Annotated in this window: 99 protein-coding genes (1 of these 99 running past the window's edge); 63 read left to right on the top strand and 36 right to left on the bottom strand. The window is 73.4% G+C overall.

All coding sequences use genetic code 11. The features are described from left to right. Positions 1 to 1211, bottom strand: the 5' portion of a protein-coding gene (locus ACFV6E_RS04260) for a lipase family protein (RefSeq protein WP_385159571.1). 115 nt of this gene lie to the left of the window's left edge; 1211 of the gene's 1326 nt are visible here — the first part of the coding sequence; the start codon lies at positions 1209 to 1211; its stop codon lies off the left edge, out of view. 483 nt (positions 1212 to 1694) lie between these two features. On the opposite strand from ACFV6E_RS04260, the gene ACFV6E_RS04255 reads away from it, so the two are divergent. From ACFV6E_RS04255 to ACFV6E_RS04245, 3 genes are read left to right on the top strand one after another with little or no spacing between them, the layout of a single operon-like run. Next, positions 1695 to 2918 (top strand): MFS transporter, encoded by a 1224-nt coding sequence (locus ACFV6E_RS04255; protein WP_385459298.1) that lies wholly within the window; start codon positions 1695 to 1697, stop codon positions 2916 to 2918. Between the two features lie 58 nt (positions 2919 to 2976). Next, positions 2977 to 3561, top strand: coding sequence for a sugar O-acetyltransferase (locus tag ACFV6E_RS04250; RefSeq protein ID WP_385459296.1), 585 nt, complete (start codon positions 2977 to 2979; stop codon positions 3559 to 3561). 10 nt (positions 3562 to 3571) lie between these two features. After that, the gene (locus tag ACFV6E_RS04245; RefSeq protein ID WP_385159577.1) at positions 3572 to 4120 is read left to right on the top strand and encodes a TetR/AcrR family transcriptional regulator; all 549 of its coding nucleotides are present in this window, start codon (positions 3572 to 3574) and stop codon (positions 4118 to 4120) included. A gap of 49 nt (positions 4121 to 4169) precedes the next feature. Here ACFV6E_RS04245 and ACFV6E_RS04240 read toward each other — a convergent pair whose 3' ends face one another. After that, the gene (locus tag ACFV6E_RS04240) at positions 4170 to 4721 is read right to left on the bottom strand and encodes a GbsR/MarR family transcriptional regulator (RefSeq protein ID WP_385459294.1); all 552 of its coding nucleotides are present in this window, start codon (positions 4719 to 4721) and stop codon (positions 4170 to 4172) included. A 137-nt stretch (positions 4722 to 4858) separates the two neighbouring features. Between ACFV6E_RS04240 and ACFV6E_RS04235 the strand changes: the two genes are divergently transcribed. The 4 genes from ACFV6E_RS04235 to ACFV6E_RS04220 all read left to right on the top strand — a co-directional run bounded on the left by ACFV6E_RS04235 (position 4859) and on the right by ACFV6E_RS04220 (position 12542). Further along, on the top strand, positions 4859 to 6430 hold the full coding sequence (locus ACFV6E_RS04235; RefSeq protein WP_385459292.1) for a GMC family oxidoreductase: 1572 nt from the start codon (positions 4859 to 4861) through the stop codon (positions 6428 to 6430). A 73-nt stretch (positions 6431 to 6503) separates the two neighbouring features. Further along, complete coding sequence (locus ACFV6E_RS04230; protein ID WP_385459290.1) at positions 6504 to 7958, top strand: aldehyde dehydrogenase family protein; 1455 nt, start codon at positions 6504 to 6506, stop codon at positions 7956 to 7958. Next, positions 7955 to 9133, top strand: coding sequence for a M20 family metallopeptidase (locus ACFV6E_RS04225; RefSeq protein ID WP_385459288.1), 1179 nt, complete (start codon positions 7955 to 7957; stop codon positions 9131 to 9133). Before ACFV6E_RS04230 ends, ACFV6E_RS04225 begins: the two co-directional genes overlap by 4 nt. A gap of 142 nt (positions 9134 to 9275) precedes the next feature. Next, complete coding sequence (locus ACFV6E_RS04220; RefSeq protein WP_385459286.1) at positions 9276 to 12542, top strand: BTAD domain-containing putative transcriptional regulator; 3267 nt, start codon at positions 9276 to 9278, stop codon at positions 12540 to 12542. Between the two features lie 37 nt (positions 12543 to 12579). On the opposite strand, the gene ACFV6E_RS04215 is transcribed toward ACFV6E_RS04220, so the two are convergent. Next, positions 12580 to 13572, bottom strand: a complete 993-nt coding sequence (locus ACFV6E_RS04215; RefSeq protein ID WP_385459433.1) for a LacI family DNA-binding transcriptional regulator — start codon at positions 13570 to 13572, stop codon at positions 12580 to 12582. A 372-nt stretch (positions 13573 to 13944) separates the two neighbouring features. Between ACFV6E_RS04215 and ACFV6E_RS04210 the strand changes: the two genes are divergently transcribed. From ACFV6E_RS04210 to ACFV6E_RS04190, 5 genes are all read left to right on the top strand, one after another. Then, positions 13945 to 14871 carry a carbohydrate ABC transporter permease gene (locus tag ACFV6E_RS04210; protein WP_385159589.1) on the top strand — a complete coding sequence of 309 codons (927 nt, stop codon included), beginning with the start codon at positions 13945 to 13947 and terminating at the stop codon, positions 14869 to 14871. 6 nt (positions 14872 to 14877) lie between these two features. Beyond that, positions 14878 to 15822, top strand: coding sequence for a carbohydrate ABC transporter permease (locus ACFV6E_RS04205; RefSeq protein WP_385459284.1), 945 nt, complete (start codon positions 14878 to 14880; stop codon positions 15820 to 15822). Positions 15823 to 15905: 83 nt separating this feature from the next. Then, positions 15906 to 17243, top strand: coding sequence for an ABC transporter substrate-binding protein (locus ACFV6E_RS04200; protein WP_385459282.1), 1338 nt, complete (start codon positions 15906 to 15908; stop codon positions 17241 to 17243). Between the two features lie 110 nt (positions 17244 to 17353). Further along, a complete protein-coding gene (locus ACFV6E_RS04195; protein WP_385459280.1) occupies positions 17354 to 19399 on the top strand; it encodes a beta-galactosidase in 2046 nt (681 codons plus the stop codon). A 176-nt stretch (positions 19400 to 19575) separates the two neighbouring features. Further along, entirely contained in the window at positions 19576 to 19770 is a 195-nt protein-coding gene (locus tag ACFV6E_RS04190; RefSeq protein ID WP_385159597.1) for a hypothetical protein, read from the top strand. Between the two features lie 15 nt (positions 19771 to 19785). On the opposite strand, the gene ACFV6E_RS04185 is transcribed toward ACFV6E_RS04190, so the two are convergent. Both ACFV6E_RS04185 and ACFV6E_RS04180 read right to left on the bottom strand, forming a co-directional pair. Then, a complete protein-coding gene (locus tag ACFV6E_RS04185; protein ID WP_385159599.1) occupies positions 19786 to 20523 on the bottom strand; it encodes an FAD binding domain-containing protein in 738 nt (245 codons plus the stop codon). 292 nt (positions 20524 to 20815) lie between these two features. Further along, entirely contained in the window at positions 20816 to 21175 is a 360-nt protein-coding gene (locus tag ACFV6E_RS04180; protein ID WP_385159601.1) for an ArsR/SmtB family transcription factor, read from the bottom strand. 150 nt (positions 21176 to 21325) lie between these two features. Here ACFV6E_RS04180 and ACFV6E_RS04175 point away from each other — a divergent pair, with 150 nt between their 5' ends. After that, a complete protein-coding gene (locus tag ACFV6E_RS04175; RefSeq protein ID WP_385159603.1) occupies positions 21326 to 22663 on the top strand; it encodes an MFS transporter in 1338 nt (445 codons plus the stop codon). A gap of 38 nt (positions 22664 to 22701) precedes the next feature. Here ACFV6E_RS04175 and ACFV6E_RS04170 read toward each other — a convergent pair whose 3' ends face one another. Next, the gene (locus ACFV6E_RS04170; RefSeq protein ID WP_385159605.1) at positions 22702 to 24000 is read right to left on the bottom strand and encodes a DUF418 domain-containing protein; all 1299 of its coding nucleotides are present in this window, start codon (positions 23998 to 24000) and stop codon (positions 22702 to 22704) included. Between the two features lie 195 nt (positions 24001 to 24195). Here ACFV6E_RS04170 and ACFV6E_RS04165 point away from each other — a divergent pair, with 195 nt between their 5' ends. Continuing rightward, complete coding sequence (locus ACFV6E_RS04165) at positions 24196 to 24882, top strand: response regulator (protein WP_385159607.1); 687 nt, start codon at positions 24196 to 24198, stop codon at positions 24880 to 24882. 179 nt (positions 24883 to 25061) lie between these two features. Beyond that, positions 25062 to 26177 carry a sensor histidine kinase gene (locus ACFV6E_RS04160; RefSeq protein ID WP_385159609.1) on the top strand — a complete coding sequence of 372 codons (1116 nt, stop codon included), beginning with the start codon at positions 25062 to 25064 and terminating at the stop codon, positions 26175 to 26177. Positions 26178 to 26191: 14 nt separating this feature from the next. Here ACFV6E_RS04160 and ACFV6E_RS04155 read toward each other — a convergent pair whose 3' ends face one another. Next, complete coding sequence (locus tag ACFV6E_RS04155; RefSeq protein ID WP_385159611.1) at positions 26192 to 27007, bottom strand: N-acetyltransferase; 816 nt, start codon at positions 27005 to 27007, stop codon at positions 26192 to 26194. A gap of 197 nt (positions 27008 to 27204) precedes the next feature. Between ACFV6E_RS04155 and ACFV6E_RS04150 the strand changes: the two genes are divergently transcribed. The 3 genes from ACFV6E_RS04150 (at position 27205) to ACFV6E_RS04140 (ending at position 30272) form a co-directional block, all read left to right on the top strand. Next, on the top strand, positions 27205 to 27852 hold the full coding sequence (locus ACFV6E_RS04150) for a DnaJ C-terminal domain-containing protein (RefSeq protein ID WP_385159613.1): 648 nt from the start codon (positions 27205 to 27207) through the stop codon (positions 27850 to 27852). 279 nt (positions 27853 to 28131) lie between these two features. Continuing rightward, on the top strand, positions 28132 to 28665 hold the full coding sequence (locus ACFV6E_RS04145; RefSeq protein ID WP_385159615.1) for a DUF485 domain-containing protein: 534 nt from the start codon (positions 28132 to 28134) through the stop codon (positions 28663 to 28665). Further along, a complete protein-coding gene (locus ACFV6E_RS04140; RefSeq protein WP_385159617.1) occupies positions 28662 to 30272 on the top strand; it encodes a cation acetate symporter in 1611 nt (536 codons plus the stop codon). Before ACFV6E_RS04145 ends, ACFV6E_RS04140 begins: the two co-directional genes overlap by 4 nt. 18 nt (positions 30273 to 30290) lie before the next feature. Here ACFV6E_RS04140 and ACFV6E_RS04135 read toward each other — a convergent pair whose 3' ends face one another. After that, positions 30291 to 31484 (bottom strand): acyl-CoA dehydrogenase family protein, encoded by a 1194-nt coding sequence (locus ACFV6E_RS04135; RefSeq protein WP_385459278.1) that lies wholly within the window; start codon positions 31482 to 31484, stop codon positions 30291 to 30293. A gap of 132 nt (positions 31485 to 31616) precedes the next feature. On the opposite strand from ACFV6E_RS04135, the gene ACFV6E_RS04130 reads away from it, so the two are divergent. Then, positions 31617 to 31952 carry a hypothetical protein gene (locus ACFV6E_RS04130; protein WP_385177835.1) on the top strand — a complete coding sequence of 112 codons (336 nt, stop codon included), beginning with the start codon at positions 31617 to 31619 and terminating at the stop codon, positions 31950 to 31952. Between the two features lie 65 nt (positions 31953 to 32017). On the opposite strand, the gene ACFV6E_RS04125 is transcribed toward ACFV6E_RS04130, so the two are convergent. From ACFV6E_RS04125 to ACFV6E_RS04115, 3 genes are read right to left on the bottom strand one after another with little or no spacing between them, the layout of a single operon-like run. After that, positions 32018 to 33622, bottom strand: coding sequence for a succinic semialdehyde dehydrogenase (locus ACFV6E_RS04125; RefSeq protein ID WP_385177837.1), 1605 nt, complete (start codon positions 33620 to 33622; stop codon positions 32018 to 32020). Next, entirely contained in the window at positions 33619 to 35562 is a 1944-nt protein-coding gene (locus tag ACFV6E_RS04120) for an MFS transporter (RefSeq protein WP_385459276.1), read from the bottom strand. The genes ACFV6E_RS04125 and ACFV6E_RS04120 overlap by 4 nt, the downstream gene beginning before the upstream one ends. Further along, positions 35562 to 37640, bottom strand: a complete 2079-nt coding sequence (locus ACFV6E_RS04115) for an SDR family NAD(P)-dependent oxidoreductase (protein ID WP_385459274.1) — start codon at positions 37638 to 37640, stop codon at positions 35562 to 35564. Before ACFV6E_RS04115 ends, ACFV6E_RS04120 begins: the two co-directional genes overlap by 1 nt. A gap of 283 nt (positions 37641 to 37923) precedes the next feature. Between ACFV6E_RS04115 and ACFV6E_RS04110 the strand changes: the two genes are divergently transcribed. The 5 genes from ACFV6E_RS04110 to wrbA all read left to right on the top strand — a co-directional run bounded on the left by ACFV6E_RS04110 (position 37924) and on the right by wrbA (position 43734). Next, positions 37924 to 38781: a hypothetical protein gene (locus tag ACFV6E_RS04110; RefSeq protein ID WP_385175629.1), complete on the top strand. Its 858-nt coding sequence runs from the start codon at positions 37924 to 37926 to the stop codon at positions 38779 to 38781. Positions 38782 to 39361: 580 nt separating this feature from the next. Continuing rightward, positions 39362 to 40711 carry a UDP-glucose dehydrogenase family protein gene (locus tag ACFV6E_RS04105; RefSeq protein ID WP_385175626.1) on the top strand — a complete coding sequence of 450 codons (1350 nt, stop codon included), beginning with the start codon at positions 39362 to 39364 and terminating at the stop codon, positions 40709 to 40711. 28 nt (positions 40712 to 40739) lie between these two features. Then, positions 40740 to 42398, top strand: a complete 1659-nt coding sequence (locus tag ACFV6E_RS04100) for an MFS transporter (RefSeq protein ID WP_385459272.1) — start codon at positions 40740 to 40742, stop codon at positions 42396 to 42398. Between the two features lie 242 nt (positions 42399 to 42640). Then, entirely contained in the window at positions 42641 to 43054 is a 414-nt protein-coding gene (locus tag ACFV6E_RS04095; RefSeq protein WP_385175620.1) for an STAS domain-containing protein, read from the top strand. Positions 43055 to 43131: 77 nt separating this feature from the next. Then, positions 43132 to 43734, top strand: a complete 603-nt coding sequence (wrbA, locus tag ACFV6E_RS04090) for an NAD(P)H:quinone oxidoreductase (protein WP_385175618.1) — start codon at positions 43132 to 43134, stop codon at positions 43732 to 43734. 13 nt (positions 43735 to 43747) lie between these two features. Here the strand turns inward: wrbA and ACFV6E_RS04085 are convergent, their stop codons facing one another. Together ACFV6E_RS04085 and ACFV6E_RS04080 are read right to left on the bottom strand one after the other, a co-directional pair. After that, complete coding sequence (locus ACFV6E_RS04085; protein ID WP_385175615.1) at positions 43748 to 44200, bottom strand: SRPBCC domain-containing protein; 453 nt, start codon at positions 44198 to 44200, stop codon at positions 43748 to 43750. Positions 44201 to 44352: 152 nt separating this feature from the next. Further along, on the bottom strand, positions 44353 to 44994 hold the full coding sequence (locus ACFV6E_RS04080) for a hypothetical protein (RefSeq protein WP_385459270.1): 642 nt from the start codon (positions 44992 to 44994) through the stop codon (positions 44353 to 44355). A 221-nt stretch (positions 44995 to 45215) separates the two neighbouring features. Between ACFV6E_RS04080 and ACFV6E_RS04075 the strand changes: the two genes are divergently transcribed. The 4 genes from ACFV6E_RS04075 (at position 45216) to ACFV6E_RS04060 (ending at position 48702) form a co-directional block, all read left to right on the top strand. Next, positions 45216 to 45791: a TerD family protein gene (locus ACFV6E_RS04075; RefSeq protein WP_385175610.1), complete on the top strand. Its 576-nt coding sequence runs from the start codon at positions 45216 to 45218 to the stop codon at positions 45789 to 45791. 359 nt (positions 45792 to 46150) lie between these two features. After that, positions 46151 to 47293 carry an acyltransferase family protein gene (locus ACFV6E_RS04070; protein ID WP_385175607.1) on the top strand — a complete coding sequence of 381 codons (1143 nt, stop codon included), beginning with the start codon at positions 46151 to 46153 and terminating at the stop codon, positions 47291 to 47293. A 62-nt stretch (positions 47294 to 47355) separates the two neighbouring features. Continuing rightward, the gene (locus ACFV6E_RS04065) at positions 47356 to 48243 is read left to right on the top strand and encodes an NAD(P)-dependent oxidoreductase (protein WP_385459268.1); all 888 of its coding nucleotides are present in this window, start codon (positions 47356 to 47358) and stop codon (positions 48241 to 48243) included. Positions 48244 to 48510: 267 nt separating this feature from the next. Beyond that, positions 48511 to 48702 (top strand): hypothetical protein, encoded by a 192-nt coding sequence (locus ACFV6E_RS04060; RefSeq protein WP_385459245.1) that lies wholly within the window; start codon positions 48511 to 48513, stop codon positions 48700 to 48702. Positions 48703 to 49027: 325 nt separating this feature from the next. On the opposite strand, the gene ACFV6E_RS04055 is transcribed toward ACFV6E_RS04060, so the two are convergent. After that, positions 49028 to 49465: an ArsR/SmtB family transcription factor gene (locus ACFV6E_RS04055; RefSeq protein WP_385174138.1), complete on the bottom strand. Its 438-nt coding sequence runs from the start codon at positions 49463 to 49465 to the stop codon at positions 49028 to 49030. 118 nt (positions 49466 to 49583) lie between these two features. Here ACFV6E_RS04055 and ACFV6E_RS04050 point away from each other — a divergent pair, with 118 nt between their 5' ends. Next, positions 49584 to 51557 (top strand): heavy metal translocating P-type ATPase, encoded by a 1974-nt coding sequence (locus ACFV6E_RS04050; protein ID WP_385459266.1) that lies wholly within the window; start codon positions 49584 to 49586, stop codon positions 51555 to 51557. A gap of 43 nt (positions 51558 to 51600) precedes the next feature. Here the strand turns inward: ACFV6E_RS04050 and ACFV6E_RS04045 are convergent, their stop codons facing one another. The 5 genes from ACFV6E_RS04045 to ACFV6E_RS04025 all read right to left on the bottom strand — a co-directional run bounded on the left by ACFV6E_RS04045 (position 51601) and on the right by ACFV6E_RS04025 (position 54618). Beyond that, entirely contained in the window at positions 51601 to 51966 is a 366-nt protein-coding gene (locus tag ACFV6E_RS04045) for an STAS domain-containing protein (RefSeq protein WP_385174132.1), read from the bottom strand. A 1-nt stretch (position 51967) separates the two neighbouring features. Continuing rightward, on the bottom strand, positions 51968 to 53251 hold the full coding sequence (locus ACFV6E_RS04040; RefSeq protein WP_385174129.1) for a PP2C family protein-serine/threonine phosphatase: 1284 nt from the start codon (positions 53249 to 53251) through the stop codon (positions 51968 to 51970). Further along, positions 53248 to 54051 (bottom strand): alpha/beta fold hydrolase, encoded by an 804-nt coding sequence (locus tag ACFV6E_RS04035; protein WP_385174126.1) that lies wholly within the window; start codon positions 54049 to 54051, stop codon positions 53248 to 53250. The genes ACFV6E_RS04040 and ACFV6E_RS04035 overlap by 4 nt, the downstream gene beginning before the upstream one ends. Positions 54052 to 54124: 73 nt before the next feature. Beyond that, positions 54125 to 54436, bottom strand: a complete 312-nt coding sequence (locus tag ACFV6E_RS04030) for a type II toxin-antitoxin system PemK/MazF family toxin (protein WP_385174123.1) — start codon at positions 54434 to 54436, stop codon at positions 54125 to 54127. Beyond that, positions 54433 to 54618, bottom strand: coding sequence for a hypothetical protein (locus ACFV6E_RS04025; protein ID WP_385174120.1), 186 nt, complete (start codon positions 54616 to 54618; stop codon positions 54433 to 54435). The genes ACFV6E_RS04030 and ACFV6E_RS04025 overlap by 4 nt, the downstream gene beginning before the upstream one ends. A gap of 284 nt (positions 54619 to 54902) precedes the next feature. Here ACFV6E_RS04025 and ACFV6E_RS04020 point away from each other — a divergent pair, with 284 nt between their 5' ends. Continuing rightward, the gene (locus tag ACFV6E_RS04020) at positions 54903 to 56165 is read left to right on the top strand and encodes a PP2C family protein-serine/threonine phosphatase (protein WP_385459431.1); all 1263 of its coding nucleotides are present in this window, start codon (positions 54903 to 54905) and stop codon (positions 56163 to 56165) included. A 16-nt stretch (positions 56166 to 56181) separates the two neighbouring features. On the opposite strand, the gene ACFV6E_RS04015 is transcribed toward ACFV6E_RS04020, so the two are convergent. Both ACFV6E_RS04015 and ACFV6E_RS04010 read right to left on the bottom strand, forming a co-directional pair. Continuing rightward, positions 56182 to 57387: a GDSL-type esterase/lipase family protein gene (locus ACFV6E_RS04015; RefSeq protein ID WP_385459264.1), complete on the bottom strand. Its 1206-nt coding sequence runs from the start codon at positions 57385 to 57387 to the stop codon at positions 56182 to 56184. Between the two features lie 92 nt (positions 57388 to 57479). Further along, the gene (locus tag ACFV6E_RS04010; protein ID WP_385459263.1) at positions 57480 to 58049 is read right to left on the bottom strand and encodes a TetR/AcrR family transcriptional regulator; all 570 of its coding nucleotides are present in this window, start codon (positions 58047 to 58049) and stop codon (positions 57480 to 57482) included. Between the two features lie 71 nt (positions 58050 to 58120). Here ACFV6E_RS04010 and ACFV6E_RS04005 point away from each other — a divergent pair, with 71 nt between their 5' ends. Continuing rightward, positions 58121 to 58612, top strand: coding sequence for an FBP domain-containing protein (locus tag ACFV6E_RS04005; protein ID WP_385174112.1), 492 nt, complete (start codon positions 58121 to 58123; stop codon positions 58610 to 58612). Between the two features lie 57 nt (positions 58613 to 58669). On the opposite strand, the gene ACFV6E_RS04000 is transcribed toward ACFV6E_RS04005, so the two are convergent. From ACFV6E_RS04000 to ACFV6E_RS03985, 4 genes are all read right to left on the bottom strand, one after another. After that, a complete protein-coding gene (locus ACFV6E_RS04000; RefSeq protein ID WP_385459261.1) occupies positions 58670 to 59185 on the bottom strand; it encodes a hypothetical protein in 516 nt (171 codons plus the stop codon). A 42-nt stretch (positions 59186 to 59227) separates the two neighbouring features. After that, a complete protein-coding gene (locus ACFV6E_RS03995) occupies positions 59228 to 59605 on the bottom strand; it encodes a hypothetical protein (RefSeq protein ID WP_385459259.1) in 378 nt (125 codons plus the stop codon). After that, a complete protein-coding gene (gene ctaD / locus ACFV6E_RS03990; protein ID WP_385459257.1) occupies positions 59602 to 61332 on the bottom strand; it encodes a cytochrome c oxidase subunit I in 1731 nt (576 codons plus the stop codon). The genes ACFV6E_RS03995 and ctaD overlap by 4 nt, the downstream gene beginning before the upstream one ends. A gap of 438 nt (positions 61333 to 61770) precedes the next feature. Continuing rightward, positions 61771 to 62877, bottom strand: a complete 1107-nt coding sequence (locus tag ACFV6E_RS03985; protein ID WP_385459255.1) for an amidase domain-containing protein — start codon at positions 62875 to 62877, stop codon at positions 61771 to 61773. 401 nt (positions 62878 to 63278) lie between these two features. Between ACFV6E_RS03985 and ACFV6E_RS03980 the strand changes: the two genes are divergently transcribed. After that, positions 63279 to 66302, top strand: a complete 3024-nt coding sequence (locus ACFV6E_RS03980) for a glycosyl hydrolase (protein WP_385459253.1) — start codon at positions 63279 to 63281, stop codon at positions 66300 to 66302. A gap of 195 nt (positions 66303 to 66497) precedes the next feature. On the opposite strand, the gene ACFV6E_RS03975 is transcribed toward ACFV6E_RS03980, so the two are convergent. Further along, positions 66498 to 67343: an aldo/keto reductase gene (locus ACFV6E_RS03975; protein WP_385459251.1), complete on the bottom strand. Its 846-nt coding sequence runs from the start codon at positions 67341 to 67343 to the stop codon at positions 66498 to 66500. 230 nt (positions 67344 to 67573) lie between these two features. Between ACFV6E_RS03975 and ACFV6E_RS03970 the strand changes: the two genes are divergently transcribed. The 3 genes from ACFV6E_RS03970 (at position 67574) to ACFV6E_RS03960 (ending at position 70287) form a co-directional block, all read left to right on the top strand. Continuing rightward, positions 67574 to 68365, top strand: a complete 792-nt coding sequence (locus ACFV6E_RS03970) for an SAM-dependent methyltransferase (protein WP_385459249.1) — start codon at positions 67574 to 67576, stop codon at positions 68363 to 68365. Positions 68366 to 68471: 106 nt separating this feature from the next. Then, positions 68472 to 68984 (top strand): hypothetical protein, encoded by a 513-nt coding sequence (locus ACFV6E_RS03965; protein ID WP_385177242.1) that lies wholly within the window; start codon positions 68472 to 68474, stop codon positions 68982 to 68984. A gap of 205 nt (positions 68985 to 69189) precedes the next feature. Beyond that, on the top strand, positions 69190 to 70287 hold the full coding sequence (locus tag ACFV6E_RS03960) for a M23 family metallopeptidase (RefSeq protein ID WP_385177240.1): 1098 nt from the start codon (positions 69190 to 69192) through the stop codon (positions 70285 to 70287). A 49-nt stretch (positions 70288 to 70336) separates the two neighbouring features. Here ACFV6E_RS03960 and ACFV6E_RS03955 read toward each other — a convergent pair whose 3' ends face one another. Continuing rightward, complete coding sequence (locus tag ACFV6E_RS03955; RefSeq protein WP_385177239.1) at positions 70337 to 70609, bottom strand: hypothetical protein; 273 nt, start codon at positions 70607 to 70609, stop codon at positions 70337 to 70339. 178 nt (positions 70610 to 70787) lie between these two features. On the opposite strand from ACFV6E_RS03955, the gene ACFV6E_RS03950 reads away from it, so the two are divergent. Continuing rightward, positions 70788 to 72647, top strand: a complete 1860-nt coding sequence (locus ACFV6E_RS03950) for a TerD family protein (RefSeq protein WP_385177237.1) — start codon at positions 70788 to 70790, stop codon at positions 72645 to 72647. Between the two features lie 48 nt (positions 72648 to 72695). Here the strand turns inward: ACFV6E_RS03950 and ACFV6E_RS03945 are convergent, their stop codons facing one another. Beyond that, on the bottom strand, positions 72696 to 73709 hold the full coding sequence (locus ACFV6E_RS03945) for a zinc-binding dehydrogenase (protein WP_385459247.1): 1014 nt from the start codon (positions 73707 to 73709) through the stop codon (positions 72696 to 72698). A gap of 178 nt (positions 73710 to 73887) precedes the next feature. On the opposite strand from ACFV6E_RS03945, the gene ACFV6E_RS03940 reads away from it, so the two are divergent. After that, the gene (locus ACFV6E_RS03940) at positions 73888 to 74448 is read left to right on the top strand and encodes a TetR-like C-terminal domain-containing protein (protein WP_385177233.1); all 561 of its coding nucleotides are present in this window, start codon (positions 73888 to 73890) and stop codon (positions 74446 to 74448) included. A 364-nt stretch (positions 74449 to 74812) separates the two neighbouring features. Continuing rightward, a complete protein-coding gene (locus ACFV6E_RS03935; protein ID WP_385459245.1) occupies positions 74813 to 75004 on the top strand; it encodes a hypothetical protein in 192 nt (63 codons plus the stop codon). A gap of 206 nt (positions 75005 to 75210) precedes the next feature. On the opposite strand, the gene ACFV6E_RS03930 is transcribed toward ACFV6E_RS03935, so the two are convergent. Next, positions 75211 to 76083: an SGNH/GDSL hydrolase family protein gene (locus tag ACFV6E_RS03930; protein ID WP_385459429.1), complete on the bottom strand. Its 873-nt coding sequence runs from the start codon at positions 76081 to 76083 to the stop codon at positions 75211 to 75213. A gap of 357 nt (positions 76084 to 76440) precedes the next feature. Continuing rightward, complete coding sequence (locus tag ACFV6E_RS03925; protein ID WP_385459244.1) at positions 76441 to 77463, bottom strand: hypothetical protein; 1023 nt, start codon at positions 77461 to 77463, stop codon at positions 76441 to 76443. A 162-nt stretch (positions 77464 to 77625) separates the two neighbouring features. On the opposite strand from ACFV6E_RS03925, the gene ACFV6E_RS03920 reads away from it, so the two are divergent. The 4 genes from ACFV6E_RS03920 to ACFV6E_RS03905 all read left to right on the top strand — a co-directional run bounded on the left by ACFV6E_RS03920 (position 77626) and on the right by ACFV6E_RS03905 (position 81122). Beyond that, complete coding sequence (locus ACFV6E_RS03920) at positions 77626 to 78327, top strand: transcriptional regulator (RefSeq protein WP_385459242.1); 702 nt, start codon at positions 77626 to 77628, stop codon at positions 78325 to 78327. A gap of 14 nt (positions 78328 to 78341) precedes the next feature. Continuing rightward, positions 78342 to 79586, top strand: coding sequence for a DSD1 family PLP-dependent enzyme (locus ACFV6E_RS03915; RefSeq protein ID WP_385459427.1), 1245 nt, complete (start codon positions 78342 to 78344; stop codon positions 79584 to 79586). 100 nt (positions 79587 to 79686) lie between these two features. After that, entirely contained in the window at positions 79687 to 80673 is a 987-nt protein-coding gene (locus tag ACFV6E_RS03910; protein WP_385459240.1) for a threo-3-hydroxy-L-aspartate ammonia-lyase, read from the top strand. Between the two features lie 110 nt (positions 80674 to 80783). Further along, positions 80784 to 81122 carry a DUF6233 domain-containing protein gene (locus tag ACFV6E_RS03905; RefSeq protein WP_385176059.1) on the top strand — a complete coding sequence of 113 codons (339 nt, stop codon included), beginning with the start codon at positions 80784 to 80786 and terminating at the stop codon, positions 81120 to 81122. A gap of 50 nt (positions 81123 to 81172) precedes the next feature. Here the strand turns inward: ACFV6E_RS03905 and ACFV6E_RS03900 are convergent, their stop codons facing one another. Together ACFV6E_RS03900 and lexA are read right to left on the bottom strand one after the other, a co-directional pair. Beyond that, positions 81173 to 81394: a DUF6417 family protein gene (locus ACFV6E_RS03900; RefSeq protein WP_385176056.1), complete on the bottom strand. Its 222-nt coding sequence runs from the start codon at positions 81392 to 81394 to the stop codon at positions 81173 to 81175. A 152-nt stretch (positions 81395 to 81546) separates the two neighbouring features. Further along, entirely contained in the window at positions 81547 to 82281 is a 735-nt protein-coding gene (gene lexA, locus ACFV6E_RS03895; RefSeq protein ID WP_385459238.1) for a transcriptional repressor LexA, read from the bottom strand. A 382-nt stretch (positions 82282 to 82663) separates the two neighbouring features. Between lexA and ACFV6E_RS03890 the strand changes: the two genes are divergently transcribed. From ACFV6E_RS03890 to ACFV6E_RS03830, 13 genes are all read left to right on the top strand, one after another. Further along, on the top strand, positions 82664 to 83008 hold the full coding sequence (locus ACFV6E_RS03890; protein ID WP_385459236.1) for a hypothetical protein: 345 nt from the start codon (positions 82664 to 82666) through the stop codon (positions 83006 to 83008). A gap of 4 nt (positions 83009 to 83012) precedes the next feature. Next, the gene (locus ACFV6E_RS03885) at positions 83013 to 85673 is read left to right on the top strand and encodes a caspase family protein (protein ID WP_385459234.1); all 2661 of its coding nucleotides are present in this window, start codon (positions 83013 to 83015) and stop codon (positions 85671 to 85673) included. Further along, a complete protein-coding gene (locus ACFV6E_RS03880) occupies positions 85670 to 87094 on the top strand; it encodes an extracellular solute-binding protein (protein ID WP_385459232.1) in 1425 nt (474 codons plus the stop codon). Before ACFV6E_RS03885 ends, ACFV6E_RS03880 begins: the two co-directional genes overlap by 4 nt. 82 nt (positions 87095 to 87176) lie before the next feature. Then, on the top strand, positions 87177 to 87944 hold the full coding sequence (locus ACFV6E_RS03875; protein ID WP_385176041.1) for an alpha/beta fold hydrolase: 768 nt from the start codon (positions 87177 to 87179) through the stop codon (positions 87942 to 87944). Positions 87945 to 88315: 371 nt separating this feature from the next. Further along, positions 88316 to 88837 carry a hypothetical protein gene (locus ACFV6E_RS03870; RefSeq protein ID WP_385459230.1) on the top strand — a complete coding sequence of 174 codons (522 nt, stop codon included), beginning with the start codon at positions 88316 to 88318 and terminating at the stop codon, positions 88835 to 88837. Between the two features lie 425 nt (positions 88838 to 89262). Beyond that, the gene (locus ACFV6E_RS03865) at positions 89263 to 91404 is read left to right on the top strand and encodes a hypothetical protein (protein ID WP_385459228.1); all 2142 of its coding nucleotides are present in this window, start codon (positions 89263 to 89265) and stop codon (positions 91402 to 91404) included. Between the two features lie 86 nt (positions 91405 to 91490). Next, on the top strand, positions 91491 to 93080 hold the full coding sequence (gene pelF, locus ACFV6E_RS03860; protein WP_385459226.1) for a GT4 family glycosyltransferase PelF: 1590 nt from the start codon (positions 91491 to 91493) through the stop codon (positions 93078 to 93080). Then, positions 93077 to 94465, top strand: a complete 1389-nt coding sequence (locus ACFV6E_RS03855; protein WP_385175478.1) for a hypothetical protein — start codon at positions 93077 to 93079, stop codon at positions 94463 to 94465. Before pelF ends, ACFV6E_RS03855 begins: the two co-directional genes overlap by 4 nt. 129 nt (positions 94466 to 94594) lie before the next feature. Continuing rightward, positions 94595 to 95596 carry a GDP-mannose 4,6-dehydratase gene (locus tag ACFV6E_RS03850; RefSeq protein ID WP_385459224.1) on the top strand — a complete coding sequence of 334 codons (1002 nt, stop codon included), beginning with the start codon at positions 94595 to 94597 and terminating at the stop codon, positions 95594 to 95596. Between the two features lie 44 nt (positions 95597 to 95640). Continuing rightward, positions 95641 to 96354 (top strand): NDP-sugar synthase, encoded by a 714-nt coding sequence (locus ACFV6E_RS03845; protein ID WP_385175484.1) that lies wholly within the window; start codon positions 95641 to 95643, stop codon positions 96352 to 96354. Between the two features lie 7 nt (positions 96355 to 96361). Further along, entirely contained in the window at positions 96362 to 97291 is a 930-nt protein-coding gene (locus ACFV6E_RS03840; RefSeq protein ID WP_385175487.1) for an NAD-dependent epimerase/dehydratase family protein, read from the top strand. Beyond that, complete coding sequence (locus ACFV6E_RS03835; protein WP_385459222.1) at positions 97288 to 97950, top strand: spherulation-specific family 4 protein; 663 nt, start codon at positions 97288 to 97290, stop codon at positions 97948 to 97950. Before ACFV6E_RS03840 ends, ACFV6E_RS03835 begins: the two co-directional genes overlap by 4 nt. Positions 97951 to 98012: 62 nt before the next feature. After that, positions 98013 to 98825, top strand: a complete 813-nt coding sequence (locus tag ACFV6E_RS03830) for an endo alpha-1,4 polygalactosaminidase (protein ID WP_385175493.1) — start codon at positions 98013 to 98015, stop codon at positions 98823 to 98825. Between the two features lie 46 nt (positions 98826 to 98871). Here ACFV6E_RS03830 and ACFV6E_RS03825 read toward each other — a convergent pair whose 3' ends face one another. Both ACFV6E_RS03825 and ACFV6E_RS03820 read right to left on the bottom strand, forming a co-directional pair. After that, positions 98872 to 99522 carry a DUF6928 family protein gene (locus ACFV6E_RS03825; RefSeq protein WP_385459220.1) on the bottom strand — a complete coding sequence of 217 codons (651 nt, stop codon included), beginning with the start codon at positions 99520 to 99522 and terminating at the stop codon, positions 98872 to 98874. Between the two features lie 81 nt (positions 99523 to 99603). Beyond that, positions 99604 to 101343 carry an Imm49 family immunity protein gene (locus tag ACFV6E_RS03820; RefSeq protein ID WP_385459218.1) on the bottom strand — a complete coding sequence of 580 codons (1740 nt, stop codon included), beginning with the start codon at positions 101341 to 101343 and terminating at the stop codon, positions 99604 to 99606. Positions 101344 to 101707: 364 nt separating this feature from the next. Here ACFV6E_RS03820 and ACFV6E_RS03815 point away from each other — a divergent pair, with 364 nt between their 5' ends. The 3 genes from ACFV6E_RS03815 (at position 101708) to ACFV6E_RS03805 (ending at position 103553) form a co-directional block, all read left to right on the top strand. Next, positions 101708 to 101950, top strand: coding sequence for a hypothetical protein (locus tag ACFV6E_RS03815; protein WP_385175502.1), 243 nt, complete (start codon positions 101708 to 101710; stop codon positions 101948 to 101950). After that, positions 101943 to 103064: a response regulator gene (locus ACFV6E_RS03810; RefSeq protein WP_385459216.1), complete on the top strand. Its 1122-nt coding sequence runs from the start codon at positions 101943 to 101945 to the stop codon at positions 103062 to 103064. Before ACFV6E_RS03815 ends, ACFV6E_RS03810 begins: the two co-directional genes overlap by 8 nt. Positions 103065 to 103235: 171 nt before the next feature. Beyond that, positions 103236 to 103553, top strand: coding sequence for a hypothetical protein (locus ACFV6E_RS03805; protein WP_385459214.1), 318 nt, complete (start codon positions 103236 to 103238; stop codon positions 103551 to 103553). 226 nt (positions 103554 to 103779) lie between these two features. Here the strand turns inward: ACFV6E_RS03805 and ACFV6E_RS03800 are convergent, their stop codons facing one another. Next, positions 103780 to 104832, bottom strand: a complete 1053-nt coding sequence (locus ACFV6E_RS03800; protein WP_385459212.1) for a LacI family DNA-binding transcriptional regulator — start codon at positions 104830 to 104832, stop codon at positions 103780 to 103782. A 113-nt stretch (positions 104833 to 104945) separates the two neighbouring features. Here ACFV6E_RS03800 and ACFV6E_RS03795 point away from each other — a divergent pair, with 113 nt between their 5' ends. The 4 genes from ACFV6E_RS03795 to ACFV6E_RS03780 all read left to right on the top strand — a co-directional run bounded on the left by ACFV6E_RS03795 (position 104946) and on the right by ACFV6E_RS03780 (position 110120). Next, positions 104946 to 106769 carry a glycoside hydrolase family 2 protein gene (locus tag ACFV6E_RS03795; protein WP_385174497.1) on the top strand — a complete coding sequence of 608 codons (1824 nt, stop codon included), beginning with the start codon at positions 104946 to 104948 and terminating at the stop codon, positions 106767 to 106769. 121 nt (positions 106770 to 106890) lie between these two features. Further along, complete coding sequence (locus tag ACFV6E_RS03790) at positions 106891 to 108237, top strand: extracellular solute-binding protein (protein ID WP_385459210.1); 1347 nt, start codon at positions 106891 to 106893, stop codon at positions 108235 to 108237. Positions 108238 to 108270: 33 nt separating this feature from the next. Then, on the top strand, positions 108271 to 109176 hold the full coding sequence (locus ACFV6E_RS03785; protein WP_385174491.1) for a carbohydrate ABC transporter permease: 906 nt from the start codon (positions 108271 to 108273) through the stop codon (positions 109174 to 109176). A 2-nt stretch (positions 109177 to 109178) separates the two neighbouring features. Continuing rightward, a complete protein-coding gene (locus ACFV6E_RS03780; protein ID WP_385174488.1) occupies positions 109179 to 110120 on the top strand; it encodes a carbohydrate ABC transporter permease in 942 nt (313 codons plus the stop codon). Positions 110121 to 110162: 42 nt separating this feature from the next. Here the strand turns inward: ACFV6E_RS03780 and ACFV6E_RS03775 are convergent, their stop codons facing one another. After that, positions 110163 to 111296, bottom strand: coding sequence for a lipid II:glycine glycyltransferase FemX (locus ACFV6E_RS03775; RefSeq protein ID WP_385174485.1), 1134 nt, complete (start codon positions 111294 to 111296; stop codon positions 110163 to 110165). A gap of 247 nt (positions 111297 to 111543) precedes the next feature. On the opposite strand from ACFV6E_RS03775, the gene ACFV6E_RS03770 reads away from it, so the two are divergent. After that, complete coding sequence (locus tag ACFV6E_RS03770; RefSeq protein ID WP_385459208.1) at positions 111544 to 114129, top strand: ATP-dependent Clp protease ATP-binding subunit; 2586 nt, start codon at positions 111544 to 111546, stop codon at positions 114127 to 114129. The last annotated feature ends 17 nt before the right edge of the window (positions 114130 to 114146 follow it).

The following is a 114146-nucleotide window of genomic DNA, read 5'->3' as shown; positions in this document are numbered from 1 at the left end:
AGCAGGCCCCGGCCGAGGTTCGGCAGTTTCACCGGCGTGTAGGTGACGTCGGCGCCGCGGGCGCACCAGTCGACGGCCAGTTGCCGGGCCTGCGCGTGCGGGACGAGGTCGTCGTTGACCCCGGTGGCCAGCCGGACCGGGCTCGCGGGCTTGAGGGTGCCGATGCGCTGCTTGGCCAGGAACGCCGTGAGGGCGGGCTCGGACTGGATGATGTCGCTGATCGAACGCCCGTCGTTGGTCCAGGCGGTGCTCTTGGCGGAGTTGTACGAGAAGAGCGCGTCGCCGATGCACATGGTCGACAGGTCCTTGAGCGCGGCCTTGCCCGCGGTGTTGATGTGGGCGTCCGCGATGGGCTGAAGGGAGGGGTCGGACTGCAAAAACCCGTTGAGGGACCAGCCGAGGGCGCCGGCCAGGTCGCCGCCGTCGATGGCCTTGGTGACCTCGACCAGGTCGGCGGGGGGCGCGCCCGAGTAGGTGCCGTCGAGCACGACGTCGGGAGCGTAGGCCGGCTGGAGTTCGGCGGCGGCCGCGGTCGCGCCGCCGCCCTGGCTGTACCCGAACAGGCCCACGGGTGACTGCGCGGTGACCGAGGTCCCGGTGAGCGAGCGGGCGGCACGGACCGCGTCGAGCACGGCGTGCGCCTCGTCGACCCGGTTGACGTAGGTGTGCAGCCGGTCCGTGGCGCCGAGGCCCGCGTAGTCGGTGACCACGACCGCGATGCCCTTGGCCAGCATCCGGTAGATCGCGAGGTCCTCGTAGCCCACGGACACCGTCTCGAAGCTGAGGCTCAGCGGGTGTTCGAGGCCCATGGAGGCCGCGCACTGGTCGCCCTGGCCCATCGTGCCGGGGGCCACGGCGACCAGCGGGCGCGGTCCTTCGCCCTTCCAGTCGGCCGAGGGCTCGATGTAGGCACCGGTGACGGCGACGGGCCCGCCGCCCGAGTCGGTGGACTTGTACATGACCCGTGTCGCCTTGCCGGGCAGGGGGCCGCTGAGGCCGGGCAGGCTCAGGGCGAGCGGGAGCGGTTCGCTGCGGACCAGCGTGCCGTCGGCCGCGGGCAGCGAGGCGGGCGGGTTGTAGAACTCGGGGATCGTGACGCCACGGGACACCACGGGGTCCGAGCCGGTGGCCGCGGCGGCCGGCAGGGCCTGGGCGCCGAGGCAGGCCGCGACGGTGATCGCCGCCGCCAGGAAGCGGGTGCGTGCGGGCATAGCGGTCCTCCTGGAAGGGGGAGGCGGAGCCGTCCTGCGTCGGACGCCGGGCCGATGGCGGCCCGGCGGGACATGGGGTGCAGGACTGGTGGCACGAGTACACCGTCGTCCCACGGGTCTCGCGCCTCACTCCGATGCGGTTGTGCACGAAGGTACGGCGCAGCTGTTACCGGCGGTAGCACCCGGGATATTACGGTTCAGTAATGTGACGCCCGAGTAATATGACGGAGGGTCGGACGCACCCCGACGGCACCCCTCACGACCCCTCCGACCTCGTCACCCGTCTCGCGCCGCGCGCACGGGCACCATCGCACCGACACCCGATTCTGTGACACAGGTCACGACAACTGCGACCCAGCCGCGAGCAGTTGGAGCCGCGAAGGACCGACGGCATGAAGCCGTCGACGAGGAATGACCCGACATCGGCGCGACGGCCCACCCGGGGAGTGTACGTTCGTACGCCTCGGCTATAGGCTCCCGCGCATGAATGTCGATGTCGATGTCCCGCGCCGGCCCGTACGGGCCGAACGGCAGGCCCGTACGGCCGTGGCGCTGCTGTTCTTCACCAACGGAGCCCTCTTCGCCAACCTCCTGCCGAGGTATCCGGAGATCAAGGCGGACCTCGGGATCGGCAACGCCGCCTACGGGCTGTCGGTCGCGGCGTTCCCGGCGGGGGCCATCGCGGCCGGTCTGGCGGCCGGTGTGCTGATACGCCGGTTCGGCTCGGCCCGGGTGGCGGTCGCCGGCACCCTGCTGACCGGCGCGGGGATCCTCGTCGCGGGCCTGGCCGGCACGGTGTGGCTGTTCGCGGGCGCGCTCTTCCTGGCCGGGGCGATGGACGCGATCACCGACGTGGCGCAGAACGCCCACGGCCTGCGGGTGCAGCGCCGCTACGGGCGGTCCATCATCAACTCGCTGCACGCCATCTGGTCCATCGGCGCCGTCACCGGCGGTTCCATGGCCGCCGGCGCCATCGCCCTCGGACTGTCCCTGGGGCAGCATCTGGCCGTCTCGGCCGTGGTGTTCGCCGTCGTCGCCTGCATCGCCCTGCGCTTCTGCCTGCCGGGCTCCGACACCGAACCGGACGCGGAACCGGATGCGGATGCGGAGGACTCCGCGCCGCGGCGGGCCGGACCCGCGGGCGGCCGGTCCACGCGCACCGCGTACGTCCTGGCCGCGCTCGTGCTCATCGCCACGGCCGGCACCCTCGTCGAGGACGCGGGCAACTCGTGGGCCGCGCTCTACCTCTCCGGCTCGCTGAAGGCGTCGGCGGCGCTGGCGGCGTCCGGCTACATCGCCCTGGTGGGCGCCCAGTTCGCCGGCCGGCTCATCGGCGACCGGCTCGTCGACCGGTTCGGCCAGCGCGCGGTGGCCCGGGCGGGAGGTCTCATCACCGCAGCGGGCATGGGGCTGGCGCTGGCCGTGCCCACGGTGTCCGGGACCGTCCTCGGCTTCGCCGCGGCCGGGTTCGGGGTGGCGACCCTGGTCCCGGCGGCGATGCACGAGGCGGACGAACTGCCCGGCCTCAAGCCCGGTTCGGGCCTGACCATCGTCTCCTGGCTGATGCGCCTGGGCTTCCTGCTCTCCCCGCCGGTGGTCGGGCTCGTCGCCGACGCCACGAGCCTGCGCCTGGGCCTGCTGGTGGTGCCCCTCGCCGGGCTGCTCGTCCTCCTGCTGGCGGGAGTGCTGCGACCGCGGCGCCGGTGAGCCGCCGCCACGCGCCGTGAATGTACGTTCGTACGCTCTGGGCGGTACGATGGGCGGCATGGCGACCACGGACCACTTCGCGCAGGACCCGCGCACCCATTACGAACGCATGCTGGCCGGGGATCTCTACATCGCGGACGACCCCGAGATCGCCGGCCGGCAGCAGCACGCCGTGCGGCTGGCCACCCGTTACCAGGCCGCCTACGCCGAGGACACCGACGCCGCCCGGCCGGTCCTCGCGGAGCTACTCGGTTCCCTCGGCGAGGAGGCGCACGTACGGCCGCCGCTGTACGTCGACTACGGCAGCAACATCACCATCGGGGCCCGCACCTTCGTCAACTACAACCTGACCGCGCTGGATGTCGCGGCGATCACCATCGGCGAGGACTGCCAGATCGGCCCGAACGTCCAGCTGCTCACCCCCACCCACCCCCTGGAACCGGGTCCCCGGCGGGACAAGCTGGAGGCGGCCCGGCCGATCACCATCGGCGACAACGTCTGGCTCGGCGGCGGAGCCGTCGTCCTGCCGGGCGTGACCATCGGGGACAACTCCGTCATCGGCGCCGGGGCGGTCGTCACCAAGGACGTGCCCGCCGACGTGGTAGCCGTCGGCAACCCCGCGCGAGTCGTGCGGAGCCTGTAGACCTGTCGTCATGGCCACCGGACGCACCGACCCGCAGCGCCGCGCGCGCATCATCGCCGCCACGCTCGACCTCATCGCCGAGGAGGGCGTCGCCGGCGTCTCCCACCGCAAGATCGCCGCACGGGCCGGCGTGCCGCTGGGGTCGATGACCTACCACTTCGACGGCATGGAGCAGTTGCTCCGGGAAGCCTTCGGCCAGTTCACCGACCACATCGTCGCGGTCTTCGAGGCGCACCTCTCCGCCGCGGCCGACGGCGACGAGGCGAGGGCGGCCGTGGTGGAACTCGTCCACGTGCTGTCCGACGGGCCCCAGCGCGACCTGGTGCTCACCCAGGAGCTGTACACCCTCGCCGCCCGCCAGCCGGACTACCGGGAGCTCACCCACGAGTGGATGCGCCGCAGCCGGGTCCATCTGGAGCGGCACTTCGACCCGGACACCGCACGCCAGCTAGACGCGCTCATCGAGGGATTGACGCTGCACCGCGCGCTGGCCCGGGAACCGCACGACCGCGCCCTGACGGTGGCGGCCGTCACCCGCATCACCACGGCCGGCGGATGAGCCCGGCCGCGGCCGGGCGGAGGGCTCCGGCGGATGAGCCCGGTCCCGGCTAGGCGGAGGGCTCCACGCCCGGGGACGCCGACCGGTCGGTGAACTCCGCCAGCAGACCTTCGAGCCGCTCGACCATGAAGTCGTAGTAGTCGGCCATCTGCCTCACCCGGCCCCGCTGTCCGGCGGGAAGGGTACCGGCGCGGGACCTGGCCCGCTCGGCGAGGGCGCGCAGCCGGACCGTCTGTTCCAGCTGGTGCCGGAGGCAGCCGAGCCAGGCGTCGTCACGCCAGCGGAAGAGGAACTGGCGCGAGCCGGCGGGCTTGTACCGCTCCACCGTGCCGTTGGTGATCAGCAGCCGGGTCATCTCCGACACCGAGCCCTTGCTCGCGCCGAGGGCCGACATCAGGTCGGCCAGGGTCAGCGGTGACTCGCTGAGCATGAGGACGCCCGCGGCGCGGCCCGCCATGGGCGGCCAGCCCATCGCCTGCCCCACGTGCAGACCGAAGTCCTCGATCAGGACGGTCGCGTCACCGGCTCCGGTCGCGTCGGCGCCGCCGCCTTCGTCACCGACTCCGGTCGCCTCCGCGACGTCGCCCGTCTCCGGCACCACGCCCTCCCCCTGCCCTCAACGGTCAGAAAAAAGTGAACGTTCAGTGTTGACTGAACTTTCGCCTGAAGGCAGTCTACCTGTCACAGCGGCCCGAGCGGGATGCCGGGACCTCGCTGTTCCGACGTCGGAGGTGCTGCGTGGCCCGTACAGGCTGGGACCTGATTGTCGTGGGTGCGGGGTCGGCGGGGGCCGCGCTCGCGGCCCGCTCGGCGGAGCGGGGCAGACGCGTACTGCTCCTGGAGGCGGGGCCCGACTACCGGTCGGCCGAGATGGCGGAGGCGTGGCGGTCGCCCAACCCCGGCCGCGCCCTGCTGGACCCGGCCGCCGCGCGGCCACTGGTCTGGCCGGGCCTGGACGCCGCGCGGACCGAGAAGCAGCCGCAGGCACCGTACTGGCGCGGCCGGGGTGCCGGCGGCAGTTCCTCGGTCAACGGGCAGATCGCGATCCGCCCGCCGATGGCGGACTTCGACGACTGGGCGGCGGCCGGCTGCACCGGCTGGTCCCGCGACGACGTGCTGCCGTACTTCGCGAAGCTGGAGGACGACGAGGAGTTCGGTGACGCGCCGTACCACGGCCGCGGGGGTCCGACGCCCGTCTTCCGCATGCCGCGCGAGCGGTGGGGCGGCGTGGACGGCGCGCTGTGCGCGGCGGCACTCGCCGCGGGCCACCCGTGGGAACCGGACGTGAACGCGCCCGACGGGACCGGGGTGTCGCCCTACCCGATCAACTCCCGGGCCGGGAGACGGGTATCGGTCAACGACGCCTATCTGGAGCCCGCCCGGGGCCTGACCGGTCTGACCGTGCGCGGCGGTGCGCTCGTCGACCGGGTGGTGTTCTCCGGCGACCGTGCGGTCGGCGTCCGGGTGCTGGACGGCGCCGACGCCGTCACGGAGTACGCGGACGAGATCGTGCTGAGCGCCGGGGTGATCCACTCTCCGGCGATCCTGCTGCGGTCGGGGGTCGGCCCGGCCGACGACCTGCGCGCGCTCGGCATCGGCGTACGGGCCCGGCTCCCCGTCGGGCAGGGCCTCCAGGACCACCCCATGATCGTGCTGGAGCTGCCGCTCACCCCGGAAGCGGCCATCACGTCGCAGGACGACCGGCACACCAACGTCTGCGTACGCTGGACCAGCGCGCCGGACGCGGACCCGAACGACATGATGTTCGTCTCGCTCAACCAGAACGTGCTGGCCATGGCCGCGGCCGACACCCGCCTGCCTTCCGGCGGCGTGGGCGTCTGGCTCAACCGGACCTACTCCCGGGGCCGGCTGACGCTCGCCTCGGCCGATCCCACGGTGCACCCCGAGGTCCACGAGCGGATGCTCTCCGACGACCGCGACCTGTCCCGGATGCGCGTCGGAGTACGCGCCCTCGCCGCGCTCGCCCGCGGCGCCGAAGTGGCCACCGTCCTCCGCGAGGGCGGCCGTACCCTCGCCGCCCACAACACCGCGCTGTTCGCGGTGCTCGACGACGACGCGGCACTCGACGACCACCTGCTGGCGACCGCGGTCGACGCCCAGCACGGTACGAGCACCTGCCGCATGGGCGCGCCCTCGGACGCCGCGACGGTGGTCGGCCCCGACTGCCGGGTGCTGGGCCTCGACGGGCTGCGCGTGGTGGACGCCTCCGTGTTCCCGTCGGTCCCGCGGGCCAACACCAACCTGACCGCCATCATGGTCGGCGAGCTCATGGCCGACCGCCTCGGCTGACCCGCCGTCCGGGTCCGTCCCACCCCCTTCCCCCTCTCTTTTCTTCTTGCCGCCCGCGGAGGAGCAGTACCTCATGCAGACCCCGGAAGCCCCGCAGAGCTCGCAGCCCCTGCGGAACCTGATAGCAGGGCAGTGGCAGGACTCGCTGAGCGAGATCTGGTACGACCTGGTCAACCCGGCCACCGAGGAGACCATCGCGCGGCGGCCCGGCGGTTCGGCCGAGGACGTGCGCCGCGCCGTGGACGCCGCCGTCGCCGCGCAGCCCGCGTGGGCGGCACGACCGCCGGCCGAACGCGTCGGGCTGATGGACCGCTGGGCCGGCACGGTCGCCGGGCACGCGGCCGAACTCGCCGAGCTGGAGTGCCGGGAGATGGGCAAGCCGGTCGGTCTCGGCACCGCGTTCCTGGAGGGAGCGGCCCAGCAGCTCAGGGCGGCCGGGGCCGACGCCCTGTCGTACGCGTTCGAGCGGAGCGTGCCGGGGCCGGCGGACAGCACCACGCGGATCGTCCGGCGTCCGCTCGGCGCCACCGCCGTGATCACCCCGTGGAACTTCCCCGTGCCGATGGTGCTCGGCGCCCTCGGGCCGCTGCTCGCCGCGGGCAACACGGTGGTGCTCAAGCCGTCGGAGCGCGCACCGCTGGCGGTGGTACGCCTGCTCGAACTCCTCGACCCGCCGCCGGGCGTGGTGAACCTCGTCCTGGGCGACGCCCGGGCCGGGACACCGCTGGTGGCCGACGAGCGGATCCAGCTCGTGCACTTCACCGGTTCCGTCGCCGCCGGGCGCGCCGTCGGCGCGGCGGCCGGCGGGCGGCTGCGCCGCTCCCTCCTGGAACTCGGCGGCAAGGACCCGGTCGTGATCGACGCCGGGGTGGACCCGGCGGCGACGGCCGCCGCGGTCGCCTTCGGCGCGTTCGTCAACTCCGGCCAGATCTGCACGTCCATGGAGCGGATCTACGTCCACCGCGACGTCGCCGTGCCGTTCACCGAGGCGCTCGTCGCGGCGGCGGCCACGCACACCCTCGGGGACGGCCACGACGAGCGGACGGTGCTCGGTCCGCTCGTCGACGAGCGGCAGCGCGACATCGTGCACCGCCATGTCACCGACGCCGTCGAGCGCGGCGCCGAGGTGCTCGTCGGCGGGACCGTACCGGACGGCCCCGGCTTCTTCTATCCCGCGACCGTGCTGACCGGCGTGGACGACACCATGCTCGTGATGACCGAGGAGACCTTCGGGCCGCTCGCCCCGGTCGTCGTCGTGGACTCCTTCGAGGAGGGCCTGGAGCGCGCCGCCCGTTCCCGGTTCGGGCTGGCCGCCACCGTGTTCACCGACGACCCGGAGCACATCGCCGCGGCCGAGCGCCTCCCGGCCGGGGTGGTGTGGGTGAACCAGTGGCAGGGCGGCGGCCCGGAACGCCTCTACGAACCGGCGGGCGACAGCGGTATGGGCGCCACCGGTTCGCACGCCGCCCTGGACGCCGCCACCCGCCCGGTGTCCGTGCACCTCGCGCCCGCCGGGAGCAACCGATGACGCCTCCCGCGCACCCCCTCGCCCCCGCCCCGGCCAAGGAAGCCGTCGCCCGCCGTATCCAGGGCGCCGGTGAGCGGCTGGTCGCCCTCTCGCACCGTATCCACGCCCATCCGGAGCTGGGCTTCGAGGAGACGCTGGCCAGCCAGTGGGTCGCCGACGCGCTCGCCGACGCCGGTTACGAGGTGCGGCACGGCTGCTACGACCTGCCCACCGCCGTGCACGCCACCATCGGCGACGGCCCGGTCCACGTCGGCATCTGCGCCGAGTACGACGCGCTGCCCGACCTCGGCCACGCCTGCGGGCACAACGTCATCGCCGCCGCGGCGGTGGGCGCCGCCACCGGTCTCGCCGCGCTGGCGGACGACCTCGGGCTGACCGTGACCGTGCTCGGCACCCCCGCCGAGGAGGGTGGCGGCGGCAAGGTCCTGATGCTGGAGCGCGGCGCGTTCGACGGCCTGGACGCCGCCATGATGGTCCACCCCGCCGCCACCGAGATGCTGGCCATGCCGCTGCTCGCCATGTCCCAGTTCGAGGTCTCCTACCGGGGCAGGCCCGCGCACGCCGGGGCCTGGCCCGAGCAGGGCGTCAACGCCGCCGACGCCATGACGGTCGCTCAGGTCGCCCTCGGGCTGCTGCGCCAGCAGACCCGTGCCGACGACCGTGTCCACGGCATCGTCACCGGGGCGGGCACCGCCCCGAACGTGATCCCGGACCACGCCCGCGGCCGCTGGATCATCCGGTCCGGCACCGCCAAGGCCCTGGCGGAACTGGCGCCGCGCGTGCACCGCTGCTTCGAGGCGGGCGCCGTGGCCACCGGCTGCGCCCTCGACCTCGAACCGGCCGGACCCGACTACGCCGACCTGCGGCACGACGCGTCCCTGCTGCGCCTGTACCGTGCCAACGCCGAAGCGCTCGGCCGGATTTTCCCCGAGGTGCCGCCCGGCAGCGCGGTCGGCGCGGCCACGGACATGGGCAACGTCTCGCACGTGGTGCCGACGATCCATCCGATGCTGGGCCTGGACTGCCCGGGCGTCGGCAACCACCAGCCCGGGTTCACCGCCGCCTCGGTCACCTCCACGGCCGACCGGGCCGTCCTCGACGGGGCGACCGCCCTGGCGTGGACCGCGGCCGACCTGGCCGCGGGAGCCGGCGTCGGCGCCGCGGCGGGCGGCTGACACCGGGCCGCGCGCGGGCTCCTCCCGTACGCCGCCACCCCCCGCGGCGTGCACGAGCAGACGGCCGAATCGCCGCCTGCCCGGTTTGCCGGGCCGGGTGGCGGGTGCTGAGGTCTGAGCCGTGAAAAGGGAGGAAGCCAGGATGACCGTGTGGTTCGGCCTGCTCGGCGGGGTGGAGGTACGGATCGGCGGCCGGCCCGTACCCGTGGGTGCGGGGCGGGAGGAGTGTCTGCTGGCCGCGCTGCTGGTCGACGCGGGGACGCCGGTGCCGCACGGCCGGCTGGTCGACCGGGTCTTCGGCGACCGTCCGCCGCGGCGTCCGCTCGACGCGCTGCACGGCGGGCTCGCGCGGCTGCGGCGGCTGCTCGCCGGGGCCGAGGACGCCGCCGTCGAGCGGCGCGGCGGCGGCTACCGGCTGCGCGTCGACACGGACTCCGTGGACCTGCACCGGTTCGGCCGGCTGCTGCGTGAGGCGCGCGCCTGCCCGGACGAGGAACGGGCCCACGCCCTGTACGAGAGCGCGCTCGGGCTCTGGCGCGGCGAGCCGTTCGGCACGCTGGACAACGCCTGGGTGCGCCGGCTGCGGGCCGCGCTGGAGCAGGAACGGCTGGCGGCCGAGCTGGACCGCGACGACATCGTGCTCCGGCACGGGGGCCACGAACGGCTGCTGGCCGAGCTGCCCGCGCGGGTCGCCGACCATCCGCTGGACGAGCGGCTGGCGGGCCAGTTGATGTGCGCGCTGCACCAGGCGGGCCGTGCGGCCGAGGCGCTCGGCCAGTACCAGCGCATCCGCTGCCGTCTCGCCGAGGAGTTCGGCGTCGAGCCGGGCAGCCCGCTGCAACACCTTCACCGGGGCATCCTCGCCGGTCAGCCCGCGCACACCGGAGCCGATCGCCCGCCGGCACCCGTCACCGGCCCCGCACGGACGCCGGCCCCGACGCCTCGGCACCTGCCGGTGACCGATGGGGCCTTCGTCGGGCGGGAACGGGAACTGGCCTTTCTGGACGCGCAGTTGGCGGCGGCGGGCGACGGTTCCTCACGGGCGCGCGTGGTGGCGGTCTCCGGCGCCGCGGGCACGGGCAAGACCGCGTGCACCGTGCACTGGGCACGCCGGGTCGCGGACCGCTTCCCCGACGGGCAGATCCACGCCGACCTGCGCGGCTACGGGCCGAACGGCTCCCCCGTCGCCCCGTCCGAGGCGCTGTACGGGTTCCTGGAGGCGCTCGGTGCCGGGCCGGAGCGGATCCCGGCCGAACTGGGCGGGCGTACGGCGCTGTTCCGTGCGCTGGTGGCGGGCCGGAGGCTGCTGTTCGTCCTGGACAACGCGCACGACACCGACCAGGTGGAGCCGCTGCTGCCCGCCGCCCCCGGCTGTCTGGTCCTGGTCACCAGCCGGCGGCGGCTGACCGGACTGGTCGTCCGCCACCAGGCGCGGCACCTGTCCCTGGGCCCGCTCCCGCACCCGGCGGCGAGGGCGCTGCTGGCCGAGCGCCTGGGCGAGCGCCGGGTGGCGGAGGACCCGTGCGCGGCGGACGAACTCCCGCACCTGTGCGGCCACTTACCCCTGGCTCTGGCCATCACCGCCGCGTGGGCCACCACCCACCCCGACCGGCCCCTCCGCCTCCTGACCGAGGAGTTGCGCGCGGAGGCGCACGGGGACCCGCACGGAGAGCCGCACCGGCTCGGTCGTGAGGAGCCGCACGGAGAGCCGCACCAGCTCCCTCCGGAGGAAGGGCACGGACTCCCGCACGGGGAACCGCAGGAGCTCCCGTACGGAGATCTGCACCGGCTCCTGCACGGGGAACTGCACGAACTCCCGCACGGGAAGCCGCAGGAACCGCCCCGCGCGGAGCCGCACCGGTTCCCGCCGCACGGGAACGCCCACGGCGAAGAGCAGCACGCGCGCGTGCGCGGGGAACCGCAGGGGGAGAGCCGCCCGACGCGCGACGAGAGCCGCCCGACGCGCGATGAGAGCCGCCCGACGACGGCGCCGCACCCCGACGCCGGGACGCCGACCGGCCCGGCACCCGATCCCGCCTACGGCCCGGCGCCCGGTCCAGCACCCGACCCGGCAAGCGATCCGGCACCCGCCTCCACCCCCGGTCCAGCCCCCCACCCGGCCTCCGGCCCGGCACCCGGTCCGGCACCCGATCCGGCCCCCGCCTCCACCCACGATCCGGCGCCCGACCCCACGTCCGGTCCGGCACCCGGCCCCGCCTCCTTCTTCTCGCCCTCCCCGGCACTCGTCCCCTCCCCCACCCCGACCCCCGTCCTCGCCTGTTCCTATCGGGCGCTGTCTCCGCGGGCGGCGCGGCTCTTCCGGCTGCTTGCGCTGGTTCCCGGGGCCGATGTCGCGCTGCCCGCTGTCGTCTCCCTGGCCGGACGGCCGCCGGCGGACGTACGGGGGCTGCTCGGTGAGCTCGTCGCGGCGGGGCTGGTGTCGCGCGGCGGGGCGGGACGCTATCTGCTGCACGACCTCGTCCGCGCGTACGCCGGTACGAGGCTCGCCGCCGACACGGCGGACGCCGAGCGGCACGCGGCGACGGACCGGCTGCTCGGCCACTACCTGCACTCCTCCGTCGCGGCGGACCGGCTGCTCGACGAGCACCGCGACCCGGTCGACATGCAGCCGCCCCGGCTCGGCGTCGTCGCCGAGGCGTTCGGCACGCCCGAGCAGGCCGCCCGCTGGTACGCCGCCGAGCACGCCGCCCTCGTGGCGGCCGTCGCGCAGGCCTCCCGCACCGGCTTCGACGGGCACGCCTGGCGGCTGGCCTGGTCCCTGTCCACCCACCTGGAGCACCGGGGCTGCCGGGAGGTGTGGATGCGGGTGCAGCGGACCGGGCTCGCCGCGGCCCGCCGCGCGCGCGACGCGGCCGGCATCGCGCACGCGCTGCACGGCCTCGGGCTCGCCTGCGCCCGGTCCGACCGGCACGACGAGGCGCGCTTCCTGCTCGCCGACGCCCTGGACCGGTACACCCGGCTCGCCGACGACCCGGGCCGGGCGCACACCCATCTGACACTGTCCTGGTCGTACCGCCGGCAGGCCCGGCACCCGGAGGCGCTGGAACACGCGCTGGCGGCCCTGCGCTGCTACTCGGCCGCGGGTTCCGTCCCCGGGCAGGCCGACGCGCTCGACGTGACCGGCTCGTGCCGGGCGCTGCTGGACGACCACCGGCAGGCGCTGCACGCCTTCCGGCGCGCGCTGGACCTGTTCGAGCGGGCCGGCGACCGCGCCGGACAGGCACGGAGCCGGGCGGGCCTGGCGTTCGTCCAGCACGCCCTGGGCGACCACGCGGCGGCCCGGACCTCGTACGGCGCGGCCGAGCATCTCCTGCGGGGGCTCGACCACGCCCGGGCGCGGGAGGCCCGCGAACGTCTCGCCGGCACACCGTGGGACGGAGCGTCGTGAGGAGGTCCCGGGGCGCGGCGGCCGCTTCCCTGCCTGGTCACGGCCTGCCGCCCGGCGGTGCCGTGCTGTCGCGTACGACCAGGCGGGTCGGTACGAGCGTGCTGCCCCGTTCCGGGCCCTCCTGGCGCATCTTGCGCAGCACGGCCTCGACGCAGAGCCGTCCCACCTCGGCGAAGTCCTGGTGGACGGTGGTGAGCGGCGGGATGAAGACGGTCGCCTCGGGGATGTCGTCGAAGCCGATGACGCTGACGTCCTCGGGGACGCGCCGGCCGCGCTCGTGCAGGGCGCGCAGCAGACCGAGCGCCATCTGGTCGTTGGCGGCGAAGACGGCCGTGCACTCGTCGTGGGCGGCGAGTTCGCGCCCGGCCAGGTAGCCGGACTCGGCCGACCAGTCGCCCCGGAAGAGCGGCGGTGCGGGGCGTCCCGCCTCGGCCAGCGCCGCGCGCCAGGCGTCGGTGCGGCGCTGGGCGGCGTAGGAGTCCTCGGGTCCGCCCAGATGCCACACGGTCTCGTGGCCGAGGCCGAGGAGGTGGCGCACGGCGGTGCGGGTGCCGCCGGCCTGATCGGTGTCGACGACCGTGTAGTGGCTGTCCGCGTCGGAGTCGACGACCACTACTTGGACATGCGGCGGCAGCGTGACGGTCGCCGCGTCGAGCAGGTGGACCTCCATGATGACGATGACCGCGTCGACGGCGAGTTCCTCGAGCCGGGAGAAGGCGCCCCGCACCTCGGCCTGGGTGGGGATGGCGACGGGCAGCAGGGTCACCGCGTACCCCTGGTGCGCGGCGGAGTTGGCGATCGCCTCCAGGGTGCGCACGTTGCCCGTGGTGGACAGCGAGAAGGTGATGACGCCGATGGTGCGGAACTCGCCGCGTTTGAGGGCGCGCGCCGCGCTGTTGGGCCGGTAGCCGAGCTCCTTCATGGCCGCGCGCACCTGGCGGCGGGTCTGCTCGTTCACGCCCTCGTAGCCGTTGGAGACCCGGGAGACGGTCTGCGAGGAGACGCCCGCGAGGCGCGCCACGTCCGCCATGGAGGCGGTGGTGCGGCCGCTGCCGCGGGGACGGCCGCGGACGGGTCCCGGACCGCCGCCGGCCCCGCCCGCCGCCGGAGCGTCACCGGACCCGCCCGCCGGAGCGTCACCGGACCCATCCACCGCCATGTGCACTCCTCGATCGCCCCTTGGTTGCTGTTGCGTCACGGTGTCCGCTGGGGAACCAGGACCACCCTTGACCACCTTCGTCAGGGCCGTGTAGACATTCCGACGTCAGATGTTTACGTAAACATAACAGCCCTCGGGCTCTTTTTTCGGCGCCTCATGTTTACGCAAACATCACGGCGGCGGTGCGGCAGCGGGACGGCGTGCGGCACCCCCGGTTCCAGGACTGGACGAGCGAGGTACGACATGACGACGCTGCAACCGCCGGTGGCCGCCGAGCCGCGGCCGGCCCCGCCTCCGGTGCGCCGGGACCGGCGCTCCTGGACCGGATGGGGGTTCATCGGCCCCTTCCTGGCCGTCTTCGCCCTGGTCTTCCTCGCGCCGATCGGTTACTCGATCTATCTGAGCCTGTTCCGGGACCAGCTGATCGGCGGCACCCACTTCGTCGGCCTGGACAACTACCAGGAGGCGCTCCAGGACGACCAGTTCTGGGCCTCGCTCGGCCGGGTCTCGCTCTTCCTGGCCGTCCAGGTGCCGGTCATGCTCTTCATCGGTCTGCTGATCGCCCTCGCGCTGGACAGCGGCCGCCTCTACGGCACGGACTTCTTCCGCATCACGATCTTCCTGCCGTACGCCGTGCCCGCGGTGGTCGCCACCCTGATGTGGGGCTTCATGTACGGCACCAAGTACGGACTGGTGGGCGACATCAACGACGCCTTCGGTGTCACCCTGCCCGACCCGCTCTCCAGCGACCTGGTCCTTGCGTCCATCGGCAACATCGTCACCTGGGAGTTCGTCGGCTACAACATGCTGATCTTCTACTCCGCGCTGAAGGTCATCCCGAACTCCCTGTACGAGGCCGCGGAGATCGACGGCGCCGGGCAGCTCCGGGTCATCACCGCCATCAAGCTTCCCGCGATCCGCGGTGCCCTCGTCATCGCGACGATCTTCTCGATCATCGGCAGCTTCCAGCTCTTCAACGAGCCGAACATCCTGCGGCCGCTGGCCCGCAACGCGATCACGACGGACTACACCCCGAACTTCTACACGTACTCGCTGTCCTTCAACGGCCAGCAGCACAACTACTCCGCGGCGGTCGCCATCATCATGGGCCTGATCACCATGGTGATCGCCTATGTCGTGCAGCTTCGCGGCATGCGCAAGGGAGCGTGAGCGCCGATGAGCAGCACGAGCACCACCACCACCGCCTCCCCGTCCGTGTCCGCCCCCGCGACCAGGGGACTGCCCAGGCTGCGCAAGCGCGGTGACCACGTCCCGGGTCGTTCGAAGCGCAGCGTCCTGCTGACCGTGCTCACCGGTCTGGTCCTCGTCTACACCGTGGTGCCCCTGGTGTGGCTGGTGATCAGCGCCACCAAGACCCAGCAGGGGCTGGCCGATTCGTCCGGACTGTGGTTCGCCCACGACTTCGCGCTCTGGGACAACATCAGCGACACGTTCACGTACGACGACGGCATCTTCGGGCGCTGGCTGCTGAACACCCTGATGTACGTCGTGCTCGGGGCGGGCGGCGCCACCTTCCTGGCGATCCTGGGCGGTTACGCGCTCGCCAAGTTCACCTTCCCGGGCAAGCGCGCCGTCTTCGCCGTGGTCATCGGTGCCGTCGCCGTCCCGGGCACCGCGCTGGCGGTGCCGACCTTCCTGATGTTCAGCAAGATGGGGCTGACCGACACCCCGTGGGCGGTCGTCATCCCCTCGCTGGTCTCCCCGTTCGGCCTGTATCTGATGTGGGTCTTCGCCACCGAGGCGATCCCCGTCGAGCTGCTGGAAGCGGCCCGCATCGACGGGGCGGGCGAGGCGCGCACCTTCTTCCGGGTCGCCCTGCCGCTGCTCGCGCCCGGCATCGTGACCGTCCTGCTGTTCACCACGGTCGCGACCTGGAACAACTACTTCCTGCCGCTGATCATGCTCAAGGACCCCGACTGGTACCCGCTGACGCTGGGCCTGAGCGCCTGGAACTCCCAGGCCGAGACGATCGGCGGTGAGGTGATCTTCAATCTGGTGATCACGGGTTCGCTGCTCACCATCGTGCCGCTGATCGCCGCGTTCCTGCTGCTCCAGAAGTACTGGCAGTCCGGCCTCGCCGCCGGAAGCGTCAAGGAATGACCCGACGCCGGGGCACCGCCCCCCTCGGTTCCACCGCTCTCACCCTCACCCTGTCCGGCCCACGAAGAAGTGGAAGCACTCCCATGCGCCAAACGACCCGCCGCCTGATGCGCGGCCTCGCCGTCCTCTCCGTTCTCGCCCTGGGCGCCACCGCCTGCGGCGGCTCCGACGACGACAGCTCCGGGGACCCGGTCTCCGCGGCCGACGTCCAGGCGGCCCTGAAGAAGGGCGGCACGGTCACCGTCTGGGCCTGGGAGCCCACGTTGAAGACGGTCGCCGCCGACTTCCAGAAGAAGTACCCCAAGGTCAAGATCAACCTCGTCGGCGAGCGGTCGGGCGACAAGCACTACACCGCCCTGTCGAACGCGATCTCGGCCGAGAAGGGCGTCCCGGACGTCGCACAGGTCGAGTACTTCGCGCTGAGCCAGTACTCGCTGACCAAGGGCCTGACCGACCTCGCCCCCTACGGCGCCGACAAGCTGAAGAGCGAGTACACGCCCGGCCCGTGGAACGCGGTGAGCGAGGGCGACAAGGTCTACGGCCTGCCGATGGACTCGGGGCCCATGGCGCTCTACTACAACAAGAAGATCTTCGACAAGTACAAGATCGCGGTGCCGACCACCTGGGACGAGTACGTCGACGCGGCCCGCAAGCTGCACAAGGCCGACCCGAAGGTCTACATCGCCAACGACGCCGGTGACGCGGGCTTCACGACCAGCATGCTCTGGCAGGCCGGTTCGCGTCCCTACACCGTCGACGGCACCAAGGTGAAGATCGACTTCTCCGACGCGGGCGCCAAGAAGTACACCGAGACCTGGCAGAAGCTGATCGACGAGAAGCTGCTCGCGCCGATCTACGGCTGGACCGACGACTGGTACAAGGGCCTGGGCGACGGCACCATCGCCACCCTGGCCAGCGGTGCCTGGATGCCCGCCAACTTCGTCACCGGCGTGCCGAACGCCTCCGGCGACTGGCGCGCGGCGCCCATGCCGGCCTGGACGAAGGGCGACAAGGCGAGCGCGGAGAACGGCGGCAGCTCGCTGACGCTGCCCGCCCTGGGCAAGAACAAGGAACTGGCCTACGCGTTCGTCGAGTACGCCAACTCCGGCGCGGGCGTGCAGAGCCGGGTCAAGGAGGGCGCCTTCCCGGCGACCACCGCCGACCTCAAGACCGACGCGTTCCTCAACACCGAGTTCGAGTACTTCGGCGGCCAGAAGGCCAACAAGATCTTCGCCGAGTCCGCCGCCAACGTCGCCGACGACTGGTCGTACCTGCCCTTCCAGCAGTACGCCAACTCGATCTTCAACGACACCGTCGGCAAGGCGTATGTCGGCAGCACCAAGCTGTCGGACGGCCTGAAGTCCTGGCAGGACGCCTCCGTCAAGTACGGCAACGAACAGGGCTTCACCGTCGAGAAGTAGCACCGGGCCGCACCGTCACGAAGCAGCACCGTGCTTCGCCGTCGAGAAGCAGACGCCGGGCGGCGCGGACGACCCCGCGCCGCCCCGTGCACCACACCGGAAGGACCGCCATGATCTCCACCCTCCTGTCCCGCACCCCGCGCGGGTCGGACGGTGACCCCGCCCCCCGTCTCCTCTACGGCGCCGACTACAACCCCGAGCAGTGGCCGCGGGAGGTGTGGGAGGAGGACGTACGGCTGATGCGCGAGGCCGGGGTCAACCTCGTGTCCCTGGCCATCTTCTCCTGGGCGCGCATCCAGCCGTCCGCCGACGTCTGGGACTTCGGCTGGCTCGACGAGATCATGGACCTGCTGCACGCGGGCGGCATCGGCGTCGACCTGGCCACCGCCACCGCCTCCCCGCCGCCCTGGCTGACCACGGCCCACCCGGAGATCCTGCCGGTGACGGCGAACGGCGAGACGCTCTGGCCGGGGGCGCGCCAGCACTGGCGGCCCACCTCCCCCGTCTTCCGCGAGCACGCCCTGCGCCTGGTCCGCGCGCTGGCCACCCGTTACGCGGACCACCCCGCACTGGTCGCCTGGCACGTCAACAACGAGCTGGGCTGCCACAACGTCTACGACTACTCGGACGACGCCGCCCGCGCCTTCCGCGACTGGCTGCGCGCCCGGTACGGCACGCTCGACGCCCTCAACCACGCCTGGGGCACGGCGTTCTGGTCGCAGCGCTACAGCGACTTCGAGCAGATCCTGCCGCCCCGGCTCGCCGCCTCCCACCCCAACCCCACGCAGCAGCTCGACTTCAAGCGCTTCTCCTCGGACGCGCTGAAGGACCACTTGCGCGCCGAGCGGGAGATCCTTCGGGAGATCACCCCCGAGGTGCCCGTCACCACCAACTTCATGGTGATGGGCGGCACCAAGGGAATGAACTATCCGGACTGGGCGGCCGAGGTCGACTTCGTCGCCAACGACCACTACGTGGTGCCGGGCCCGCGCGACCGTGACGAGCTGTCCTTCTCCGCCAACCTGACCAGCGGCATCGCGTCCGGGCGGCCCTGGTTCCTGATGGAGCACTCCACCAGCGCCGTCAACTGGCAGCCGGTGAACGTGGCCAAGCGCCCCGGCGAGCTGGCCCGGGACTCCCTGCTGCACGTCGCGCACGGCGCCGACGCGGTCTGCTTCTTCCAGTGGCGGCAGTCGGCGGCGGGCGCCGAGAAGTACCACTCGTCGATGGTTCCGCACGCGGGCGCCGACAGCGACCTCTTCCGCGCGGTGACCGGCCTCGGCGCCACCCTGGGGTCCCTCGCCCCGATCGCCGGTTCCGAGCGGGAGCCCGCCCGGGTCGGCATCCTCTACGACTGGGAGTCGTGGTGGGCGAGCGAGCAGGACTCCCACCCCACCTCCCTGCTCGACTACCGGCGAGAGGCCCTCGACTGGTACTCGGCGCTGCTCGACCTCGGCATCCGCGCCGACCTCGTCACCACCCGCGCCGACCTCAGCCGCCACCAGGTGCTGATCGCCCCCGTGCTGCACCTGGTCACCGCCGAACTGGCCAAGGAGCTCACGCGCCACACCGAGCAGGGCGGCCATCTGATCACCACGTACTTCTCCGGCGTGGTCGACGAGAACGACCATGTGTGGCTCGGGGGTTACCCGGGTGCGCTGCGCGAGCTGCTCGGCATCCGCGTCGAGGAGTTCGGGCCGCTGCTCGCCGGGGACACCGTGGAGCTGGACGACGCGAGCACCGGCAGCCTGTGGACCGACCGGATCTCGGTCACCGACTCCGGCACGGAGGTCCTGGCGCACTACCGCACCGGTGTGTACGAGGGCCGGCCCGCCGTGACCCGACGGGCGGCCGGTGCCGGTTCGGCCGCGTACGTCTCCACCCGGCTCGGCGTCGACGGGCTCACCGCCCTGCTGCCGCGGCTGCTCGCCCCGGCCGGGGTGACGAGCGAGCTGCCCGAGGAGGCCCGGGGGCGGGTCGAGACGACCGTCCGCAGCGGCCCCGGCGGCAGGTTCGTGTTCCTGGTCAACCGCACCGACGACACCGTGCCCGTACCGGGGCTCACCGGCGACGTCCTGCTCGGCACCACCGGCGCCGACGGCTCCCCCGTCCTCGGCCCGAGGGAGGTCGCCGTCCTGCGGCAGACCGCCGGCTGACCCGCCCCGGCACGGTACGAAGCACGCGCGGACTCCCCGGCCGGCACGCGCCCGGCCGGGGGCTCCTCCCCTCCCGTCCCCGCGGCGGGAGGGGCCACCGCAGCGACCACAGCTGAGTGTCGGGCCCCCGCCGCACGTCGCCCACGGCAACCGCGTGCACATGGGACGACGTGTGGGTGGGCGCGGGCGCGCTGATCATGCCCGGGGTCACGATCGGCCGCGGCTCGGTGATCGGTGCGGGCAGCGTGGTGACGGCGAACGTCCCGCCGATGGTCGTCGTCACGGGTGTGCCGGCCCGCGTCCAGCGGCCGATCACGGACGCGGACCGGGAGTGGGTTTACCGGGCGCCGCGCACGCTGGAAGCCGGCTGAGCCTGGGACACCAGGTCAGGAGCCGTTCGCGCGCTGCGCCCCGGGGCGGTCGAGAACTTCGGTGACCAGCCGCTCGACCGTGTCCCACGCCTCGGGGTGCAGTGCGCCGACGGCCGTGCCTCTCAGGGCACCGAGGACGCCGGCGGTGCCGTCGGCGATCGGGGTGCTCTCGCTGAGCACCTCGTAGCCGTCGCGGACGGCGACCCGGAGGGTGCCGGGTCCCGCGCCGTCGGCGTGCACGGCGGCGGCCACGACGAGGGGCGGTGCACCGCCCTCCTCCGCGGGGGACTTGTGGTAGCCGCTGACGACCGGTTCCGGCCAGTGGATGCTCAGCAGCAGATGGCGCTTGTCCAGCACCTCGGCCAGGTCGGTCTCGAAGACCCGGTCCCGCTCCAGCACCGTCGCGCGGGCGTCCAGTGCGAGCGCCGGGGGCAGCAGGCAGCGCAGCGTGCTGCCCACGAGGTTGCCGCCGACGGTGGCCGTGCGGCGCACCGCTCCGGTGCCCACCGTGGCGGCCGCGCGGCGCAGCACCTCCGGCACGCGCTCGTCGATGCGGCTGAGCAGCACGGCCGAGCCGAGCACGCCGTCCCCGAGGGCGTTGGCCTCGGGCAACTCCCGCAGGGTCATGGCCAGTTCGGGGAAGCCGTCCCGCTGCCAGATGGCCCAGACGAGCGTCGCGCCGCCTATCGGCACGGCTCCCTCGGACATGCACTCCTGTGCTTCGGACACTGATGTGGGCATACGCAACAGCACGGCAGCCGACCTGCTCTCGTGGGACATTGGGGCGGTAGGCGACGCAGCACCTCGGCCGCATGATCGCTGACATGGCGCATTCTGCCCAGATATCGGGGGGCGCGTACAGGGCTCACGCCGTCCCTCTGTGCGCCCTTCGTGCGCGGGCGTGCGGTGCCGGTCCCTTTCTTACCCACTCCGCAAACCCGGACCGCGCACGGCTGCGTTCGCCAGGCGGTCCAGTCCCGATCGGCTTCGTATCCCAGGTTTCGGGGCCCGTTCCCCTCCGGGGTCACGGTCGGGCCCGGTCGCGTCAGTCGTGCGGAGCGTGGCCGCCGACGCGGTGGTCGGCGTGGCTCAGGGCCTCCGTCACCAGCCGTCGCAGATGTCCGTCGCGAAGGCTGTAGTACACATGCCGGCCCTGACGGCGCGTCTCCACCAGTCCGGCGAGGCGGAGTTTCGCCAGATGCTGGCTGACGCCGGTACGGGAGGCCGCGCACTGTCCGGCGAGCGAGCCGACGTCCGACTCCCCCTGCGCGAGCAGCCACAGCAGATGGAGCCGGGTGGCGTCGGACAGCAGCGCGAACACCTCGGTCGCCCGGGCCAGCCGGGCGTTGTCCGGCGGGCGCAGATGCGCATCGGGCGCAGTTGGCAGGGGCTCGCGAGCAGGCATGGCCACAGCGTAGAGGCCCGGGGCGGCGGGCGCGGCGGCCGGGGAGGCGGTCACGGGCCCTGACCCATGACATATATGTGCGCAGATGCGCACACGTCGCTACAGTAGTCGGCAGCCGTGCTCCACAGCCCCCGGCCGAGGGACCGCCGCATGCTCTCCGTTCTGCGCAACCGCACCTACCGCCGCCTGTTCACCGCCCAGGTCGTCGCCCTGACCGGCACCGGCCTGGCCACCGTCGCGCTCGGCCTGCTCACGTACGACATCGCCGGGGCCGACGCCGGCTCGGTGCTCGGCACGGCCCTCGCGATCAAGATGGTGGCGTACGTGACGATCGCTCCCCTCGCCGGAGCGGTCGCCGGCCGGCTGCCGCGCCGTGCCCTGCTGGCCGGCGCCGACCTCGTCCGCGCCGCCGTCGCCCTGACGCTGCCGTTCGTTGACCAGATCTGGCAGGTCTACGTACTGATCCTGCTGCTTCAGTCCGCCTCCGCCGTCTTCACTCCGGCCTTCCAGGCGGTCGTCCCCGACGTGCTGCCCGCCGAACGGGACTACACCCGCGCCCTGTCGCTCTCCCGTCTCGCCTACGACCTGGAGAGCCTGATCAGCCCGGCCCTCGCGGCCGCGCTGCTCTCCTTCGTGACGTACGACTGGCTGTTCCTGGGCACGGTGGCCGGTTTCCTCGGGTCGGCCGCCCTGGTGGTCTCGGTGCTGCTGCCCAGGCCGCGGGCGGCGGAGCGCCGCGGCGGGCACGCGGAGGCCACCGCCGGTGTCCGGCTGCTGCTGGGCGTCCCGAGGCTGCGCGCCCTGCTGCTGTTCCACCTGGCGGTGGCGGCGGCCGGCGCGATGGTCACCGTCAACACCGTGGTGTACGTGCGCGACCGGCTGGGCGGCGGCGCCGCCGACGTACCGCTGGCGCTCGGCGCGTACGGCGGCGGGTCGGTACTCGTCGCCCTGGCGCTGCCCCGCGTGCTCGACCGGGTCCCCGACCGCACGGTGATGTCGGGCGGCGCCCTGCTGCTCCTGCCGGCCTTCGCCGGGCTCGGCGGGCTCACCGCGGCGGACGGCGGCGGCTGGCGGCTGCCGGTCCTGCTGCTGCTCTGGGCGGTCTTCGGCGCGGCCTGCTCTCTGGTGCTCACCCCGGCCGGGCGGCTGATCCGCCGCTCGGTCCCGCCGGACCGGCTGGCCCCGGCGTTCGCCGCGCAGTTCGCGCTCTCGCACTGCGGCTGGCTGCTCACCTACCCGCTGGCCGGCCGGCTCGGCGCGGCGGCGGGCCTTCAGTCGGCGGTGCTGGCGCTCGGCGCCCTCGCCGCGCTCGCCACTGTGGCGGCGGTCCGGCTGTGGCCCGCGGACGACCCCGGCCCCGCCGCCGGCGAGCACGAACACACCGGGCTGCACGCCGGCCATCCGCACCTCGCCGGTGCCGTCCGGGTGCGGGGCGGCTGGCGCCACAGTCACGCCCGCGTGGCCGACGCGCTGCACGCCCGCGGCTGACGGCGGCGGGCGTGCGGGTCCCGGGCCCGGCCGCGTGCTCAACGGACGTGCTTGGCGGGCCGGGTGGCGAGGTGCAGCAACTGCTCCAGCGGGCCCCGCCGGAACCGCCGGGTCCACACCCTCGCCAGCAGCACGGCGGCCGCGACGAAGGCCAGCAGCACCGGCAGCGAGGCCATGGTGTCGCCGTCGACCACGGCCACGTACGTGACCTCGGTGAAGAGCCAGAGTGCGACGATGTGCAGGACGTAGGCGGTCAGCGACATCGTGCCGACCGCCGAGACGGGCGCGGCGAGCCGGGTCAGGCGGGCCGAGCGGGCGACGAGGGCGAGGCATCCGGTCAGCACCAGCAGGGCGACGCCCGTGTTGCCGAGCACGGAGAACGTGGTCTGGCTGTGCGGCGCGGCCACCAGCAGCCAGTCGAGCGGGATCCGGCCGTCCGGGTAGCCCACGATGTCGGACCACCACGCCGAGGTCGCCGGGCCCCCGTCCGCGGCGGCGGCGACGGTGCCGAGGGCGTGCGGCACCAGGTGCAGGGCGAGCCAGGAACCGCCGTAGCCGAGCAGGGCGAGCGCGCCGCCGGTCAGCGCCAGCCGGGCACGGACGGCGGGCCTGCCCAGGTCGAGCCGGGCCACCGCCATGCCCGCGACCAGGAACGGCATCCAGGTGAGCACCGGGTAGGAGCCGGTGAAGAGCAGTTCCACCAGGCCGTCCGTGCCGCTGAGCCGGGCCAGCGGGTCGTGGGCGACGACGGTGTCCGCCCAGTCGCCGTCCTCGATCGACACCCGTACCGCGTACAGCAGTTGGGGCATGATCAGGGCGCTCGCGGCGGCGATCAGCGCGAGGGTGGCGGCGCGCAGCCGGTACAGCGGCAGGACGGCGAGGAAGAGCAGCCCGTAGAAGCTGAGGATGACCTCGACCTCGGTGTCCAGGGCGGTCAGGACGTAGCCGAGGACCATGAGGGCCACGGCGCGCAGCACGACCCTGGCGACGGCCTGGCGGCCCGCGCGGCCGGTCCGTGGGTGGGGGCGCCCGGTGATGATGACCAGCGAGAACCCGGCGAGCAGGGCGAAGAGGGCGGAGGACCGGCCGCGCGCCGCCTCCAGCACGAACCCCAGCGGCCCGCCCACGGTGTCGTCGGGGCCCACGTGCGCCGAGTACATGCCGAAGACGGCCAGTCCGCGGGCGAGGTCGACGCCGACCAGCCGCGCGGCGGACGGCCCGGGAGGGGCGGGGGCGTCGGAGGGGCGGCCGGGCAACGGCCTGAGGGCGGCGGCCGGGCCGGGCGCCGGCCGGGACCGTAAGGGCGGGGCCCCGGCCGTCGATGCGTCGTCTGTCATGCGCTCAGGTTCGGCGCCCCACGCGGCCCGTCCCCACCCTGCGGCCTTCCGCAACACCCCCGTCACCCGGCCGGAAACACCCCCGCCGGACGGCCGGTGCGCACCGCCGCCGACAGGAACCGGTCCCGGGCTACAGACTGGGCCCTTTCGCGTGGTACGTATCGAAATCGCAGGCATGCGACGAGCGGAGTGCACGTGATCCGGGTAGTGGTGGTCGACGACGAGGCCCTGGTGCGCACGGGTTTCACCCACATCCTCAACGCGGCGGACGACATCGAGGTCGTGGCGGCGGTGGCGGGCGGGCAGGCCGTCCGGACGGTGAGAGAGACCCGGCCGGACGTCGTACTCCTCGACATCCGGATGCCGGACGTGGACGGGCTGACGGTCCTGAACGAGCTGCGCCGGATGCCGGACCGTCCGGTGGTGGCCATGCTGACCACATTCGACACCGACGAGTACGTGGCGGCGGCGCTGCGCTCCGGTGCGGCCGGTTTTCTGCTCAAGGACACCGATCCCGAGCAACTGCCCCGGCTGGTGGTCACGCTGGCCGAGGGGGACACCGTCCTGTCGTCGAAGGTGACCCGCACGGTGGTGGACGGTTACCTGGACAACGACCCGCGCGAACCGAACGCCGCGCGGCTCGTCTCCCGGCTGACCGACCGGGAACGGGACGTCCTCGTCCTCATGGCGGAAGGGCTCGGCAACTCCGAGATCGCCCTCCGGCTGCACCTCGGCGTCGGTACCGTCAAGGGCCATGTCAGCTCGATGTTCGCCAAGTTGGAGGTGAGCAGCCGGGTCCAGGCGGTGCTGGCCGCCGAACGCGCCGGACTTCTCAGGCCGGCCAAGGACGGGGCCGAGGGCAAGGACGGGGAGGCCTTATGACCGGCCGCCGCGGAACGGGACATCCGGCGGGGCACCTGACGGGACACCCGGCGGAACATCCGGCCGGGGGCCGCACCGGGCCGGGGCGCCCGGCCGGGGAACGGAACGGGCCGGGACCCATGGCCGGGGGCCGCACCGGGCCGGGGCGCCCCGTCAGGGGACGCGCCGGTCCCTGCCCCTTGGCCGGCCGCACCGGGCCGCCTCCCGCGCTGCTGGACGCCTGTCTCGTCGGGCTCTCCCTGGCCGACATGTGGGTGAACGTGCAGGGCGACGAGCAGCCCGCGTTCGGCTGCGCCCTCCTCGCGGCCGTCGCGCTCTCCTGGCGCCGCCGCCGACCGCTGCTGACGTTCGTGCTCACGCTGCCCACCGCCATGGTCTCGGACGCGGTGTTCGCGACGCTGGCCGCGCTGTACACGCTGTCGTCCCTGAGCCGGCACCGCGCGCTGCTCGTGCTCTGCGCCCTGGCCTACGCGGTCGCCGACTTCCTGCCCTGGCCGTGGAGCCGCGTGGACACCAACGACCTGTCGACCACACCGAGCCTCATCCACTTCACGTACACCCTGGCCGCGGCCGTCGCACCGGTCTTCCTCGGCCAGCTCGTACAGGCCCGGCGCGAACTGTCCGAGCGGCTCGCCGAGATCTCGCAGGCCCGTGAGTTCGAGCGGCTGCTCACCGCGCAGGGCGTCCTGGCCAAGGAACGCGCGCAGCTCGCCCGGGAGATGCACGACGTGGTGTCCCACCAGGTCAGTCTGATCGCCGTACAGGCCGGGGCGCTCCAGGTCGGCAGCCGGGACGCCGAGACCAAGGAGGCCGCGGGCACCATCCGCAGACTGAGCGTGCAGACGCTGGACGAGCTGCGGCACATGGTCAGCGTGCTGCGCGCCTCGGGCAGCCGCCCCACCGAGCTCACCCCGCAGCCCTCCCTGGGCGATCTGCGGCGGCTGATCGGTGTCAGCGGCATCGACACCGATCTGGAGACGGACCTGCCCGAGGCGCTGCCGCCCACCGTCCAGCGCGCCGTCTACCGCGGCGTCCAGGAGGCCCTGACCAACGTGCGCAAACACGCCCCGGGCGCCACCGCGACCGTCCGCATCCGGCACCGGGACGGCGTCGTACGGACCACGGTCGGCAACACCGCGCCCACCCGCCCGGCGCTCCCGCTGCCCAGCGCCCACCACGGTCTCGCCGGGCTGCGCCAGCGCGCCGAACTCCTCGGCGGCACGGTCACCTCGGGCCCCACCGAGGACGGCGGCTACGAACTCCGCCTGGACCTGCCGGTCGGGCCGAACTGGTAGCCCGCGCCGGGGCGTCAGGCGCGGTGCGGGGCCGTGCCGTGCCGCACCCACACATTGGGTTCGACGTAGACGGCGCGGTCGTGGGCGAGGGAGCAGTGGACCGGGACAAGGGCTCCGGGCACCTCGACGTCGCCGTCGCGGTCGAAGGGCAGCCCGGTCCACCGGCGCCACTGGGCGAGCGAACCGCTGACGGTCATCGACGCCGGGGCGACCTTCTCGACGGTGCCGCCCGCCCTGACGTGCACCCGCAGCCAGGGGTCGGCGGGAAGGCCGTCGTCGCGCCCGCGGCGGGCGTACTCGGCCATGGGCACCCGGGGTTCGAGGTGCTTGGCCGTCGGGCGGACCGGGGCGAGCAGCGTGTCGTGGCCCTGCCGGGCGGCGGTCTCCCGCAGCGCGTCGAGCATGCGGGAGGACAGGCCCCGGCCCAGGTGGCCGGTGTCCACCGTGATCTCCAGCGCGCTGACCGTCGTGCCCGTGCGCCCCTCGCGCCGGTCCTCGAAGGCCCATGCCAGCACCCGGTCCCAGCCCTGGTCCGGCAGTTCCTCGCGGCCGTCGCGGGCGGCGTCGAACGGCACGCTCAGCCCCCGGGCCACCACCCGGTCCCCGTCCGTCGCCACCACGCAGTGCTCCGGAAAGTACTCGACCACCCCCGCCCGGCCGAGCAGCGCGCTGCCGATCACGTCGTGCGCGAGGAAGTCCGGCCAGGCGTGCTGGATCTCGTAGACCCGATCGGTCAGTGACGGTCGTTCGGCGAGCGAGGTGATCGATATGCGGTCGGTTTCTGTCACGACCGGGACCCTGTCACAGGGGAAACCGCGGGGCCAGCGCATTATCGCCCGGTCCCGGGAGAGGCTGACGGGCGGGCTCCGTCCGGCCTGACCGGTGCGCGCCGCACGCGCCTCCGTGCGCCGCCGCGGGCCCCTTCGAACCCGGTGTGCGCGGACACCCCGCTCGCTACGGTTGACCGGCCAATTCCGGTCGACTTCCTGGGGAACGAGGCGTTACGCCGATGCGGGACGGTGCACGTGTGGATCCGGCGGAGGAGGTGCTCCGGGCCGCCCGGGCGGCCGCGGCGGCGCTCCGGCCCGCGCTGCTTCAGCGGCTGCTCGCGGTGTACGGGGCCGACTGGCTGGCCCGCGTGAACGAGCGGCGCCGGCGGGAGGGACGCGAAAGACCGGGCCGGGGCCTGGACGACCACCGCTTCTGCCTGGCCGTCTTCGCGCACGACCCGGCGACCGCGGACTGGGCCCGCGAGGAGTGGCGCCGCGGCGCACGGCAGCTCGGCTCGCTCTCCAACCGCGCGGCGCACGACGAGCCGCTCACCCCGGCCGATGTGCACCGGGCCCGGTCGATCGCCCGCGCGGCGCGGGGCTGGCGCGTCGCCGCCCACCCCGCGCCGGACGGCGCGACCGGCTCCGCCCACGGCCCGCCACCGGCTCGCGGCAAGGACGTCACGACCGAGCTGCGGGTGTCCGCCAGGGACGCGTCCTACGGCGGGGTGATCGAGGTCCGGGTGACCCGGCGCACCGGGGACCGGCGGTCGTTCACCGTGAAGGTGCGGCTGCCCGTCGAGGTGCGGGACGGGCAGCTGCTGCGGATGCCGGGGCGCGGCGCCCCCGGTTCCGGGGGCGGCCCGCCCGGTGATCTCTATCTGCGCGTCCGCGTCGGCGGCTGAGAGCCGTCCCGGACCTGTCGTCCCGGACCTCCCGGCGGGCGAGTCGAACGCTTCGACTTCCCGCCTTCCCGCTCCGCACTGGAGTCACAGGAATCAGCCGCGTCACGGCCGCAACGCGGGCAGCATCCATGATCAACCGGGCGGACGGGGACTGACCAGGAAGTTCGGGCAAACTCCCCCGCGTTGGGCAAGGCTCCGCATAGCGTGCGTCACCGCAAGCGCTCACCCACCTCCGTGCGGTCCGCTTCCGCCGGACCCAGGCGCTCCAGGAGACCCGAGATGTCCCACGGCAGCCCAGAGTCGTACGCGAGCCCGGAGCCGTATGCCGGCCCGGAGCCGTACCCGGGCGCGGCCTCGTACGCGGACCGGCGGCCCGGGGCCGGCGGCTCGCCGGTGTATCCGGTCAGGCCAGGGAGCGTGCCCGCGCTGCCCGCGCCGCCGGGCCACCGCCCAGGGCTTCCCCCGGGCGAACCCTTACGCGACGGCGCGCAGCTCTGCCACTGGGGCGGGCACCACCAGGACCTGAGCGTGCTGCGCCGCGCCTACCACCGGCAGCGCGGTGTCTCGGCCCTGGCGGCCGTCGGCTGTTTCTCGCTCTTCCTCGCCCTCTTGGTCGGCGCGCCGTCCTTCATGAACAGGCGCCTGGCGGAAGGTCTCTCCGCCGGTCTGTTGCTCGCCCTCGCGCAGTTCCCCGCCGTCGGGCTCGCCCTCGCCCTGTACGAGCGCACCGCACGCCGGCAGGTCGATCCCCTGGCCCGCAGGCTGCACCGGCACGCGGCCGTTCCCGGCGCCGAGCCGGGGCCCGAGCGATGACCGACCTGGACGGCGCCGCCCAGTCCTGGTCCCTCGTCGCCTTCTGCACCGCCGTCACCGTGACGTTCCTGCTGTGCGTGCTGACCGGGCCCGACCGGGACGATCTCGAGGAGTTCTACACCGGCTACCGCGCGCTGTCCCCGCTGCGCAACGGCCTCGCCATCGCCGGGGACTACATCTCCGCCGCGACGGTCCTGACCATCGGCGGTGTCATCGCCCTGTGCGGCTACGACGGTGTCGTCCTGGCGCTCAGCACGCTGCTCTCGCTGCTGCTGCTGATGTTCCTGCTGGCCGAACCGCTCCGCAACACCGGCAGGTTCACCATGGGCGACACCTTCGCCCGGCGGATGCCCGGACGCGCGGTGCGCATCACCGCCTGCGCGGTCACCGTGGTCTCGCTGGTGCCCATGATGGTGGTGCAACTGGCCAGCACCGGGCAGTTGCTCGCCTTCATCCTCGGCTTCTCGGACGGTTCCCTGAAGACGGGCTGCGTCGTGGGCGCGGGCACGCTGATGATCGGCTACGCGGCGATCGGCGGCATGCGCGGGACGGCCCTGGTCCAGATCGTGAAGATGGTGCTGCTGCTCGGTTCCGGCTTCCTGGTCGCGGCGCTGATCCTGGCCACGTTCGACTGGAGCCCGGCCGCCCTGTTCGACACGGCCGCGCGGCGCAGCGGAGCGGGTCCCGCGTTCCTGGACTACGGGCTCCAGTTCGCCGGCGGCCCGCACCCGCGGCTCGACATGATCGGCACCCAGTGCGCGATCGTGCTCGGCGGCGCCTGTCTGCCCCACGTGATCATGCGGATGTGCACCGCGGACAGCACCCGCGAGGTGCGGCGGTCGATGTCCTGGGCCGTCACGTCGGTCGGGGCGTTCGTGCTGGTCATCGTGGTCATCGGGATCGGCGCCACCGCGCTGGTCGGACGGGCGGGCATCGTCGCGGCCGACCCGCGCGGCAACACCGCCTATCTGCTCGGCGCCCGGGCGGCCTTCGGCACGGAGGTGTCCCGGACGGAGACCCTGCTGCTCACCACCGTGACCACGGCGATCTTCCTCACGCTGCTCGCCTCGGTCGCCGGGATGACGCTGGCGTGCGCCAACTCCCTCGCGCACGACGTCATCGCCGCGCGGACGGACGGGATGTCGCCGGTGCGCGAGATGACGCTCGCCCGGGTCTGCGCCCTGGCCGTCGGCGCCCCGGTCGTGGTGCTCGCGGCGCTCGCCCAGAGCCGCAGCCTGCAACCGCTCGCCACCCTCTCCTTCTGCCTGGGCGCCTCGGCCGTCGCACCCGCCCTCGTCTACAGCCTCTTCTGGCGGCGCTTCACCCGGACCGGGCTGCTGGCCACCCTTATCGGCGGCTCCCTCGGGGTCCTGCTGCTGATGCCCGGCACCCGGCTGGTCTCCGGCTCCCCGACCGCCGCGTTCCCCGGCACCGACTTCGCCTGGTTCCCGTTCACCACGACGGCCCTGGTCTCCGTACCGCTGGGCTTCGCGTGCGGTTGGCTGGGCACCCTGCTGTCGGACCGCGAGGAGGCGGTCAGGGAACGCAGGCGGTACGAGGCGATCGAGCACGTGATCCTCGCCGGACCGCACCGCAAGGCCCGGTGAACCGGAGGGCACGCACGCTCAGACGAACGCGCTCCGGCCGGTGATCGCGCGGCCGACGATGAGCGTGTTCATCTCCCGGGTGCCCTCGTAGGAGTAGAGGGCCTCGGCGTCCGCGAAGAACCGGCCGATGTCGTAGTCGAGGACGATGCCGTTGCCCCCGAAGAGCTCCCGGGCCCAGGCCACGACCTCCCGCATCCGGGCCGTGACGTACGCCTTGGCCAGCGAGGAGTGTTCGTCCTTGAAGACCCCGGCGTCCTGGAGCCGGGCGAGCTGTACGAGCATGCCCCAGGAGGCGGTGATGTTGCCCAGGCTCTTGACCAGCATGTCCTGCACGAGCTGGAAACCGGCGATCGGCCGGCCGAACTGCTGCCGGTCCACGGTGTAGTCCAGGGCCAGTTCGTAGGCTCCGATCATGACGCCCAGGGCCTGCCAGGCGACGCCCGCGCGGGTGGCCCGCAGGATCTCCGCCACGTCGCGGAAGGAGCCGATGTTCTTCAGCCGGTCGGCCTCGGGCACCTCGACACCGGTCAGCGTGATGTCGGCGTTCTCGACGATCCGCAGGGAGGTTTTGTTCGCTATCTTCTCGGGCTCGAAGCCCGGGGTGCCCTGCGCGACGACGAAGCCCTTCACGCTGTCGTCCGCGACGTCCCGCGCCCACACCACCACGTGGTCGGCGAAGGTCGCGTTGCCGATCCAGCGCTTGGCGCCGTCCAGGATCCAGGTGTCGCCCTCCCGTCTGGCGGTGGTGCGCATGCCCGCGGCCACGTCGGAGCCGCCGAGCGGTTCCGTCAGCGCGAACGCCCCGATGGTGTCCATCCGCGCCATGCCCGGCAGCCAGCGGTCCCGCTGCTCCTGGTCGCCGCCCGCGTGGATCGAGTACATCGCCAGGCCGTTGTGGACACCGAAGAAGGTGGCGACCGACGCGTCGACGCGGCTCATCTCCATCGCCATCATCCCGGTCAGCAGATGGCTCGGCGCGGGGCGCTGACCGCTGTACTCCTCGTACGGGAGCCCGACGAGACCGCTCTCCCGGAACTTCGTGACGATCTCCCTGGGGAAGGTGCCCTCGGCCCAGTTCTCGTTCACCAGCGGCTTGATCTCGTCCCGCATGAAGGCACGCGTCTTCAGCAGGACCTTGCGTTCCTCGTCGGACAGCACGCTCTCGAAGTCGTAGAAGTCAGCGGCCGATTGCTCTACAGAAGTGCTCGACATGTCAGCCTTCTTCCACGCTTTCCCCGTACGATGCGCGACTCTGGCGTGAAGTCTGTGGTGTGTGCACACTTACGGGGTGGGGCGGGCGCCGAAAGCGGTCGCCGCCCTTTGTCACGGGGGGACCGGATCCGGATGAGCAGCCCGTCGCGCAAGTCCCGCACGTCCGCGGGCAGACCCGGCCCGGCGCCGCGTCCCTCCGGGAGGACGGAAGCGTACGCCGGGCGTCTGCTGTGCTGGACCCTCGCGACGGCGATGGTCACGGCCGCGGTGCAGGCCGTCGCCTCCCCCGGCGGGACGTGGTGGCGGTACGCGTGGCCACTGCCGTGGTGCCTGCTGCCGCTGTGGGCCGGTCTGTGGGGCGTGCTCCGGTACCGGGCCAAGCGTGCCCGTCCCGGCGGAGGCCCGGACGAGGGCCCGGACGAGGGCCCGCAGGACGGGACGCGGACGGACTTCGACCGGGCGGCGTAGCAGCGAGCGGCCGGGTGCGGGCGGTGTGAGGCGCCGTCAGTCGTGAGCGGCGGCCGGGTGGGGCGTCACCAGGGCAGGGGCAGGCGTCTGGCGGCTTTCAGGCCCGCGGTCACCAGGGCGGCGTAGCGGGATCCGGGCATGCCGGGCGGGGGCGCGAGCGGCAGCAGATGCTGGGCGGCGACGGTCTGCGGTTCGGTGTACTTGCGGATCCCCTCCCGGCCGTTGCGTCGGCCGACGCCGGAGTCGCCAATGCCGCCCATGGGCGCGTCGGGCGACGCGCAGGCGGCGGCGAAGCCGTCGTTGACGGTGACGGCGCCGGTCCGCAGCCGGCCGGCGAGGCGGCGCCCGCGTGCCGGGGTGGTGAAGACGGCGGCGGTCAGGCCGTAGCGGCTGTCGTTCGCGCGGTCCAGGGCGTCGGCGGCGTCGCGGACCCGGTGCACGGCGACGACGGGACCGAAGGTCTCCTCGCGGCCGAGCAGCATGTCGTCGCCGACCGCGCCGAGCACGGTCGGCTCGTAGAAGTACGGTCCCAGGTCGGGGCGGGCGCGGCCCCCCGTGTACAGCAGGGCGCCCTTGGCGAGGGCGTCGCAGACGTGCCGGGCGACGGCGCCGAACTGGCGCGGGCCGGCGAGGGACCCCATGTCCGCGTCCCAGGTGGGACCGGTGGCGAGCCGCAACTCGCGGGTGCGCCGCACGAAGGCGTCCAGGAAGCGGTTGTGGACGTCCGCCTCCACGTAGATCCGCTCGGTGCTCACGCACAGGTGACCGGAGTTGGCGAAGCAGGCGCGCAGGGCGCCGCGGACGGCGCGTTCGAGGTCGGCGTCGGCCAGCACGATCAGCGGGTTCTTGCCGCCGAGTTCGGCCGAGAAGCCGATCAGCCGGCGGGCGCACTCGGCGGCCAGGGCGCGGCCGGTGGCGACGGAGCCGGTGAACATCAGGTGGTCGACGCGGCCGACCAGCGGGGGCCCGAGGACGGGACCCTCGCCGGTCAGCACCTGGAACAGGTCCGCGGGCAGCCCCGCCTCCAGCAGCAGCGCGCGCACCAGCAGGGCGCTGTACGGGGTCTGTTCGGAGGGCTTGAGGAGGACGGCGTTGCCGGCGAGCAGGGCGGGCACGGTGTCCACCGCCGCCGTCGCGAAGGGGTAGTTCCAGGGGCTGACGACACCGACGAGGCCCTTCGGGCGGTGGTGTTCGCGGACGCGGGTGAACAGCGGCAGGGCGCCGTGCCGCCGAGCCGGACGCAGATGCCTGCGGGCGGACCTGGCGTAGTAGCGAGCGGTCAGGGCGACGTTGGTGAACTCGTCGAAGGCGCTGATCCGGGCCTTGCCGGTCTCGGCCTGGATGACATCGAAAACGTCGGTGCGGCGCTCCAGCAGCAGGTCGTGAAAGCGCAGGACGACCTCGCCGCGCTCGGCGACCGGCCACCGCGCCCAGTCGGCCTGCGCGCACCGGGCCCGCACGGCGGCGGCCCCGACGTCCACCGGTTCGCAGGACGGCATCCACCCGATACGGCCCCCGTCGACCGGCGCGCACACGGCGAGCGCCGACCGGCACGACGGCGCGGCACTCAGCAGCGCGAGATCACGGGCACGGCCGGGAAGCCGGGCGGCGGCGCGCGGGGGCAGACCGTGCGCGGGGTCGTACGCGGGATCGCGCGCGAGGGAGGTCATGGGAGTTGTCCGGGGGTGGGGGCGGGGGCGGATGCCGGCGGTATCGGTGTCGCCGCCCCTTCGTTCGCAGGGGTCAGGCGGCGGGGCAGGGCGACGAGGCTGACGGTCGTCGCGGTGAGGGTGACGGTGACAGCGACCCAGGAGGAGGCGGTCATGCCGTGCAGGAAGGCGTCCTCGTAGGCGCGGCGCAGTGCCTCCTGGGCCGACGGCGGCAGGCCGGCGCCGCGCGAGGGGTCGGCGAGGGCCGTCGTGGCGTCGGTGTGCGCGGGCAGCCGGGCCGCGTACGGGCCGAGTACGTCGTGCAGGCGGGCGGTGGACACGGCCGCCAGCACCGAACCCTGTACGGCGACCCCGAGGGCGGAGCCCACCGCGCGGGTGACGTCGTTGATGGCGGAGCCGAGGGCGAGTTGGCGGACGGGCGCGGTGGCCATCACCGACTCGGTGCCCGCCGTGCCGGTCATCCCCGAACCGAGCCCGGCCAGGACCTGGAAGACCGCCAGATGCGGGAAACCGTCCGCAGGCCCGGTGTCCGCCAGGACGACGAAGGCGGCGGCCACCGCCGTCAGGCCGAGCGCCGCCGTGGCGCGCGGGCCGCACCGGGAGATGAGCGGGACGGCCAGGGCCGCCCCCGCGCCCAGGGCGAGCGGCAGCGGCAGGCTGCGCAGTCCGGCCTCCCAGGGCGAGTGCCCGAGCACCTGCTGCAAGTACAGCGCGACGATGAACAGGGAGCCGAACACGGCCACGGCCATGAGGGCGATGACCGCGGCCGCCGCGCCGATCCGGGGCTCGCGCAGCAGCGCCAGCGGCAGCATGGGATCCGGGTGCCGGGTCTGCTGGAGCAGGAACGCCGCCAGCAGCACCCCGGCGGCGCCGAACGCGGCCAGCACGGGCCCGCTCGTCCAGCCCCGCGCGGGACTCTCGATCACGGCCCACACCAGACACAGCAGCCCGGCCGTGGACAACAGCATGCCGCCTAGATCGACACGCCGCCGACCACCCGGACCGTCAAAACCGGCGCCCCGCCGACCATCCGCACCGCCGAGATCAACGCGCCGCCGACCACTCGAACCGTCGGCGTCGACGCGCGGCCGGCCACCCAGCCCGCCGAGACCGACGCCCCGCCGACCACCCGGACCATCGGCGTCGACGCGCGGCCGGTCACCCGGACCATCGGGGTCGACGCGCGGCCGGCCACCCAGCCCGCCGAGACCGACGCCCCGCCGGTCACCCAGACCGTCAAAACCGGCGCCCCGCCGACCATCCGCACCGCCGAGACCGGCGCCCCGCCGACCACCCGGGCGTGACGGTGGCACCAGGACCACGGCCAGCAGGATGCCCACCGCGGCCACCGGCACGTTGACCCAGAATCCGGCGCGCCAGCCGAAGTGTTCGACCAGCCAGCCGCCGGCCACGGGCCCGCTCGCGCACCCGGCGCCCGCGATCGCCGCCCACAGCGCGATGGCCCGGCGGCGCAGGTCCGGCTCGGGAAAGAGGCCGACCACCGTGGACAGCGTGGCGGGCATCAGCAGCGCGGCGCCCGCGCCCAGGGCGAACCGGGCGGCGATCACCTGGCCGGTCGCCCCGGCCAGCGCGCCGCCCGCGGAGGCCAGCGCGCACACCACGAGCCCGGCGACGTAGGCACGGCGGGCCCCGACCCGGTCGGTGAGGGAGCCGGTGGTCAGCACGGTGCCGCCGAGCACGAGGGCGTACCCGTCGACCACCCACTGCACGTCGGACAGGTCCGCCGCGAGATCGCGCTGTACGGCGGGCACGGCGATGTTGAGGACGGTCAGGTCCAGGCCGACGAGGTACAGGCCCAGACAGACGGTCGCGGCCACGGCCCAGCGCCGCCGGTCCGGCGGTTGCGACGGCGGGGGCGGCGGCGGCCGCAACCGCGGCTGCTGCGGCTGCTGCGGACGGGCCGGTTCCGGGGCGGGCATCAGGCGATGCGGTGGCGCTGGACGGTGACGGAGCACAGCTGCTCGAGCCGCTCCCGGGCCGGGGAGGCCGGCAGCAGACCGGCGACCGCCGTCCACGCCTCCTCCAGGAGCCGGTCGGCCTCCCGCGTGCACCGGTCGAGCGCGCCGCACGCCTCGATGCGCTTGGCCGCGCGGAGCGCCGAGTCCTCGTCGAGACCGGCGACCACCTCCGTCCACAGCGCCCGCATCTCCTGCCGCGGCAGCAGCGCCACCGCCCAGGCCAGCGGGTACGTCACCTTGGCGTTGAGCAGGTCCTCGGCCCGCCGCTTGGTGAGCACGCCCCGGTTGCGCACGCCCGTCAGATCGGCGACGTCGTCGGTGATCTGGTAGGCGGTGCCGACGGCGCTGCCCAGCGCGGCCAGCGCCTCGCGCTGCGCGGACGTCGCACCGCCGACCGTCGCGCCGATGAGGAACAGCGAGGCGACCGGCGCGCCGGACTTCAGCCGGTGCGTGAGGGTGAGCAGTTCGAGCAGCGCGGCGTTGTCCCCGCTCTTCAGGGCCACCGCCATCTCCTCGTGGTGGCCCTGGAGGTCGAGCGCCTGACCGGCGTGGGCGGCCCGCACCGCGCCGAGGTACGCCTCGTACACCGCCGTGCGCAGCGCCGGATCGGCCGGGAGCGCCCGCCGTACGGCGCGGTCCATGCTGAAGTAGGCGGCGGTGCCCGCGGTGATGACGGGGGCGGTGCCGTGCACCAGGTGGCCCGCGGGGCGCCCCCGGCGCAGCTCGGCACCGTCCTGGATGTCGTCGATGAGCAGCGAACCGGTGTGCATGAGTTCGCAGGCCGCCATCAGCTCCCCGTAGCGGCCGCCGTCCTGTCCCAGGGCCTCGATCACCGAGGCCATCAGCAGCGGCCGCCAGCGCCGGCCGCCGCCCTCCAGCAGATGCCGTACGGGTGCCACCATCGCCTGGTGCAGCCGCCGGTCGAGGCGGGCGGCGGAGACCGAGCCGAGCGGCGGCCCCGTGGCGGCGAGCAGTTCGGCGGTCAGCTCGGCCCCGGGCCGGACCGGGTAGAGCCGGTCCACCGCGGCGGCGAGCAGCAGCCCCTGTTCCTCGTCCACGGCGGGCGCGAGCCGCTCGTCGACCGCGGGCGAGGGCCGCTGCCCGGACTCGTCCGGCGGCTGCGGCAGGTCCCGCGGAGGCGGTGCGTCCTGAGGCTGCCCGATGTGCCCGGCGTGCGGCGCCGCCGGCGGTTCGTGCGCCCGGGCCGCCAACTCGTCGCGGTAGGTGGTCCGTCGGGGGGTGTCGGCATCGAGGGCGAGCGCGTCGACGCCGAGCAGGTCGTCCACCGAGTCCCGTACCCGCTCCGGCAGCAGCCCGGCCGCGGCCAGGACCCAGCCCATCCGGCGCGGCACGACCGAACGGGCCCTGGGGCGCTGTACGACGCGCGCGACCGCGACGGCGACCTCGCGGGGCCGCAGCGGACGGAACAGCGGCGGGCCGAGGCCCCGGCCCGCCGCGGTGTCCACCACGTACGGCAGCACCGCCGAGACCCGGGGTCCCGTGGCGCGGCGGCCCTCCCTGCGCAGCGCCTCGGAGAGCGCGAGGACCGCGGCCTTGGTGGCGCTGTAGGTGGCCAGTCCGGCGAGCGGCTTGAGCGCGCACGCGCTCGCCACGTTCACGATGTGCCCGCCGCCGTGCTCCCGCATGGCCGTCCACGCGGCGCGGCAGCCCGCCAGCACGGCGCCGAGGTTGACGTCGACCATGTGGGCGGAGAGTTCCGGCAGTTCGTCGGCGAAGGGGCCGTCGCCCAGCACTCCGGCGTTGTTGACCCACACGTCCAGACGGCCGAACTCCGAGACGGCCGCGCGGGCCAGTACGGCCGCGGCGTCCGGATGCCGCAGGTCCACGGTCACCGCGCGGGCGCGGGCGCCCAGTTCCGTCGCGGCGGCGTGCACGGCGGTGCCGTCCACGTCCGCCAGCACGATGCGGAACCCGCGGGCGGCGAGTTCGGCCGCCACGGCCTTCCCGATCCCCCGACCCGCACCGGTCACCACGGCAACACGCGGCTCCGCGCCGCCGGAACTCTCGTCGACCGCCACCTGCCGCCTCCCACCTCGCCTGTGCTCGACCACGGCTCGTGCCCGACTCGTGCACGCGTGCACTCGTTCCCAGCGTTCGGGATGGCGCCGCATCGCGCGACCGGAGACTCACCCGAAGGTGGCGGGGCCGCTGCCCGGCCCGTGCCCCGTACCGCGCATCCGTCGGCCGCTCGACGGGCGAATGACTCGGTAGGCGTTGTCGTACCGGCCTCGCGCCCGCGCCGGGTGCGCCGGCCGGTACGGCACCCGTCCCCGCTCCGGAGACAGCGAAAGGCGCACCTGCGTGAGAAGGCATCACCCACCCGCCGAGGCCCACGCCGCCGCGCAGGCCGTGTGCGGGTCCGGCATGACACTGACGCCCGTCAGCAACCGGCGCGACGGCGGCGTGTGGCGGGCGGCGGGGCCGCTGGGCTCGGTGGCCGTCAAGGTCGGCACGGGACCGCAGGGCGCCCTCGTCGCCGCCCGCGAAGCCTCGGTACTGCGGGCCGGGTTCGCCGGGAGCGACGCCGTCCTCGGACACGGGCGCCGCGAGGGAGCCGCCTGGACGATCACCCCGTGGTACGAGGGGCCGTCCACCTGGGACGCGCTCAGCGCCCTGCGGCGCAGCGAGGGTGACACGGCCGTCGCGAAGCGGCACGTGATCGACCTGTGCGACGCGGTGGCGGAGCTGCACGCCACCGGCTGGGTGCACGGCGGGCTGCAACCGCAGCACAGTCTGCACACCGCCAAGGGCGTACGGTTCATCAACTGCGCCTGGGCCTGGCATCCGTTCAGACTGGCGCCGTCCGGCCTGTTCACCGGCGGTCTGCCGCACCTCCTGGCCCCGGAGGTGGCCCGGTCGGTGCACAACGGGGACCGGCCGGTCGCGCCCAGCCGGTCCGCCGAGGTCTACACCGTCACCGCGGGCCTGTGGTGGGCGATCACCGGCGAATGGCCCCTGAACTACGCGGCGCTCGACCTGGACCAGGTGGAACTGGCCCCGTCGGAGCTGCGGCACCGCATCGCGACGTGCCGCATACCGCTGCGCGGCCCCTGGATGTGGCCGTCGGTCCAGGACGTGCTCAGCGTCGTCCTCACGGCACCCCCGGCAGAACGCCCGACGGCAGCCGACCTCGCGTCGGACCTGCGCGGGGCGCTGTGAGGGGCGGCGTACGGAGTGGGGTGCGGGGCGGCCGCGAAGGGGCCGTGAGGTGACGCCCCGGCCGGCGTGAGGCCACCGGGCCCGCCCGCACGGCCGGGGGAACCGCCGTGGGCCCCGAGTCCCGTCACGACCGCCCTCGCCACGCACCACGCCCGTCCGACCGTGGCCGCGCCCGGCCCCACCGGGCGGACCGGGCGGACCGGGCGGACCGGGCGGACCGGGCGGACCGGGCGAGGCGAGGTGGGCGCGTGCATCAGCGGGTCGCGCGGCGTACCGCGCGCCTCGTCCGTCCGCCCCGCCTGTCCAGAGCATCCGGACGAACCCGGCCGTCCGCGTACCCGCTCGGGCCGCTCGCCCCGGGCAGGGCCGCGCCCCCTGCGCCGCGCCGCCCACCGCACCGTCCCCGTCCCGCCCCGCTCCCCCGGCCCCTCCCGAGCCCCGAGCTGCGCCCCCGTCCCCCCGAGGTGACAATGGCGAAGATCGCCGTGCGTCTGGCGTGGCGGCAGGTGTGCTGTCCGGTCAGGGGCAGCGCCGGGGAGGACCACCAGCAGCAGGGGGGCCAGCCGGAAAGGCCGTAACCATGCACGTTGCCGTGGTAGGACAGGGCTACGTCGGACTGACCGGCGCCGTCGCGCTCACCCTGCAAGGTCATCACGTCACCGGCGTCGAACAGCTCCCCGCGCGCCTGTCCTCCCTCCGGAGCGGCCAGGCCCCCGTCTTCGAACCGGGCCTGCCCGAGCAGCTCGCCGCCGCGCTGGCCACCGGCCGTCTCGCCTTCACCGACGACCTGACCCGGAGCCACGCGCACACGCCGTTCGACATGGTGCTCATCGCCGTCGGCACCCCGCCGAGCCCCACCGGCGCCGCCGATCTCTCCCAGGTCCACGCGGTCCTGGACGAGACCACCACCCTCACGCCGCCGCCCCTCGTCGTCCTGAAGTCCACCGTGCCGCCGGGCACCAGCAGCCGCCTGGCGGAGGCCCACCCCGGGCTGCGCGACCGCTACGCCTACAACCCCGAGTTCCTCAACCAGGGCAGCGCCCTGGAGGACTGGGCCACCCCGGCCCGCATCGTCGCCGGGACCTGGCACCCGGACGCCCTGCACGGCCTCCAGCACCTGTACACCGGCGTCGCCAGCCCCTGGGTCGCCACCACCCCCACCAGCGCGGAACTCGTCAAGTACGCGAGCAACGCCTACCTGGCCACCAAGATCAGCTTCGCCAACGAGATCTCCCGCCTCTGCCACCTCCCGGACGCCGACATCGACCAGGTCATGCGCGGCGTCGGCTACGACCCCCGGATCGGCCACGCCTTCCTCCAGCCCGGCATCGGCTACGGCGACTCCTGCCTGCCCAAGGACACCGCGGCGCTCGCCCACTGGGCCGCCCAGCAGCACCTGCCCACTCCCCTGCTGCACGCCACGATCGGCGTCAACGACGCCCAGCTCGACCTCCCCCTCGACATCCTGGACGCCGAACTCGGCGACCAGCTCGTCCACGCCACCGTCGCCGTCCTGGGCGTCCGCTACGAGCCCTGGAGCGACGACCTGCGGGCCGCCCCCAGCCGCCACGTCGTCCCGGCCCTCCTCGAGAGAGCCGCCCACGTCCGCGTCTGGGACCCCTCCACCCCCGCCGACACGATCACGCACCTCTTCCCCGGCGCCCACGCCGCCCCCGACCTCACCACGGCCCTCACGGGCGCCCACGCCGCCGTACTCCTCACCGAGTGGCCGCAGACCGTCGAGACCGACTGGTCCGCCGCCGCGCCGCTGCTCACCGCGCCCCGGCTCGTCATCGACGGCAAGAACTGCCTCCACCCCGAACACCTCGCCGGCCTGCCCATCCGCTACCGCAGCATCGGCAACCGCCGGCCCACCACGCACAACCCCAACCCGAACCCCGACCTCACCAACCCCCAGTACGAAGCATGACCGCGCCGACGGCGAGGAGAGCCCACCGGTGAACACGTCGCCGCCGCCGGAGACGCCGCTCGAACCCTCGATGTGGGCCCCGATGCGCCGCCCCGTCTTCCGGGCCCTGTGGATCGCCCAGCTGGCGGCCAACATGGGCACCTGGATGCAGACCGTCGGAGCCCAGTGGCTGATGGGTGACCTCGGGGGCGGCGCCTTCGAGGTGGCGCTGGTGCAGACGGCGACGACCCTGCCGGTGTTCGCCCTGGTGCTGCCCGCCGGCGCGCTCGGCGACATCCTCGACCAGCGGCGGCTGCTGCTCGGCGGCCAGCTGCTGATGTTCCTGGGCGCGGCCGCGCTGGCGGGCGTCACCGCCGCCGACGCCGCCACACCGCTGATGCTGCTGACCCTGACCGGTGTGATGGCGGTGGGCGAGGCGTTCTGCATCTCCTCCTTCCAGTCCATCCAGCCGGAACTGGTCAGCCACGACGAGATCCACCAGGCGGCGCTGCTCAACAGCGTCAACGGCAATGTGGCGCGGGCGGCGGGACCGGCCGTGGGCGGCGTCCTGATCTCCCTGACGGGCCCCGCCGCGACCTTCGCCGTGAACGCCCTGTCCTTCCTCGGCGTGCTGGTCGTCCTGTACTTCTGGCGCCGCCCGCCCGCGCACCGCCCGCTCGGCGCCGAGCACGTGCGCGGCGCGATCCTGGCCGGTGCCCGCTATGTGCGCAGCGCCCCGCAGTTCAGCGCGGTCCTGGGCCGCTCGGGGCTGTTCATCGTGTTCGCCGGCGGTCTGTGGGCGCTGCTGCCCGCCGTGGCCCGGGGCCCGCTCGGGATGAGCGCGGGCGGGTACGGGCTGCTGCTGGGCAGCGTCGGCCTCGGCGCCGTGGCCGGCGCGGCCCTGCTGCCCGCGATCCGCCCGCGGATGTCGACGAACGCTCTGGTGACGGCGGCCATGATGCTGTACGCGGCGATGGTGGCGGTGATCGGCGTGGTCACGTCGCCGTTCGCCGCCGCCCTCGCGCTGCTCGTCTCGGGCCTGGCCTGGGTGACGGTCCTGTCCGCGCTGTCCGCCTCGGCGCAGATCCTCCTGCCGGCCTGGGCGCGGACCCGCGGGCTCGCCTACTACCAGCTCGTCTTCATGGGCGGGCAGGCGCTCGGCGGGGTCGGCTGGGGCCTGGTCGCCGACTGGACCGGCGTCCGGGCCTCGTTCGTCATCGCGGGCGCCGGTCTTTTCCTCGCCACGGCCGCCGGCATGCGGCGGATGACCCTGCCCTCCCGCGCCAACGACGTGACGCTCAGCAGGCACTGGCCGGAGACGGAGGCCATGGAGTGGCCGGGCCGGGACATCGGCCCGGTCCTGGTCATGGTGGAGTGGCAGGTCGCCCGGGAGCACGCCGGGGCGTTCATCGACGCGATGCGGCCCGTCGGCAAGGCCCGCCGCCGTACCGGCGCCACGATGTGGGGCCTGTACGAGGACATGGAGGACCCGACCGTCTTCGTCGAGACCTTCACGGTGTCCTCGGAGCGGGAGCATCTGCGCCAGCACCTCGAACGCGGCACGGTGGAGGACCAGGTGCAGGAGGCGCTGGCCAAGAGCTTCACCAGCCCGGGCGGCGGGCCGACGGTGCGTCATCTGATCTGGGCCTACGCCCTCGACCGGGAGGACGAGCTGCCGAAGGCCCCGCCGCCCGCGGTCGGGCGGTAACTTCCTGGGGCACATTCCAGCCAGTTCCTGACGGGCTTCTCCGCCCCTCCGGGCAGTCGCGTGCCACTAGCACATCGACGGCCGTCGCGCGGGCGGCGCCCGGTTCTGTCCTGCCCACACCGGGAAAGCTCCGGATGACGGTCTGCCGAGGTTCACCCGTTGGTGCGGTGGCCGGGCCCCGGTCGGCGCCGAACGAGTAGCGTGTGTCACGGCCTGAACCCTTCGGAAGTGAGGGGACCTCCATGCCGAGGAAGGACATGTTCCTGTTCACCGAGCCTGCCGACGCCCGGCTGCTGGTGCGGGACCTGACCTCCGTGGACGGCGACACCGAGCGCACCGTGGCGCTGATCGGTGAACTCGACGTGCGCACCGTCGGGATACTGAGCGACACCGTCGTCACCCGGATCAAGGCCGGCAGGCCGTATGTACGACTGGACCTGTCGGGCGTCTCGTGGTGCGACAACGCCAGCCTGTACATGATCCTCGGGGTCCGGCGCGCCCTGCACACCACGGGCGGCCATCTCGACCTGACGAGCATCAGCCTGTCGGTGGAGCGCGCCATCGTGCGCAACGGGCTCAGCCGTCTGCTGCACCCGCAGGTGGCCTCGCCCTGCTGCTGCGGCGCGGCGGCCGCGAGCGCCCCCGCGGCCGGATGACGACAGGCGAAACCGCGCCGGATCGGAAACAGTGGGACAAACCGTCCAGGAACCGTCCCGGCACAAGGAGCAGTCCCATGGGAGTTCGAGTCGCCGTCGTCCACTACAGCGCCACCGGCAATGTGTACGCCCTGGCCAAGGCCGTGGCCCAGGGCGCCGGAAGCCGCGGCGCCGAGGTGCGGCTGCGCCGGGTGGCGGAGCTCGCGCCGGACACCGCCGTCGACGCCAACCCGGCCTGGCGGGCCCATGTGGACGCCACCCGCGACGAGGTGCCCGAGGCAACGCTCGAGGACCTGGAGTGGGCGACCGCGTACGCCTTCGGTTCGCCGACCCGGTTCGGGAACGTCACGGCGCAGCTCAAGCAGTTCCTCGATCTCACCGGCGGTCTGTGGCAGGCGGGCGTCTTCCACGGCAAGCCCGTGACCAGCTTCACCTCGGCCATGAACCGGCACGGCGGACAGGAGTCGACCATCCTGTCGCTGAACAACGTCTTCTACCACTGGGGCTGCGTCATCGTGCCGCCCGGCTACACGGACCCGCTGCTCTTCGCCGCCGGCGGCAACCCCTACGGCACGAGCTGGGCCAGCGGCGGCGGCGAGGGCCCCGACGAGGCGACCCTCGAGGCCGCCCGCTACCAGGGCCGCCATCTGGCGGACATCGCCGACCGCCTGCGCGGCTGAAGCCCGGCCCCGTTCAGTCCCCCGCCCGACCGGCCAGGAAGGCGCTCAGGCTGTCGAGGAGCATGGTGCTGCCCTGCTCGCCCATGTCGCGCTCCTCGGCGGTGTCGCAGATCTGGCTGAGCACGATCCGGGTGTGCCGGTCGTCCCGCGCGTCGAGGTCCACGACCATCGCCGGCGGCTCGGGCCGGCCCGGCACGTCCATGCCGACCACCAGCCGCCGGTTCTCGGCGACCTCCAGGCAGGAGCCGGTCAGCGGGACCTGCCCGCCGTCGGGGGTGACCATCGTGGCCTTCCAGGCCCCGCCCGGACGGACGTCCATCTCGACGGAGCCGGGCGCGGCGTACGCCCACCCGGCGTACTGCTCGGCGGTGGTCCACGCCTGCCACACCCGGGCCACGGGGGCGTCCAGGGTGCGGGTCAGGGTGTACGGGAAACCGTCGGCCGGGGTGCTCCGCTCGGTACTCATGTTCCGTCTCCTCGTCTCGTCGGCCGGTGGAACTGTCGCACCTGTAGACGCACGGGGACCCGTGAAGTCATCGGCCCGACGCAGATCCGCCCGGCCGGGCGGGACTTGACGGCCCGCGGCCGGTGACGCGCGCCGGCCCGGCGGGGCGTCCGCTACGCCCTGCCGCGGCGGCCCCTGCGCCGCGGCTGGGCCGGTTCGTGCCTGCGTCCGCGGGCGCGGCGCCGCGCGGGGACGGGGGCCGTGTCACCGCCGCCGAAGCCGGGACCCGGCGGTGCGCTGAAGCCGCCCGGCACGGGCGCCGCCGCGCCCGGCGCCGCTCCGGCACCAACGTCCGGTGCGCCCGTACCGGCTTCCGGCGCGCCCGTGGCGGCTGCCGGGGCGGCGGCGGGACGCGAGCGGGGCACGGCGCGTCCGACGATCCGGGCGTGCGTCATCAGCGGGGCGCACGCGGCGCACACCTCGGACAGCGTCCAGACCTGGCCGACGGCCGGGTCGTGGCGCATCACGAGCAGCACGGTACCGGCGCAGTGCACCTGGGTGCCCTCGTGCGTGGAGCACTGCGCCTGACGGCAGGCGCAGGCGGCGTCCGGGTGGACGGTGGCGGCGCGGGCGTGGGCCGCCACGTGCGCCTCGGCGAACCGGCGCAGCGCGGCGAGGTCCCGGGAGCGCGGCGGCATGCCGCAGGGCGAGGAGCACGCCACGGAGGCGGTGCGGTCACTGTGGCCGGTCACCCGGACCGTCCAGATCCGCCCCGGACGGCGGGTCGGGGGCGTTTCGGTGTACGCGAGATCCAATGCCGGCAGTCCTTCGGAAGAGAAGAGAGATGGTGCGCGCGACGTACGCGCACTGTCATGTGTACCCCGCTCTCCCGTCCGCCAAGACCACCGGGTACTCCACCGGCCCGCCGCGCCGCCGTCTCCCGGGTGCCCGCCAACTTCTACAGTGCTGTAGATTCGAGCCACGGGGGTTCGCACTGCGGGCCCGTTCGGACGCACGCGTCGATGAGGAGAGCAGCGTGGGAGTTTCCCTGTCCAAGGGCGGCAATGTCTCGCTCAGCAAGGAGGCACCGGGCCTCACCGCCGTCCTGGTCGGCCTGGGCTGGGACGTGCGCACCACCACGGGCACCGACTACGACCTCGACGCCTCCGCGCTGCTGCTCGGCGACTCCGGCAAGGTCCTCTCCGACCAGCACTTCGTCTTCTACAACAACCTCAAGAGCCCGGACGGTTCGGTCGAGCACACCGGCGACAACCTGACCGGCGAGGGCGAGGGCGACGACGAGACCGTCAAGGTGGACCTCGCGGCCGTACCGGCCGAGGTCGACAGAATCGTCTTCCCGGTCTCCATCCACGAGGCGGACCTGCGCGGTCAGAGCTTCGGCCAGGTCCGCAACGCCTACATCCGGGTGGTGAACCAGGCGGGCGGCGCCGAACTCGCCCGCTACGACCTGTCCGAGGACGCCGCGAGCGAGACCGCGATGGTCTTCGGCGAGCTGTACCGGCACGGCGCCGAGTGGAAGTTCCGCGCGGTCGGCCAGGGCTACGCCTCGGGACTGGCCGGCATCGCCGCCGACTTCGGAGTCGGTGTCTGACGGCGCCTCACCGGCCCGACCGCGCCGCCGCGCTGCGACGGCGCCGCTGATCCCCCGCCACCCGTCCGCGCGGTTCCCCCCTTCGGGGACGGGCGGCGGGACCCTCCCCTGCCGCCCGCGTGTCCACCCAATCGCATGCGGGCGGCAGGCTTTTCCGCGCGCGCCCTGTCCGCGTCCTGTCCCCGCCCTGTGACACGTACAACGCCGGTACGGAACGGGTTTACGTCCCCGCCGGCACATGACTACGGTGCTTGGATGCCCCCCAGTCTCACCGCCCCCACATTCCCCGTAAGACGCGGTTTTCGCGCCACGGGTTCCGTTCGCGCCACTGATTCCGGGCGAATTCCGCGGGAGGACGCATGAGCGGGACCGTGCGCCGCGCGAACGACGCCGGGACACCGCCGCCGGCCCCGGACACGCCCTCCCCCACGGGCACCGCCGGGAGCACGGCACCCTCGGCGCAGGGGGCACCGCGACGGCCCAGACAACGGGACGCGTTCTTCGACAACGCCAAGTACCTGGCGATCGTGCTGGTGGCGATGGGGCACGCCTGGGAGCCGCTGCGCGGTGACAGCCGCGCCGCCGCCGCGCTCTACCTCACCGTCTACACCTTCCACATGCCGGCGTTCATCGTCATCTCCGGCTACTTCTCGCGCAGTTTCGACGCGAGCCCCGCCCGGATCAGGCGCCTGGTGACCGGGGTCGCCGTCCCGTACGTGGTCTTCGAGGTGGCGTACTCGCTGTTCAAGCGGTGGGCCAACGACGACCCGAGTCACCCGATCAGCCTGCTCGACCCCTGGTATCTGACCTGGTTCCTGGCGGCCCTGTTCATCTGGCGGCTCACCACCCCGCTGTGGAAGGCGGTGCGCTGGCCGCTGCCCCTGGCGCTGGCGATCGCCGTGCTCGCCTCCGTCTCCCCCGACATCGGTGACGACCTCGATCTCCAGCGGGTCCTGCAATTCCTGCCGTTCTTCGTGCTCGGCCTGTGCCTGGAGCCCCGGCACTTCCAGCTCGTGCGCCGCCGGACGGTCCGCGTCCTGTCCGTGCCCGTGGCCGCCGCGGCCCTCGCCGTCGCCTACTGGGCGGCGCCGCAGATGAACGCCGCCTGGTTCTACCGCCGCGACAGCGCCCAGGAACTCGCCGCCCCCGGCTGGACCGGCGCGGTGATGACCCTGGCCCTGTTCGGCTGCTCCGTGCTCCTGGTCGCCTGTTTCTTCGCCTGGGTGCCGGGCCGGGCGACCTGGTTCACCGCCCTGGGCGCGGGCACCCTGTACGGCTATCTGCTGCACGGCTTCCTCGCCAAGGGCTCGCGCTTCTGGCACTGGTACGACCACGACTGGCTGCACCGGCCGGCCGGAGAGATCGCCGTCACCCTGATCGCCATGACGGTGATCACCGTGCTGTGCACCCCGCCCGTGCAGCGCGCCTTCCGCTTCGCGATGGAACCCGAGCTGAAATGGGCGTTCAGAGCCAGGACGGACGGCGCCCGGCGCGCCGCGTGACGTCCCGGCGGAGCGCTGTGCGGCACACTGTCTGCCGCACAGCGCCGTCGTACGAACAGAAGGTGGACGTCATGACCGACCAGCTCACCGTGAGCGTCCTGGGCACCGGCATCATGGGGGCCGCGATGGCCCGCAACCTGACCCGCGCCGGACACACCGTCAGCGCCTGGAACCGCACCCGGGAGAAGGCCGAGCCGCTGGCCGCGGACGGCGCGCGGATCGCCGACACCCCGGCCGACGCCGTACGGGACGCCGATGTCGTACTGACCATGCTGTACGACGGTCCCGCCGCGCTCGAGGTGATGCGGCAGGCCGCGCCGGAGCTGCGTCCCGGGACCGTCTGGGCGCAGTCGACGACCGCGGGCGTCGAGGCCGTCGGCGAACTGGCCGCGTTCGCCCGCGAACACCGGCTGGCCTTCTACGACGCTCCGGTCCTCGGCACCCGCGAGCCGGCCGAGGCCGGGCAGTTGCTGGTGCTCGCCGCGGGTCCCGAGCAGGAGCGCAGGACGGTGCAGCCGGTCTTCGACGCGGTCGGCGCGCGCACCGTGTGGACCGGGGACGACGGCGCGGCGGGCAGCGCCACCCGGCTGAAGCTGGTGGCCAACAGCTGGGTCATCGCGGCGACCAGCGCGACCGGCGAGGCGCTGTCCCTGGCAAAGGCCCTGGGCGTGGATCCGCAGAGCTTCTTCGACGCCATCGCCGGCGGGCCGCTCGACATGGGGTATCTGCGCGCCAAGGCCGCGCTGGTCCTGGAGGACCGGCTGACGCCGGCCAGCTTCGCGGTCGCCACCGCCGAGAAGGACGCCCGGCTGATCGTCGAGGCGGGCCGGCAGCACGGCGTCCGTCTCGACGTGGCCGCCGCGGGCGCGGAACGGTTCCGCCGCGCCGCCGCCCAGGGCCACGGCGACGAGGACATGGCCGCCGCGTACTTCGCGAGTTTCGACGACTAGGTGTATTGATCACGAGCGTTGTTGACACGAACGGGTCTTGATCATGGAGAAGACCTCCGGTGTGGTGGAGCTGTCTAGGACTGCACCGCACCGGAGGTCTTCGTGTCCCACCGTAATGCCCGGCTGACCGTTCAGAGCCGTGGACGGCGGGCGGTCGGGCGACACGCCACGGTCCGTGATTCCACCGAACGGGCTATCACCTCAATGGCCAGAGCCCCGCCCCGTGCTGTCATCGAAGGACCAGCCACCGATCGTGGGGAGCCGACCATGTACGAAATGCGAACCGGCACCGACCCCACGGGCCCCGGCCTCGCCTGGCACGTCATCGCCCGTGGCACCAACCACGCCCTGTGCGGCCAACCACTCAACCCCACCAACACCGCCCAGGACACCACCGACCGCCACTGCCTGCCCTGCATGAAAGCCTTCCAGCAACACATGGCCACCAGCACCACCTGACACACCACCACACGGCCGGAGGCAGAAAAGTGCCCCGGCCGGGCGGGGGACCTGGCCGGGGCGGGGACCCCAGGGCGGCGCGGGGGAAGCACCGGCCCGGGGTGGTGTGCGGTGTGGGCACGAAGGGCGGTCGCCTTCGCGGCGAAAGGCTCCATGGGGCTTCAGCCGAACGATCTTCCCCATGGGCAATAGGTGAGGCCCGGGGACACTGTCCCCTCCGTACCCACGTCTGTTGTAACGGCCAAGCTTCCGCCGTTGTTCCAGGCCGGACCCGGTGCGGGGTGTGAGGCCCGCCACTCGCCGCCGGGGGCGGCCCGGCCGTCCGCTACGGCGCGTCGCCCGCGCCGGCGGGCACGGCGGCGCCCGGGGCCGGGACGGTGCCGCCCGCCGCCCCGTCCGCCTCCTCCGCGTCGGCGATGCCGAGGCGCAGGTGCTCCACGTGGTACAGGGCCTGGTCGAGGAGGGCCGCCACGTGGTTGTCGTGCAGCGCGTAGACCACCGAGCGGCCGCGGCGGGTGCCGGTGACGAGCCCGAGGTTGCGCAGCAGCCGCAACTGGTGGGAGCAGGCGGACTGTTCCATGCCGACCGCGGTGGCCAGTTCGGTGGCCGCGCACGGGCCCTCGCGCAGCCGGGCGAGGATCAGCAGCCGGGACGGCGTCGACAGGGCCTGGAGCGTGGCGGCCACCTGGGGCGCCGTCTCCGGGGTGAGGCGGACACGTGGTGAAGCCGCGCCGCTGTCGGGGGTGTTCGCTCCATGGCCCATGGACACCATCCTACGGACCAGCCACACATGAATGGATGTTCAATCGTTCCTGTACGGTGGGTCCGCACCTCGCGTGCAGCAGCCCTGACCTCTGACGCGCCGAAGGACCCGTGCCGCCATGGCCACCACCGTGACCCCCGCCCCGTCCCCGCCCGCCGCGACGGCCGGCGCGCCCCGCCGCCGCACCCGCGTGCTGGCGCTGCCGGAGGCCCGCTGGGCCCTCGCCTCCCTGGTGCTCTTCCTGCTCGCGCTCCCGCCGCACCTGCTGGACGCCCCTGCCTGGACCTGGGGTCCGCTGTACGCGGCCGCCTGTGTCGCCGGCGGCTGGGAGCCGGCCCTGGAGGGCCTGCGGGCGCTGCGCGAGAAGACGCTCGACGTCGACCTGCTGATGGTCGTCGCGGCCGTCGGCGCCGCCGCGATCGGGCAGGTCCTCGACGGGGCGCTGCTGATCGTCATCTTCGCGACCTCCGGCGCCCTGGAGGCGCTGGCCACCGCACGGACCGCGGACTCGGTGCGCGGTCTGCTGGACCTGGCCCCGGCCACGGCCACGCGGCTGCTCGACGACGGCACCGAGGAAACGGTGGCGGCCGACTCGCTCGCGGTCGGCGACCTCCTGCTCGTACGGCCCGGGGAGCGGATCGGCGCGGACGGGCAAGTGGTCGGCGGCGAGAGCGAGGTGGACCAGGCCACCATCACCGGCGAGCCGCTGCCGGTCGCCAAGGAGCCGGGCGACGAGGTGTTCGCGGGCACCGTCAACGGCACCGGGGCGCTGCGGGTGCGGGTGCGCCGCGACCCCGCCGACTCCGTCATCGCGCGGATCGTGCGGATGGTGGCGGAGGCGTCCGGCACCAAGGCCCCCACGCAGCTCTTCATCGAGAAGGTCGAGCGGCGCTACTCGGTGGTCATGGTCGCGGCCACGCTGGCGCTGTTCGCGGTACCGCTGGCCCTCGGCGCCGAGCTGCGGCCGACGCTGCTGCGCGCGATGACGTTCATGATCGTCGCCTCGCCGTGCGCGGTCGTCCTGGCCACGATGCCGCCGCTGCTGTCCGCCATCGCCAACGCCGGGCGCCACGGCGTACTGGTGAAGTCGGCGGTCGTCATGGAACGCCTCGGCCACGTCGACACCGTCGCCCTGGACAAGACCGGCACCCTCACGCAGGGCACGCCCCGCCTCACCGATCTGCACGCCCTGCCCGGCAGCGGTCTCACCGAGGACGAGCTGCTGACCCTGGCGGCCGCGGCCGAGCACCCGAGCGAGCATCCGCTGGCCCGCGCCGTCGTGGCGGCGGCCCACGCCCGCCGGCTGTCCCTGCCGGCCGCCGAGGACTTCACCGCCGCCCCGGGCCGCGGGGTCAGGGCCACCGTACGGGGCCGGGTGATCGAGGCCGGCTCCCCCGCCCGGCTGCTGGACCGCCCGGGCGCCGGCTCCGCCGGGGTGCGGGACCTGGTGGACGAGGTCCGGGCGGCCGGGCGCACCGCCGTGCTCGTACTGGCCGACGGCCGGCCCGCCGGAGTGCTCGGCATCGCCGACGAGCTGCGCCCGGACGCCGCCGCGGCCGTGTCGGCGCTGACCGCGCTGACCGGCGCCGCGCCGCTGCTGCTCACGGGCGACAACGAGCGCGCCGCCGCACCGCAGGCGGCCGGGAGCGGCATCACCGACGTACGGGCGGGGCTGCTGCCCGAGGACAAGGTGGCCGCCGTGCACGGACTCCAGTTGGCCGGGCGCCGGGTGCTCATGGTCGGTGACGGTGTCAACGACGCCCCCGCGCTGGCCGCCGCGCACACCGGCGTCGCCATGGGCCGGGCGGGCTCCGACCTCGCCCTGGAGACGGCCGACGCGGTCGTGGTGCGGGACGAACTGGCCGCGGTGCCCGCGGTCGTACGGCTCTCCCGCGCCGCGCGCCGGCTCGTCGTGCAGAACCTGGTCCTGGCGGGCGCGTTCATCGTCGTGCTGGCCGCCTGGGACCTGATCGGCACGCTGCCGCTGCCGCTCGGCGTCGCCGGGCACGAGGGTTCGACCGTGCTCGTCGGGCTCAACGGCCTCCGGCTGCTGCGCGAGGCCGCCTGGGAGCGGGCGCGCGACGCCGGGTGAGGGGCAGGTGCCCGTACCCGCCCAGGGGTCGGCCGGCCGCCGGTCAGCCGCTCGCGGCCCGGGGTCCGGACGCCGCGGCGGTGGCGCCGGCGGCGTCCGGGTGGATGGCGAAGACCTGGTCGAGGCCGACGATGCCGAGGACGCGGGCCGTGTTGGCGGGCACCGCGGCCAGGGCGATGTCCGCCTGCGCGGCGAGGGCGTGGTTGCGGGCGACGATCAGGGCGGTCAGGCCGCTGGAGTCGCAGAAGTCGAGGCCGCCCAGGTCCAGGACGAGGAGCCGGCCCGCGGTGAGGGCGAGCGACTCCACCGCCCGGCGCAGGTCGGCGGCGGTGTCGTAGTCGAGGTCGCCGGCGACTTCCAGTACGGGACCGGTGCGGGCGTCTTGGATGGTGATCGTCAGCGGGCTCATGTCAGTCGTCCATGGCGGGGCGGTAGGGGGTCGAAAGGGGCGGGACGCCGAGGGCCAGCAGGGCGGTGTCGTCGTCCAGGCCGTCACCGAAGCTGTTCAGCAGCCCGGTCAGGGCGTCGATCAGCCGGTGCGGGCCGGCGGGCGCGAGGGAGGCGGCGAACCCGCGCAGGGCGTCGTCGCCGTACAGCTCGCGGCTCTCGCCGATGCGGGCCTCGGTGAGGCCGTCGCTGTAGAGCAGGAGGGTGTCGCCGGGTCGGAGGGTGGCGTGGGCGGCGGTGAAGGCGGCGCCCGGCAGGATGCCGACCAGCAGACCGCCGGGGGTGGGCAGGTAGTCGGCCCGGCCGTCGGCGCGCAGCAGCAGGGCCGGCGGGTGTCCGCCGGAGGCGAGGTGGACGCCGACCGTGTCGCCCTGCGGTTCGAGGACTCCGAAGATCGCGGTGCAGTAGCGCGGGTCGCCGCCGGTGTACCGCTCGTGCAGGACGGTGTTGAGGGTGGTCAGCGCGGCCACCGGATCGGGGTCGTGCAGGGCAGCCGCGCGCAGGGTGTAGCGGGTCAGCGAGGTGACGGCGGCGGCCTCGGGGCCCTTGCCGCAGACGTCGCCGAGGAAGAAGGCCCAGCGTTTGCCGTCGAGCGGGAACAGGTCGTAGAAGTCGCCGCCGAGCCGGTCCGCGGAGGCGGTGTGGTAGTAGGAGCCGACCTCCATGCCCGGTACGTCCGGCAGCGCGGCGGGCAGCAGGCTCTGCTGGAGGACGGCCAGCGCCTGCTGGAGCTGTCTGCGGTCGGCCTCCGCCTGCCGGCGGGCCTCCTCGGCCGCCTGCCGCTCGCGCAGCAGTTCCTGCTCGTAGGCGCGCCGGTCGCGGGCGTCGAAGACCGTGGTGCGCACCAGCATGGGCCGGCCCTCGCTGGTCGTCTTGACCTTGGAGGTGACGAGGACGGGCAGCCGGGTGCCGTCCGTCGCCTTCAGGTCGAGGGCGATGCCGCTGATGCTGCCCTGCATCCGCAGCAAGGGCGCGAAGTGGGTCTCGTGGTAGAGCTTGCCGCCCACCGTCATCAGGTCGGTGAAGCGCAGCCGCCCCACCACGTCCTCGCGGGTCAGGCCGAGCCAGGTCAGCAGGGTGGTGTTGATCCTGGCGACGGTGCCGTCGAGGAGGGTGGAGAGGTACCCGCAGGGCGCGGACTCGTACAGATCCTCGGCGCTGTCCTCGAGCAGGGCGGTGAAGGCGGCGTCCGTGCTGGCCCTGTCGTTCTCCGGGCGGTCGGGCCCCGGGCCCGCGGCGCCCGTCACGCCAGGGTCCGGACGAAGGCGGCTATCTCCGCGGCGGTGGCCTCGGGGGCGCTGAGCTGCGGGCAGTGGCCGGTCGCGGCGAGGGTGACGAGGCGGCTGCCGGGGATCGCCGCGTGCACGTAGGCGCCGACCTCGCGGGGCGCGATGACGTCCTGCTCGCATTCGAGGACCAGCGTCGGGACGGTCACCGTCCTCAGGTCGTCGCGGCTGTCGGACAGGAAGGTGGTGCGGGCGAAGACGCGGGCCACCGCCGGGTCGGTGGCGCAGAAGCTGTTGGTCAGCTCGGCGCCGAGTTCGGGCCGGTCCGGGTTGCCCATGATGACCGGGGCCATCGTCGCCGACCAGCCCAGGTAGTTGGACTCCAGGGAGTCGAGCAGTTCCTCGATGTCGGAGGCGTCGAAGCCGCCCCGGTAGCCCTCCTCGTCGATGTAGCGCGGCGAGGGGCCGATCATGACCAGGGCGGAGAACCGCTCCGGAGCGGCCGCGGCGGCGAGCACGCCGACCATGGCGCTGACCGAGTGCCCCACGAACACCATGTCCCGCAGGTCCAGCTCCTCGCAGATCTCCACCGCGTCGCGGGCGTAGCCGTGCAGCGAGGCGTAGCGGTCCTCGTGCCACGCCGACAGGTCCGAGCGGCCCGAGCCCACGTAGTCGAAGAGCACCACGCGGAATTCCTCCGCCAGCGCGGGGACGACGAGACGCCACATGTTCTGGTCGCAGCCGAAGCCGTGCGCCAGCATCAGCACCGGAGCGCCCTCGCGTCCGGTGATTGTCACGTTGTTCCTGCGCAGCGTGTGCATGATGGGGTCCATTGTCCCATCGCCGCCGCGCTCGCCCGTCGGCGCCCTTCGGCGGCCCCGCGATCACCGCTGCTCAGAGGTCGAGGACCGCGCGGAGCGCGTTGTCGACGAGCTCCTGCTGCTCGGGCCCGATGGTGCCGATGCGGGTGCCCGTCTCGAAACGGGACGCGGCGAGCTGGAGGAGGTTCACGGCGACCACGGAGGCGTCGACCGGGGAGGTCAGACGCACACTCATCGCGGTGTCCGGGTGGGCCGCCGGCGCGTGCAGCACCAGGGCGACCACGGCCCCGTAGGCGTCGGCCAGTCCGTCGAGGCTGACGACGAGGACGGTACGGGTGCCCTTGCCGGTGTCGACGTCCCAGATGTCGCCCTTGCGGACGGTCACAGGGCGTCGCCCTCGCCGTCGAGACTGAGCGGTTCGAGCGCCGCCAGCCTGCGGGCGGCGTCGAGCGTCATCTGTCTGCGCACGGCCTTGAGGATGTAGTCGTTCAACGAGGGGGACGCGGCGGCGGCGTCGCGCAGCGGTTTGTCCATGCTGTCGGGAATGCGGACGGTGATGGCACTCATGACGTCAAAAGTAGTGGCAGGAGTGGAGCCGGGGCCAGCGGTTCCTCAGTGATGGGCGTGCACGACGGCGTGTCCCTTGCCGCGCCCGGTCGTCCGGCGGCGATGACCCGGGCCGCCGGTGGCCGGATCGCACCGCCGGTTCCGGCAGGTGGGCCCAATGGCGGCAGCGGGCGCGGTGCCACGGGGATGAGCGGGTAGAGGGTGGAGGGCCGGGCCGGACGGACGGCCCGGCGACGGACTTCGAGGAGGCACTCGTGGCCGACTGTGACGACGGGGTACGGCGCATGCTGGAAGGGCTCCTGGCCGAAAGCCATGTGATGCCCTTCGAACGGCTGCCCGCGCGGGTGGCCGAACACGCCGTGGCGGCCGGTTTCCACAATGTGCTGATCTACCTCGGGGACCTGCAACGCGATGTGCTGCGTCTGCTCACCGGACTCGGCACCGACAGCGCGGGCAATCTGCCGCAGGGCAAGGCGGAGCTGCCCGTGGAGGGCACCGTCGCGGGCCGCGCCTACCAGTACGGCCAGCTGGTGCCCGCCGCCGACCGCCCGAGCGACGAGTCCTACGGCTGGTGGGTGCCACTGCTCGACGGCACCGATCGGCTCGGCGTGCTGCACGTGGCCACGCCCTCGGACTCCACCGCGACCCGGCAGGACATGATCACCCTGGCCTCGCTGGTCGCCATGCTCGTGGTCGGCAACCGGGACACCAGCGACACCTACGCCCGGCTGACCCGGCTGCGGCCGATGAACGTCGCCGCGGAGATGCAGTGGACCCTGATGCCGCCGAGCACCTACGCCGACCCCCGCGTCGTCATCGGCGCCGTGATGGAGCCCGCCTACGAGGTCAGCGGCGACGCCTACGACTACGCCCTGGCCGCCGACACCGTCCATCTGGCGGTCTTCGACGCCATGGGCCACAACACCTCGGCGGGCATCACCGCCAATCTCGCGCTGGGCGCCTGCCGCAACCACCGGCGCCAGGGCACCCGCCTGGAGGACCTCGGCGACGCGATCGAGGAGCTGCTGCTCGAACAGTTCGGGCCCAGCCGCTACGTCACCGGCGTCCTGGCCGAACTCGACACCGCCACCGGCGTCCTGTGCTGGGCCAACCGGGGCCACCACCCGCCGCTGGTGATCCGCGGCGGACGGTGGGCCACCCTGCTGCGGTGCCCGCCGTCCCACCCCATGGGCGCCGATCTGCACCTGCCCACCCAGGTGTGCAGGGAGCAGCTGGAGCCCGGTGACCGTGTCGTCTTCTACACCGACGGCATCACCGAGGCCCGGCGGCCCGGCGGGCCCGAGTTCGGTCTCGACCGCTTCACCGACTTCCTGATCCGCCATCACGCCGACGGGCTGTCCGTCCCCGAGACCTTGCGCCGGCTGACCCGCGCCCTGCTGAAGCACCACGGCGGACGGCTTCAGGACGACGCCACCATGCTGCTGTGCGAATGGCTCGGTCCGGCCGGTTCGGCCGGCCGGGCCGCACCGCTCGCCGGGCTGCCCGTGGCCGACGCCCGCCAGCCCCAGCGCGATCCGTCCCGCTGACCCGGCCCGGGACGGGTCAGACGCCCCGGCCCGCGGAGGCGGCGCGGTCCGCGAAGGCGCCACCGGCGGTGAACACCCGCCCGGCGAAGCGTTCGCCGATCCGGCGGTGGGCGGCGGCGTCCGGGTGGAGCGAGTCCGGCAGCGGCAGTTCGGCGTGGTCGGCCTCGCCGTACAGGTCGCGGCCGTCGAGGTAGTGCAGGTTCGGGTCCTCGTCCGCCCGCTGCGCGACGATGCGCGCCAGCTCCTCCCGTACGGCGTTCAGGGTCAGTTTCCCGCTCGCGCGCTCGGCCGGGTCGCCCGCGGCCGTGAAGCGCAGCCGGCCGGTGGCCGGCGAGGCGAGGTCGGGCATGCTCGGCCCCGGCGTGTCCTCGTGGATCGGGCACAGGATCGGCGAGACGACCAGCAGGGGCGCGGTGGGATGACCTTCGCGGACGGTGTCCAGGAAACCGTGTACGGCCGGGTTGAACGCACGCATCCGCATGAGGTCGTGGTTGACCAGGTTGATGCCGATCTTGACGCTGATCAAGTCGGCCGGGGTGTCCCGCATCGCCCGTGCGGTGAACGGGTCGAGCAGGGCGCCCCCGCCCAGCCCCAGGTTGACCAGCTCGGCGCCGCCGAGTGCGGCGGCGAGCGCCGGCCAGGTGGCGGTGGGGCTCGCCGCGTCGGACCCGTGGCTGATCGAGCTGCCGTGGTGCAGCCACACCGGGCGGCCCCGGTCGGGCACCGGCTCGACCGGGGCGTCGGTCCGCAGGGCGACGAGTTCCGTTCTCTCGTCGTGCGGCAGCCAGATCTCCACGTCCTTGACCCGGCCGGGCAGTCCGGTGAAGCGGAGGGTGCCGGGCGGGCCCGGCCGGACCTCGAAGGACCCCGCGGTCATGTCGACGGTCAGGACGTTGCCGCCGCGCACCGAGCCCTGACCGGCCGGGCGGCCGTCGACGAGCAGGTCGTACAGGCCGTCCGGACGGGGCGGTGCGCCGACGTACTCGCGCTTGGTGGGCAGGGTGTCCAGTTCGAGGGCGGTGGCACGGGTACGCAGGACCAGCCGTACGCCGGAGGGCTGGGACTCCGCCATGGCGAGCTGTCCGTCGGTGTTCTGGGCGCGGGCCCGGGCGGGCAGCCGGTGCGGCAGGAGCCCGTGTGCGGTGCGTTCCAGGTCGAGGGCGCCGCGCAGGAGGTCCGCGGTGATGGGTGTGTTGATCCAGTCGTGCTCGGTGGTGTGCATTGCCTCAACCTGTTGATCGATGGGTGGAGCGGTCCGCGTGCCGGGCCCCGGAGGGACGCGGCGCCGCTTCGGGGCGGCCGGGGACCCGGCCGTCAGGTCTGCGGCCAGTTGCGCAGCAGGGCGTCGAGGGCGTCCAGGACCCGCGACCAGGACTCCTGGCTGTCGGGGGCGCTGTGGCTGAACCCGCCCGCCAGTTCCAGGTCGACATAGCCGTGGACGACGCTGCCCATCAGGCGGACGGCGTGCGTCTGGTCCGGCTCCGTCAGGTCGTAGCCGCGCAGGATCGCGCGGGTCATCCGGGAGTGCCGGACGGCCGCGCTCGCCGCCGCCGTCTCGTGGTCGAGGCGGAGGCGGGCCGCGGCATAGCGGCCGGGGTGCTCCCGGGCGTAGTCGCGGAAGACGTTCGCGAAGGCGGTCAGGGCGTCCTTGCCCGCCCGCCCGGCGAGGGCGTCGGCGGCCCGGTCGGCCAGCTCCTCCAGGGCGAGCAGGGCGATCCGTGTCCTGAGGTCCTGTGAGTTCTTCACGTGCGAGTAGAGACTCGCGACCTTCACCTCGAACCGCCGGGCGAGCGCCGAGAGGGTCACCTGCTCGAAGCCCGCCTCGTCGGCCAGCTCGGCCCCCGCCCGGGTCAGCCGCTCCGCGCTCAGCCCCGCGTATCCCATGTCCTGCCTCCATCCTGCCTTAACCAATAATGCGTTTGCCTAAGCCCTTTAGGCAACCTAGCCTGCATCACATGAAGCCTCTGACCGAACTCGAGATCCGCGCGGCGTTCGTGAACTGCACCAAGGGCGAGGCCAAGCGCCTGTCCGTGCCGCGCGACCTGGCCGACCGGCCATGGGACGACCTGGACTTCCTGGGCTGGCGAGATCCCCAGGCGCACGAGCGCGCTTATCTCGTCACCGTCCTGGACGGCCGCCCGAAGGCCCTGCAACTGCGCTACCCCGGCTCCGCGCCGGGACAGCAGCGGCGCAGCATGTGCTCGATGTGCCTGACCACGCACACCGGCGGCGTCTCCCTGATGGTCGCGCCGAAGGCGGGCAGGGCCGGGCAGCAGGGCAATTCGGTCGGCGCCTACATCTGTAGCGACCTGGCCTGTTCGCTGTACGTACGCGGGAAGAAGGACGCGGGCATGGGCGCACGGCTGAAGGAATCACTCACCCTGGAGGAGAAGATCCAGCGCACGGTGACGAACCTCGCGGCGTTCTTCGCCACCGTGACCGCGTGACACGGGCCCGGCCGGCACCCGGTGCGCCGGCCGGGCCGGCACACCCGCCGGCCGGTCTCACAGACTGCCGAACGCAACTCCGCGCCAGATCCAGCCGGACGCGAGGACGGTGTCGCGGAGGGGATCACGCAGGTCCGCGGTGTCGAAGCGGAAGGTCTCCGTCGCCCGCGGCCCGCCGTCGGCACCGCCGCCGAGCGCCCACTGGCGGGACACGGTCCTGCCCTGCCCGCGCGTGTACTGCCCCGACACCACCAGCCGCGGCGGACTCCCGACCCGGGTGACCTCCCCGTACTCCTGGACGACGCGGACCTCGTGGCTCTGCGGGACCGGACGCAGCCGGAACCGGAGCGTGTGCGTCAGCCGAGAGTCCAGGAACAGGCCCTGCCAGACGGGCTCGGCCACCCGCCACTCCGCCACCAGATGTGCGCCGCCGTCCCCGGCGCCGTACCGGACGGCGTACGGGACGTCCGGCCCGTTGAGGCCGAGCAGGGCCTTGCGCAGTTCCTCGGCGGAGCCCGGCTCGACTCCGTCGGCGGGGCGCCTCGTTCCGGTGAGTGCGTCGAAGAAACCCATGCGGGCAACGTACGAGACGGGTGATCACCGGTACAAGACGGTTCAGCGGGCGAGGCCGAGGAGGGTGCCCGCCGCGAGGAGCACCGTGGCGGTCAGCAGCAGGGCCAGCGCGTGCCGGCGCAGCAGGCGGCGCCGGAGCTGGTCGTAGCGGTCGGTGTACTCGCCGCGCAGTTCGTCCGCCCGGTGGGCGACGGACTGCCAGGCGGCGCGGGTGCGGGCGATGTCGTCGTCGGCGTAGCGGCGGACGACGTCCTCGCGTTCCGCGGTGGTCAGCCAGGGCAGCGCGTCGGCGAAGGCGGTGGCGCGGACCTGTGCCTCCCGCACGGTGGCCTGCGCCATCAGATAGCCCTGGAGGTCGGCCAGACCCGCGGCGGTCTCCCGCGGGTTCGGCGGCCGCTGCGCACCGCCGGGGACGGTCACGGCTTCTCGTGGCCCTCGCCGCGGCGGGTGGCGCTGCCGGGTTCCGGTTCGACGGCGTCCCGGCGGCCGGTGTCCCGGGCCTCGTCCAGCGCGCTGACCTCGGGGTGGTGCAGATCGAACGCGGGGGCCTCGGAACGGATCCGGGGCAGCGTGCAGAAGTTGTGCCGCGGCGCCGGGCACAGTGTCGCCCACTCCAGCGAGCGGCCGAAGCCCCACGGGTCGTCGACCTCGACCGGCCTGCCGTACTTGGCCGTCTTCCAGACGTTGTAGAAGAACGGCAGGGTCGACGCGCCCAGCAGGAAGGCGCCGATCGTCGAAAGGGTGTTGAGCGCCGTGAAGCCGTCGGCGTCCAGGTAGTCGGCGTAGCGGCGCGGCATGCCCTCGGCGCCCAGCCAGTGCTGCACGAGGAATGTCAGGTGGAAGCCGATGAACAGCGTCCAGAAGTGCAGCTTGCCGAGCCGTTCGTCGAGCATCTTCCCGGTGAACTTGGGCCACCAGAAGTAGAAGCCGGCGAAGGTGGCGAAGACGACGGTGCCGAAGACGACGTAGTGGAAGTGGGCCACGACGAAGTAGCTGTCGGTCACATGGAAGTCCATCGGCGGTGACGCCAGGATGATGCCGGTCAGGCCGCCGAACAGGAAGGTCACGAGGAATCCGATGGCCCACAGCATCGGGGTCTCGAAGGACAGCGAGCCCTTCCACATGGTGCCGATCCAGTTGAAGAACTTCACACCGGTCGGCACCGCGATGAGGAAGGTCATGAAGGAGAAGAACGGCAGCAGCACACCGCCGGTCGCGAACATGTGGTGCGCCCACACCGTCACGGAGAGCCCCGAGATGGCGATCGTCGCCCCGACCAGACCCATGTACCCGAAGATCGGCTTCCGCGCGAAGACCGGGATGATCTCCGTGATGATCCCGAAGAAGGGCAGCGCGATGATGTAGACCTCGGGGTGGCCGAAGAACCAGAACAGGTGCTGCCACAGCAGCGCCCCGCCGTTCGCGGCCTCGAAGACCTGCGCGCCGAACCGCCGGTCCGCCTCGAGGACCATCGCCGCCGCCGCGAGCACCGGGAAGGCGAACAGCACGAGGACGGACGTGAGCAGGATGTTCCAGGTGAACATCGGCATCCGGAACATCGTCATGCCCGGAGCCCGCATGCAGACGATGGTCGTGATGAAGTTGACCGAACCCAGGATCGTGCCGAAGCCGGAGAGCGCCACCCCCATCAGCCACATGTCGCCCCCGACGTACGCGGTGCGGATCGGGCCGCTGAGCGGGGTGTAGGCGGTCCAGCCGAAGTCGGCGCCGCCCTGCGGCATGAGCAGGCTGGCGAGGACGATGAGCCCGCCGAAGAAGAACAGCCAGAACGAGAGCATGTTCAGCCGGGGGAAGGCCACGTCGGGGGCGCCGATCTGCAGCGGCATGATCGCGTTCGCGAATCCGGCGAAGGTGGGCGTCGCGAAGAACAGCAGCATGATCGTGCCGTGCAGCGTGAACGTCTGGTTGTACTGCGCCGTCGAAATCAACTGCAGGCCCGGACGCGCGAGTTCCGCGCGGATCAGCAGCGCCATCACGCCGCCCACCAGGAAGAAGGCGAACGACGCGATCAGATACAGATGACCGATCTTCTTGTGGTCGGTGGTACTCAGCCACTCCACCACCACCGCGCCACGCCTCCGGCGCGCGACCGGTACGGCTGGCCTGTTGCTGATCGTCGACGTCACAGCACGCCCCTGCTCCAACGGATTCACTACGGCACACGGAGAAGCCCGTGGTCCCGGACACGCGCCGGCCAACCGACCAGACCGGCGACATACCGGACCGTACACGCTAAATCGGACCCGCTCCCGGCCAACACACGGCGCCGGCCGCCACCGCTGGCGCCCGCCGTGAACGGCGCCCGGCACCGGCATTGAGGGCCGCAGGCTGCCGCTCAGGGAGTTTGTCACCGCAAACGGCGCAGACGTGGTTCACCCGTACGTGTCCGGCCGCCGGCCACCCGACCGGCCCACCGGGAGCCCGTGCGGGACCGGTGGCCGCGCACGGCGAAGGGGCCGGCCCCGAACGCGCGACGGCGTTCCGGGCCGGCCCCTCCTGCACTGCCGGTACTGCGCCTCGGCCCCGCGTCAGCGGTCGGCCGTCGGCCGTCGGCCCTGATGCGATCAGGTGCGGTAGGCGTAGTAGTAAGAGTTCGGGTACGAGGCGATGATGCTCGCCACCGACCGGCGGTAGGTGTTCGTGGCGTGGTACGTCAGGTACGGCACCCCGCTCGAACTCCGATAGGTGGTGATCATCGTGTGGTCCTTCGACCCGTCCTTGTCGAAGTCCATCTGAAGGACGTCGCCGACGTCCATCTGGTAGACGTTCGCGAGGCTGGTGGCGCGCTTGGAGGACAGCGCGAACCACGAGAACTCGTTGACCCCGACCCACGAGTCCGACTGGGTCGACGAGGCGTCGTACCACCACTTCTTGTAGTCGGACGCGGAGCCCGACACGTTCGCCCAGCCGCCGGCCTTCAGGGACTGGCTGACGAAGTTGGTGCAGTCGCCGCCGACCGAGTTGAAGTTGCGGTAGGCCGAGTTGTAGTTGCTCCAGTACTTCTCGGCGTACGTGGCCATCGCCTTGTAGTCCAGGCCCGACGCGGTGAAGTTCTTGGCCTTGGCCGCGGGGTTGGTGGTGATGGCGGAGCGGGTGGCCTCCGGGGTGCCCTCGTCGTCCGCGGTGGTCGCCACGGCCTCCGTGTCGGGCTGGTTCACGGCCGCGTAACCCTGGTCCGTGGAACGGATGCCGGAGAGCTGCCAGTCACCGTGCGAGTCCGACTTGAACGTCAGCTCGTGGTGGGCCTGGAAGCCGGTCGTCTTCGGCTCGTTGCCGCGGACCTTCTTGTACGTCAGGGTCGTGGTCTCGGTGACCTCGACCGTGGCGCGGTCCCCCTTGACGCGGGCCTTGTCGACACTGACCTGCGTGTCGGCGTCCTTGTACTCCTCGCCGAGCTTCGCCAGCCGGGACTTGCGGCCGCGCAGCGCGGAGAGGTCGGAGCTCTCCTGACGCGCCTGCTTGGAGGACAGACGCACGTCGCCGTGGAAGCGGGAGGTGCGCTGCTTGCCCTGCTTCTGGTCCACCAGGGCCGACGTACGGTCGGTCAGGATGGCTTCGGCCAAGTCCTGGAAGGTGGCCTTGGTGGCCTCGTCCACGGTGCCGGCCTGCGGCTGGACGTCGGCGGCGCCGGCGCTCCAGTTGGCCGCCAGGGCTCCGGTGGCGACGAGCACGGAAGCGGTCGAAAGTATGACGACGCGCGAGCGCTTACGGCTCAATTTCCTTGATCTCACTTAGTTTCCCCTCTGCCCCGGCCTCGGATACCGGGGACGGGAATCTTCGCATGAGCCGCGTGTTCTCCTTGCGCCGGAGGGGGTATTGCCGGTGAATCCCCGGTGAAGTGGCCGAACTGCCCCTTTCGCGGCACTTGTTGCCGTCCTCTCGGACGGGCGGTGCGGGCTCGATCACCGGCTCACGGCCGGCGAGCTCGAACACGATCACCCGTGCACGAGCCTTGACGCTGCGGAAGAGCGGGACATAGCTTCCGATTCGATCGCTCGATTAAAACGATTCAAACGGCTGGCCCTCCACGGGCCTTCTCAGTGCTGCCCACCCGCAGAAAGACCGGAGAACCATGCGCGACCGAGCCGCGGACCACCGCCCCGGAGTCTCCCGCCGAACCGTCCTCGCCACCGCCGCCGTCACCGCCGCGGCCGGCGCCCTCGACTGGCAGTCGCCGGTCCGGGCCGCCGCGCAGAGCGGCGCCGTACAGCAGAGCAAGTCCGCCCCGTCCGCCGCCCGGTTCGCCGATCCCGGACGGGCCGTTCAGCCCAGATTCCGCTGGTGGTGGCCCGACGCTCTGGTGCGGCCCGACGAGATCAGACGCGAGATCGACCAGATCGCCGACGCGGGCTTCGGCGGCGTCGAGATCGCCGCCGTCCACCACAGTGTCAGCGACACCTCCGTGCTCGACACCGCCCGCCACGGCTGGGGCGGTGCCGCCTGGGTCGACGCGGTGGAGGCGGCGTTGCAGCAGGCCGCCCGGCGCGGGATGAGCGTCGACCTGACGGTCGGCCCGAGCTGGCCCGCGGCGGTGCCCGGCATCACGCCCGACAGCGAGGCCGCGGTCAAGGAACTGGTCCACGGGGCGGTCACTTTGGAGCCGGGCGCCGCCTACTCCGGCGCCGTGCCCGCGCCGATCGCCGAGGCCGAGGCCGGTGTCACCCGGCAGGACCTGCTCGCCGTACAGGCCGCGCGGGTGAACACGGCCAACTCCACGCGCAAGGAGACCGGGCTCGACCAGGCGTCCGTGCTCGACCTCACCGCCTCCGTCCGGGACGGCCGCCTCGACTGGACCGCGCCCGCCGACGGCACCTGGGTGCTCGTCTCCTACTGGGTGCGCGGCTCCGGGCAGACACCCGAGGCCGGTCCGCACACCGACCCGGCCGCGTACGTCGTGGACCACTTCAGCAAGGCCGGCACCCGGGCCGTCATCGACTTCTGGGAAGCCAATATCCTCACGCCCAAGGTGCGCAAGCTCCTCAAGGCCGCGGGCGGCGCGCTGTTCGAGGACTCCATCGAGCTGGAGACCGAGGGGCTCCAGTGGACGCCGGGCCTGCCGAAGGCGTTCGAGAAGGACCACGGACAGAAACTGCTGCCGCTGCTGCCCGCGCTCGTGCTGAACCACGGCAACCAGGTGTTCGCCTTCGAGGCCGTCGCCACCCGGCAGCTCCGGCACGACTTCTGGGAGACCGTCTCCGGTCTCGTCGACGAGCACCACTTCACCGCCCTGCGCACCTGGGCCCATTCCCTGGGCCTGGAACTGCGCTCGCAGCCGTACGGGCTCCAGACGGACGCCATCGCCACGGCCGCGATCCTCGACATCCCCGAGGGCGAGTCCCTGGGCTTCAAGAACCTGGACGACTACCGCTGTCTGGCCGGCGGCCGGGACATGGCCGGGAACACCGTGCTCTCCTGCGAGGCGGGCGGGTACACCGGCGGGGCGTACAGCACGACGTGGCAGAAGTTCCTGCGCACCATGGGCGGCGCGTACGCGGCGGGCGTCAACCAGACCGTCGTGCACGGCTTCTCCTACGCGGACCTGCCGGGCGTCGACTGGCCCGGGTACGCGGCCTTCACCCCGTACAAGGGAACCGTCGGCTACGGCGAGTCCTGGGGGCCGCGCCATCCCACCTGGAAGCACGTCGGCGACGTCTCCGGATACCTCTCCCGCGTGCACCACACGCTCCAGACGGGGCGGTCGCGGGTGGACGTGGCGGTGTTCCGGCAGACCGGCTACACCGCCACCGGGATCGGCGCCTCCTGGTTCACCGCCACCGGCATTCCGCTGGGCTGGACCCACCAGTTCCTCAGCGGGCCGCTGCTCGACCTGCCCGCCGCCACCGTGCGCGGCGGACGGCTCGCGCCCGACGGACCCGCGTACAAGGCGCTCTTCGTCGAGGGCGACTTCTTCTACTCCTCCGCCGTCACCCTCGCGCTGTCCGACGCGCGCGCCCTGCTCCGGCTCACCCGGGCCGGTCTGCCCGTGGTGCTGCTCGGCGCCTGGGACACCGTCGTGCCGCCCGGCACGCCCGACGGCGGCGAGACGGACGAACTGCGGTCCGTGGTGGGGAAGCTGCTCGCCCAGCCGCGGGTGCGCCAGGTCAACGACAAGACGGAGATCCCGGCGGCGCTCACCGCGCTCGGCGTGACCCCCGACGTGAGCTACGCGACCTCCTCGACGCTGCTCAACGCCCACCGCCACGAGGACGGCGTCGACTACTACTACCTCTGCAACGGCAAGCACGCCGAGACCGTGAAGCCCGCGGTGGCCGCCATCGACCACGAGGTCACCCTCCGCCGGACCGGCAGGTCGGCCGTGCCCTACCTCCTCGACGCCTGGACCGGGAAGGCCGAGCGGATCGCCCGCTACACCGAGGACGGCGACACCGTGACCGTCCGGGTGACGCTGGAGCCGGCCGAGACGGTGATCGTCGCGCTCGGCCGGTCCGGGCTCTTCGGGGACCGGCACGGCAACAGCCCGCACGCCGTGTCCAGTTCGGCCGACGAGGCGCGGTTCACGGACGACGGGCTCGTCGTCCGCGCGGCGGCCGGGGGCACGTACGAGACCCGGCTGTCGTCCGGCGGCCGGACCGTCCGGACGACGATCGGGAAGGTACCCGAGCCCACCGAACTCACCGATTGGGAACTGCACGTCGAGGACTGGCGGCCCGGCGCGAGCGCCACCCGCACCACGGTCGTCGAGCACGACGTCACGCTCGACGCGCTGACCCCCTGGTCCAAGGTCACGGAACTCGCCGACGTGTCGGGCATCGGACGCTACCGCACCACCCTGACCCTCGGCGACGCCTGGACCGGCGGCCACGGCGCACGCCTCGAACTGGGCACGGTCACCGACACCTGCCGGGTCACCGTCAACGGCCACCGGCTGCCGCCCGTCGACCAGATCCACCCGGTGGCCGACCTGCACGGCCTGCTCAAGCGCGGCCGCAACGTCATCGAGATCGAGGTCGCCACCCCGCTCGGCAACCGCCTGCGGGTCAGCGACCCCACGGTCTACGGCGGCACGACCCGGCAGGACTACGGGCTGATGGGTCCCGTCCGGCTGGTGCCTTACGGGGAGGCGCGGGTGCGGTGAGGGCGGCGCCCCGCGCCGGGGACGGGCAGGACTGCCTCGTCCCCGGCGCGGGGGTGCGGAAGGCACGCCGTGCACTGGGTGGTATCGGGTGGGCCCGGTCGCCCTCCGGCCGGGCCTTCCTCCGTACCGTCACTCATGCGCACCGTCGCTCGTCCGTGCCGCGCTCGTCCGTGCCGCGCTCGTCCGTGCCGTCGCTCAGAGGACTTCGAGCGGCACCGAGCCGTCCGGGGGCGGGAACGCCTCGTCCAGTACGGACAGCACCTCGGGCGGCAGCCGCAGGTCGGCCGCGGCGCGGTTCTCCAGGACGTGTTCGGGCCGTGCGGAGCGCGGGATCGCCACCGCGCCCTGCTCCAGCACCCACGCCAGGGCCACCTGGGCGGGCGTCGCGCCGAGCGCCTCGGCCACCTCGTGCAGCGCCGGTGCCTCCAGCAGCCGCCCCTGCTCGACCGGCGAGTACGCCATCACCGGCACCCCGGCGTCACGGCACCAGGGCAGCAGGTCCCACTCGATGCCGCGCCGCGTCAGGTTGTACAGCACCTGGTCCGCGGCCACCCCGTCGCCGCCCGGCAGCGACAGCAGCTCCGTCATGTCGGTCACGTCCAGATTGCTCACCCCCCAGTGGCGGATCTTGCCCGCCGCCGTCAGCTCCGCGAATGCGGCCAGGGTCTCCGCCAGCGGGTGGCTCCCCCGCCAGTGCAGCAGGTACAGATCGAGGCGGTCGGTGCCGAGCCGCCGCAGGCTCGCCTCGCAGGCCGCCACCGTGCCGCGCCGGTCGGCGTGACGGGGCAGCACCTTGCTGACCAGGAACACCCCGTCGCGGCGGCCCGCGATCGCCTCCCCGACGAGCGTCTCCGCCGCGCCGTCGCCGTACATCTCCGCCGTGTCCACGACGGTCATGCCCGTGTCGAGCCCCGTCCGCAGCGCCTGGACCTCCTGGCCCCGCCGGGCCGGGTCCTCGCCCAGGTACCAGGTGCCCTGCCCCAGCGCCGGGATCTCCTCGCCCGGGGGCAGCGCGACCGTCCGCATCTCCGCCGTGGTCATCAGCCCTCCCGGCAGTCCGGATCCGACGTGGATCGTGGATCGCGCGCACGTGCGCGTGCGCGACGGCACCGGGACGGACGGCCCCGGCGGTTCCAGGCCATCACCGTCCGCGCGCTCCCGCAACCCCAGGGGCGCCGGACCAACTCCGGGCCCCCCTGGCCCACATGGCACGCACGAGTAGGATGATCGAACACGTGACTGATCCGCCCTCTGGTGCGATGGAGCCCGCCATGACGACCGACACCCCGCGTCCGCCGCGGATCGACACCAGCAAGGCGCACCCCGCCCGGGTCTACGACTGGCTGCTGGGCGGCAAGGACAACTACCCGGTCGACGAGGCCGTGGGAGAGCGGCTCCCGGCCGAGGCCAGGGACGCGGCCCGGCAGAACCGCCAGTTCATGCACCGGGCGGCCGCGTGGATCGCCGCGCGGGGCGTCGACCAGTTCCTGGACGTGGGCACCGGCATCCCCACGGAGCCGAACCTGCACCAGATCGTCCAGCGCCTCGTGCCCTCGGCGCGGATCGTCTACGCCGACAACGATCCGATCGTCCTGCGGCACGCCGAGGCGCTGCTGGTCAGCCGGCCCGAGGGGGTCACCGACTACATCGAGGCGGACGTCCGCAGGCCCGACAAGATCGTGCGGCACGCCCGCGAGATCCTCGACTTCGGGCGTCCCGTGGCGCTCTCGCTGATCGCGCTCATGCACTTCATACCGGACGAGCAGGACGCCCACGCCATCGTGCGCGACCTGGTCGCCACGCTGCCGTCCGGAAGCTACCTGGTGCTGTCGCACGCCGCGTCCGACCTGTACCCGGAGCTGGCCGCGCAGGTCACGGCCGAGTACGCCAAGGGCGGCATCCGCCTCGGTTTCCGTACCCGCCCGGAAGTGGCCCGCTTCTTCGACGGCCTGGAACTCGTGGAACCGGGACTGGTGACGGCCACGCAGTGGTACGGGTCCGATCCGGCGCCGGAGCAGCCGGAGGGCAGCGGCATCTACGCGGGCGTGGCGCGCGTTCCATAAAGCGTTGATGGGGGTTGTGCTGAATACCGGTGGACAGGGCGGTGCCTCCGTGTCAGGATCCCGCCCATGATCACCACTGTTGACGCTGTCGTCGTCCGAAAGGCTCATGCCGCGTAGTCGGCCCGGCGTGCTGCGCACGCGACGAGCGAAACCCCGCCGGTCGTACCGGGGCGCCGCCCCCTGGTGGGGAGAACCCCTCCCGAAGCCCTGGCCGACCAGTATCGAGCGCCTCTCCTCCCGCACCGTCTCGGCCATCCACCGGGAGGAGTGCCGCCATCGTCCCGGCGGCGGGGATCTGTGGCCCGGAGCCACCGAATCCGCGCTCCGCGCCTACCGCGCCTTCCTGGCCCGCCCCGGCCGCCATCTGTATCTGCGCAGGTCCCGCTGTCCCTGCGACGGCTGCGAACGCCAGGAGAACGTCGCTTCGACACGGGACGTGCTGGAGGTGGTGCTGCGCAGGCTGCCGCCGTGCGCGCGCCGGGATTTGGCGGCCCTGGTGGCGAAGCTGGACGAGGAGTTGCTGCGCAGAACGCTCCCGGACCCGTTCGCCCACCGGCAGCCGTGGCGCGGCGACGCGTGGTGGCACCGGCGGATCTACGACGAGACCAGCCACCTCTAGAGGGCAGAGGTGATCCGGTACGCGGGCGCGACGGTGCACCGGTGTGCCGGTGTGCCAAGTCGGCCCCGCAGCAGCAGAGTTGAGCATCGACACCGGCGGGGGCCGGTCCCGCCGGAGGTGAACTGGCCGTTCACCGCGGGCGGTTACCCTCACTCCGCGTCCGAAACCGTCCGGACGCGGTGTCGCAGCCCAGGGAGTTCCTCCAGTGACCGAAGTACAGCCCGAACAGAGCGAGGATGCGAGACCCGCACGGAAACGCCGCCGCCCGGGTCCTTTCACCCTGCTCGCGCTGCCGGGACTGACCGTCGTACTGGGTTTCGCGGGGTTCATGGCCGCGACCGGCCGGCTGTCCGCCGCCTGGCCGCAGGGCTCGGACGCGCACGCGGCGACGGCCGGTGACGAGGCCGCGGACCGGGTGGACAAGTCCTATGTGCCGTGGCTGCGCGCGGCGGCCAAGAACTGCACGGTGCTGACGCCGTCGCTGCTGGCCGCCCAGATCGACGAGCACTCCGGCTGGAACACGGACACGGCCGCGCTGTCGGGCGCGGCCGGCATCGCCGGGTTCACGGACGCGCAGTGGAGCAAGTGGGGCAAGGACGAGGACGGCAACGGGCGGTCCTCGCCGCGCGATCCGGTGGACGCCATCATGGCGCTCGGCCGGCAGGACTGCGAACTCGCCGGGGACGTCACCGACCTACGGACCGAGGGGACCGTCAACGGCGACCTCGTCGACCTCACCCTCGCCGCCCACGCCGTGGGCACCGACGCCGTGTCCGACGCGGGCCGCGTGCCCGACGCGGCGCGCGCCTACCTCACCGAGGTCAAGGAACTGGCCAAGGGCTACGAGTCGTTCGACAAGGACGATCCGGCGGACTCGGGCGGCCAGTCGGCGCGCGCGGTGCTGTCGCCGCCCGTCAGCACCCTGGTGATCAGCTCCCCCTTCGGCTCGCGCGAGCACCCGCTCACGGGCGTGACCAAGCTGCACACCGGCGTGGACTTCGCCGCGCCGCAGGGCGCGCCGGTGTCCGCCACCCGCAAGGGCACGGTCGTGTTCGCCGCCATGACCAAGGCGTACGGCAATCGCATCGTGATCGACCACGGCACCATCGGCGGCATGCACGTGCAGACGACCTACAGCCATCTGTCGGCCATCCAGGCCACCACCGGCCAGGCGGTCGAGGCCGGCACGCTGATCGGGTACGTCGGCTCGACCGGGCTGTCGACCGGCCCGCATCTGCACTTCGAGGTCATCGTCGACGGCGGGTACACCGACCCGGAGCCGTGGCTCGCGCTGGACGACTGACCACGGCCACATCCCGGTACGGGCGGTCCGGCCCCGCGCCGGCCGCCGGTCAGGGAGTGTCGCCCCGCCAGTCGAACCGGCGCTCCTCCCCCGGTCTCGGCCCGTACAGCGTGCGGCCGCCCGCGCCGTAGCGGCCTATCTCGGTGGGCAGGGCGACGTTCTCCCTGCGGTGGCCCTCGGGCCAGTCCGTGACATCCAGCAGCAGGCCGTCCAGCGGACCGCCCACCAACTCCACATAGACGCGGCCCGGCCGGGGCCCGGGGTCGGGATCGTCATGATCCGCCCCGTAGACCCGGCCGCGCATGAACTGACGCTCATCCATAGGCCCCAGCTTCACATCCGGCACTGACAACGGCCTGCGACCGGCACCGACAACGGCCCTCCGCGGCGATCACCCCGGCTCCCCGCCCTCTTGGAAACATGCGCGCCCCGCGGGGCATATGAGGATGAATCGTCATCCGAGTTGAAGGACGGGCCTTTATCGGATCATCCTTACCGCCATGTCTCTCGCCTCCCCCGCCGTGGACCTCTCCGACCTGCGCGACTACGCCCACGACTGGGCCCTGGTCGACGTCGAGACCTCCGGGCTGATCCCGCGCCGCGACCGGGTGCTGTCGGTGGCCGTGGTGACGCTGGGTCCGGACGGCGAGCGGACGGACGAGTACTCGACGCTGCTGGACCCCGGCTGTGATCCGGGCCCGGTGCACGTGCACGGGCTGACCGCCGAGCGGCTGCGTGGTGCCCCGACCTTCGACCAGGTGGCGGGGCGGATCGGCGCGATGCTCGAGGGCCGGGTGCTGGTGGCCCACAACGCCCAGTTCGACTACGACTTCCTCGCCCATGAGTTCGCCCGGGCCGGGACCCCGCTGCCGGTCGGCCGACGGCTGTGCACCCTGGCGCTGAACCGCCGCGTCGACCCGCCGACCGACGACCTGAAACTCGGCACGCTCGCCGCCCACTACGGCGTACGGCAGACGAAGGCGCACGACGCGCTCGACGACACCCGGGTGCTGGCCGGGGTGCTGCGCGCCTCGCTGCTGGCGGCCTCGCGTCTCGAACTGCCGCTGCCCCTGGTGGCCTGTCCGCCGCGGCAGGACCCGCGGTTCGCCCCGAGCCCGCCGAAGACGCCGTGCGCCTTCCGCAACCCCGGACGGCTGACGGAGGGCGGGCCGCTGATGCAGGGCATGAAGATCGCCGTCACCGGTGCGACCGGGATCGCGCGGGCCGAGCTCGTGGGCCGGGCGGTCGCCGCCGGACTGAACGTGATGTCCTCGGTGAGCCGGCACACCAGCGCGCTGGTCACCAACGACACGTCCTCCGGGTCCGCGAAGATCCGCCGGGCGCTGACCGAAGGCGTGCCGGTCATCGACGAGCAGATCTTCCTCGGCCTGCTGGACGACGTAAGACCGGGGACCACGCACGACGGCTCGGTATCGGTTCCGGCACCGACTCCTGCTGTGGCACCGGCGGCCACGTCCGCGCCGGCGCCTGATTCGCCGGCCGCACCAGGGACAGGAGTCGCCCCGGCCGCCGTGCCCGCCCCCCGCGCCGCACGGGCGAGCGGTCCGCTGGCCGGGCGGCGCGTGCTCGCGCTCGGCGGTACCCACCCGGAGGCGGTGGCCGCGCGCACCCGCATCGTGGAACTCGGCGGCGCCGCCGCCATCAACCTGTCCGCCGGTGTCACGGACGTGGTCCTGCTCGCCGGCGGCGACGCCGACCGCCGTATGCGCCGGATCGCGGCCCTCTCCCTGCCGGTGCACGACGCGGCCTGGCTGGACGCCCCGGACGCGGCCGTCCGCCCCGACGGCCGGCGGGAGGCCGCGCACGTGCTGCCGCGCGGCGGTGTCGTCGACCTGACGTCCCCGGACGGCGCGCGGCCCGCCGTGCCGTGGACCGTCACCGCCACGTGGGCGCAGCAGACGGCGTGCGAGATCGACGTGGTCGCCTTCGTCGTCGACGAGGACGAACAGGTCTCCTTCGACGAGGACTTCGTCTTCTACGGCGCCCCCGAGAATCCGGGCGGGACGGTGCGGCTGCTCAGCGACGGACCGACCGAGCAGACCGTCAGCGTCGACCTCGCCACGCTGCCGCCGTCGGCGCGCAAGGTCGTCGTCGCGGCCGCCGTCGACGGCACGCCCACGTTCGGGGACGTGGGCGCCGTCCACATCGCCTCGGGGCCCGGTACCAGCGCGGCGCCCCTGGTCCAGGCGACACTCGACGCCGCGACCACCGAGCGCACCCTGCTGCTCGCCGAGATCTACCGGCGCGGCCCCCTGTGGCGGCTGCGGGCGGTCGGCCAGGGGTACGACCACGGCCTCGACGTCCTCGCCCGCGGCTACGGCGTCGACATCACCGACTGAACCCGACGGACTGGTCGGGGGCGCCGAACCGGACGGCGGACGGGCTGGTCAGGGACGCAGGATCAGGCGGATCGGGTTGCCCTCCTTCTTCTCCAGGCGCTCGACCGCCTCGGCCGCCCGCGACAGGGGCAGTACGCCGCTGATCGAGCCGGAGAAGTCCAGACGTCCGCCGTTGATCAGGGCGAGGAGCTGCGGCAGGGCGACCGGCATGTCGGAGCCGTAGTGCCCGAGGATCTGCTGCTGGAGATAGCTGAACCGGGTCCCGTCCTGGACGGTCAGCGGCTGATTGGTCAGCCCCACCAGGACCAGCCGCCCCTTCGGGGCGAGGGCCTTCAGCGCCTGTTCCCGTACGGCGGGCACGCCCGCGAAGTCGAAGGCGGCCGTCAGCCCGGCGCCCCCGGTGACGGCGCCGACGCGTGCGCGCAGCTCGGGGTCGGCCGAGTCCAGGACGAGGTCCGCGCCGGCCGCGAGGGCCCGCTCCCGGGCGGTCGGACTGGGGTCGACGGCGACGATCGGGCAGGCGCCCGCGGTCCGCAGGAGCTGCACGGCGTGCACGCCGAGACCGCCGACGCCCCAGACACCGACCGCCTCGGCGGGCCGGACGGCACCGGTCGTGGTGATCGCGCCCCACGGGGTGGACACCGCGTCCGGGATGATCGCGCCCTGCTCGAAGGGGATCGCGTCCGGCAGCGGAGTCAGGGCGTGCGCCGCCGAGAGGGCGTACTCGGCCCAGCCGCCGTCGTAGTCGACACCGCGGGTGTACGTGACTCCGTCGCGGACCTCGCCCGCGTGGAGCACGACTCGCTGTCCTTCGCGCCACACGGTCACGCCCCCGCCGACCTCCGCGATCGTGCCGGACACCTCGTGCCCGAGGGTCACCGTGTCGCCCCGGAGCAGCAGCGGCGTGAGCGTCCCGTCGATCAGGTGCACGTCGGAGAGGCAGACTCCGGCCGCCTCCACCTTGACCAGCACCTCTCCCGGGCCGGGGTGGGGCCTGGGCACCTCTTCGAGCCGCAGGCCGCGGCTCGGGACGTGCAGACGGGCGGCGAGCATCTGCTCCATGACGTGGCCTCCTTGGCACGATGACGACCTCGGCGCTCTATCGCAGGTGGTCTTGCTTTAGACGGTACGGCGGTGCGGACGCGTAACGCAAGCGGACTTGCTTTAGTCTGGGACGATGACCTCGGCACCGGTACCTCCACCGCCACCCGTCCCACCCCTGCGCCGGCGCGGGGAGCGCATGCGTACGGCCGTACTCACCGCCGCGGTGGAGATCCTGTCGACGCGGGGCCTGGCCGGGACGACCGTCGCCGCCGTCGCACGGGCCGCCGGCGTGCACGAGACATCGGTCTACCGCCGCTGGAAGACCCGCGAGAACCTGATCCACGACGCGCTGACCATGGAGCTGGACGCGGCGGTACCGGTCCCGGACACCGGACACGTCCGCGAGGATCTTCTGGGCTTCTTCACCGCGCTGGCCCAGCTCCTCGGCACCGCCCAGGGCCAGGCGCTGCTGCACTTGAGCATCGAGCGCGACGAAACGCTGGAGGACCGGCGCGGCCCGTACTGGCACGACCGCCTGGAGCGCGGCACCGTCATGGTCCGGCGCGGCATCGAGCGGGGCGAACTGGCCGCGGGCACCGATCCGGGCCTACTGCTCGAAGCCGTCAGCGGCCCGCTCTTCGCCCGGGTCCTGCTGAGCGGCGCCCCGCTCGGCGGGGACCTGGTCACGGACCTGGTCACGCTCGCGCTCGACGGGGCGAGGCCGCGCGGTGGCGGCGGTGGGCGGGCGCGTCCGTAGCCGTACCCACGGCCTTGGAGTGAGGGCGAGGCAGGGCTCGGGCGGAGGCGGAGTCCCCGCGCCCGCCGAGCGCGGTGGCCGGACAGGCCCGTACCGCCCGGTCCAGATGGCGTAGGCCGCACCACGCGGACTGCTCCGGAGGGCACAACGCCGTGCCTCCCGGCCCCCGGCCGCCGAGCGCGCCGTCTTCGCTGGTCACCGCCCGTACGAGCCTGATGACCCCTGGGTACGGCGGTCGCTTCGCGGGGCGGTCGGGCGACACGCCACGGTCCGTGATTCCACCGAACGGGCTATCACCTCAATGGCCAGAGCCCCGCCCCGTGCTGTCATCGAAGGACCAGCCACCGATCGTGGGGAGCCGACCATGTACGAAATGCGAACCGGCACCGACCCCACGGGCCCCGGCCTCGCCTGGCACGTCATCGCCCGTGGCACCAACCACGCCCTGTGCGGCCAACCACTCAACCCCACCAACACCGCCCAGGACACCACCGACCGCCACTGCCTGCCCTGCATGAAAGCCTTCCAGCAACACATGGCCACCAGCACCACCTGACACACCACCACACGGCACCACACGGCACCACACGGCCCGGCGTACCCGGGCACAGCATGGCTCAGCACGGCACAGCACGGCAGTGATGCGGCACGACCCGTGATGCGAGAGGCCCGGGCCCCCGGCCACAGCGCGTTCCGGCCCCGCCCCGAACAGGGGCGGGGCCGGTTGCCGTTGCCGGGCAGGCGCCGGGGCGGGCCGGGCCGTCAGCCGCGGCCGGGCTTCCTGTCCAGCCGTTGCAGCACCGCGCGGGCCATGGCCGCCTCGCCCTTGGCGTTCGGATGCGCCGGAGCCGCCGGGGACGCGGGCTGGAGGGGCTCGATCCAGCGGTCGGCGGGCGCCTTGCACATGTCGTGGCCGCGCGTCGGCGTGTAGGTGTCGACGTACTCGGCCCGGTTGAGCCGCGCCACCAGCCGGAGCATCACGTTGAGGCGCTTGCCGGTGTCCCGGAGGTAGGGGAAGTCCTTCGCCGCGAACGGCACCGACGGGTAGCAGCCGCTGCCGTCGTCCGGCAGGAGGTCCGGGTAGCCGACCACGAGTACGCGCGCGTGCGGCGCCCTGGCGTGCACGGCCCGCAGCACCCGCGCGACCTTCGGCGCCGTCCGGAGGATGGCGAGGGTCAACTGGTCCACGCCGGACGCCTGGTAATGACGCCGGCACGGATCGCCCGCCGGGTCCTGCGCACTGAGCTGGGCGCAGGTGGTGATGATGGATCCGAACCCCATGTCGTTGCCGCCGATCTGGACGGTGACCAGACCGGTGTCCCGGGTCAGGGCGTTGAGCTGGGGCCCGTTCGTGCCCTGCGCCTTCCACATCTGCTCGGTGGTCGCCCCGCCGCAGCTCACGTCCTTGAACGCGGACACTCTTCGCTCCGCCGCGACGATCGAGGGGTAATTATGGTCGGACCGGGCGCAGTTGGCGTCCACCTGCTGCGGGATGAGCGGCCCCGAGGTGTACGAGTCCCCGAGCGCCGCGTAGCGCACTCCGCGGCCCGGCCCCGCGTCACCGGCCGCGGCCGGCGGCGCGGTCCCGAGGGCGACGGCCAGGGCGCAGCCGCCCGCCGCCGCGGCGGTGACCATCCGCCGGTGCCCCGGCACCGTTCCGCCCTGACGCGTGCGATACCCGTCCTGGCGCGTGTGGCGCCCGTCCTGACACATGTGGTGCCCGTCCTGATGCGTGCCGTGCCCGTCCTGCTGACGCACGTGGTGCCCGTCCTGATGCGTGCGGTGCTTCATCGAGCCCTCCCCTGAGTCCGGGACGGCCCCCGCCGGACCAGGGCCAGTTCCGCCCCTCGGCCGCCCAACCAGGCTTGTATACCGGCCGGTACGCACATGGGGCCAGAGGCGGGAGGCGCGCATCTTGTTCCGTACGGGGCTCCGGGGGCGGAAGTGCTCGGAGCACCCGTACGGCGCCGTCCCCGGGAGCGGGCCGGGTGGTCAGGAGACCTTGCGGAAGGTGGCCGCCGGGCGGACGGCGCCGGAGCCGAACTTGTCCCGGATCCGGTCGCTGACCTCCTCCGCGCGCAGCCGCGCCTCGCGCGCCCGGTCCAGGCTGATCTGCTCCGCGACCCGGCCCGCCGCCACCAGGTCCTCGCCCCTGAGCGCCAGCCCGGTCAGCCGCCCGCGCTGGAGCCCGGCGGCGTCGATGAGGCGGTAGGCCAGCGCGCGCAGGTCCTCCTCGTGCGCCGAGGCCGCGCTCAGCCGGCGGGTGCGTTCCCAGGAGGCGCCGCCGGCGAACCGCAGCGTCAGGGTCAGCGCCCGCGCCGCCTGCCCGCGCCGGCGCAGCACCAGCCCGAGCCGGACGACCAGGTCGAGCAGTGCCGCGCGGACCTCTGCGCCGTCCAGGGTCTGCCGGGGGAAGGTGTGGCCGACGCCGGCCGAGGCGGGCAGCGCGCGCGAGGTGACCGGACGCGGGTCGATGCCCCTCGCCCGGTCCGCGGCGAGACGCCCGGCCCGGCCGCCCAGCAGCCGCTCGACGGTCGCCCGCTCCACACCGGCCAGCAGCCCCACGCAGTGGATGCCGTACTCGCGCAGGGCCGCCGACTGCTTCGGGCCGATGCCGTGCAGCGCCTCCACCGGCAGCGGGCCCAGCCAGTCGGCGACCTCGCCGGGCGCGACCGCCAGCACTCCGCCGGGCCCGTCGATCAGGCCCGAGGCGGTGGCCGCGACCGTGATCGTCGGCCCGATCCCCACCCGGACGTCCACCCCCAGCCGGGACAGCGTGCGGATCCGCAGCAGCTCCCCCAGCCGGCGCGGCTCCGCCCCGTGAAAGCGCAGCGCGCCCTTCAGCTCGACCAGCGCCGCGGACGGCGGCTGCGCCTGCACCACCGGGGACAGCTCCGACAGCTCCTCCAGGACCTGCCGGTACAGCTCCTCCGGCAGCCGGTCGGGACAGCGCACATGCATCACGCTGGCCGCCGCCGCTCCACTCGCCCCGGTCTCCGTACCGCGTGCAGTCATCGCACCCACCTCCTCCGCCACAGTATCGAACAAGAATTCGAACACGCGAGACGGCGAGACCCCCGGGAGCCGTTCGGGTATTTTTAGACTCAGTTTCCAGCTCTGGATTAAAGAGACAGGCTCCGGTAGCGTCACACGCGGCAGCCCAGCGAACGAGGACCCATGGACCACACCGAACAGGACGCGCCGGACGAGCACGCGTCGGACGAGCACGCGTCGGACGAGCCAGCACCGGACATACACGCAGCGGACGAACACCTCATCCAGGAGGCCGAGAAGATCGCCGTCGCGCTCGGCCGGATGTTCCCCGGCCTGTGCGAGGTCGTCCTGCACGACCTGCGCGACCCGCGGCACGCGATCAGGGCCATCGAGAACAACCTCTCCGGCCGCCGGGTCGGGGACTCCGCGACCGAGCTGGGCCTGGCCCGGATCGCCGACCCGGAGTACCCGAGCGTGATCCAGAACTACCCCAACCGGTTCCCGGACGGCCGCCCCGCCAAGAGCACCTCGATCGGCATCAAGAACGCCGCGGGCGACTACATCGCGGCGCTGTGCCTGAACCTCGACGTCTCCGTGCTCTCCCCGCTCACCCTGACCCTGTCGAACCTGGTCGCCACCGACGCCGAGCACCGCGACCGGCCCCTGGAGAGCCTGCGCGACCGCAACGCGCGCGAGCTGCGCCGGACCGTCGAGGCGCTCGCCGCGGAACGCGCGGGCACCCCCCGTTCACTCGGCCGCAAGGACAAGAGGGAGCTGGTGCGGCAGTTGCACCAGGACGGCTACTTCGACTCCCGCGACGCCGCCCAGACCATCGCCGACCTGCTGGGCGTGTCCCGGGCGACGGTCTACAACTACACGAAGTGACGGTCCACACCCTCATGAACACCACTCCGGCCCGGTCGGCCGGCACCACTCCCGCCACCTCGGCCCACGCCACTCCCGCCACCTCGGCTCCGCCGCTCGCCGCCCCGGCCGCCGCGACCCTCGCCGATCCCGACACCCCGTTCGCGGTCGTCGACGTGCACAAGGCGCTGCGCAACATCGAACGCCTCGCGCAGCGGGCCGACCGGTTCGGCGTCACCCTGCGCCCGCACGTGAAGACCGCCAAGAGCCTCGACGTCGCCGCCCTGATGCACGGCGGCAGCCCCTGCTGCCCCGTCACCGTCTCCACCCTCGCCGAGGCCGAGGCGTTCGCCGACGGCGGCTACACCGACATCACCTACGCCGTCGGCATCGCCCCGCACAAGCTCCCCCGCGTACTCGCCCTGCTGCGCCGCGGGGTCACCCTGCGGCTCATCCTCGACAGCTCGGAGCAGGCCGCGGCCGTCACGGACGCCGCCCGCCGGGCCGGCCTCCGCGTCCCCGCGCAGATCGAGATCGACTGCGACGGCCACCGCGGCGGCCTGCGGGCCGACGACCCCGCGCTCCTCGAGGTGGGCCGCATCCTGCACGAGGACGGCTGTCTGGACGGCGTCCTGACCCACGCCGGCGAGTCCTACTTCGCGTACACCCCCGAAGAGCGGCGGCTGGCCGCGGAGAACGAACGCGACGCCGCCGTCACCGCCGCCGGGCGGCTGCGCGACGCCGGTCTGCCCGTCGCCACCGTCAGCGTCGGCTCCACCCCCACCGCCCACGCCGCCGAGGACCTCACCGGCGTCACCGAACTGCGCGCCGGGAACTACGTCTTCTTCGACCTGGTCATGGCCGGGCTCGGCGTCTGCCGACCCGACGACCTCGCCCTGTCCGTCGTCGTCACCGTCATCGGCCACCGCCCCGAGCACGGCTGGATCCTCACCGACGGCGGCTGGATGGCCATGTCCCGCGACCGCGGCACCGCCGCCCAGCCGCAGGACCAGGGCTACGGCCTCGTCACCGACCTGCACGGCCGCCCCGTCCCCGGGCTCGTGATGACCGCGGCCAGCCAGGAGCACGGCACCCTCACCGCCCGCGACGGCGCCGCTCTGCCCGACCTGCCCCTCGGCACCCGGCTGCGGATCCTGCCCAACCACGCCTGCGCCACCGCCGCCCAGCACCACGGCTACCACGTCACCGACAGCTCGCGGAGCGCTCCGGGCCCCGCGCCCGAGATCCACACGTTCTGGCCGCGCGTCGGCGGCTGGTGACCCGCGTCCGCCACCGCGCCACTCCGCCGACCACCGCGCCACTGCGCCGCACCACTCGTCACCGCTCCACGGCACCACCCACCACCGGGAGGGACCCACGATGTCCGCCGCTCCATCCGCGCCGTCCGCGCCATCCGTCTCGTTCGCCGACGTCCGCGAGGCCGCCGCACGTCTCGACGGGGTCGCCCACCGCACCCCCGTCCTCACCTCGCGCACCCTGAACGCCGCGGTCGGCGCCGAGGTGTTCGTCAAGTGCGAGAACTTCCAGCGCGTCGGCGCCTTCAAGTTCCGCGGCGCCTACAACGCCGCCGCCCGGCTGTCCGCAGGGCAGCTCGCCAAGGGCATAGCCGCCTACTCCTCCGGCAATCACGCCCAGGCCACCGCGCTGGCCGCCCGCGAGCTGGGCACCACCGCGGTCATCCTCATGCCCGAGGACGCCCCGCGCTCCAAGCGGGAGGCCACCGCGGGCTACGGCGCGGAGATCGTCACCTACGACCGCTACACCGAGGACCGCACCGCGCTGGGCGAGGCCCTCGCCGCGGACCGCGGTCTGGTCCTCATCCCGCCCTACGACCACCCCGACGTCGTCGCCGGTCAGGGCACCGCCGCCCTCGAACTCCTCGAGGAGACCGGCTCGCTCGACGCCCTTGTCGTACCCGTCGGCGGCGGCGGTCTCATCGCAGGCAGCGCCACGGCCGCGAAGGCGCTGCACCCCGGCATCCGGGTCGTCGGCGTCGAACCCGAAGCGGGCGACGACACCAAGCGCTCCCTGGACAGCGGCGCGCGCGTCACCGTCCCCGTGCCCCGCACCATCGCCGACGGCCAGGCCCTGTCCACCCCCGGCGAGCTCACCTTCCCCATCAACCAGCGATTGGTCGATGCCATCTCCCTGGTCGGCGACGGGGAGATCGTCGACGCCATGCGGTTCGCCTTCGAGCGGCTGAAGATCGTCCTCGAACCCAGCGGCGCCAGCGTCCTGGCCGCCCTCATGGCCGGGCGGCTCGAAGGGGCGCCGCGCCGGATCGGGGTCATCGCCTCCGGCGGCAACATCGACGCCCGGCGGTTCGCGGAGCTGACCGGCCGCTGACCGGCCGGGGAGTACCGGCCGGGTGGGAGGTACCGGGCGGGCAGACAGGTGGACCGGGCGGGACGGGGGTGCCGCGCGCGTACGGTCCGAGCGGATCTAGAATCGCTCACATGTTCGATGACCTGCCGCCCGATCTGGCGCGACTGCTGACCCTGCGGGTCTGGCACGCCATGTGGCTGGAGCGCATCGACCGCAAGATCGCCGCGGTACGGCAGCGGGAGGCCGAGCAGCGGCGCGGTCGGGACAGTAGGCCGGCGCCGCCCGAGTGGATCGTCGAGCTCGGGATCGGCGAGGGCCGCCCGCCCGTCGAGCTGCACGCCGGTGACTGCTACGCGGCCGGCAAGCGCCGCCGCCCCGTCGGCCGCGAGGAGGCCCGCCGGCTGCTGGCCACCGGGCTGCGTGCCTGCACGCACTGCGACCCGGCGCAGCGGCTCGGCATCCTGGACTGAGCCCGGCCCGGCCGACCGAGCCCGGCCCGGTCACCGGTCACCGGCGGCCGTCAGTTCTCCGAGGGGATGCAGCCCGCGATCTCCCGCGCCAGCCGGCCCGCCTCCGCGGAGACCGGGTCGTCCCGGGTCGCCGTGACGAGCAGCAGCCGCAGGACGTCGCACGCCTCTTCCCGTGTCTGCCGGAGCAGCCGCTCGGTGGTCCCCGCGACGGGAGCGAGGTCCACGGCCGCGAGGTCCACGGCGTCCGGACCGGTTTTCTGGTAGTCGTCCATACCGGGTGAACGCCCGGCGAGCCGCGGCGGTCACTCGCGGCGGAGCGAGAAGCACACCCACGCCCGCCCCCGCGCCCCCGTCCGCACCGCCCGGAGAAGCCCGGAGACGGAGACGGGGACGGGGACGGGGACGGAGACGGGGACGGGAACGCCTAGAGGCGCCGCATCACGGAGACGACCTTGCCGAGGATGGCGACGTCGTCGCCCTCGATGGGCTGGTAGGCCGGGTTGCGCGGCAGCAGCCGCACCTGCCCGTCGCGCCGGTGGAGCTGCTTGACGGTGGCCTCGTCCTCGATGAGGGCGGCGACGATGTCGCCGTGGTCCGCGCTGTCCTGGCGGCGGACGATGACCGTGTCGCCCTCCAGGATCGCCGCGTCGATCATGCTGTCGCCCGCGACGGTCAGCGCGAAGACGTCGCCCTCGCCGGTCAGCAGGCGGGGCAGCACGAAGGTTTCCTCGATCATCTCCTGTGCGAGGACCGGGGTGCCGGCCGCGATCCGCCCGACGAGCGGGACCCGGACCGCGTCCGCCCCGCCCTCCGCGGTGACCGCGCCGCCGACGGCGCCCGTGTCGCCCGTACCGCGGATGCCGCCGGTGTCTCCCGTGTCGCCCGACCAGTCGGACCTGACGCTGTAGGCGCGCGGGCGGTGCGGGTCGCGGGCGACGACGCCCTTGCGCTCCAGCGTCATGAGCTGGTGCGCCACCGAGGAGGTGCTGGCAAGCTGTACGGCCTTGCCGATCTCCCGCATCGAGGGCGGGTACCCCTGGCGGGCGACCTCCGCCTCGATGAACCGCACGATCGCGGCCTGCCGGCCGGTCAGCTCACCGTCGCCGGTGGCCCGGACACCCGGTGGCCTGCCGCGACGCACCGCGGGGTTGCTCTCCATCCCTCACACACCTCATCAAGATCTCGCGGATCGTGACTTTAACCCGTCTTCCGAGGCAATGGGAACGCCGCGTCCGGTCGGCCGAACGCGGTACGCCCGGACTCGGCCGCGCGGAGGCGCCCCACGGACACCCCACGAGGAGCACGGCGCACCTCGGTACACCGCCCGGCACAGCGGACGATCCCGCGGCCCGGACGTCGGCGCACCGCGCCCGCCGCCTCCCCGCCGGCCCGGGGCGCCCCGCATCGGCCGCGTCCGCGCACGTCACGGCGGGTGGCCCGGCCCGCGACCGGAGCGCCCGCCACCCCTTCCCATGTGACGTACGTCTCGCCGCACGGCAACCTCCGTGCCATGATGGGGAGTTATGGCTGAGGGGGAGGGTGTGGCGACCCAGGCAATTCTCGTACGTCTCGACGAGAGCGCCACGGACAGCGACGTGGGCGCGCTCAAGAAGTGGCTGGAACGGGAGAACCTGCTCCAGGAACTCGTGCGCGACGGCCGGCTTCAGATCCAGGAACGGGCGGGGACGGACGCGCGCGGCAACCCGATGGGCGCGGGCATGGAGATCCTGCTCGCCTTCGTCGGAGCGAGCGCCTCCACCCTGTTCACCGAGGTGCTGGCGCAGACGAGAAGGGGTGTGCGGGCCTGGCGGGAGAACCGCCGCTCCGTGGAGAGCGGCGACCCTCCGCACTGCGACGTCGATCCGGCGGACGTCGACGAGAGGTAGTCCGGTGGACCGCTTCGACCCCCGCGGGCAGGCGAACCGGGCGCTCCTGGTAGGCGTCGGCGAGTACGACTTCAAACGGCCGAAACACCCGTACGGCGTGCCCGGCGATCTCGGAGCGGTGCAGCACAACGTCTCCCTGCTCGCGGACGCCCTGCGGCGCGGCGGCGTCTTCCGCGAGGACGAGGTCAGCGTCTGCCGGTCGCCGCACCTGGACGCGTTCAGCCAGTCGCTGCGTACGGCGGTGGCGGAGGCCGAGGGGCTGCTGCTGTTCTACTTCGCCGGGCACGGGGCGGTGCCGAGCGCGGGCGACGAGCTCTTCCTCCAGTTGCGCAACGCGCAGGTCGTGGCGGGCAGCACGGCGGTGTTCCCCGGGGCCGACCCCTTCACCAGTGTGCTGACCGTGCTCGCCACCAGCCGGGCCCGCCAGGTGGTGGTCGTCCTCGACTGCTGCAACGCGGGCAACGCCGCCCAGGTCTGGGAGGGCTTCCGCGACAAGCAGCGCATCTCGCTGCTGATGTGCGTGCAGGCCAACAACCGCATCGACGCCGGGGACGACCGCACGCCCACCCCGTTCACCGCCCAGCTGGTGGAGCTGCTGGAGCACGGCGTCGGCGGACACGGCGGCGAGGTGGGCTTCCGGGAGCTGTCGGAGGCCCTGCGCACCCACATGGCGGCCCACCACAGGACCCTGCGCAAGGAGACGTGGGAGCCGCAGTACCGCGTCGGCACCCCGGACTCCGACATCCTGCTGGCCCGGCCGGGCGCGGAGCCGCTCGCCGGACGGGAGCCGGAGCGGCGGGAGCCGCCGGCCCGGGTTCCGCCGCCGGGGCGGGAGCCGGGCGCCCCCGGGCGGCGCCGGCCGCAGCCGCGCGCGTGGGGCCGGCCGGTCACGGCCGGGATCGCCCGGCTTCTGGAGCGGGTGAAGCGGTTCGCCGGCCGGTCGCGGCGCAGACGGCGCCCGTGGGCGTCGAGGCGCGTGGTGGCGGTGGCCTGCCTGGCGGCGACGGCCGCCCTCGGCCTGCTCGGCTATCTGCTCGTCGCCGGCGGCTCCGGGCAGTCCGCCTGCCGGCCGCCCCTGGAGCTGCGGCTGCTCACCGACCCGGACCTGGAGCAGACCGTGCGCACGGCGGCGGACGCCTATCTGACCTCGGCGGCCAACCGTACGGACGACGGCTGCCGGCGCAGCGGCATCACCGTCTACAGCGCGGGCGCCGCCGAGACCGTCACGGCGCTGCACGAGCGGACCGACGTCTGGCAGGCGCCGGTGACCGACGACGACAATCCGCAGCGCGACATCGGCCCGCAGCCGGACGTCTGGATACCCGCGGCGAAGACGGACGTCGCCCGGGTCACCGTCGGCCGCGACCCCCGCGTGTTCGCCGAACTCCTCCCGGACAGCGGCCCGTTCACGTACTCGCCGATGGTGCTCGCGCTCCCGCAGGACATCGCCGCGGAGGGCCTGGCCGAGCGGACCGGCAACTCGCTGGCGCGGCTGCTGGCCGCCATGGACGAGCGCGACCCCGGCGCCGCCGTGCGGCGCACCGACCCGGAGTACACCGACGCGGCCCTGCTCGCCACCATGGGTCTGTACGGCGAGCGGCCGGTCGACGCGGCCGCCGCGGAGCACGTCGTGGCCCAGCCGGGCCCGCCCTCGCCCACCGCCGCCGAGCTGCTGTGCGCGCTGTCCGCCGACAAGAGCACCGACGAGCACACCGCGGCCCTGATCCCCGAGTTCCTGCTGAGGAACCTGCCGGACTGCAACGCGACGACGCGGGAGCAGCGGACGGCGGAGTATCCGGACGACGTGCCGGGCCTGGAACCCACCTTCGTACGGGTGCGCTGGGCAGGCGCGGAGCGGGACCGCCCGGAGCGGGAGGAGGCGGTCGAGGCGTTCCACGACTGGCTCACCGACCGGCAGGGCGGCCTGAAGGTGTTCGGCGACGACGGGTTCAGGGACGCCTCGGGGCGGCGCGACCCGATCACCGAACCGCCCTCCGGCTCGGGGGTTCTCGCCGCTCCCGGCACGCCGGAGGTGAAGGCCGGCCGGGAGGCGATGACGACGACGCTCGACGAGTACCGCAACGCGCGCGGTCCGGGCCGTGTGCTGTACCTGCTCGACAGCTCCGGCTCGATGGGCGGCTGGTGGGAGGGGCCCGGCGGCGGTCCGGCGATACTGAAGCAGTCGCTGGTCGGGCTCGGCGCGGAGGACGAGTACGGCGTCTGGGCCGTGGCGGAGAACGGGGACCGGGCGTACCGGGAGCTGCTCGCCTTCGGCCGGCACCGGCGCGCGGACGCCGAGCGCGCGATCGACCGGAAGGCGGTCGTGCGCGACGCCGAGTCCGATCCGTACCGGGCGCTGACCGCGGCGCTCGACGAGATGGCGGGCCGCGGGACCGACGACGACCGGCCGCAGCTCATCGTCTACGTCACCGACGACGAGGACAACGGGCATCTGTCGGACGACGAGCTGGACACCGTGCTGGCGGCGGCGCGGGAGACGAAGGTGCCGGTGGCGATGGTGTCGCTGGCGGGCGGCGGCTGCGACGCGGACAAGCCGGACGCCCGGATCTCCCGGGCGAGCGGCGGCCGGTGCATCGACACCGGCGGTGACATCGGCGCCGGGCTGCGCACCGAGGTGGCGCGGACCGGGACGGGGGAGGAATGAACGGACGTGGAGCGCGTGCCCTCTACGGGACCGGCCGGGGGGCTCTCGTGGGCGCGCTCGTCCTGGTGCTGTCCGCCGTCGCGGCGTGCGGCGGCGGCGCCCCGGTGCTGCCGCCGTCCGGCGACACCCCGGGGGTCATCGTCGTGGCCAGCGGCCGTGACGTGACCGGCAAGGACGGCGTGCGCCAGCAGCTCATCGACGCCTGGAACGCGGAGCAGGAGAGGCGCGGCACCAACTACAGCGCCCGGCTCGTCGAGCTCCCCGGCTCCGCCGACGAACAGCGCAGCCAGCTCCTCGGCGCCCTGCAGTCGGGGAGCGCGGAGTACGACGTCGTCAACCTCGATGTGACCTGGGTGCCGGAGTTCGCCGCGGCGGGGCTGATCCGTCCGCTCCCCGGCGACCTGCTCGACAAGGACGTGATCGGCTCCGTCGCCTCCACCGCGAAGTGGGACGGCGAGGTGTACGCCGCGCCGTTCAACAGCGACGTGGGGCTGCTCTTCTACCGCCCGGACTACCTCAAGCGGGTCGGCGCGCAGCGCACCGACCTCGGCCGGGGCGTGACCTGGCCGGAGCTGCGCGCCCTCAGTGACACCCTCGACGACTCCGAGGAGCGCCCCGCCCGTTACGAGAAGGGCTGGACGACCCAGCTCGGGCCGTACGAGGGCCGTACGGTGAACGCGGTCGAGGCCTTCGCGTCGGCCGTGCCGGACTTCGCGCTGACCGACGACGAGGGCCGGTACACCGCCTCCGTCGAGGAGCTGACGGACGGTCTGGCGGAGCTGCGGGCGCGCAGTCAGGCCCCGTACACGCTGCCCGGGGCGAAGAAGTCCGACGAGACGGCCTCGATGACCGATTTCGCGGACGGCCGGACGGCGTTCCTGCGCCAGTGGCCCTACGCCTACCGCACCCTGCACCAGTCCTTCCCGGCCGGCCGGCTCGCGGTGGCCCCGCTGCCGGGCAAGGCGGTCCTCGGCGGCCAGAACCTCGCCGTGACCGACGACTCCAAACGCGGCAGGACCGCGACGGACCTGATCAGGTTCCTCACCGACCAGCGCAGCGAACGCTGCCTGCTCGACGGCGGGTTCGCCGCGACCCGGCGCTCCGCGTACGAGGCGGACGACGTCACGTGCCGGTTCACCGGCCCGTCCGGTACGGCGACGCCCTCGCCGACCGCGTCGGCCTCCGCCGAGAGCGCCGACCGGATGCCGCGCGACGCCCAGGGCCGCCCCCGTTACGCCCGCGGGATCCTGCTGCCCGCCCTGCGCAGGGCGGTCCAGCGACCGCGCACGCCGCTGTACGGAGCCTTCACCCAGACGTTCGCCACGGAGCTCGGCCCGCTCTTCACCGACGCCCCGCCCACCGACGCGGCCCTGGCCCGCAGCCTCGACAAGGCCCTCAGGGACGTCCTGCCGGACGGCTGACCGGACCCCCGCGCGACGGCGGACCCGCCGGCGCGGGGCGCGCGCGGCACACTGTGGTCACCGTTGACAGAGAGGACCGCGCATGCCGACCTTCACCGCCGCCGACGGCACCGAGATCGCCTACCGGGTCTGGGAGCAGGACTCGGAGCTGCCCCTCGTCCTGCTGCACCACGGCTTCATCGCGGACGGCGAGAGCAACTGGGTCCTGCCGGGCATCGTCCCCGCGCTGACCGCCGCGGGCCGCCGGGTCGTCACCATCGACGCCCGCGGACACGGTGGATCGGGCAAGCCGCACGACCCCGCGCGGTACGGCGAGGACCGGATGGCCGAGGACGTGACGAGGCTGGTCGACCTGCTCGGCGCACCCGTCTACGACCTGGCCGGTTACTCGATGGGCGCGATCGTGGCCCTGCTCACGGCCGTACGGGACGAGCGCGTGCGCCGGCTGGCGGTCGGCGGCGTCGGCGCCGCGGTGGTCGAACTCGGCGGGGTGGACACGCGGGTCATAGGGGGCCCGGTGCTGCAACACGCCCTGCACACCGACGACCCCGCCTCGATCACCGATCCGGCCGGGTCGGGGTTCCGCGCGTTCGTCGACGCCGTCGGCGGTGACCGGATCGCGCTCGCCGCGCAGGCCGCGGCGGCCCACGACCGGCCGATCGCGCTCGACGCGGTCGAGGCGCCCACGCTGGTCCTCGCGGGCCGCGACGACGCACTCGCCGTCCGCCCGCAGGTGCTCGCGGACGCCATCCCCGGCGCGACGCTGCGGCTCGTGCCCGGCGACCACATGCAGGCGGTGCTCGACCCGGCCTTCCGCGAGGAGCTCGTCGGTTTCCTCAACGCGCCCTGAACGCGCGGCCGACCGCGGGTGCACGGGGTGATGCCGGGACGGGCGCCGGGATCCGCCCGCGTGCCGGGCCGGATCGCGTCCGGTTGGCCGAGATCGTCCCGGCGGCCGGCCGGGGGCGGCGGCTTCGCGAAGGAGCCACCCGCCGGGTATCCGCCATTGCCGTTTGCCGGTCCCCCGCCGCCGGACGGCGGGCGCGGCCGGTCCGCGGTGCCCGGCCGTCTCCGTGCTGCCGTGCATCAATGGCCCCTGCGGCACCATGCGAACAGGCCGTCACAGTCCCCTCACGGTACGCACACTTCCAGCCGAGTGCCGTTCCGGGTGTTGCCGACGGGGCAGACGGTGCACCGGCCGGCTGCCTAGCCTCCCGGGCCATGCGATCAACTCTGCCGAGACGTCTCGGCCTCGCCTCCGTCCTCGCCCTCGTCCTCGCCCTGTTCGGCCTGGCCCCCAGCGCCAGCGCGGCCGACGCCGACCTGACGTTCACCACCGACACCACCACCGCGGTGCCCGGCGGCACGGTGAACCTGTCGATGACGCTCACCAACAACAAGACCTACGACATCTGGTTCGTGCACCAGACCATCGACCCGACCTGGCTGACCACGCAGCGGCCCGACCTGAAGTACAGCTTCACCGGCTGCACCCTGGCCTCGGACACCGGCAGCACCCCCTGCTCCGGCACCGGGCCCGCCAACCTCGGCGGCAACTACGGCGCCACCGTTCCGCCCGGCCAGAGCCGCACCGTGACGCTCACCCTTCAGATAGCCGCCGACTCCGGCTGCAACGGCGACATCGGCTTCTACTCCTACTTCTACGCCGAGTTCAGCGACAGCACGAACATCAGCGGCGGTCCGGTCTACACCCCCGAGACCCGGGTCAACTGCGCCGCCTGACGCCCGGCCCGTCCCCTTCGCGGCGGACCCGCCGCTGCCGCGAAGGGGAACGGTGACCTAAAACAGTTCCACGGCCGAAATCCAAGGCCGGTCTACACCAGTAACCTCCCGGCCGGACGGAAGCGGACCCTCCCCATGCGTCCCACCTCGGCCTCGAACGGTGTGAGACCCCTCACGCCCGACGCGCCGCGCGCGCCCCGGCCGCACCGCCGACCGTTCCGGACCCGGTTACAGCCAGTTGGACGCCCGCTCTTTTCCGTCATGTTTCGCAGCAGGACCACAAAAGCTACACACAGACCCCACTATGTGACGCGACGGATGCGACGACGACCGACGTCTGAGGGGGGCGACGGCGTTGCGCAAGGGGGGTGGCATCCGCTCGCGAGAGCACTGCCGCTCCCTGTCCGGGAGGGGACAACATCCGCATGAAGTCGACCACGCGCATAACCGCCTTGGCCGCGGGCGCGCTCATCGCCGCGCTCTGCTCACCCGTGGGCGCGGCCCACGCCGACACGGCCACGCCCCGCATCGATCTGCGGGTCCTGGTGGTGAGCGACGGCGGCCCGGCCACCGACGCCATCGCCGCCGAACTGGACACGGCCGGCACTCCGTACACCGAGATCGACCTCCGGCAGTCGGGCCGGCAGGTGATCGACGCCGCTTTCCTGGCGGACACCGTGGACGGACAGCCGCGCGCGAAGTTCCAGGCCGTCGTGCTGCCCAACGACAACCCGTTCGCCGCGGGCTCCGCCGAGATGGCCGCGCTGGCCGCCTATGAACAGGCCTACGCGATCCCGCAGGTCGACGCCTACACCTACGCGCGTCCCGAGGCCGGACTCCAGTACCCCGTCAACGGCGGCTACTCCGGCAGCATCGACGGAGTGGCGGCCCAGGTCACGGACGCGGGCAAGGCGGGGGCCTTCGGCTACCTCGACGGCGCCGTCCCGTTCGAGGACAACTCCGCCGACGTCGGCGAGAGTTACGCGTACCTGTCCACGCCCGCCGCGGGAGCGGACTTCACGCCGTACGTCGACGCCGCGATCCCCGGCACGTCGAACCGGGGCTCGCTGGTGGGCGAGTACAAGCACGACGGGCGGCGCGAGCTGGTCGTGACCTTCGTCTACAACCAGTACCAGCAGCAGTTCCGGCTGCTGGCCCGGGGCATCGTGGAGTGGGCGACCGGCGGTGTGCACCTGGGCGCCGACCGCAACTACTTCGCGGTCCACGTCGACGACGTCTTCGCCGCCGACGACCGCTGGAACAGCGACCTCAACTGCACGCCCGGCGACGTCGACTGCACGGACGGCTCGGTCGAGCCCGACCCGATCCGGATGACGCCCGACGACGTCGACCACGCCACGTCCTGGCAGACCAGCAAGGACTTCACCCTCGACCTGGCCTACAACGCCGTCGGCACCGTCAACGAGCGCGAGGACAACAACGGCACCGACCTGCTGGCCGACGAGCTGGTCGCCGACCGCGACGCGTTCCGCTGGATCAACCACACCTACACACACGCCTTCCTCGGCTGCGAGCAGGACGTCACCGTGGTGCCGTGGAAGTGCGCCACGAACGCCGACGGCAGCACCAAGTGGGTGAGCCAGAGCGACATCTCCGACGAGATCGCCACCAACCGCGCCTGGGGCGAGAGCGCCGGACTGCCGCTGGAGAGCGACGAGCTGGTGACCGGCGAGCACTCCGGTCTGCGGATCCTGCCGCAGCAGCCGGACGACAACCCGAACCTCGGCCCGGCCCTCACCGCCAACGGCGTCGCCTGGCTCGGCTCGGACAACTCCCGTGACCCCGAACAGCGCCAGGTCGGCTCCGCGACCACCGTCTCCCGCTATCCGGTGAACGTCTTCTACAACGCCGCCAAGGCGGCCGAGCAGGTCGACGAGTACAACTGGATCTACACCAGTCGCGCCCAGGGCGGCAGCGGGATCTGCGAGGACAACCCCGCCACCTCCACCTGCCTGACCGCGCCGCTCGACACCGCCACGGGCTACGGCGACTACATCGTGCCCCTCGAGACCAAGACGGCGCTCGGGCACGTGCTCTCCAACGACCCCAAGCCGCACTTCATCCACCAGTCGAACCTGGCCGAGGAGCGCATCGCCTACCCCGTCCTGAACGGCGTGATCGACGGCTACGACGCGCTGTTCGCGGACAACGCGCCGCTGGTCAACCTGCGGATGAAGGACATCGGGTCCGAGCTGGGCAAGCGCGCCGCGTGGAAGTCCGCGCTGGCCTCGGGCGAGGTCACGGCCTACCGGGTCGGCGACACGGTGACCGTACAGGCGCCGGACGACGTGGCCGTCTCCGCGACCGTGCCGGCGGGCACCACCGCGGGCGGCTCCGCCTTCGGCACGGCGTACGCCGGCGGCCTCTCCGGCTGGGCCGAGGCGTCCGCCGGTCCGCTGACCCTCGCACTGCCCTCGTCGGCCGACGCGCCGTCCACGCTCCGCGACGCCGAAGGCGGCACCACGGCCCCGGACACCTCCAAGGCTCCGCGCACCCGTGTGCCGGCCGGGGTGACCGAGTCCGTTCCGTTCACCCCGGAGAGCTGAACCGGGCACCCCATGAGGTTCCGGCCGCGCCATCCGCGGCCGGAATCTCGCACGACCACCCCACACCTCGGCCGTGGAGCACAACGATGCCCGTTCACCACGGCGCGCAACGCCCCAGCGCAACGCGCGTCACACTGCTCACCGAAGGCACTTACCCGCACAGCCACGGCGGCGTGAGCGTCTGGTGCGACCAGCTCGTCGGCGGCATGCCCGACATCGGCTTCGACGTCATCGCCGTCACCGGAACCGGCCGCGAAGCACTCGCCTGGGACGTCCCCGGACACGTGTCACGTGTGGTCTCGGCCCCCATGTGGGGACCGCCGCCCGAGGGCCGCCCGCCCACCGGACCCGCCCTGGACCGGCTCACCGACGCCTACGAACAGTTCGTGACGTCCCTGCTCGACCCGTGCGCGGAAGATCTGTTCGGCCCCGCCCTGTACGCGATGGCGCGGGCCGCGGCGGACGGCGCGCTCAGCCCCTTTCTCCGCGGCGACCGGGCGATCTCCGTCCTCACCGCCGTGTGGAACCGCCCCGGCCTCGCCGTCCGCGAGGCCCGGCCGACCCTGCACGACGCCCTCACCGCCACCACCCTGCTGGAGCACGCGCTGCGCCCGCTGGCCACCCCGCCGCCCGAGAAGGGGGTCGCCCACGCGGTCAGCGGCGGCGTCGCCGTGCTGCCGGGGCTGGCCGCGCTGGAACGGCACGGCGTACCGCTGCTGCTCACCGAGCACGGCGTCTACCTGCGCGAGCGCTACCTCGGCTACCGCACCGCCCCCTACCGCTGGCCGGTCAAGGCCGTCGTGCTCGGCTTCTTCCGGCTGCTCGCGGAGGAGACCTACCGGCGGGCCGCCCTGATCACCCCGGGCAACCGCTACAACCGGCTGTGGGAGGAACAGGGCGGCGCCGACCCGGAGTCGATCCGCACGGTCTACAACGGCGTGGACCCCGCGGCGTTCCCGCCGGCCGGTCCGGAACCGGACGAGCCGACGCTGAGCTGGGCGGGCCGGGTCGACCCGATCAAGGACCTGGAGACCCTGATCCGGGCCTTCTCCCTCGTACGCGCCCAAGTACCCGCCGCCCGGCTGCGGTTGTTCGGCGGCACACCGCGCGGCGGCGAGGCGTACCGGGAACGGTGCGAGGCGCTGGCCGCCGAGCTCGGCCACGCGGACGCGGTCACCTTCGAGGGCCGCGTCGACGACATCAAGGACGCCTACGCCGCGGGCAATGTCGTGATGCTCTCCAGCATCAGCGAGGGCTTCCCCTTCACCCTGATCGAGGCGATGTCGTGCGGCCGGGCCACCGTCTCCACGGACGTCGGCGGGGTGCGCGAGGCCGTCGGCGACACCGGTCTCGTCGTACCGCCGCGCGACCCGGCCGCCATGGCCGCCGCCGCGCTCGAACTCCTCGGCGCGCCCGGGCGCCGCCGGTCGATGGGCGAGGCGGCCCGGCTGCGGGTGATCGAACAGTTCACGCTGCGGCAGACCGTCGACACCTTCCGCGCCATCTACCTCGAACTGTCGGAGCTGGGTGCGATGGCGCCCCGGGTGCCCTCGTGGGCGCGGGTGCCCGCCTGGGCGAAGCGCGCCCCGGTACCGCGCACCGCGCCCGTCGCGCCCGTCGCCCTCGCGTCCGCGGGCGGCACCGCGGACGAGCGGCCGAGGAGTCTGGCCGGATGAGCGGACCCATGGCACTGGAGCCGGGCGGCGTGGAGCAGGAGACGCTCAGCCTCCGGCTCGCCGAGCCGCCCGCGCGCCGGGACGACGACCGCACCCTGAGCCTGAAGGCGCCCGGCACCGCGGCGGTCGACCGGCTCGCGGCCGACCTGGCCGACCGCATCGGACCCGCGGTGCACTCCTACGAGGTGGCCGCGCTCCTGGAGTCCGAGGGCCTGACCGCGGAGGTGATCCAGGAGCGGTACGGGCACCCGAACCTGTTCTCGCTCGCCTCCGCGCTGTACGAACGGGTGCCGCGCACCTACCCCGAGCCGCCGCCGCCCGCCGACGCCTGGCGGCCCGACCATGTGCGGTGCGCCCTGCGCGGCGTGCTGTTCGCGCTGCCCGGCCTCGCCTATCTGCTCACCGGGCGGCTGTGGCAGGCCGACCGGGACCTGCCCGTGCTCGTCGTGGCGGGGCTCGTCTCCTGGGCGTGGGGCCAGGCGCTGGGCCACCGTGCTTTCCTGCGCATGGCCACGGGCCGCCGGGAGGCGGGCCGCACGCTGCTGAAGGGCGCGCCCCTGGGCGCCCTGGTGGCGGCGACTGCGGGTACGTGTCTGGCGGGCACCGGCGCGGCGGTCGTGGCCGCCGTCGCGCAGTCCGTGTACCTGGCGGCGGCCGGTGTGCTGCTGGTCCTGGGCCGGGAGCGGCTGCTGCTGGCCGCGCTCACTCCGCTGATCGCGGGGGCGGCGCTGCTGCGCTGGTGGGAGCCGGGCGCGCCGGTCCGCGCCGGGCTGACGCTGCTCGCCCTGCTCGCCGTCGTCACCGCCACCGGCCGGGTCCTCAAGGACACGCTCGCCCTCCCGCCCGCCGCCGGCACCCCCGCCCGGCCCCCGCTGCTCGGCTCGCTCCCCTACGGCCTGTTCGGCCTGGCCGCCGGGGTGCTGGTGCTGATCGAGGGCAGGCAGCACCCGTACGCGGTGATCGTGCTGACCGTGAGCATGGGTCCGGCGGAGTGGCTGCTGTACCGGTACCGGGGGCTGTCGGTGGCGGCGCTGCGGGCGACCGGCACGCCGGCCGCCTTCCTGCTGCGGTCGGCGGGCGTCCTGGCCTGCTGTCTGCTCGCCTATCTGCTGCCGCTGGTTCCGGCGGCCCTGCTCACCGGCGTCGACCCGGCCCCGCTGCTGCTGCTCGCGGCGACCCTGTGGACCGCGCTGCTGCTCCAGGCGTTCGGCGTGGCCTGGCCGCCCGCCGGGGTGTGTCTGGCGGCCGCCGCCGCCGCGGGCGCCGCGGTCCTGTGGCACCTGCCACCGGGCGCTGCCGCCCTGCGGCTGTGCTGCGGCGCCGCCACCCTGTGTCTCACCGCGTGCGTACTGCGGCTGCTCGGCCGGCCCGCACAGCACGCCTGATCACCACCGCACCACCGCACAGACCCGCACCCGCACGTGCACCCCGCACCACCAGGCACCGCCGTCCGGCCAGGCCCCAGCCGGCGTCCCCCGACAGCACTTGATCGACCGAACGGAAGGACCCCTGAGTTGTCCCCCACACCACTTGCCGCCGTCACCGGGGCCGAGGGTTTCATCGGCTCCCACCTCACCGAGGCGCTGGTCGCCTCAGGACACCGGGTGAGGGCCATGGCGCAGTACAACTCCTTCTCCTCCTACGGGTGGCTGGAGACCCTGGCGCCCGAGGTGCTCGCCGAGGTCGAGATCGTCCTCGGCGACGTCCGGGACCCCGGCTCCGTCCGCGGCCTGGTGGACGACGCGGACTGCGTCTACCACCTGGCCGCGCTGATCGCGATCCCGTACTCCTACCAGGCGCCGCACAGCTACGTGGACACCAATGTCACCGGCACCCTCAACGTGCTGGAGGCGGTGCGCGCCCTCGGCACCCCACGGCTGGTGCACACCTCCACCAGCGAGACCTACGGCACCGCGCGGACCGTGCCGATCACCGAGGACCACCCGATCAACACCCAGTCCCCGTACGCCGCTTCGAAGGCGGGCGGCGACCGGCTGGCGGACAGCTACCACGCCAGTTTCGACACCCCCGTGGTGACGCTGCGGCCGTTCAACACCTTCGGCCCCCGCCAGTCGATGCGCGCCGTGATCCCCACCGTGATCGGCCAGGTGGCGGCCGGGGAGCGCACCATCACCCTCGGCGATCTGCGCCCCACCCGGGACTTCACCTACGTCAAGGACACCGCGCGGGCGTTCCTCGCGGTGGGCACCGCGCCCGCCGAGCAGGTGGTCGGGCGGACCTTCAACGCCGGTACCGGCGGCGAGATCTCGATCGGCGACCTGGTCGCCCTGATCGGCAAGGTGATGGACACCTCGCTCGACGTACGCGAGGACGTCCGCCGGATCAGGCCCGCGAACTCGGAGGTCCTGCGGCTGGTCGCGGACGCCACCCGGCTGCGCGAGGCGACCGGCTGGAGCCCCGCGCACGACCTGGAGCAGGGCCTCGCGCACACCGTCGAGTTCTTCCGCGACCCGGCCAACCTGGCCCGCTACAAGACCGGCATCTACAACATCTGACCCCGTCCGGCACGTCTGCGCACGTACACACGGAGGAGAGTCCCATGCACGCAGTGATCCTGGCGGGGGGCAAGGGCGTCCGGCTGCGGCCCTACACCACCGCGCTGCCCAAGCCGCTCGTGCCCATCGGCGACCAGCACGCCATCCTGGAGATCGTGCTGCGCCAGCTCGCCACGGCCGGTTTCACCGGCTGCACCATAGCCATAGGCCACCTCGGCGAGATCATCCGCGCCTATGTCGGCGACGGCTCGCAGTGGGGCCTGAAGGTCGACTACACCACCGAGGAGAGCCCGCTGGGCACCATCGGCCCGCTGCTCACCATGCGCGAGCGGCTGCCCGAGTCGTTCCTGGTCATGAACGGCGACGTGCTCACCGACCTCGACTACGCCGACGTCCTGCGCCGGCACCGGGACTCCGGCGCCCCGCTGACCATCGCCACGTACGCCCGCAAGGTGCACATCGACTTCGGGGTGCTGACCACCCGGGCCAGCCGGGTCGTCGGGTTCACCGAGAAGCCCAGCATGGACTACCACGTCTCCATGGGCGTCTACGGGCTGTCCCGGGCCACGCTAGAGGGCTACACCGCCGGGCTGCCGCTCGGCTTCGACGAGCTGGTCCTCGACCTGCTCAAGGAAGACAACCCGCCGTACGCCTACGACTTCGACGGATACTGGCTGGACATCGGACGCCCCGACGACTACGACCGGGCCAACGCCGAGTTCACCACCCGCAAGTCGCTGCTGCTCAAGGGAGCCTGACCCCCGCATGCGCATTCTCGTCCTGGGCTTCACCGGCTATCTGGGCGGCCACGTCGCCGAGCGGTTGCGCGTCCTGCCGGACGTGCGGCTGCTCGGCGGCGGCCGCTCGCCCGCCGCCGACCTCGGCGTCGACCTGGCCACCGCACGCCCGGAACACCTGGCGAAGGCACTGGCGTCGGCCGCCCCCGACGCCGTGATCAACTGCGCGGGCGCCACCGGCGGCGACGCCGTGACCCTCGCCGAGGTCAACTCCCGCGGCACCGCCGTCCTGTGCGCGGCGCTGCGGGACGCGCGGCCCGACGCCCGCCTGGTCCATCTCGGCTCGGCCGCCGAGTACGGACCCGGCACGCCGCAGACCAGAGTGACGGAGACGGCGGCCACCCGGCCGCTCACCGCGTACGGCGCCACCAAGCTGGCCGGCACCGTCACGGTCACCACCTCGGGGCTCGACGCGGTGGTGCTGCGGGTCGGCAACCCGGTGGGGCCGGGCGCGCCCCGCACCGGCCTGCCGGGCCGGATCGCCGGGCTGCTGCGCGAGGCCGGGCCCGACCCGGACGCGGTGATCCGGCTCGGCGACCTGTCGGCGTACCGCGACTTCGTGGACGCACGCGACGTGGCGCGGGCCGCGGTGCTCGCGGCGACGGCGCCCGGACCGCTGCCCGGCGTCCTCAACATCGGCGGCGGGGACGCCGTCCCGGTGCGGGACCTGGTCCACCGGCTGGCCCGGATCTCCGGGTTCCGCGGGCGGATCGAGGAGAGCGGCCCCGACCGCTCCGCACGCTCGGGCGGGGTGTCGTGGCAGTGCTCCGACATCACCGCCGCCGGGTCCGCGCTCGGCTGGCGTCCCGCCCTGACCCTGGAGGACTCGCTGACCGCCCTGTGGACGGCGGGCGCGTCCGCCGCGCCGCCCCGCGCGGAGGGCGGCCCCACGCCATGAGCCTGCTGATCCCGCTGTACGTCCATCCGGCGGAGGACCCGGGCGCCTGGCACCGGCTGATCACGGCGGCCGACCGGACCTACGCGGTGGTGCTCAACCCGGCGAACGGGCCCGGCACCGGCCCCGATCCGGCGTTCACCGCGGCGGCCGAGGCGCTCCGCTCCGCCGGCGCCCGGCTCCTGGGCTACGTCGACGCCGGGTACGGGACCCGCTCCCCGGCCGCGATCGCCGACGACGTCACCCGGCACCAGGAGTGGTACGGGACCGACGGCTGCTTCCTGGACCGGGCGACCGCAGGAGCGGCGGAACTGTCCGCCTGCAAGCGGCTGGTACAGGCCGTGCGCAGGCTCGGGGCGGCGCCCGTCGTGCTCAACCCGGGCGTGCACCCGGCGCCCGGCTACGCCCGCGTCGCCGATCTGCTCGTCACCTTCGAGAGCCACTGGTCCACCTACGTGGCGGCGTTCAGCAGACCGGAGTGGACCGCCCGGCACCCGCCCGAGCGGTTCTGCCACCTCGTCTACGGGGTGCCCGAGGCCCTGGTTCCGCTCGCCGTACGCACCGCGCGCGAGCGGGGCGCGGGGGTCTGCGGCCCGGTGACGGGCGAACCGCCCAACCCCTGGGCAGGGTTGAGCCCGGCGCTGAACGGGACGGAGCGGTGAGGCGGGTGCCGCGACGGGCCGGGGCGGGGCGCGTGCCTCACCGCGACGGCGGGGTGAGGCGTGTGCCGCGGCGGTGCGCGCTGCTCGCCGTGCTGTCGGTGCTCGTACTGGCCGGGTGCTCCCCCTCCGGCGACCCGGCCGGTGGCGGCTCCCCCGGCGGGCACGCCCGCGCCGGGCAGCGCTGGCAGCCCCGCCCGGGTGTGGCCTGGCAGTGGCAGCTCGACGGGAAGGTCGACCCGTCCGTCGACGTGCCCGTGTACGACATCGACGGGTTCGAGAACTCCGCGGCGGACGTGGCCCGGCTGCACCGCGACGGCCGCAGGGTCATCTGCTACATCAACGCGGGCGCCTGGGAGGACTTCCGCCCCGACCAGGGCGACTTCCCCCGCTCCGTGCTCGGCTCCCCGAACGGCTGGGCCGGCGAGCGCTGGCTCGACATCCGCCGGCTGTCCGTCCTGCGCCCCGTCATGGAGCGCCGCATCGACATGTGCCGCGACAAGGGCTTCGACGCGGTGGAGCCGGACCTGCTCGAGGGGTACGCCGACGACACCGGCTTCCCGCTGACGGAGCGGGACCAGCTCGCCTACAACCGCATGATCGCCGACATCGCGCACGACCGGGGCCTGTCCGTGGGACTGAAGAACGACCTGCCGCAGATCCCGCAGCTCCTCGGCCACTTCGACTTCGCGGTCAACGAGGAGTGCGCGCAGTTCGACGAGTGCGAACGGCTCACCCCGTTCGTCCGGGCCGGGAAGGCGGTCTTCCACGTCGAGTACGCCGAGCCGGTCCACGCCTTCTGCGCCGAGTCCCGCAGGCTCGGGCTGTCGTCCATGCGCAAGAGGCTGGAGCTGGACGTCTGGCGCACGCCCTGCTGACCCCGGCCGGTGGTCCGCAGACCCTGCTGATCACCGGCCCGTGGTCTCAGCCGGATATCCGGTAGCCCCGGAGCCGGGTGCCGAAGACGTCCACCACCGGCTCGGGGACGTCCTCGCCGCCGGCGCACCCTTCGAGGTGGAAGCCGAAGAACTCCAGGAGCGCCCGCTCTTTGAGGTCGAGCGGGTGGAAGGGCAGGGCGTACGGCTCCGCGTCCGGCGCATCGGGTCGCACCGGGTGCCGGCCGTCCCAGTAGGCGCGCTCGAAGGGGAGCCGGTCGCCGATGTCCTCGATGACGCCCTCGTCCGGGCTCAGGCTCAGCGAACGCACGAGCCGGCCGTCCTCCCAGAGCGCGAAGGCCGGCCGGTCGCCGCCGCTGTGCATGGCGTGGAGGCAGAGCCGCCGTCCGCGGCCCGCGGCCACCAGGTGCGCCGGGAGCCGTGACGGCCGCCCGATCATGACGTCCCGGTCGCAGACGAGGTCCAGTCCCGGGACGGACAGCGCGCACACCGTCCCCTCGGGCGGATGGACGGCGTCCGCCAGGAACCAGGGCTCCTCGCCGTCCTCCTCGCAGCGCCGCCCCGGCCGTGTCCGGCCCACCAGCGCGGCGGTCCGCTCCCGGTCGGCCTCCGCCGCGTCCGCGAGCAGCCCGCCCACCGCGCCGTCCGCGCAGGCCGGCACCGCCGACTTCGCCCCCATACGCCCGTCCCCCTCGTACCGCTGCCTGCGGCTGTTGCGCCCGAGGCTGACTCCCGGCACTGACAACGGGCGGGGCGCCCGTCACAGCGGGGTCGCCGCCGAGAGGATGCGCGGCGGCAGGTACGGGGACGCCACCCGGACGGTCCAGCCGCGGCGGCGGGCGTGGCAGGCGAGGGCGAGGATGTCGAGGCTGAGGGCGGCGTCCGCGTCGGAGGCCCGGTCGGCGACCAGATAGTGGTCGCGGTGCTCCTCCAGGGCGTCGAGGAGCGCGAGGTTGAAGCTTTCTTCATCGCCCTCGACCAGCTGGGAGAAGAGCGTGACCGGCGGCGGGAAGAAGCCCCAGCCCTTCGCCTTCACGAAGTCGTGCAGCGCCTGGTCGGTCGCGGGCTCCGGGTCGGCGCCGCGCAGATAGTCCAGCAGGGCGCGCCGGTAGGAGGCGAAGGCGGAGCCGTCCTCGGCGAGGCTCGCGGGTCCGGCGATGACGAGCGGGGCGAGGTCCTCGCGGACGCCGGTGACCAGCGCCAGGTTCACCGCCTTGTGCCAGCGTCCGGGGCCCGCGTCCTCACCGCGGTAGGCGGCGTAGGTGACCGTGGCGCCGTTGATCCGCACGTCGACGGTGGTGCCGGGGTCGGCGAGGGCGGTGCGGAACAGCGCGGCGCCCATCTGGGAGGCGAGCCGCAGCCCGCGCGCGTGCCGCTCCGTGACGTCGGGGGCGAGCGAGGCGCGGGCCTTGAACAGCAGCTCCTGGTCGTCCATGGCGAAGGCGAGCTGCCAGGTGGCCGGCGGCTTCCCGGCGACGGGGGTGAACGCCTCCCGGGTGTGCTCCTCGAAGAGGGCCTCGCTCTCCAGCGCGATCGGGTGGGGGTTCTCGGGGCGCTCGAACACCACGGTCCCCGCGGCCAGTTCGGCGACCGCGTCGGGGCGCCGGGCTCTGCCGTACGCCTGCACCCGGGGTCCGGCGGTCTCGAAGCCGGTGACCAGCGCGCGCGGCAGGTAGTCGGAGTCGACCGCCGGGGGCCAGCCCTTGCCGCGGTGGGCCAGCGCCGCCAGGGTCAGCGGAACCAGGGGCAGCAGCGTGCGCGGCCTGAGGCCGGTCCCGGTCAGGGCGCTGTGCCCGGCCAGCAGCTTGGCCAGCGCGGCTTTGAAGGCGGCCCGGTCGTCCGTGGCCAGCGCGCGCAGCGCGTGCAGCGCGGTGGTGCCGGGGGCGTCGAGGAGGTCTTCCGGGGCCTCGTCGTCCAGGGTTCCGATCCGGGCGAGGGCCGCGTCGAGGGCGGCGCACCTCTCCTGCTGGGACGGCGGACAGCCCGCGTCGTCGTCGCCGGTGTCGCCGATGACGTACGCCATGAAGCCGTTGATGAGTTCGGCGTCCGGCCGTCCCGCGCGGCCCGTCTGCGGGATCTCCCGGGCGAAGTGGAACGCCTCGCCGTGCCACTGGGCGCGGTCGTCCAGGACGGTCAGGCAGAAGGCGTCGAGCCAGGTGCCGGCGGAGACGCTCTCCGGGTCGCCGTCCTCGCCCGCGTCGTAGCTCATCCCGAAGTTGACGTAGTCGAGGAAGACGCTGAAGCCGTTGTGCGGGTAGTACGCGGCGTAGGCCACGGCTCCGGCCGCGGCCTCGGCGGCGTCGTGCAGGACGGCTTTGGCCTCCGGGGTGTCGAGGCGGGGCGACGCGAGGGAGAGGGCGCCGAGGTAATCGAGGAACTCCCCGCTCAGCTCCGTCCATTCCCAGGTCGTCATCCGGCCCGCCCTGGACATCGAGCGGACCTGCCGGCCGATCCTGTTGGTGAAGTCCTCCCGCGCCGCCGCGACCGCGGACCCGCTCACCTGGTGTCGCTCTATTCGCACTGCTCGGCTCCCCGTACCCATGTCATGGCCACAGCTCAGCTTAGGTGCTGGTGTCCCCGGGCCGGCCGTCGCGGGCGGCGGCCGCGGGAAGCCTTACCGCAGCGTGACCTTCCACGGCCGGTACGCGCGCGGGAGCACCGTCGGGCCGCCGCCGCGGACCGTTGCCACGGGGGGCCGCCCACGTGGGGGCAACACCACGCGCCGCTGCCGGTTGTGCCCACGTTCGCCGTTGCGGCGCGCAACACCCGGCGGACGCCCCATGCTGTGCCGTGTTCGCGGGCGTCGGCCGCGGACCGCCGCGCAGCCGGCTTCGGCGGCTGTCCGAGTAAGTCAGGGGAGAGACATGGAGCCGTCCTTACTGTCGCTGAGGTCGACCGTGGTGCTGCTGCTCGCCGTGCTCACCGGGGTGGGAACCGGTGTGCTCAGCCTGGTCGGAGGCAGCGCCGGGGCGGTGAGCGTCCTGCACGGGGCGGCCGCCGCGGGCCTCGCGGTGCCGTTCTTCAACGGTCTGGTCGCCCGGGAGACGCACTGCGACCGCGCGCGGGAGACCCGGTCCGGCCGCGGACGGGACGGCGGCCATGGCTGAACTGAGGCCGCTGGCCGCCGATCTGAACACCGAGGCGCGGGCCCTCGCCCAGGCGCTGCGGGAGCTGTTCGACGGCCTGGAGGTGTCGGTGCGCCGCTACGCGGTGCGCCGGCACCGTGACCCGGGCACGCTCTCGCGGTATCTCAACGGCACCCGTGTCCCGCCCTGGGAACTGGTCATGGATCTGTTCACCGACCTCGCCGAGCACCGGGGCGTCTCGGCCACCCCCGCCGCCATCGACCTGGTACGGGGCCTGCACCACGCGGCGGTGCGCGGCGGCGCCTCGCCCCGGCACGCCGTCGAGCTGATCGAGCAGCAGCTGGCCGACGCCGACCGCACGTCCCGCCGCGCCACCGCCCACGGGGACGTACTGGGCGACGCGCTCCTCGACCGCCGGCACCGCATCGCCGACCTGGAAGTGCGGCTGAACCAGCTGGAGGCGGACTGGTCGGCCGAGCGGGCGCGGGCCGACGCGCTCGTGGACGCCGCGCCGGACGTGGACCAGCTGCTGCGGGAACGCGACGGCCTGCGGGCCGAGGTGCGCCGCCTCAGCCGTGAACTCGGCGACGCCAGACGGCGGCACGAGGACGCCGAGCAACGGTGCGAGCTGCTCGAACGGCAGCTGGAGGCGATCGAGCGGGCCCAGGAGGCGGACGGCGGGCACGCCCTGTTCCCGGCGCCCGGCACCGGCTCCGGCTCCGGCACGCCGGTCCGGCCGAAGGTGCTGATCGTCGACGACCAGGCGGACAACCTGCTGGCGATGACAGCCGTGCTCTCCATCCTCGAACAGGAGGTCGTCGCCGCGGCGTCCGGCCGCGACGCGCTGAAGGCGCTGCTCGACCACGACGACTTCGCCGTCATCATCATGGACGTCCAGATGCCCGGCATGGACGGGTACGAGACGGCCGCGCACATCAAGCGCCACGGCCGCACCCGCGACATCCCGATCATCTTCCTGACCGCGATGGGCGCCGATCCCGAGCACTCCGCCCGCGGTTACGCCGCGGGCGCCGTCGACTACATCGCCAAGCCCTTCGACCCCTGGGTGCTGCGCGCGAAGGTGGCGGTGTTCACCGGCATCTTCCTGGAACGGCGGGTCAACCAGCGGCCGTGACGGGGGCGGTGCCGTCCGCCCGGGCGGCACCCGGTGGACATTTGCCGCGCAACGTCACGTCGAGGCCGATTCTGGCCGTTGCCGGGTGCCGACGGCCGCCCTTACGTTGAAGCGATCCGGTGCCCCCTCGCTGAGGGGTCCGCATCACCTGACATCGCTCAGGGGGACTCCATGGAACTGGCCCACTACGTCGTCTACGACGCGGAGACCGGCATGGTCGTCGGGCTGCACACCGAGCCGGCCGCGCTCCACAGTCCGCGCGGCGAGATACTCCGGCAGCACGATCCCCAGGGGCGGCGGCCGCACCTGCGGGTGGCCAGGCTGCCCGAGGGCACGACGGCGGGCCGGGGCAGCCGCGTGGTGGACGGCCGCCTCGAGGTGGTGGCACAGGACGGCACCGAGTTCGGCGGCACCGTCCTCCTCGCCCCGGTCGACGACGACACGAACACACGGCACTACGTCCCGCAGCCGCCACCGGCCGACACCTAGGGCGTGTTGCGCCGTGGCGCGCGTCGCGGCGTCGTACGCGCCGCGGTGACGCGGCACGACGACGCGGGGTCCGCCAGACAGGCGGCCGCGTGTCCGGCTTGTGCGTTTACATCGATGTACACGGACGCGATCGGCGATACCGGCACAGCAACGGGCATTTCCACCGACAGTCCCGGCGGCAGCAGGACTTGGCGCACCGGTCGGTCGCCGGGAGCCTTCGCGCCGGTCAGCCGCCCGAGCTCTCCCGGACGATCAGCCGGTATCCGACGACGTGTTCCGCGGAGCCGGTGTCCGCGTCGGGGCGCTCGATGCGGTCGAGGAGCAGGTCGACGGCGGCGCGGGCGATGCCCTCCTTGTCGGGGGCGACCGTGGTGATGGTGGGGATGCTGAAGCTGGCCGCCTGGATGTCGTCGAAGCCGACCACGTCGAGGTCGTCCGGCACCCGCATCCCGTGCTCGTGCAGCGCGCGCACCGCGCCGAGGGCCAGGTGGTCGTTGAGGCAGAGCAGCGCGTCGGGCCGGTCGGGGCGCGAGACCAGGTCGACGGCGGCGCGGGCGCCGTCGTGCCAGTGGAAGGCGTCGACGGGGACGACGAGGTCGCTGTCGAAGGGCAGTCCGGCCGCCTTCAGCGCCTGGCGGTGGCCGGTGGTGCGCAGCCGGTCGGTGCCCTGCCGGCCGCGCAGCGAACCGCCGATCACCCCGATCCGGCGGCGCCCCCTGGCCAGCAGGTGTTCGGTGACCTCCCGGGCGGCGGCGACGTTGTCGATGCCCACATGGTCGAGGCTGCCGGTGTGCCGTTCACCCAGCAGGACGACGGGCAGATGGCCCTGGTGGTTCTCCAGGTCGCGCGGGTGCAGGGTGAGCGCGTTGAGCACGACGCCGTCGGTGAACTGGGCGTCGAAGCCGTTCAGCGCCGCGAGTTCGCTCTCGCGGCGGCCGCCCGTCTGGTGGATGAGGACGGTGCTGCCCCTGCGGTCGGCCGCCGCCATCACGTACTTGGCCAGCTCGGAGAAGTAGGCGACGTCCAGCTCGGGCACGGCCAGGGCGATCATGCCGGTGCGGCCGCGGCGGAGCTGGCGCCCTGCGATGTTCACCCGGTAGCCGAGGGTCTCGATGGACTCGCGGACCGCGGCCCTGGTCGTCTCCGAGACGTGTTCGTAGTCGTTGATGACGTTGGACACGGTCTTGGGCGAGACCCCCGCGTGCGCCGCGACGTCCTTGATCCTGACCCTTGCCGCCACCCGTGTCCTCCTCGAAGCCTGTGTGATCGTACCCGGCATCACGAATCGGTCTCGCAGCGGGCCGCTCCTCTGTCAAGGGTATTTACATCGATGTAATCGCGTGATGCCATAGGCGCCGCAACGGTCGCACCAGCACGAAGCGAGAAGCACACATGAGCTCTCCCCTGCCCCAGGACGTTCCGCGTCCGGAGTACCCCCGGCCCCAGTTCGTCCGCGAGAACTGGCTGAATCTCAACGGGAGGTGGCAGTTCGAGATCGACCGGTCGGACTCCGGCCTGGAGCGCGGACTGCGTGAGCGGGAGCTGTCGGGCTCGATCACCGTGCCGTTCTGCCCCGAGTCGGAGCTGTCGGGGACCGGCGACACCGACTTCATGGAAGCCGTCTGGTACCGCCGCACCGTGACCGTCCCGGCCGAGTGGGGCGACGCCCGGGTGCTGCTGCACTTCCAGGCCGTCGACCACGACACCACGGTCTGGGTGAACGGCACCGAGGTGGCCAGGCACCGCGGCGGCTTCACCCCGTTCACCGCCGACCTCGACGGGGTCGCCGAGCCCGGCACCGAGGCCGTGATCGTGGTGCGCGCCCGGGACAGCCGGCACGGCCCGCAGGCCCGCGGCAAGCAGGCGACCTGGTACGCCAACACCCACTGCCACTACACCCGGACGACGGGCATCTGGCAGACCGTGTGGCTGGAGCCCGTGCCCCGCGCCGCCCGCCTCAAGCGCCCCCGCGTCACCCCGGACCTCGGCTCCGGCTCCTTCCACGTCGAGCTGCCGCTGACCGCCAACCTCGCCGGGCACCGCGTGCGTGCCGTCCTGACCGACGGCGACACCGAAGTGGTCACCGCCGAGGCGCGCGCCGACCTGGACCTGTGCCCGCGGCTGACGCTGATCCTGCCCTCCGGACAGGCCCGCGCCTGGTCGCCCGAGGACCCGCACCTGTACGGGCTGCGATTCCAGCTCCTGGACACCGGGGGCACCGTCGTGGACGACGTGCGCTCGTACGCGGGGCTGCGGTCGGTGGCGCTGCGCGGCAAGCAGGTGCTGATCAACGGGGAGCCGGTGTTCCAGCGGCTGGTCCTGGACCAGGGCTACTACCCCGACGGTCTGATGACCGCGCCGAGCGACGCCGACCTGGTCCGCGACATCGAGCTGGGTCTCGCGGCCGGCTTCAACGGGGCCCGGCTGCACCAGAAGGTGTTCGAGGAGCGCTTCCTCTACCACGCGGACCGTCTGGGCTACCTGGTCTGGGGCGAGTTCGGCGACTGGGGCTGCGAGGTCGGCGTGCGCGACGACAACCAGCAGCCCACCGCCTCGTACGCCACGCAGTGGCTGGAGGCGCTGGAGCGCGACTACTCGCACCCCTCGATCATCGGCTGGTGCCCGCTGAACGAGACGTACCAGAAGCTGCACGACCGCATCACCCAGCTGGACGACGTGACGCGGGCGATGTTCCTCGCCACGAAGGCGATGGACACCACCCGCCCGGTGATCGACTCCTCCGGGTACGCCCACCGCGTCGCCGAGACGGACGTCTACGACTCGCACTGCTACGAGCAGGACCCCGAGGCGTTCGCCAAGATCATGGGCGGTCTGGCCGAGAACCGGCCGTACCTCAACACCGGCCCCGACGACGCCCCCTGGTCCCTGCCCTACGCCGGACAGCCGTACTTCTGCAGCGAGTTCGGCGGCGTCTGGTGGGACCCGGCCGCCGCCGCGACGGCCGCGGGCAACGAGTCCGGCGCCTCCTGGGGCTACGGCGAACGCCCGCGCACCGCCGAGGAGTTCGTCTCCCGCTTCACCGGGCTCGTCGGCGTGCTCCTCGACGACCCGGACATGTTCGGCTACTGCTACACCCAGCTCACCGACGTCTTCCAGGAACGCAACGGCGTCTACGCCTTCGACCGTTCCGAGAAGGTCGAGACCTCCCTGCTGCGCGACGCCCAGCGGCGCGCCGCGGCCTTCGAGCGCCCCTGACCCCACCGGCCGGGCGGGCGCCCTCGACGCCGCCCGCCCGGCCGCGCTTCTCGACCGAGAAGCACCCCTGCTTGTGACCTGTCGACACACCCCTGCTTCTACAACGATGTAAGGAGGGTTCATGAGGGATCTTCCCCCGGCCCCGGAAGGCGGCTCCCGCCTGTCCCGGCGCCGTGTTCTCACCGCCTCGCTCGCCTCCGCCGGAGCCCTGCTGGCCGGCGGCGCGCTGAGCGGCTGCGGCTCGGCGCTGGCCGCCGACGACTCCACCGTGCGCCTCTGGGACCTGTTCAGCGGCGCCGACGGTGGCCTGTTCAACACCATGGCCGACGCCGGCAAGCCGGACATGCCCGGCACCAAGATCGAGCGGACCGTCCTGGAGTGGGGCTCGCCCTACTACACCAAGCTGGCCATGGCCTCGGCCGGCGGCCGCGGCCCGGACGTGGCCATCTCGCACATGTCCCGGCTGGCCGGCTACGCGCCGATGGGTCTCCTGGACCCCTGGGACCTGGACACGCTGGCCGAGTTCGGCGTCGAGCGGGACGACTTCACCGACGCCGTGTGGGGCCCCACCCAGTACCAGGGAAAGACCTACGCGCTGCCCCTGGACACCCACCCGTTCATCACCTTCTACCACCCCGAGCCGGTGAAGAAGGCCGGGCTGCTCAAGGCCGACGGCACCCTGGACGCGGACGCCTTCTCGTCCCCGGACAAGTTCCTGGCCGCGGGGCGCGAACTGGCGAAGGCGTCCGGGCAGCAAGGCATCGCCTTCGGCTATGTCACCGACACCGCGCAGGGCTGGCGGCTGTTCTACGGGCTCTACAAGCAGACCGGCGGCCGTTTCGAGCTCCCCGAGGGCGGGCCCGCCGAGGTCGACGTGGACCGGATGGCCGAGGTCATCGCCTTCATGGCCAAGATCGTCGACGGGAAGACCAACCCCAGGCAGCTCGACTACAACGCGGGCATGGCGGCCTTCAACAACAAGCAGACCGCCATGATCCTCTCCGGCGGGTGGGAGCTGAACACGTACCTGGGAGCGGACAAGAAGGTCGGCGCCGCGCCGTTCCCCACGGTCTTCGGGACCCCGGCCGTGTACGCGGACTCGCACTCCTTCGTGCTGCCCAAGCGTCCGAGCCCGGACAAGGAGCACCGCAGGCGCACCCACCAGGCGGTGGCCGCGCTGCTCAAGGCGTCCAAGGTCTGGGCGAGCGCCGGGCACATCCCGGCGTACAGCCCGGTCACCCGCACCGACGCCTACGCCCGGCTGAAGCCGCAGGCCAACTACGTCTCCGCGGCGGACCATGTCGTGCTCGACCCGGCGGCCTGGTTCGTGGGCGCGGGTTCCGACTTCCAGAACGCCATGTCGCAGGTGCTCCAGCAGGCCCTGCTCGACGGTCTGGCGCCCGATCGCGCGGCCCGCGCGATGGTGCGGCGCCTCAACACCTTCCTCTCCAAGCCCAGCCCGGCCTGACCGGCCGATTCTGCCCGCGCAGGAGGCACAACGATGTCCTCTCCCTCTGCTTCGGCCCGCACCGGCTCCCGGCCGGCGCGCCGCTCCGTTCCGCCGGGCCTGCTCTTCGCGCTCCCCTTCCTGGTGCTGTTCGGCCTGTTCATGGTCTGGCCGCTGGTGCAAGGGCTGTGGATGAGCCTGACGGACACGTCCCTGTCGGCCCACACGCCGTCGTTCATCGGCCTCGACAACTTCAGCGAGGCCCTCCAGGACGCGGAGATGTGGCGCTCGCTCGGTCACACCCTGCTGTTCACGCTCATCTCCACCGTGCCGCTGGTCGCCGTGGCGCTCGTCATGGCGCTGCTGGTGTACACCGGCCTGCCGGGCCAGTGGGTGTGGCGCCTGGCGTTCTTCGCGCCCTATCTGCTGCCCGTGGGCGCGGTCAGCCTGCTGTGGATCTGGCTGTACCAGCCCGATCTCGGCCTGTACAACCACCTGCTGAGCGCCGTCGGCCTCGACGGCGTCGCCTGGCTCAGCGACGAGTCGGTGGCGATGTGGGCGATCGCCCTGACCACCCTGTGGTGGACGGTCGGCTTCAACTTCCTGCTGTACCTGGCCGCGTTGCAGGCGATCCCGGACCACCTGTACGAGGCGGCCGCCATCGACGGCGCGGGCGCCTGGCGCCGGCTGTTCTCGATCACCCTGCCGCAGCTCGGCCGGATCACCGGTGTCATCACGGTGCTCCAGGTGCTGGCCTCGCTGAAGGTCTTCGATCAGGTCTATCTGCTGACCAAGGGCGGCCCCAACAACTCGACGCGGCCGGTCATCGAGTACATGTACGACACCGGCTTCACCGGATACCGGCTGGGCTACGCCTCGGCGATCAGCTACATCTTCTTCGCCCTCGTCCTCCTCGCCTCCGCGGTGCAGTTCGCCGCCCTCCGCCGCCGGGAGAAGTGATCATGACCACCACCGATCTGCCCGCCCGTCCGAAGCCTGCGAAGGCCGCGCGTCCCGTCGTACCCGGCCGCCCGCCCCGCCGCGCCCCGGCCCGCGAGGGCAGCCCGCTCGTCCTCGGCGAGAGCCGCACCGCCCGGGTGCTCGCGCTCGCCGTCCTCACCCTGCTGGCCGTCGTATGGCTGCTGCCGATGGCCTGGGCGCTGCTGACCGCGCTCAAGTCGGAGGACGACGCCAGTGACCCGGTGAACTGGTTCTGGCCGGGCTCCGGTTTCACGCTCAGCCGGTTCACCGACGTCATCACCGCGGGCGACCTGCCGCTGTGGATGTTCAACAGCCTGCTGATCTCCGCGGCCGTCACGGTCATCACCGTCGCCGTCTCCGCGATGGCCGGTTACGCGTTCTCCCGGACGCTGTTCAGGGGCCGCAAGGCGCTGTTCGCCCTCACCGTGGCCGCGGTGATGGTGCCGCCGCAGCTGCTGATCGTCCCCTGGTTCCAGCAGATGCTGACCCTGCACCTTGCCGACACCTACGCGGCCGTGATCCTGCCGCAGACGGTGGCGCCCATCATGGTGTTCATCCTGAAGAAGCACTTCGACTCGCTCCCCCGCGAGCTGGAGGAGGCGGCCCGCATCGACGGGGCGGGCCACTGGCGGGTGTTCTGGTCCGTGCTGCTGCCGCTGTCCCGGCCGATGCTCGCCGCCGTGGCGATCTTCGTCTTCATCGGCGCCTGGAACAACTTCCTGTGGCCGTTCGTCTCCACCTCCGACCCGGCCCTGATGACGCTCCCGGTAGGCATCACCTCGGTGAAGAACGCCTACGGCATCCAGTACGCCCAGACCATGGCGTCGGCCGTGCTCGCGGCGCTGCCCCTGGTCGTGGTCTTCCTGTTCTTCCAACGGCAGATCGTCAAGTCGGTCGCCACGACCGGACTCGGAGGCCAGTAACGGCACGCACGGGGCGGTACGGAGCCTCTGCCTGCCCGGCCCTCACCGCCGGGACAGGCAGAGGCCGAACGCCTTGTGCAGCAGCCTGTTCAGCGGGTGGTCCCACTCGCCCAGGTACTCGACGGCCTCGCCGCCGGTGCCGGCCTTGAACCGCAGCAGGCCGGTCAGCGGATCGTCCTCGTCCAGGCTGTCGGTGATGCCGCGCAGGTCGTAGACGCGCGCCCCCTTCGCGTGCGCGTCCGACAGCATGCGCCACTGGAGCGCGTTGCTCGCCCGGACCTCGCGCTTGCGGCTGCTGGAGGCGCCGTAGGAGTACCAGACGTGGTCGCCGACGGTCAGCATCGTGGCGGCCGCGCCCACCTCGCCGTCGTGGTGGGCGAGGTACACCCGCATGCGGTCGGGGTCCTCGGCGGTCAGCTCCGCCCACATCCGCCGGAAGTAGCCCAGCGGGCGCGGCAGGAAGCGGTCCCGTTCGGCCGTCTCGCGGTACAGCTCGTGGAAGGCGGCCAGGTCCTCGCGGTCGCCCTGGACGACCTTGACGCCCGCCTTCTCGGCCTTCCTGATGTTGCGCCGCCACTGCTGGCCGAGGCCCCGCTCCACCTCGTCGAGCGACCGCCCGGCCAGCGGCACCTGGAAGACGTGGCGCGGCTGCCCGGCCGCGAAGCCGTCCCCGTGGCCCGGCTCGCTGCGCCGCCACCCCGCCCGGCGCAGCCGGTCGGCGACGGCGGCGGCCCGCGGGTCCCGCCGGGTGGGCTCGATGTCGCCGAGCCGGCGCGCCCCCGGATCGGCGAGCCCCGCCCTGACCGCGCCGGCGCTCCACCGCCGGGCGACGACGGGCGGCCCCATCCTCACGGAGAAGGCGCCGAGGCCCTTCAGATGCGCGAGCAGCGGATCGAGCCACCGCCCCAGGTCCGCCGCCTCCCAGTCGATGGCCGGGCCCTCGGGCAGATAGGCGAAGTACCTCTTCAGTCCGGGGAGCGGGCGCAGCAGGACGAGGCCCGCCCCGACGAGCGCGCCGCCGCGGTCGTCGTCGTACCAGCCCACGCTCACCGCCCGCCAGTCCGGCTTCACCCCGCCCCACGACGGGACCTGGAGATGGCTGACCGAGGGCCGGTCCGCGACGAAGGCCAGATGCTCCTCGCGGCCGATCTCCCGCAGACGAAGGGGACGGCTCATGTACGGCGCTCCTCTCGTCGGAGCCGGCCGGCTCCTGACGTCGGAACAACCACACTACGCAGTCGGCCGTCACGGAGCGTCGCCGAGACCGGATTCACCTGCGCCACTGGGGTGACTCGGCCATCACCACCGGATGAAGCGGTCTTCAGCGTATAAAACACCCGTAGTCGGGCACGCGTAACAAGTACCCCATGTCTACGGAACAGTGCGTCCCGCGGGGGCGGCGGGGGCGGCGGAATGGACGGCAATGAGCGGCGGCTTCATCGGACCGGAGGGATACGGACAGGATCCCGACGGGGAACTCTTCGCGCGCATCTTCGGCAGCGGCCGGCGGCCCATCGACCTCGGCAGGCTGATGAGCGGGCCCGCCCGGCAGCTCATGACGACGGCGGCCTCCTACGCGGTGGAACACGGCAAGCGCAACCTCGACACCGAACACCTGCTGCGCGCGGCTCTCAGCATCGAGCCGACCCGCAGCCTGTTCGCCCGCTCGGGGGCCGACCCCGACGAGCTGGCGGGCGAGATCGACCGGCACGCGGGCGACACCGAGCGGGTCCCGCCCCGGCAGTCCGTGGCACTGACGCCCGCGGTCAAGCGGGCCCTCCTCGACGCCGCCGAGATGGCCCGCGAGGTGGGCGCCGGCTACATAGGCCCCGAACACATCGTCCTGGCGATGGCCGCCAACCCCGACTCCGCGGCCGGGCACATCCTCAACGCGGCCCGCTTCGACCCGGCCCGCACCCCGCAGGCACCGCACGGCCAGCAGGGCGCCCACGGCCACCCGGAGCAGCGGCAGCCCGCGGACAGCGGCACGCCCACCCTCGACCGGTACGGACGCGATCTGACCGCCCTGGCCGGTCAGGGCCGGGTGGACCCGGTCATCGGCCGCGACGACGAGATCGAGCAGACCATCGAGGTGCTGTCCCGGCGCGGCAAGAACAACCCGGTGCTCATCGGCGAGGCGGGCGTCGGCAAGACGGCCGTCGTGGAGGGACTCGCCCGGCGGATCGCCGACGGCGACGTACCGGACACGCTCGCCGAGCGCCGCGTCGTCGCCCTCGACCTGTCCGGGGTCGTGGCGGGCACCCGCTACCGCGGCGACTTCGAGGAACGGCTGAACGGCATCATCAACGAGGTGCGCCAGAACGCGGACCGGCTGGTCGTCTTCATCGACGAGCTGCACACCGTGGTCGGGGCCGGCGGCGGCGGTTCCGAGGGCGGCTCGATGGACGCGGGCAACATGCTCAAGCCCGCGCTGGCCAGGGGCGAGCTGCATGTCGTCGGCGCCACCACGCTGGCCGAGTACCGGCGGCACATCGAGAAGGACGCGGCGCTCGCCCGCCGCTTCCAGCCGATCCTGGTGCCGGAGCCGACGGTCGCGGACGCGGTGGAGATCCTGCGCGGCCTGTGCGACCGCTACGAGGCCCACCACCAGGTCCGCTACTCCGACGAGGCGCTGTTCGCGGCCGTGGAGCTGTCCGACCGCTACCTCACCGACCGCTATCTGCCCGACAAGGCCATCGACCTGATGGACCAGGCGGGCGCCCGGGTCCGGCTGCGGTCCCGCACCAAGGGGACCAGCGTCCGCGCCCTCGAACGCGAGCTGGAGCAGCTGACCCGCGACAAGGACCAGGCGGTCGCGGACGAGAGTTACGAGCGCGCCACCGAACTGCGCGACCGCATCGGGGAGCTGTCGCGGCGGATCGAGTCCGGCCGGGTCCGCGAGCCGGGCGACGGCCAGAACATCGAGGTCACCCCGGAGGACATCGCCGAGGTGGTGTCCCGGCAGACCGGCATCCCGGTCAGCACCCTCACCGAGGAGGAGAAGGACCGTCTCCTCAAGCTGGAGGAGCATCTGCACGAGCGGGTCGTCGGGCAGGAGGAGGCCGTCACAGCGGTCGCGGAGGCGGTCCTGCGCGCCCGCGCGGGACTGGCCAGCCCGGACCGCCCGATCGGCAGCTTCCTCTTCCTCGGCCCCACGGGCGTCGGCAAGACCGAGCTGGCCAGGGCCCTGGCGGAGGCGCTGTTCGGCAGCGAGGACCGGATGGTCCGCCTCGACATGAGCGAGTACCAGGAGCGGCACACGGTCAGCCGTCTCGTCGGCGCGCCGCCCGGCTACGTGGGCCACGACGAGGCCGGCCAGCTCACCGAGACCGTACGCCGCCAGCCGTACTCGCTGCTGCTGCTCGACGAGGTGGAGAAGGCGCACCCGGACGTCTTCAACATCCTGCTCCAGGTACTCGACGACGGGCGGCTCACCGACTCCCAGGGCAGGACGGTGAACTTCACCAACACCGTCATCGTCATGACCAGCAACCTGGGCTCCGAGGCCATCTCCGGCGGTTCCACGCTGGGCTTCCGCTCGCACGGCTCCGAGGCCGACGAGGCGGCGCGCCGCGAGCGGGTGCTGCGGCCGCTGCGCGAGCACTTCCGGCCCGAGTTCCTCAACCGGATCGACGAGATCGTCATCTTCCGGCGGCTGAGCGCGGAGCAGCTCCGCCAGGTCACCGACCTGCTCCTGGAGGAGACGCGGCGCCGGCTGCACGCCCAGGGCGTCACCCTGGAGTTCGCGCCCGGAGCCGTCGACTGGCTGGCCCGGCGCGGCCACCAGCCCGAGTACGGCGCCCGCCCGCTGCGGCGCACCATCCAGCGCGAGGTCGACAACCGTCTTTCGCGGCTGCTGCTCGACGGCGAGCTCACCCCGGGCAGCCGGGTGGAGGTCACGGTCGAGAACGAAGAGCTGCGGTTCCGTACGGTGCAGCCCGGCGGGGACGGGCCCGGGGACGGGTCCGGTGCCGGTGAGACTCCGGAGCCCGAGGCGCCCTCGGAGTGAGCACACGTGACGGTCCG

The organism is Streptomyces sp. NPDC059785 (assembly GCF_042732375.1).
Taxonomy (GTDB): Bacteria; Actinomycetota; Actinomycetes; order Streptomycetales; family Streptomycetaceae; genus Streptomyces.
This window is presented reverse-complemented; position numbering and strand designations above follow the sequence as displayed.

Coding starts and splice junctions, on each gene's coding strand:
- ACFV6E_RS03845 (WP_385175484.1), top strand. CDS start 95,641: ATGCACGCAGTGATCCTGGCGGGGGGCAAGGGCGTCCGGCTGCGGCCC.
- ACFV6E_RS04170 (WP_385159605.1), bottom strand. CDS start 24,000: ATGACAGACGACGCATCGACGGCCGGGGCCCCGCCCTTACGGTCCCGG.
- ACFV6E_RS03770 (WP_385459208.1), top strand. CDS start 111,544: ATGAGCGGCGGCTTCATCGGACCGGAGGGATACGGACAGGATCCCGAC.
- ACFV6E_RS04105 (WP_385175626.1), top strand. CDS start 39,362: ATGCACGTTGCCGTGGTAGGACAGGGCTACGTCGGACTGACCGGCGCC.
- ACFV6E_RS03920 (WP_385459242.1), top strand. CDS start 77,626: ATGGACCACACCGAACAGGACGCGCCGGACGAGCACGCGTCGGACGAG.
- ACFV6E_RS04070 (WP_385175607.1), top strand. CDS start 46,151: ATGAGCGGGACCGTGCGCCGCGCGAACGACGCCGGGACACCGCCGCCG.
- ACFV6E_RS03795 (WP_385174497.1), top strand. CDS start 104,946: ATGAGCTCTCCCCTGCCCCAGGACGTTCCGCGTCCGGAGTACCCCCGG.
- ACFV6E_RS03965 (WP_385177242.1), top strand. CDS start 68,472: ATGCCGCGTAGTCGGCCCGGCGTGCTGCGCACGCGACGAGCGAAACCC.
- ACFV6E_RS03780 (WP_385174488.1), top strand. CDS start 109,179: ATGACCACCACCGATCTGCCCGCCCGTCCGAAGCCTGCGAAGGCCGCG.
- ACFV6E_RS03855 (WP_385175478.1), top strand. CDS start 93,077: ATGAGCGGACCCATGGCACTGGAGCCGGGCGGCGTGGAGCAGGAGACG.
- ACFV6E_RS03875 (WP_385176041.1), top strand. CDS start 87,177: ATGCCGACCTTCACCGCCGCCGACGGCACCGAGATCGCCTACCGGGTC.
- ACFV6E_RS03930 (WP_385459429.1), bottom strand. CDS start 76,083: ATGGTCACCGCCGCGGCGGCGGGCGGCTGCGCCCTGGCCGTCGCCCTC.
- ACFV6E_RS03870 (WP_385459230.1), top strand. CDS start 88,316: ATGCGATCAACTCTGCCGAGACGTCTCGGCCTCGCCTCCGTCCTCGCC.
- ACFV6E_RS04205 (WP_385459284.1), top strand. CDS start 14,878: ATGAGCAGCACGAGCACCACCACCACCGCCTCCCCGTCCGTGTCCGCC.
- ACFV6E_RS04020 (WP_385459431.1), top strand. CDS start 54,903: ATGCTGGAAGGGCTCCTGGCCGAAAGCCATGTGATGCCCTTCGAACGG.
- ACFV6E_RS03970 (WP_385459249.1), top strand. CDS start 67,574: ATGACGACCGACACCCCGCGTCCGCCGCGGATCGACACCAGCAAGGCG.
- ACFV6E_RS04200 (WP_385459282.1), top strand. CDS start 15,906: ATGCGCCAAACGACCCGCCGCCTGATGCGCGGCCTCGCCGTCCTCTCC.
- ACFV6E_RS04195 (WP_385459280.1), top strand. CDS start 17,354: ATGATCTCCACCCTCCTGTCCCGCACCCCGCGCGGGTCGGACGGTGAC.
- ACFV6E_RS04125 (WP_385177837.1), bottom strand. CDS start 33,622: ATGACCTCCCTCGCGCGCGATCCCGCGTACGACCCCGCGCACGGTCTG.
- ACFV6E_RS04055 (WP_385174138.1), bottom strand. CDS start 49,465: ATGGGCCATGGAGCGAACACCCCCGACAGCGGCGCGGCTTCACCACGT.
- ACFV6E_RS03815 (WP_385175502.1), top strand. CDS start 101,708: ATGGAGCCGTCCTTACTGTCGCTGAGGTCGACCGTGGTGCTGCTGCTC.
- ACFV6E_RS04210 (WP_385159589.1), top strand. CDS start 13,945: ATGACGACGCTGCAACCGCCGGTGGCCGCCGAGCCGCGGCCGGCCCCG.
- wrbA (WP_385175618.1), top strand. CDS start 43,132: ATGGGAGTTCGAGTCGCCGTCGTCCACTACAGCGCCACCGGCAATGTG.
- ACFV6E_RS03800 (WP_385459212.1), bottom strand. CDS start 104,832: ATGCCGGGTACGATCACACAGGCTTCGAGGAGGACACGGGTGGCGGCA.
- ACFV6E_RS03840 (WP_385175487.1), top strand. CDS start 96,362: ATGCGCATTCTCGTCCTGGGCTTCACCGGCTATCTGGGCGGCCACGTC.
- ACFV6E_RS03980 (WP_385459253.1), top strand. CDS start 63,279: ATGCGCGACCGAGCCGCGGACCACCGCCCCGGAGTCTCCCGCCGAACC.
- ACFV6E_RS04015 (WP_385459264.1), bottom strand. CDS start 57,387: ATGCACACCACCGAGCACGACTGGATCAACACACCCATCACCGCGGAC.
- ACFV6E_RS03810 (WP_385459216.1), top strand. CDS start 101,943: ATGGCTGAACTGAGGCCGCTGGCCGCCGATCTGAACACCGAGGCGCGG.
- ACFV6E_RS03915 (WP_385459427.1), top strand. CDS start 78,342: ATGAACACCACTCCGGCCCGGTCGGCCGGCACCACTCCCGCCACCTCG.
- ACFV6E_RS04095 (WP_385175620.1), top strand. CDS start 42,641: ATGCCGAGGAAGGACATGTTCCTGTTCACCGAGCCTGCCGACGCCCGG.
- ACFV6E_RS04155 (WP_385159611.1), bottom strand. CDS start 27,007: ATGCGCTGGCCCCGCGGTTTCCCCTGTGACAGGGTCCCGGTCGTGACA.
- ACFV6E_RS03940 (WP_385177233.1), top strand. CDS start 73,888: ATGCGTACGGCCGTACTCACCGCCGCGGTGGAGATCCTGTCGACGCGG.
- ACFV6E_RS04145 (WP_385159615.1), top strand. CDS start 28,132: ATGTCCCACGGCAGCCCAGAGTCGTACGCGAGCCCGGAGCCGTATGCC.
- ACFV6E_RS03900 (WP_385176056.1), bottom strand. CDS start 81,394: ATGGACGACTACCAGAAAACCGGTCCGGACGCCGTGGACCTCGCGGCC.
- ACFV6E_RS04130 (WP_385177835.1), top strand. CDS start 31,617: ATGAGCAGCCCGTCGCGCAAGTCCCGCACGTCCGCGGGCAGACCCGGC.
- ACFV6E_RS03880 (WP_385459232.1), top strand. CDS start 85,670: ATGAACGGACGTGGAGCGCGTGCCCTCTACGGGACCGGCCGGGGGGCT.
- ACFV6E_RS03805 (WP_385459214.1), top strand. CDS start 103,236: ATGGAACTGGCCCACTACGTCGTCTACGACGCGGAGACCGGCATGGTC.
- ACFV6E_RS03865 (WP_385459228.1), top strand. CDS start 89,263: ATGAAGTCGACCACGCGCATAACCGCCTTGGCCGCGGGCGCGCTCATC.
- ACFV6E_RS04005 (WP_385174112.1), top strand. CDS start 58,121: ATGAAGCCTCTGACCGAACTCGAGATCCGCGCGGCGTTCGTGAACTGC.
- ACFV6E_RS03950 (WP_385177237.1), top strand. CDS start 70,788: ATGTCTCTCGCCTCCCCCGCCGTGGACCTCTCCGACCTGCGCGACTAC.
- ACFV6E_RS04025 (WP_385174120.1), bottom strand. CDS start 54,618: ATGAGTGCCATCACCGTCCGCATTCCCGACAGCATGGACAAACCGCTG.
- ACFV6E_RS03825 (WP_385459220.1), bottom strand. CDS start 99,522: ATGGGGGCGAAGTCGGCGGTGCCGGCCTGCGCGGACGGCGCGGTGGGC.
- ACFV6E_RS04250 (WP_385459296.1), top strand. CDS start 2,977: ATGGCGACCACGGACCACTTCGCGCAGGACCCGCGCACCCATTACGAA.
- ACFV6E_RS04225 (WP_385459288.1), top strand. CDS start 7,955: ATGACGCCTCCCGCGCACCCCCTCGCCCCCGCCCCGGCCAAGGAAGCC.
- ACFV6E_RS04230 (WP_385459290.1), top strand. CDS start 6,504: ATGCAGACCCCGGAAGCCCCGCAGAGCTCGCAGCCCCTGCGGAACCTG.
- ACFV6E_RS04140 (WP_385159617.1), top strand. CDS start 28,662: ATGACCGACCTGGACGGCGCCGCCCAGTCCTGGTCCCTCGTCGCCTTC.
- ACFV6E_RS04010 (WP_385459263.1), bottom strand. CDS start 58,049: ATGGGATACGCGGGGCTGAGCGCGGAGCGGCTGACCCGGGCGGGGGCC.
- ACFV6E_RS04215 (WP_385459433.1), bottom strand. CDS start 13,572: ATGGCGGACGTGGCGCGCCTCGCGGGCGTCTCCTCGCAGACCGTCTCC.
- ACFV6E_RS04000 (WP_385459261.1), bottom strand. CDS start 59,185: ATGGGTTTCTTCGACGCACTCACCGGAACGAGGCGCCCCGCCGACGGA.
- lexA (WP_385459238.1), bottom strand. CDS start 82,281: ATGGAGAGCAACCCCGCGGTGCGTCGCGGCAGGCCACCGGGTGTCCGG.
- ACFV6E_RS03945 (WP_385459247.1), bottom strand. CDS start 73,709: ATGGAGCAGATGCTCGCCGCCCGTCTGCACGTCCCGAGCCGCGGCCTG.
- ACFV6E_RS04255 (WP_385459298.1), top strand. CDS start 1,695: ATGAATGTCGATGTCGATGTCCCGCGCCGGCCCGTACGGGCCGAACGG.
- ACFV6E_RS04220 (WP_385459286.1), top strand. CDS start 9,276: ATGACCGTGTGGTTCGGCCTGCTCGGCGGGGTGGAGGTACGGATCGGC.
- ACFV6E_RS03785 (WP_385174491.1), top strand. CDS start 108,271: ATGTCCTCTCCCTCTGCTTCGGCCCGCACCGGCTCCCGGCCGGCGCGC.
- ACFV6E_RS04120 (WP_385459276.1), bottom strand. CDS start 35,562: ATGCCCGCCCCGGAACCGGCCCGTCCGCAGCAGCCGCAGCAGCCGCGG.
- ACFV6E_RS03835 (WP_385459222.1), top strand. CDS start 97,288: ATGAGCCTGCTGATCCCGCTGTACGTCCATCCGGCGGAGGACCCGGGC.
- ACFV6E_RS03925 (WP_385459244.1), bottom strand. CDS start 77,463: ATGACTGCACGCGGTACGGAGACCGGGGCGAGTGGAGCGGCGGCGGCC.
- ACFV6E_RS04085 (WP_385175615.1), bottom strand. CDS start 44,200: ATGAGTACCGAGCGGAGCACCCCGGCCGACGGTTTCCCGTACACCCTG.
- ACFV6E_RS03905 (WP_385176059.1), top strand. CDS start 80,784: ATGTTCGATGACCTGCCGCCCGATCTGGCGCGACTGCTGACCCTGCGG.
- ACFV6E_RS04175 (WP_385159603.1), top strand. CDS start 21,326: ATGCTCTCCGTTCTGCGCAACCGCACCTACCGCCGCCTGTTCACCGCC.
- ACFV6E_RS03935 (WP_385459245.1), top strand. CDS start 74,813: ATGTACGAAATGCGAACCGGCACCGACCCCACGGGCCCCGGCCTCGCC.
- ACFV6E_RS03910 (WP_385459240.1), top strand. CDS start 79,687: ATGTCCGCCGCTCCATCCGCGCCGTCCGCGCCATCCGTCTCGTTCGCC.
- ACFV6E_RS03790 (WP_385459210.1), top strand. CDS start 106,891: ATGAGGGATCTTCCCCCGGCCCCGGAAGGCGGCTCCCGCCTGTCCCGG.
- ACFV6E_RS04035 (WP_385174126.1), bottom strand. CDS start 54,051: ATGCACACGCTGCGCAGGAACAACGTGACAATCACCGGACGCGAGGGC.
- ACFV6E_RS04135 (WP_385459278.1), bottom strand. CDS start 31,484: ATGTCGAGCACTTCTGTAGAGCAATCGGCCGCTGACTTCTACGACTTC.
- ACFV6E_RS03975 (WP_385459251.1), bottom strand. CDS start 67,343: ATGACCACGGCGGAGATGCGGACGGTCGCGCTGCCCCCGGGCGAGGAG.
- ACFV6E_RS04045 (WP_385174132.1), bottom strand. CDS start 51,966: ATGAGCCCGCTGACGATCACCATCCAAGACGCCCGCACCGGTCCCGTA.
- ACFV6E_RS04060 (WP_385459245.1), top strand. CDS start 48,511: ATGTACGAAATGCGAACCGGCACCGACCCCACGGGCCCCGGCCTCGCC.
- ACFV6E_RS03775 (WP_385174485.1), bottom strand. CDS start 111,296: ATGAGCCGTCCCCTTCGTCTGCGGGAGATCGGCCGCGAGGAGCATCTG.
- ACFV6E_RS04245 (WP_385159577.1), top strand. CDS start 3,572: ATGGCCACCGGACGCACCGACCCGCAGCGCCGCGCGCGCATCATCGCC.
- ACFV6E_RS03955 (WP_385177239.1), bottom strand. CDS start 70,609: ATGGATGAGCGTCAGTTCATGCGCGGCCGGGTCTACGGGGCGGATCAT.
- ACFV6E_RS04050 (WP_385459266.1), top strand. CDS start 49,584: ATGGCCACCACCGTGACCCCCGCCCCGTCCCCGCCCGCCGCGACGGCC.
- pelF (WP_385459226.1), top strand. CDS start 91,491: ATGCCCGTTCACCACGGCGCGCAACGCCCCAGCGCAACGCGCGTCACA.
- ACFV6E_RS04180 (WP_385159601.1), bottom strand. CDS start 21,175: ATGCCTGCTCGCGAGCCCCTGCCAACTGCGCCCGATGCGCATCTGCGC.